We start from the raw sequence: 113,417 nt of genomic DNA on the forward strand, positions 1-113,417 counted from the left end.
CGTCACTTCGCCGCGCTGCTGGCGACCATGGTGTCCGGCCGCCCGATCCGGACCCGCTCGGACTTCCGATAGCTGCGCGCCACGAGCGCGGACCGCAGGTACCACAGCCCGGACGGCTGGGCCGGATCGAATCCGGTGAGCTGCCCGATCCGTTTGAGCCGATTGTCGACGGTATTGGTGTGCACGCCCAGCACGCGCGCCGTATGCCGTCGGCTCAGGTCGTTACCGATATGGCGGCGCAGGGTTTCCAGCAGTTCCGGGTAGGCGTCCAGCGGATCTAGCAGGGTGCCGAGGTATTCGCGGGCCGGGCCCGGCCGGGTCAGCTGGTATTCCATGGCCAGGTCGTCGAAGCGGTGCAGGCCGGGCGAGCACTCCAGGCGGTGCACCATGTCCAGCAGCTCGTGCGCCTGCTCGGCGGCCTCCGGAATGCGGTGCGTCTCGGCGTGAATGACGGTGGCGGTCACCGGAACCTGTGCGGCCGTGGACAATCCGTCGACCAGGTCGCCGAGTTCGGCGGGCGTCACCTCGGCCGCGGGCAGCAGCACCGTGCCGCCGTCGGCGCTGAGCAGCGACAGCGCCCGGCCCCGACCGCCGCGGGCCAGCTCGGACTGGACCCGCCGCAGCTTGCGCCGGGCCACCACCTCGCCGTCCACCCGGGGATCGTCCTCGCCCGGATGCGGCGGAATGCTCAGTGCCAGCACGTAATACGACTCGTCGATCTCGATGCCGCCGGCGCGGGCCATGGTCGAGGCGGAATGCCCGGCCAGCAATGCCGACGCCACCGTGTGCACCGCGGTGTGATGCTCGGCCACCACCGCCCGGTGCTCGCGCACATAGGACACCGCGAACGCTGAATCCACGATGGCCAGCACCTCGAACAGCCGGCGCGCGGTGACCGCGAGCCGGGCGTAGTCCTCGGGCCCGGTGGCGTCCACGATGAGATCGAAACCCAGGGCGAAGCCGTCGTGCACCGCCCGGTGGATGGTCCCGATGGGGATGCCCTCGCGCGCCCAGTCCGCGCCCGCGCGCTGCAGCCGTTCGACTTTGGCGCTCACGTCACGGCCCTCCAGCACCCCGGCCGCTAGTTCCAGGCAGGTGCGGGTGACGGCGGTGACCTCCCCGCGCAGCGCGTCCCCGGGCAGGGTGCCGCAGCGGGCCACATGTTCGGCGAAGTGCGCGACCAGGGCGGCGGACAGGCCGCGCGCATCGCGCAGCGGTCCGGAAATCGGTGCGGCCGTGAGGGGTTGCGTTGCCTTGATCATGCGCGAATCCTCCACAGCTTTCTGGGAACGCCAACGTTCCTACTGGCCCGTAACTGTAGCGTGGGTCACCTGGCGCGGCAATATCGATTGACCGCTTCCGCCGCGCACGGCCCATTGCCACGACAATTTCCGGTACGGGGTCAGGAGTACGATCGGCCGTATGGAAGACCCGGTTCGGGCAGCGGACGCCACCGAGATCACCGACAAGCGACTGCTGCGCGGCTCGCGCACCCGCAAGGTGGTGCTCGGCCGGGCCGTGGACATCGCCTCGCTGGACAGCCTGGAGGGCTTGAGCTTCGGTCGCCTGGCCACCGACACCGGCCTGAGCAAGGCGGGCATCCAAACCCTGTTCCGCACCAAGGAAGCCCTGCAGCTCGCCACCATCGACTACTTTCGTACTGTCTTCGTCGACACCGTCACCCGGCCCGCCCTGGCGAAACCCCGTGGCGCCGAACGCCTCCGGGCCCTGATCGAGCAGTGGATCGACTACGCGGCCGGTCCCCGCTTCGAGGGCGGCTGCTTCCAGTCCGCGAACCTGGCCGAATTCGACAGCCGCCCCGGGCCGGTGCGCGACGCGCTGGTGGCCGATCAGCAGGACTGGATCGACCTGCTCGCCGGTGAGCTGGCCTACGCCCGCGACCACGGCGAAATCGCCGATCTGGAGACCGATCTGGCGGCTTTCCAGCTCGACGCGGTACTGAGAGCGGCGAATACAGCACTGCGCCTGGGGGACGACAGTGCGGTCTCGAAAGTGCGCCGGACCGTCGAGGGATTCCTGGCCGCCCCCTGATCGGAGCGGGCCGGCTCGTCGGCGGGGAAGCCATATCCCATCCAGGCGTCGGCGTTCCGTGCACCGACACCCGTGTCGGGTCCGCAACCGTCATTCCCGCCCATCCGCATACCGATAACTCAGGCGATTGCGCCGCGTGCACTATTAGTCCGGCTAAGCTGTGAAAGGGGGTGCGAAATGGCCTGTCGAGTGGGCGAATTGTGCGTGTCGCGGCATGATCATGGAGTGGTGAGTTTTCCCGGCAGCAGTGTCCTGGTTGGGCGGGCGGCAGAGGTGTCCGCGCTGGTCGAGGCGGTAGGTGACCCAGGCGCGCAGACCGTGCTGATCGCCGGGGAGGCCGGCATCGGGAAATCCCGGCTGGTGGGCGAGTTCGCCGAGCGGCTGGCCGCCGAGGCGCTGGTGCTGCTCGGTCGCTGCCCGGAGCTGGGGACCGGTGGCGTGGCCTATGCGCCGTTCCTCGCGGTGCTGCGCGGACTGGTGCGGCAGCTCGGCGGCGAGGCGGTGGCCACGCTACTGCCGCCGCATCCGGCGCTGGCGAACTGGCTGCCGCAGTTGGCCGTCCACACCGGCGGCGCGGCCCCGGAGGCCGACCGGATTCGGCTGTTCGGCGAAATCCTCACGCTGCTGGAGCAACTGGCCATGACCCGGCCGGTGGTCCTCGTCCTCGAGGACCTGCACTGGGCCGACGACGCCAGCCGCGAACTGCTCACCTTCCTGTCCGCCAATCTCGCCGACGCGGACGCACTGCTGGTCGGTACCTACCGTCCCGGCGAGGCCGGACCGCTGCGCGGTCTGGTCGCCGAACTGCGCCGCAATCCGGGTGTGCGGGTGCTGGAACTGCACCCGCTGACCCGTCACGAGGTAGGGCGTCAGCTCGCCGCCCTGCTCGCCCGTGAGCCCGAGCCCGGGCTCATCACCAGGGTTTTCGAACGCAGCGGCGGCAATCCGCTGTTCGTCGAGGCGCTCGGCCAGTGCCCCGACCAGCTGCCCGCCGACCTGACCGACCTGCTGCTCGGCTTCCAATCCGGGCTCTCCGCAGACGCTCTCGCCGTGGTTCCCCAGGCCGCCGTCCTCGGCTCCCCGATCCACCACGAACTGCTGGACGCCACCGTCGACCTACCCCCGGACGAACTACACCGTGCCCTACGGGAATTGGTCGACCGCCGCCTGCTGCACACCACCGAGTCCGGCTACGAATTCCGACACGGCCTCATCTGCCAGGCCATCTACAACCGGCTGCTGCCCGGCGAGCGCACCCGCCTGCACGCCCGCGCGGCCGCGGTGCTGCGCGCCCGCGGCGAGGCCCTCGACGCCGAATCCCGTGCCGACCTGGCCCGCCACGCCCGCGCCGCCGGGGACCTGGAGCAGGCCCTGCGCGCATACTGGTCGGCCGCCACCGCCGTCCCCGCCACCCACCCGGAACGCCTCCGGCTCCTCGAACAGATCCTCGTCCTGTGGGACCGGATGCCCGATGCCGAACATATCCTGCCCACCACGAAACTGGCTGTCCTGGAACAGATCGTCGATGTCGCGGTCGCCTGTGGCGCGACCGAGCGTGGCATCGCCGCCGCCGACGCGGCACTGGCCCTGCTCGACCCGGTCGGCGACATCGCGCCGGCCGAGTCCGCCACCGGCGGTACCGAATCGAGGTCGCGCCGCCGCGCGGCCGGCCGGGACGACGGCGAGCGCGCGGCCGATGCGGACGCCGACCGGTGCGAGGTCGAGCGGGTGGCGCGGATGTATCGGCGGCGGGCGTACCTGCGCGGGACCACCGGGGCCGGACCGGGCACGGATCTGGCGCGCGCGCTGGAGCTGCTGCCGGTGGCGGGCGCCGGTGCGGAACGGGCGGAGGCGCTGGTGCAATCGGCCTCCGCGCGAATCTTCCGAGGGGACGCGGCCGGGTCGGCGGCGGACGCCCGTGCGGCGCTGGTTATTGCCCAGCGACTGGGAGCGGACGCCCTCGTGGCGCGGGCGCACGCCCATCTCGGGCTGGCGGGGGCCGCCGCGGCGGAGGTGGCGGGGGATGGTTCATCCGGGCCGGAATCGGCGGCCTCGAACGAAACCGACTGGGCGCTGAATCATTTCGCCGAAGCCCACCGGGCGGCCGCCGCGGCCGGGGACGCGCGGATCGTGGTGGATGTCGCCACCTGGGAATCGGCGGTGCTGGTCGCGGCCGGGCGGTACGAAGCCGCCATCGCCGCCGTCCGGCAGGGACTGCGGGCCGCGCACGAGTCGTTCCGGTTCTCCGAGTCCGCGCCGATCCTGTTCGTCAAATGGGCGCAGGCGCTCGCCGCGCTCGGCCGATGGGACGAGGCCCGGGCCGTGGTCGACGAGACACAGTTCGACCGGTTGCCGCCGCTCAGCCGGGCGGCGCTGACCCTGTGTCTCGCGCGAATCTCCTTGGCGGAAGGGAACATCGGCGCTGCGCGGGAGGCGGCGGCCGGGGCCGGGCGGTTGCTCGGTGACAGCCGGTGGGCAGCGCAGTATCGGCTCGAACTCGCCGCGTTGAACTGCGCCGTGGGCCTGGCGGCGGGCGACGAGACGGGGTCGGCGGCGGTGCTGGCCGGCGCGCTCGCCGAAGGGGACGGTGTCGCAACCCTGTTCGCGCATCCGCACGACGCGTGGCCGCTGGTGGTGCTGGCCGCTCGAACCGCCGCAGCGCCCGCGGAACTGCTCGCCCTGGGCGACACGCTGCCCGCGATGTCGCCGGTCGATGCCGCCTATCGCGCCGTCTTCACCGCGCGGCTGGCCGGTTCGGCGGCACGCTGGTCGGAGGCGGTCGCCGCCTGGCGCGCCGTCGAGCGGCCGCACGAGATCGCCGCCGCGCTCCTGGACGCGGCGGAATCGTATGCGGCCGAAGGGAATCGAGCGGCCGCGGACCCCGCCGTGCGCGAAGCCGCCGAGATCGCCGCCCGGCTGGGCGCGCTGCCGCTGCAGGAGGCGGCCGCACGGCTGGCCGACCGGGCCCGCCTCACCGCCGGGCGCACGGCGGAGGTGCCGAAACCGCAGGGCGGCACCATGTCCGGCCGGCACGGCCTGACTCCGCGCGAGCTGGATGTGCTGCGGCTGGTCGCCAAGGGCATGAGCAATCGCGGCCTGGCGGCCGAGCTGTTCATCAGCGCCAACACCGCCGGCGTGCACGTCTCCAGGATTCTCACCAAGCTCGGCGTGGCCAGCCGGACCGAGGCCGCGGCCTTCGCCCACGACCACGGCCTGCTGGCATCGTCCGGTGACAACGACTGAGGCTCAGGGCAATCGGGCCGGCAGCTCGAAGAGCCGGAAGATCTCCTCGACCTGGTAGGCGATCAGGTTGGTGACCAGGCCGTCGCGAATCGTGATGATCTGCAGGGTGTGCAGGGCGTACCCGTCGCCGTCGCGGACATAGGCCGCCAGTGCCGGCTGACCATTGGCCCCGATCGGCACCAGACGCCAATCGCTGCCGTTGATGTCGAAGACGCGCGCCATGAACCCGATGTAGTCCGCGCGCCCGACGTACCAATTGAGCATGGGCGGCATCTCCATGATCACGTCGTCGGACAGCAGCTTCTCCAGCGCCGCCAGATCGGCATCGCGGAAGGCGGCGACATAGCTGTCGACGACGGCACGCTGCTCAGCGCTCTCGGACACATCGTCCTCGCGAATACCGCTCTGGCTCAGCGTTTTCCGAGCCCGCTGCAGCGCGCTGTTGACCGCCGCCGGGGTCATGTCCAGCGCCCGCGCCACCTCGACGGCCGGCCAGTCGAGCACCTCGCGCAGCACCAGCACCGCCCGCTGCCGGGCGGGCAGCTGCTGCATGGCCGCGACCAACGCCAGCCGCAGACTGCCCTGGGCCACCGCGGCTTCCGACGGATCGCCGAGCAGCGCGTCCGGAATCGGTTGCAGCCAAGGGATTTCCCCGCCGTGCACCAGTGCCTCGCGCGGATCGTCACCGGGTTCGTGGCCGAGTCCGGAGGGCATGGGCCGCCGCCCGCGCTGTTCGAGCGCGGTCAGGCAGGCGTTGGTCGCGATGCGGTACAGCCAGGTCCGCATCCCGGCCCGCTTCTCGTCGTAGCTGTCGCGTGCCCGCCAGGCCCGCAGGTAGGTCTCCTGCACCAGATCCTCGGCGTCCTGCACCGACCCGAGCATGCGATAGCAATGCGCGAGCAATTCCCGTCGGTAGCGGCCGCTGTCCGCCTCGAAGTCCACGTTCGCCATGCTCTTACTCCTCGAATCCAGGCCCTGCCGAACTTTGTACACCCGGAGCGATGAATCGGGCACGGCCCGCCGGTAGGTACTCGTGAGCCGCTCACCGCGGCCGCGATCCGAGGAGGAAACATGACCGACACCGCCGTACAGACCGACCGCGAGGCCGTCCTCGACGTCCTGACCAACCTCTACCGCGCCTGGGCCGCCAATGACGCCGACGCCCTCGTCGCCGACTACGACCCCGACGCCACCTCCGTCGTGCGGGGCGTGGTGAACGTGGGCCGCGAGGCGGTCCGGACCTCCATGGCCGCCGGTTTCGCAGGCCCGCTGCGGGATTCGCACACCGTCGACGAACCGCAGCTGGTCCGGTTCCCGACCCCCGGCACCGCCATCGTGGTCAGCCGCAGCGCGGTGGTGATGGCGGGTGAGACCGAGCCACCGGCCGACGGCTGGATCGTGGCCACCTGGGCCCTGATCCAGCGCGACGGCCGCTGGCTGGTGACCTCGTACCACAACTGCCCGGCCTAGCCGCGCTCATGTCCGGCGCGACCCGGACATGAGCGAGCCCCCTCCGGACAGGCGCCGGAGGGGGCTCGCACACGCATTCCCGTCGCCGTTACGGCACGACCTCGACGATGTCACCCGGGTTCAGGTAGTTGAAGAACTCGCGCGCCCCGTCCGGCGTCATGCGGATGCAGCCGTGCGACTTCTTGTCCACCGGTCCGATGTGGAAGGCGATGTCCCCGTTGAAGAACACCGCGTATTCCATCGGAGCGTTGTGCATGGTGCTCCAGTGGAACGGCTCCTTGAACGACACGTGGAACACGCCCGGCGGCGTCTCGAATCCGGGCATGCCGTGTGAGATGGGCGTGGGGCCGAAGACGACCTTGCCGTTGTCCATCAGCCATGCTTCGTTGCTGCCGAGCTTGAGGCAGGCGCGAGCACCCGCCGTCTGGCACGGCGCGTTGACATCGCTGGGTGCGATGCCGGGGACGATCGCCGGAACACCGGGAACGTCCGGACCACCGGGCCACAATGGTTCGGCTTGCGCGGGCGCCGCCGCGAATCCTGCGACCGCCACACCGGCGATGACCGCCGATCGCGCCGCCAAGCCGAGGGAACTTCTGCTCATCATCGAGTTTCGACCCTCTCCTAGCCTTGGCCCGCCACCCTGTTCGATGCCGCTCTCAGGGCAAACGGACATTCTTCGTTGGCACAAGCATGGGACCACTGGGTACCGATGATCATTCTGACTGGTGGAAATCGAGATTCGCGGCATAGTCCGCGACAGGCGCGCCGACACGCCCGAATTCACCGAACAGGTGGCAGCGTGCGCTGATTCGGGTCGACTCCGGTCGGCCGGTGCGCGCCATTGTTGGCGACATCCGGGCGCGGCGCGTTGGCGGATCCGCGAATCTGCTGGTCGTCGGGCGGATTGTTGCAGTAGTTCCAGCGGCTGAAGGCGGGATCGGTGGCGATGAACGCGGGCACGGTCCGGGTCGGATACTCGCACCAGGGCCGCATCCAGGCGTCCACGATGGTGTAGAACTCGCCGTCGTGGGCGGGCACGCCTATGGCGGAGGAGCCGACCACCAACGCCGGGAACAGCGCGCGCAGCGCGGGCTGCCGCAGCAGCGCGGCCCGCACGATGGCGGACATGGTGGTGGCCAGGCTCTGGATCGGATCCATGTTCCGGTCCAGGACCGCGTCGAAGACGCGCAGCCGTCCGGGTGTGCGGTCGAGGAGTTGCCGCAATTCGGCGTCGGCGGCGCGGGCCTGGACGACCAGGATCGACGCATTGCGGGTCAGCGTGCCGAGATCGGGCTGCGCGTGCGAGGTGGTGCCCGCGATGACGCGCAGATTCTCGATGAGGCTGACCGTCTGTGGCAGCCGGTTGTCCAAACCCGTGGTGGCGATGCTCAATCCGTCGATGAGTCCGCGCAGCTGATCGGGCCCGCCGCTGAGCGCGGTGTCCAGATTGTCGAGAATCACCGCCAGCTTGTCCGGATCGATCTGCGCGATGAGCTCGCTGGTGTTCGTCAGCGTCTGCGAGACGGGTGTCGGCGTGGTGATCTTGTCGGGGTCGAATCGCACCACCTGCCCATCGTGCAGATAGGGCGGATTGTCGGTATTGGGCCGGAAGTCGATGTACTGCTCGCCCACCGCCGACAGCGCCGAGACCGCGATCTCGGTATCGGCCGGAATCCGGTACGGCTTGTCGATTTCCGTGACCGCCGATACCACGGCGCCGTCCTCGCTGATCTCGATCGCTTTGACCGACCCCACCCGGTACCCGCGCCAGGTGACATCGTTACCCGCCTGCAAACCGCCGGTGCGGTCCAGCTGAACGATGACCGTATAGCTGCTGCCCGGTGCGCGCACCCGTGCCACATGGATCGCCAGATACGCCGCCCCGACTGCGAGTAGCAGAATCAGAGCCAGGTTCGACATCAGTGTCTTGTGCCCGCGCAGCACGCTCAAATGGCCCGCCTCCACCGCTGATCAGCGCTAATGGGATTGATGCATAGCAAACACCAGGCGAAACTGCGCGCAATCTAACCACAGTCGGGGCATGGAATCCGGCGCACGTGGTGTCCGGGCGGGGCGGACCGCTCTCGGGCACAGGGTGAGTGGTGGATCAGCCCTTCCGGTGTGCGGCCAGGTGGGCCTCGATGGCCTTCACGGCGAGGCCGACGCCGTCCTCCGCGGCGATCCGGGCGGCGAGCCGAGTGGCATTGTCGCGCAGGGCGGTATCGGTGGTGGCCCGCCGGAGCGCGGCGGTGAGCCGGTCCCCGGACATCTTCGAGTAGGGGATGGTGGCCGGGCTGACGCCGGCGTCGATCAGGCGTTGCGCCCAGAACGGCTGGTCGGCGTACACCGGTGCGCCGATGGCCGGCACGCCCGCGCGCAGGCCCGCGGCCGTGGTTCCGGCGCCGCAGTGGTGGACCAGCGCCGACATGTGCGGGAACAGCCAATCGTGCGGCACCTCACCGATGGTCAGCACATCGTCGCCGGCGATATCGAGCTGCAGCCAGCCGGTCTGCACGATGCCGCGCACGCCCGCCCGCCGCAGCGCGGCGCCGATGATCGCCGACATCCGGGCGCTGCCCTCGGCACTGTCGACCATGCTGCCGAAGCCGAGGAAGACCGGAGCCGGTCCGGCATCGAGGAAGTCGACCAGGTCGGCGGGCGGCTGCCAGTCGTCGGGGCGCGGCGGCCACCAGTACCCGGTCACCTCCAGGCCGGGCCGCCAATCGCCCGGGCGCGGCACGACACTGGGTGAAAAGCCGTTCAGGATGGGCCATTCGGCCGCGGTCCGGCCGCGGCGCAGGTCGAAGGCGGAGGTCGGCGGCAGTCCGAGTTCGCGGCGGAACCCGGCGATGGTGCGAGCGTAGAAGCGGTCGTTGAACCAGGCGCCGAAGTCGCCGGCCAACCGGTTGCCGCGCGCGCCGAAGTCGTAGGCGCCCAGGGCGGCCGGGGCGTGGGCGGCGGTCGCGGACAGTGGCTGGAACCGCAGGCCGATCGCGGGGATGCCCTTGGCCTCGGCCAGTGGCAGGCCCGCGTACTCGGTCGGCGGCAGCAGCAGCACGTCGGCGGGTTCGTCGAGCAGCGCCTCGATCATGCCGCGTCCCATGCTACGAACGCCGCTGGGGGAGGAGAACTTCCAGCCGGCCGCGAGCCGATTGATATCGGTGTCGGTCGTATCGATGTCGATATTGAGCGGCATCTGCCGGAATTCGAGCCCGCACCCGGTGATCTGCTCGGCGAACATCCAGTGCGACGCCACCACGACCTCGTGCCCGGCGTCGCGCAGTCCCACACCCAGTCCCGTCAGCGGGGCGATGTCACCGCGACTGCCGATGCCGACCAGGATGATCCTGCTCATCCCACAACCACGGTCTCGAGGATCGACAGCCACCGGGTGACGATCGCCCGCATCCGCTCGGCCCCCAGTCCGCCGTCCGGCGAGTGCACCGAATAGTGCACCTGCTCAACGCCTTCGGGCTTGCTGGTGCCGAGGAACATGCTCAGATCGAACATGGTCAGCCGGGACTGTTCGCGCGACTGCGCGTCCGGAATCCACACGCCCACATCGCCGAGGAAGTTGAAGTAGAACTTGGGGAAGTTGAAGGTCAGGAAGTGCGGCCAGCTTTCGGGGTGATGCCAGCACAGCAGGGTGAAGTCCTCCGGGTGCGGCGGATAGGTGGCGATGGCGTCGCGCAGCCGCGTCTCGAGGCTGCCCGATACCGGCCGCAGCAGCCAGGGGTAGTCGTCGGAGATCCAGGCGACCGTGCGCGACAGGTCGGTGCCCGGCCGCAGGCGGCTGTAGCGGCCGTGTTTCTGCACCTGGATGGGCCGTGCCACGCCGGTGGCGTCCTCGATGGCCAGTCCCAGTGCCACGAGCAGGATCCGGGTGTAGGTGGCGTCGTAGGCGGCGGGCAGCTCCACCAGCAGCCGCTGGGCGAGGGCGCCATCGATGACGCCGTCGAAGTGCGCCGATTTCGGTGTGGCCGAGCGGATCTGCTGATTGGGTTCGCTGTCGGAGGCCGCCAGCCAGTAGTCCCGCTCACCCACCCGCGTGGGCGCGTAGCCGTCGAGGAACTCCGCCCACTCCGAGCCGGTGGTGGTCTCGGGTGGCAGTGAGATCGCTTCTCCCGCTTCCCATTGCCGGACGTAGGTGGCGATGTCGTCCCACAGCACCCACATGGCGACGCCGTCGATGGCGACATGGTGAGCGGTGAGCAGCAGAATGTTCACGTCGTGGGAGCGGGTGAGCAGTACCGCGGTGACGACCTTCCCGGCGGGCGGATCCAGCCGCAGGTCGGCCCGGCCGGACTCCGCCTCGATCAGCTCCATGAGCGCGCCGGGGTCGAGGCTCTCGATATCGATGGTCCGCACGTCGACGCGGGCCGGGTCGATGACGCCACCGGATTCGGGTTCGATCTCGCAGGCCGCGCCCTCACCGTAGCTGTAGCGACTGCGCAGGGCCTCGTGAGTGTCGATCAGGGTGTTGACCAGCCGCTGAGCCTCTTCCAGCCCCATCGCCACCGGCACCGGGCAGGGAATGGTGACACCGAAGATGGCCGGGTTCGGGTCCCAGGTCAGGAATTTCTTGGCGGCGGCCGTGAGCCGGCCGGGGCGCAGATCGGTCATGCTTGTCCTAGCGATCGGGTACTTCGGAGCGAAAATTGGTGCGGGCCACCGTGGTCGGGTGATGCCGGTCGGCTAGCCGACGGCGGGAGCGAGTTCGATACGCGAGAGCACCTCGTCGCCGAGCAGGCGCAGGGCGGCCCAGCCCTCCTCGATCGGCAGCCCGCCGATCAGGGGGTTGATCAGGATTTCGGTACGGCCGCCCGCGATCTGGTCCCGCAGCTCGCCGGGGGTGAGGATCTCCAGGTAACCGTGCGCCCGTAGCGCTTCGACCGATTCCGGCACCGTCTCGTGTGGGCGCGGCACCCCGTCCCGCCGCCACGACGCGTACTCCCGGATCTCGGTCAGAATGTGCGGGCCGTAGCTGTGCCAGGCCGCGTCCGGATCGGTGTGCAGCAGGGTGAGTTTGCTGCCGGGTTCGGGCTTGTGGACGAAACCCGCTGTGCCGCAACGCGTCAGCTCCCGGTAGTAGAGCTCCTCCACCTCCGGCATGGCCATCGGCAGCGACAGCGGTAGCCCGAACCGCGCCGCCCGGCGCGCGGCCGCCGCGCTCATCCCGGCGATGAGCAGTTGCGGATGGGGTGTGCTGCAGGGCTTGGGCGTGACGTCGAACGGTTGCCCGTGGCGCTGGACGGGTTCGTCCCGCCAGGCCGCGAGCAGGAGTTCCAGGGCCTCGTCCATGAGCTTGCCTCGCCGCGTGAAATCCCGGCCCAGGGCGACGTATTCCTCGGGCCGGTAACCGATTCCGGCGACCACGGTCAGCCGTCCGCCACACAGATTGTCCAGTACCGCCAGGTCCTCGGCCAGCCGCACCGGCTCGTAGAGCGGCACCAGCAGCGCGCCGATGCTGATCCGCATCCGCTCGGTCCGCGCCGCCACCGCGGCGGCCAGCAGCAGCGGCGCGGGCAGCCACCCGGTCCCCGACCCGTGGTGCTCTTCGCAATTGACGACCGCGAACCCCACCCGATCGGCGTACTCCGCCATCTCCAGTGCGGCCCGGTACCGCTCGCGATGCCCGGCCGCCGGGTCGTCGACATTGGTCATATTGAGCCGGAGCGCGGCCACCACGTTCATTCAGCCAATATCGACTCCGAAACCGCTGCCCGGCAACACTCTTCGCGGCCCCAGCCAGGTACTCGGCGCGAGCCCGCAACCACCGCGAGAGGCTCGCCGTTCACCGGTGCTATCGGCAGGGGTACCGGCAGTGTCAGGGGGATGCGACAGGGTGCGTGGTGTCGTCCAGGAGGCCGAGTTGTGCTGCGCGGGCACCGATCTGGAAGCGGCTGCGCACCTCGAGGCGGATCATGAGGTCGGCGATGTGGCGGCGGTAGCTGCGCAGCGACATGCCCAGCCGGCGGGCGGCGGCCTCGTCGATCAGCCCGAGGTTGAGGGTGTTGAGCACGGCGCGGGCGGTGGGCGTGATCTCGACGCCCGCGGTGTCGAGGTGCCCGGCCAGGCCGTGGCCCGACTGCCAGCTCAGCAGGGCGAACTGGTACAGGGCGCGCAGCAGGGCCGGCTCGCGGACCAGGTAGGCGTACGGGTGGTCGGCTCCCGCGCCGCTCCACAGGACCGCGGCGGTGCGGTCGATGATCAGCACATTGTGAAAGTCGTTGTCGGTGACGCGGATCTGCGCGCCCTGCGAGGAATGCCGCAGCAGGGGCCGGCGGTCGCGCAGTTCCAGATAGTCGGGGGAGTAGAGCAGCCGCACCTGCTTGCCCGCGGCCAGCAGGTCGTCGACGACGACCTGCCCGAGCCGCAGGTGATCACTGGAGTGGGTGGGATTGGAGACCGCCACCACCGCCTCCCGCCGGGCATGGCGGAGCAGGTGGTGGACGTCCTGATCCCAGTGCCCCTCCTGGCTGAACCGGACGATGCCGGTGGCCAGGGCGCCGGTCTGCTGTCGCTGCATCACTTCCCCGATCGTGACAAGGGGACCGGTCGCTCCCGGTGAATCTGGCAGCTTCCTGCCAGCCGGGCGGATCCGGCCTCGCGGCTTCCTACCTTTCAGCCTATGCACATCAGTTTCAGCGATGAAACAGAACCGGCTGCGCGTGTATTTCGCCGACTCGTGGCCCCGGAGGTGCGGGCGGCGCTGTGCTCGGCCGGACGCGCCGCCGACCGGTGCGGCGGCGGCTGTCCGATCTGCATGAGCCGGATGCGTACCCCTCGTACGCACGCGGGACGTGCCCTCTCATCGCGCGCGAGTACCCCGGGTGTTGCAGACCCGGGGAACCCGCGTGCGTGCAGGCTTCCACGGGCCGATAAAAAGCGAATAAACGTTCTCTATCTGGTGGCCGGTCCCGGTGCGAACAGCGTCGCCAGTGTCGGTGCGGGCAGCCCGGCGCGGCGGAAGATCTCGGCCGCGTCGGCGTGCTCGCGGGCGGCGGCCTCGTGATCGCCGCGGGCCGTGCGGGCGGTGGCGCGCAGGGACAGCGCCCGCGCCCGGTCGAGCGGATCGGCCGCCTTGCTCAGCAGCCGCAGGGCCTGGGTGGCCTCGCATTCCGCGGCGGTGTCGTTCCCGGCCCGCAGGTGGATCTGGGCCAGCCGGGTACGCGCCCAGCCCTCCCATAGGCGCACGCCATTGCGATGGGTCATGCGCACCGCGTCCTCGGCCAGTTCCAGGGCCGGCGCGTGCTCGCCGAGCATCGAACGGGTGGCGGCCAATTCGTGGGTGGCCCAGCTCAGCGCGACCGCGTTCGACGACTCCTGGGCCAGCGCGATGGCGCGCTCGGCCACCGCCACCGCCTCCGCGTACTGGCCCGATTCACACAGCGTGCGGGTGGCCAGGGCCAGGATCCACGCCTCCAGCGACCGATCGTCGAGCGCGCGGGTCCAGGCGATGGCATTGGCATAGTGCCGGTGCGAGTCCTTGGTATTGCCGGTGCGCCGATCCGCCACCCCGAGCAGGATCTCGGCCAGCACCTGCAACCGCCGCTCGGCATCGTCGGCGGGCTGCGAAATCGGTTGCAGGAACTCCAGACTCGCCCCCACCTCGCCCAGCCCGATCTGCATCATGGCGCCCAGCGCCACCCGCAGCCGCCGTGCGCTGGCGTGGTCGCCGTCGCGGATCGCGGTGTCCAGCAGGGCCTTCAGGCCGTCGGCGAACTCGCGAGCGCGGCTGCCGGTGTCCATGAGCTCCGACATCACCCAGGCCAGATCGGCCGCCAGCGCCACCGCCTGCCCGCCGAGCCGGGCCGCCTGGCGGTGCAGCGCGATGATCACCGGCCGTTCGACATCGTTCCAGGACTGGCCTTCCGCCCCGCCGGCGAAGGTGTGGCCCGGCACGGTGGTGGGCACCAGCAGCAGCGTGGTGTTGCTGTAATCCAGTGCGCCGAGCAGGTTCTTGGTGCTGGCCAGGTAGTAGTCCAGCAGCCGGACCACGATCTCCGATTCCCGTTCGTTGATATCGCGGTTCGCGGCGGTCCCGGCCAGCCGGACCGCGAACAGCCGCAGCAGGTCGTGGAAGCGGTAGCGGCCGGGCGCGGGCGTCTCCAGCAGGCTCAGATCCACCAGCGATTCGCACACCAGCTCGGCCCGCGTCACCGGCACGCCCAGCAGCGCCGCGGCCCCGTCGACCGGGAAGTCCGGTACATCGGCCCGGGCCAGCATGCGAAACGCCCTGGCCTGCTCGGTGTTCAGCTGTCCGTAGCCGAGGCGGAAGGCCGCTTCCAGGGTGAGGTCACCGGTTTGCAGCACCTCGAGGCGCTGGCTCTCGTCGGCCAGCCGCTCGGCCAGCGAGGCGATGGTCCACTGCGGCCGCACCGCCAGCCGCGCGCCGACGATGCGCACCGCCAGCGGCAGGCAGGCGCACTGCTCGATCACCGCGTAGGCCGCATCCCGTTCGGCCGCAACGCGTTCGGCACCCAAGATGCGGGTCAGCAGCGTCATGGCCTCCTCGCGCTCGAGCACGTCGAGGCGGGTGCGCCGTACCGCGGGCAGTTCGGTGAGTGCGGAACGGCTGGTGATCAGCACCGCGGTACCCGGGGTGCCGGGCAGCAGCTGCGCCACCTGGGCGCTGTCGCGGGCATTGTCGAGCACCACCAGAATCCGCTTGTCGCTCAAAAGCGTTCGCAGGTGCGCGGCCCGATCGTCCACGGCGGGCGGGATATCGCCCTCGGCCACTCCGAGCCCGCGCAGGAATCCGCCCAGCGCATCCCCGGGTGGGATCGGTTCGGGGTCGACGCCGCGTAGGTTCACATACAGCTGTCCGTCGGGGAACCGGTCGCGCACCTGATGGGCGATGTGCAGGGCGAGAGTGGTCTTGCCGACCCCACCCATGCCGCCGACCGCCGAGATGGCCACCGCCGGTCCGTCGCCGGTGAGCTGGGCCGCGATCTCCTCCGCGACCCGGGACCGGCCGGTGAAATCGGCGATATCGGGCGGCAATTGGGCCGGGGTGACCACCGCGCGGGCGGGCCGCAGCACGGGCGGCAGCTCGGCGCGCAGGATCCGCGCGTGCACGTCGCTCAGTTCCGGCCCGGGCTCCACGCCGACGCCGTCGACCAGAGCGCGGCGGGCGCGGCCGTATTCCTCGAGCGCCTCGGCCTGGCGGCCGGAGTGGTACAGCCCGGTCATGAGCAGTGCACGGAAGCGCTCCCGGAGCGGATGCTCCTCGATGAGCGGCCCGAGTTCGGCGACCGCCTCGGCGCTGCGGCCGGTTCCGATATCGAGGGCGAGGCGGTCCTCGAGGATCGAAAGCCGCCACTGTTCGAGCCGCGCCCGCTGCCGCTCGGCATAGGGCCCCGGGAGTCCGCCCAGTGCGGCGCCCTGCCAGCGGGTCAGCGCCGACTCCAGGGTGTCGCGGGCACTGACCGGATCCTCGTAGCGCAGCCGCTCCGCCGCGGCGACCTCGCCCTCCACGTCGTGAATATCGGTGCGCCCGTGCGGGAGTCGCAGGGCGTAGCCGTCACCGATGGAGATCAGCAGGGTGGAGGGCCCGCGGTTGACGCGGTCGGGTTCCAGTTCACGCCGCAGTTTGGCCACATGGGTGCGCAGCGCGGGCACGGCCCGCAGCACCGGGTCCTCGCCCCAGATCCCCTCGACGAGCTCGGCGGCGGTGACCGCCTTGCCCTCGCGCAGGAGCAGTGCCGCCAGCACGGCGCGGCGCTGCGGCGGACCCAGATCCAAGGGCGTGTCCCCACGCCATGCGCGGACCTCGCCCAGTACGGCAAATCTCAACAAACCGACCTCCCCGTTCAGCAGTCTAGATGGGTCGAGAGCCGACTATCCTGCACCGATACGGCCTTCCCTCGGGGAATGGGTCCGTGGTCCGGACCGTCATCCATCCTGCGCGTCACATCGGCCATTGGTGGGTCATTGGCCGCTTCCAAGCGGCGAGGCCGACTCTGATCGCGGGCGCCGCGTCGAGACGGACGCCCCCGATCGTCTGGAGGACCCCATGCGGCTGAAGTCCGCCACCGTCGTCGCCCTGTGCGCCCTGGCCCTGGGACTGGCCGCCTGCGAGGCGGAACACGCGTCCACCGGTCCGGGTGGTGTCGGCACGCCGGTCGCGACCATCGAACCCGCCGCTGACCAGCAGCGCGGGCATGGGCGCTTCGTCGCCACCACCGAGCACCTCACCAGCAGCGGCACGGGCGGCGTCCGCTTCGACATCGACGTGCCGCAGGTGCGGGTCGAGGGCACGGGCGTGAACTGGTCCGCCGGACGGGAATTCAACGACGCCATGGCGCAGGGGCTGTGGACCTATGTCGACAAGCAGCAGGATCCCGCGGTGATCACCGACCCGAACAAGTCGAGCAAGGTCGAGCGCATCGGGACGCACGTGCTCAGCGGGGTGCTGTACCTGCGAGTCGATTTCCACGGCGCGCACCCGGAGGACCGGCTGTTCTCGCATGTCACGAATATCGATGCCGCGCAGGAGATCACGCTCGCGAACCTCTTCACCGATGAGCAGCAGGGGTTGAATGTGCTGGCGGCGCAGACGAAGACACAGCTGGCCCGCACCCGGGTCGCCGGTGTCGTCCGGTTCGACGACGTCAAGGCTGCCGCCACCACCTTCCAGGTCTGGACCGCCACCCAGGCGGGACTGCACGTGTACTTCCCGCAGGGGCAGATCGGGCCCGAGGCGGCCGGCGTCGTCGACGCCACCGTCCCGTGGCCGGACCTGAACGGCGTGCTGAAGCCCGGCATGCTCGCGATGCTGTCGAGCTAGCGCCGGTCCGGCCGGCCGCCACGCCGATCGAAACCGGACAGCCGGTCCCGCCTGGCACGTAACCTGTGGTCGTGGCAATCGGTGACACGTCGCGCGGTGCGGCGCGACCCGGAATCGCGCTCGCCACCCTCACCGCGGTCCTGTTCGTAACCTTCCTCGACACCACCGTGGTCTCCGTCGCGCTGGCCGACATCCGGTCGGAGCTCAGCACCGATGTCATGTTGCTGCAGTGGGTGGTCAATGCGTACACCCTGGTCTTCGCGAGCTTCATGCTGGCGGCCGGATCCCTGGGCGACCGGTGGGGACGCAAACGGGTCATGGTCGCCGGCCTGGCGATCTTCTGTGCGGGATCGGTGATTTCGGCGCTGGCGGCGAGCGTGCCGATGCTCATCGCCGGGCGCGCGGTCATGGGACTGGGCGCGGCCGCTTCCGAGCCGGGCACGCTGTCGGTGCTGCGGCAGGTCTTCCCCGATCCCCGCACCCGCGCCAAGGCGCTCGGAGTATGGGCGGCGGTGTCCGGTCTCGCCCTGGCCGCCGGGCCGGTGCTCGGCGGCGTGCTGGTCGGGGGATACGGCTGGCGATCGATCTTCTGGTTCAACCTGATCCTGGGCATCGCGGTGCTGGCCGCCGCGCTGCGGTATGTGCCCGAGAGCGCGGATCCGCAACCGGGGCAGCTGGATTGGCTCGGCTCGTTGCTCGGCGCGATCTTCCTCGGTGCGGTGATCTACGCCGCGATCAGCGGGGAGGACCGCGGATACGGTGCGCCCTCGGTGGTCGCGTTGTTCGTACTGGGTGGGCTCGCGTTCCTCGCGTTCGTCGCCGTCGAGAACCGGGTTCGTAACCCCGTCTTCGACTTTCGCTATCTGCGGCTCCCGCCGGTGCGCAGCGCACTGCTCGTCGCCTTCGCGGTCTACTTCGGGGTCTTCTCGATCTTCTTCTTCACCGCGCTGTATCTGCAGGTGATGATCCACTACTCGGCCGGGCGGACCGCGGCGGTGTTCGCGCCGATGGCCGTCGCGATCATGTTCGGAGCGGTGGCCGCCGGATTCTGGGTCGCTCGTACCGACGCCCGCACGCCGATGATCGCCGGCTGTGTCGTGGGTGCAGCGGGCATTCTGCTGACCCGGCACGCGCTCGACGGCACGGTGGAGTTCGCGCCGCTGGCCGCAACGCTGGCCGTCGCCGGTCTCGGGTTCGGCGTCGCCGTGGTGCCGCTCACCGCGGCGGTGCTGACCGGTGTACCCGCCGCGCATTCGGGCATGGCGGCCGCGGCCACCAACACCATGCGCCAGGTAGGGACGGCCGTGGGCGTCGCGGTGCTCGGCTCGCTGGTCAACGGTTTCCTCACCGCCGACCTGCGGACCCGCCTGACAGCGCTGGGCCTGCCCGCCAACCTGCAACCCATCGCCATCGACGCGGTCGAACGCGGCCGCATCCCACCGGGCCTCGACCTGGCCACGGCCATCAAATACGCACCGCACGTCCACGAGGTCCTGCAGACGGCGACCGTGGCCTTCCGGCACGGACTCGATGTGGCGCTGGTGGTTTCGGCGCTGGCGATCCTGACCGCCGGGGCGTTCACCGCGCTCACCGGGCACGACGCCGACTCCGTACGTTGGTGGCGCGAACTGCCCCCGGCCATGGGGGCTTTCGTCATGGCGACCGGAATCGTTTCCGTCGGAACGCATCTCACGGGGTACGAGACGATCTCGCGGCTGCTGCTTGCGCTCGCGGGAATCATCTGGCTGGTGCTGGCCGCCGATTTCGCCTCCCGGCAGCTGTGGAATCACGACCGCTGGGAATCCGAGGCCGGCACCCCGGCCGCCCTGACCGCGGTGGCCGCGACGACCGTCCTGGGTAGCCGGCTGTGCCTGCTCGGCTGGCAGGTCGTGGCCATCGCCCTACTCGTGGTCGCGATGGTGGTGTGGCCGGTGCTGCTGGTCATGGTGATCCGGCACTGGGAACGGCGGATGCCCGGTGCGGTGTTCCTGGTCTGCGTGTCGACCGAGGGCCTGTCGGTGCTGGCGGCCACCCTGGCGCAGAATGGCGCCGGCGACTGGCTCGCCGGCGCGGCACTGGTGTTCTTCGTCCTCGGATTGCTGTTGTATCCGGTGGCCTTCGCGCATTTCGACATCGCGGAGATCTGGCGGGGCGCGGGGGACCAGTGGGTCATGACCGGTGCCCTCGCGATCTCGGCCCTGGCCGCCTCGAAACTCAGCGCCTGGCAGCAGTGGACGGGAACCCCGCATACGGTGCTCGGGGCAGTGACCCTGGCGCTGCTCGTCGTGAACCTCGGCTTCTACGTGATTCTGGTTGGGGCCGAGGTGATTCGCTTCCGCCCCGGATACAGCGTGCGGCGCTGGGCGACGGTGTTCCCGCTCGGTATGACGTCGGTCGCGGCGCTCTCGACCGGCGCCGGACTGTCGCTGTCCTGGGCGCGGACCCTCGGCCGGGTGCTGCTCGTGGTGGCGATCGTCGTCTGGCTGCTCGTCGCGGCGGAACTCGCCGCGACCCGCCGGCCCGGCCGGGCGTCGGATCCCTGAGCGACGGCGTGCCGGGTGGCGGTCGGGAAAACCGATTGCGCCCGAGCCGATCTGCCCGGCACGATCGTCGGCATGTTCGCGCAGTCCATCGCCGCATTCCCCGCAGTCGCGGGCGCGATGGCTGCTGCCCTGGTGGTCATCGCATTCGACGGCGCACGACGCTGACCTTCTCCGGGACGTCCCGGGACCTCAGACGGGGAAGGTCGGCTCGCTGCTGAGGTCCCCTCGAAACCTTGACTCCCGGTTGGAGAACCAATCATGGCCAAGCAGGCCTATGTCCGCACCAAGCGGCACCTCAACATCGGAACCATGGGGCATGTCGACCACGGCAAGACCACGCTGACCGCCGCCATCACCAAGGTGCTGGCCGAGCGCGGCGGCACCGCCTTCGTACCGTTCGACCGCATCGACCGGGCGCCGGAGGAGATCGAGCGCGGCATCACCATCAATATCGCGCACGTCGAATACGAGACGGACACAAGGCATTACGCGCATGTGGACATGCCGGGGCACGCCGACTTCGTGAAGAACATGATCACCGGCGCGGCCCAGCTGGACGGGGCCATCCTGGTGGTGTCGGCGGACGACGGCGTCATGCCGCAGACCACCGAGCACGTGCTGCTGGCCCGGCAGGTGGGCGTCGAGCACATCGTGGTCGCGCTCAACAAGGCCGACATCGCCGACGGCGAGTTGCTGGAGCTGATCGAGCTCGAGGTGCGAGAGCTGTTGTCCGCCAACGGTTACGACGGCGACGGCGCTCCCGTGGTGCCGGTGTCGGGGCTGCGGGCGCTGCAGGGCGACGAGCGCTGGTCGGCGCAGCTGCTGCGCCTGCTCGACGCCGTCGACGACTACGTGCCGATGCCGGTGCGCTACCTCGACGCGCCGTTCCTCATGCCGGTGGAGAACGTGCTCACCATCACCGGTCGCGGCACCGTCGTGACCGGCGCGGTGGAGCGCGGGCGCGTCCAGGTGGGCGACCGCGTCGCGGTGCTCGGCTTCGGCGGCACGATCGAGTCGGTGGTCACCAGCCTCGAAACCTTCGGCCGGACCATGGAATCGGCCGAGGCGGGCGACAATGTGGCGCTGCTGCTGCGCGGTGTGCAACGCGGTCAGGTGGCGCGCGGCCAGGTGGTCGCTGCGGTCGGCAGCATCGCGCTGCACACCGGGTTCACCGCGCGGGTGCGGTTGCTGACGGCGTCCCAGGGTGGTCGGCGCACGCCGATCGTCACCGGATACCGGCCGCAGTTCTTCGTCCGCACCGGTGACGTCTCCGGTCAGGTTGCGGTGCCGGAGGGCCGCGCGATGCCGGGCGAGACCGTCGAGGTGGCGGTCACGCTCGACCGCGCGATTCCGCTGGAGCCGGGGCTCGGCTTCGCGGTCCGTGAGGGCAACCTGACGGTCGCCGCGGGCACGGTCCTCACCGTCGACGGCTAGCGGCGAACGGATCCCGGCCACCCGGTGTGGCCGGGATTCGAACGGGGCCGCAACCTCGACAAACTCGGCTTGCACTCGCAGGACACGGCCGAGCCGAGCGTCACCGATGTTCGGGTGCCCAAGGAGAACGTGCTGGGTGAGGTGGGACGCGGCTTCGAATACCGGATGCGCAATCTGGCTCAGGAACGCATGCAGATCTCGGTGGCCTGCCTCGCGCAGGCACGGGTCGCGCTGCGCACGACCATCGAATATGTCGGCGGCCGTGAGGCTTTCGGGCAGCCGCTCGGGATCTGGTGGACGCGGTCGGCCCCCTCTCTCCTGCAGGAATCTTTGCCCTTTAATCCTTTGCCTCTTCGGGTTTCGGTTCTTCGGCCTTTCGTTCTTATCGTTTGAGCCCTTGGGCGGTAGCGATCAGCCGCTCCATCGCAGTGCGAGGCAGGATGCGGCGGATGGCGAACATCAGCGGGGCATTGCTTCCTACCGCATACAGCGGCTTCGGTCGGTCCGAGTCGGCTGCTGCCACAATGGTTTCCGCGACCTTCTCGGGCGGGATCCCCTTGCTCATCTGACTGTCGAGCTTGGCCATGAACTTGGTGAACTCTGCGGCGTGCGGAGAACCTTCGGCGATGTATTTCATCCGGCGCTCGCTCAGGCCGGTGTCGATCTGGCCGGGTTCCACGGTGGTGATCCAGACCCCGTACGGCGACTCTTCGAACCGGGCGGCTGTCGCGAAACCGCGCAGTGCCGCCTTGGTCGCCACGTACGAGGAGCGGTAGGGCATGGGGAAGCTGCCCAGCATGGAACCGACCATGACAACTCGCCCGTAGCCTCGCTCGCGCATCCCGGGCAGCACCGCCTGTGTCAGCGATACCGCACCGAACACGTTGAGCTGGAACAGCCTTTCGATCGCTTCTCGGGGCAGTTCGGCGAGCGGTCCGGCCTGGCTTTCTCCAGCGTTGTTGATCAGGATGTCGATTGCGCCGAGTGCGGTGGTGAAGCGGTCGATCGAGTCGAGGTCGGTGATGTCCAGCGCGCGGTATTCGACTCCGGCCACGCGGTCGGCGGCGGCCATGGCGTCGGGGTTGCGGCTGGTGCCGATCACCTTGTGGCCGCTCGCCGCGAAGGCAGCGGCGGTGGCCTTGCCGATGCCGGAGGACGCGCCGGTGACAACGACGGTACGGGTCGTGTTGCTGCTCATACGGCAGACGTTATCGGGCTCGGTGGGACTCCGGCCAGGTGGCGGGCCGGCGTTGCGTCTGGATGTCGGGCCACGAGCGCAGGACCTCGGTGCAGCGGGCCTGGCGGTTTTCCGCGGCCGATTCGCCGGTAGCCGACCGGATGCCGAGCCAAATGCCGATGCCGAAGGCGGGTGCCGTCAGTGCGGGAATTAGCAGGATGGCGGTGGAGCTCATGGTGGGAAGACCTCGATTGCTGGTCGTCGTCCGGACTGGATGTCGATGAATCGCACGGGGGCAGCGGCTGTTACGTGACGAATCGCGTGTCGCCCGAAATGCATCATGCGTCGCATTCGAATCTGTCGGTTGCGCCACACCGGACGGTCTCTCGTTGATATGTTTCGCCAACCCGATGGGGAACAGACATTTGGTCGGGAGTAGTCGAAGAGGACGACGCGTACATGTTCGACTGGGATCTAGTCAGGAACACCTCCGGCGTGCACATCGTGACGCGGCTCGCGGAGGAACGGGGGATGCCGGTGGGGGAGTGCCTGGCGGGCACGGGAGTGCCGCACGAGGCGGTGATCGATCGATACGCGGACCTGTCTGCGCGGCAGGAACTTACGGTGGTGCGCAATCTGCTCGCTCGGTTCGGGGACGAATCGGGGCTGGGCGTGGAGGCGGGTCTCCGCTATCGCGTCTCGCTGCGCGGTCCGTGGGGGCTGGCTCTGCTGGCCAGCCGCACGCTGCGGGACGCCGTGCAGGTTGCCCTGCACTGCGTGGAGCCGGCGTTCGCCTTCGGCCGGTTGAGCTTCGAGGAGGCGGACGGCGAAGGGCGGCTGCGGTTCGATGATCGGGAGTTTCCCGAGGATGTTCGCGCCTTTCTGGGCGAGCGGGTCATGGCAGGTGTCCAGGTGATCGCTCGGGAATTATTCTCTGTCGGAGTTCCGGTGCGGCGCTTGAGTTTCCGGCACCGTGCCCCCGCCGATACCGCGCGATATCGGTCGGTCTTCGGGGTGGAGCCGGACTTCGGCGCGGCCGGCACCGAGCTCGCGTTCGACGCCGCCCATCTGGATGTCGCGCTGCCGCAGGCCAACGAGTGGGCGCGCAGCAGGTGCGAGCAGATGTGCCGGGACCTGCTGGCCCGCCGCCACGCTCGTACCGGCGTTGCGGGCGCGGTGCGGGATCTGCTGATCCGCAATCCGGGCGTGCTTCCGGACCAGTCGGCGGTGGCGGCCGAGATGTACGTCAGTGCGCGCACGCTGTCGCGGCGGCTCCACGAGGAGGGCACCTCCTTCCGTACTCTGCTCGACGAGGTGCGGCAGGCACTGTCGGAGGAACTGCTCAACCGGACCGATATGACCACCGAACAGGTGGCGGCGCGGCTGGGCTACGCCGAGGCCGCCTCCTTCATCCGGGCCTTCCGGCGGTGGCAGGGTTGTCCGCCCCAGGAGTATCGCGCGCGCGGCAGGATGCCCGAACTCGTGTAGGCGCGTCGTTCGGTGTCAGTGTTCCGCGGTCAGGAAGGTGCCCGCGCGGAGCGTGGTGCCGAAACCGGGCGCGAATTCGCCGTACTCGTAGACCAGGTGGCCGCCGACCACGGTGGCGGCCACCGCACCATCATTGCGGTTAACCATGCGCTGCAGGCTGGCGTTGATCGCGGCGGCGGCTCGCCCGTGGCCGGGGGAGAGGCGTTGCCGGTGAACGATTCTGGAAGCGACCCGGAAGGCCTCCGAGACTGGTGTCGGTGGCGACCCCTGGTGCTCACCACGAGCCGAAGGTGAAGGCCCACACCAGAAGTGGTAACGCAGGTAGCCGCTCCGTCGGTGCTGTTGTCCCACTCGCTCGGCGTCCATGTCTGTCGGTGCTCGGCCTGCGTGGCGCGCTCGTCACCGGGTCACGGTCCGGGACCGGCCATCGTCTCCCAGGTCGCGGCGCTCCATGCGCTACCGGAGATCGAATCGGATTCCGACGTAATGGTTTTCATCACCAACTGACCGATCGGTGAACAGCGTTCACGGCGGTGTGGGGCAGAACGGTTCGCATGATGCGGGCGATGTCGGCGCCGGTGTCTGCGGTTCGTCGAAGTGCGCGGTGCTCACCAGCAGCAGGATTGCGATGGCGATTACGAGTACCGCGGCGGACGCGGTCGCCACGACTCCCCAGTTGAGTTTCGGGAAGGTGATGACCTTGGTACCGTCTTCGACGACGAGGAACAGCACCGCCGCATTCGCCGGAGATCGGGACAATTGAGACAAAACGGTGTGACGCCACCAGTTTCCAGTCATGGCCGCACTCGACCCTTTACTGAATTCTTTTTGCCATTCTGCTGTGAGTACAGCAATCTTCAGGCTACGCCCGAAAAGTGGGCATAGCAATCTGCTATGGCATGGCTTCCGGTCGGCCCCTGAGTAGTTCTGCGGTGACGCGCGCCCCGATGCCGGGTGAGGATGAAAACCATTGCCGGACTGTCCATGTGAGAGAGCGATGAACACCGAAGCACGACGTCCCAAAGGGCTGGGCAAGCGAGCCTGGCTGACAACGCACCTGGTCCGACGTCTTCTCCGCACCCTGGCGTGGTCGAACTTCGTCCACGTCACCGTGATCGGCCGCGACCGGACTCCGAAAACCGGCCCGGTCATCATCGCGAGCAACCACATCTCGATGCTCGACGCGGTTTTCCTCTGGGGAGCGCTCCGCCGACGCGCCATCGCCATTGCCATGGCCGAACTGTGGTCCTGGCCGGTTATCGGCTGGCTTGTCCGCCGCCTGGGCCAGATTCCCGTTATTCGCCGCGACCCCGACTCCGGCCGCAATGCCATGGCCCTAGCAGAGCAGATTCTCCACCACGGCGGCGTGCTCATTATCTACCCGGAAGGCCGCCTGGTCGCATCCGGCGACCACGAGCCCTACAAACCCGGCGTAGCCAATCTGGCCCTGACAACCGGCGTCCCCATCATCCCGGTAGCCACCACCGGCACCAACAAAGTCCTCCCCATCCGCCGCGCCGCCACCGATGGTCACCCCTTCAACCGCCGCCACCCGGTAACCATCCACTTCGGCGCCCCCATCAACCCCGCCGACTTCGACGATCTCGAAAAACTGCTGGACCACCTCCGCCACCAAATCGAAGCCCTCCAAACCCCTCGACCCCGCCCCGCCCCCGACCACCCGATCGATTCCTGATGGCATCGTCATGTTCACGGTGTCCGGTTGCCGCGTGAATGTGCGAGTAATCCCAGGCCGACTCTGGTCGGTGGTCGACAACGTCATGGATCGGGATCCCCGGGCCTGGTGGATGCGTCACTGGCTCCTCGGAACCCAGTGCATCGAATCCACCGAGGCCCAGGGGCCGACCGAGATTTCCGACGCGTGAAGGAAGAGCGCGGCTACGGGAGTACCGCGTCGGCTTCTATTTCGACCAGGAGGTCCGGGTCTATCAGTTGGGAGATTTGGAGCATGGTGGCGGCGGGGCGGATTTGGGCGAAGACCTCGCCATGGGCCTTGCCTACTTCTTCCCAGCGGGAGATGTCGGTGACGTAGATTCGTGTGCGGATGACGTTTTCGAGAGAGGCGCCGACTTCGGTGAGCGCGGCGGCGATTCGGCGGAGGGCCTCGCGGGTTTGTTCGGCGATATCGTCGCCGCCTACGGGCGGGCCGTCGGGGGTGGCGGCGGTGGTGCCGGCCACCGCGATCCATTGGCCGATGCGGACCGCGCGCGAATAGCCGACGATCGGCTCCCATTGGGCACCTGAGGAAACAAGCTGTCGAACGGTCATCGTCCTATTCTGCACACCGCCGGGAGTTGGCTGGTTCAGCAGACCCGAGCTACCTCCGCGCTACAGGACGACCCCGTTGCGGAAATGGTGCGTCACCGGTCGGGCAGGGCCTGGCACAGGGCTTTCAGTGCGGGGCCGAAACCGTGGTGGGGGTGCCGCAGCCGATTGCGCCGGAGGAGAGGACGTCGGCGAGGGTCAGCTGGGTGATCACGCCGGCCCGCATTTCCCGAGTTCCTTTGGCGGACAGGACATTGTCGATCAGGAAATCGGGGAGCACCATCCAGTCCAGCCGCAGTGCGGGAGACAGGCTCTTGGTGCCGGAACCCCGATGGACCCGACGCGCGTATCCAATCTGCCACGGCCGCACGGCGTTCCGGACGCAGCGGTCCGCCCCTCGGGTACTGGTGCGCCGGGGTGAGGAGCGCGGCCCGGGTGTCGGTGCCCGCAAGCTCTTCCACCGCAGCTGATCCTCGGCGGCCGGGCCCGAACTCCCCGGCTCGCCATCGCTTGGTCGCTCCCGCCTCCCCGGGCGCGGTGGCCGGCTCGAGGGGTGGTTCGATCGGGGTATGAGTGAAGGTGGAGCAGCCAGGCGAGTCGTGTCCGCAGAGCGTGAGGTAGCCGCGGGTGCCGAGCGGATATTCGAATTGATCGCTGATCCGGCGCAGCAGCCGCGCTGGGATGCGAACGACAATCTCGCACACGCGGAGCCCGGGCAGCGGGCGCGGTCGGTCGGTGACGTCTTCGAGATGACACTCACCAATGGAGCGGTCCGGGAGAATCGGATCGTCGAATTCGAGGAGGCGCGCCGAATCGCCTGGCTGCCTTCGGAACCCGGCGCGCAGCCGCCCGGGCACCTGTGGCGGTGGGAGCTGGAGCCGTTGGGCGACAACCGGACCCGCGTGACCCACACCTACGACTGGACCGATCTGGCCGATGAGAAACGCCTGGTCCGGGCGCGTGCCACCACCTCGGAGATGCTGCGGGGATCGGTGGATCGGCTCGCGGCGCTGGCCGAGGAGCAGTGATCGGCCTGCTGCACGCCCGGGGCTTTCAGGAGGCAGCGTCCTGGAGCTCGCGCACCGCTGCGGCGGTGTAGCGGTAGTCGTCCAGCGGGAAATGCCGATTCTCCCAATACATTTCCAGCTGGGTGGAGGGCCGGAAGGCCGCGCCGTCGCCCTGGTAGTTGATGTAGTAGGTGTTCGAGGTGATGCAGCCCTGGGTGAACAGGTGGGTTCGCTTGGCCCGCCTGTCCATCCGGGCGAAGTACTCGTCGTGCGGCTGCTGCCGCACCTCCACCCGGGTCGCGCCGCGCCGGCGGGCCTCTCCGATGACCCGGGCCGCGTGCGCCGAGGTCGATTCGATCAGCGGGATATACGAGCCGGGCGCGTAGGCGTAGGGCCCGACGATCAGGAAGGCATTGGGGAACCTGGGCACCGACACCCCCTGATAGGCCTGGAAGCGGTGCTCGTCCCAGAACTCGCCCAGTTCGAGCCCGTCGCGACCGTAGATCGGGTAGGGCGGCGTGTACCCCTTCTCCATCACCTTGAATCCGGTGGCGCACAGCACCATATCGAATTCCCGCTCCCGCCCGTCCGCGCTGACGACGCCGGTCGGCGTGAAATGCTCGATGGTCTCGGTGACCAGATCGACCTGCGGCAGGGTGAAGGTCTTGAAATAGGAGTTCGAGATCGACGGCCGCTTGCATCCGAATCGGTAGTCCGGCGTCAACTTGCGGCGCAGCTCGGGATCGCGTACCTGACTGAAAAGAAAGGCCTTCATGGCGGTTTCGGCCGCCGTCATACCCATCGAGGTCAATCGCGGATAGTTGGAGATGGCCAGCCCGGCTCCCAGACCCGCGTTCACGCCCACATTGCCGACGAAGCGCACCGTCCGCTGCAATGGCGCGAAGTTCAGCACCGCATTCGCGGCCGGCCCCATGGGGAAGTCCACCTTGGGTCCGATCCAGATGGCCCGCCGCTGATACACGGTCAGCTGCGCGACTTCCTTGGCCAGTTCGGGAATCACCTGCAGCGCCGTGGCTCCGGTGCCGATCACCGCCACCCGCTTACCCCGGTAGTCGTAGTCGTGATCCCACCGGGAACTGTGCATGATCTTGCCGGTGTAGTCGCCGATCCCCGGAATATCCGGATTGTGCGGCTGCTCCAGCCCGCCGACCGCGCCGATCACATAACGTGCCGTGATCTCTGTGCCGTCCTCGAGAGCGATCCGCCATACATCCCGCTCCTCGTCGAAAACCCCTCGCACGACGCCGGATCCGAGCCGCAGCTTGCCGCGCAGCCCCTGCCGATCGACGACCTCCTCCGCGTACCGCTGCAATTCCGCGCCCGGCGCGAAGAACCGCGACCAGTGCGACCGCGGCTGAAACGAGAAGTTGTACACCGGCGACGGAATATCCACGGCCACACCGGGATAGGTATTGGCGAGCCAGGTGCCGCCGACCTTCGCCCACTTGTCGACGAGGACGAAGTTCTCGACCCCGATCCGGCGCAGCGCGACACCCGCGCCGATCCCGCCCAGACCCGCGCCGACGATCACGACCTCATGGGTGGGCCGGGGCTGGGAACCATTGGTAGCGTTCATGACTGAGACCTCATGTCCTGGGACGAATCGGATTCGAGAGGGTCGCCGGACTCGGCCGTCGCGCGCGCCCGCGCGATGACCTCCGGAAGCTGTTGCCGCCGTAGCTTGCCCGCGGTCGTGCGCGGCAGTTCGGACACGAACACGATGTCGCGCGGCACCTTGTAGCCGGCCAGTGTGGCCTTGATGTGCCGTTGCAGGGTGCGTGCCCCGGCGTGCGCCCCGGCCCGGAGCACCACGGCCGCCGCCAGCCGCTGCCCGAAATCGTCGTCGGGCACCCCCACGGCCCCGGCGTCGGCCACCGCCGGATGCGCCAGCAGTGCCTCCTCGACCTCCTGGGGGAAGACGTTCTCGCCGCCGGAGACGATCATGTCGTCGGAGCGGCCGTCCACGAACAGACGGCCCTCGGCATCGACATGCCCGAGATCGCCGGAGTCCATGTGCTGTCCGACCATGTCCTTGGTCCGGCCGTCGCTGTAGCCGGCGAACAGGCTCGGGTTCTTGTTGACGATCCGCCCGGTGACACCGGCGGGCACCTCGTGGCCCTCGCCGTCGACGATGCGGATGTCCACGATCCCGGCCAGCGGCCGCCCCACGGTCCCGGGCGCGGCCCTCAGGTCCGCGGGCGTGGCGAAGGTCCCCACGCCGGTCTCGGTGGAGGCGTACGCATTGAACAGCACCTCGCCGAACTCGTCCATGAAGGCGGTGGCCAGCCAGGGCGGCAGGGGAGCGGCCCCGCACATCACCATGTGCAGGCTGTCGAGGTGATAGCGGCGGCGGTCCGCCGCCGGGAGATCCATGATGCGTTTGAGCATGGTCGGTACCAGACAGGCGATCTGCACACCGTGCCGCTCGATATCGGCGAGCACGGTTTCGGCGTCGAACCGGTCGTGCACAATCGCGGTCGACCCGAGCAGGAATGCCGCGCCGATCGCCAGGAACCCGTAGGTGTGATGCAGCGGCGGCGCGATCACCATGGGCCGACCGAGCCGCGGAATCGGTTCGATCCGGGCCAGGTCGCTGAGCGCGAGCACCATGCGTGGGCTCAGCCCGGCCAGCACGGACCGCGCGCCGAGTGTGCGGGGCACGCCTTTGGGTACTCCGGTGGTGCCGCCGGTGAGCAGAATGATCGAGCCCCCACCCGCGGGTTCGCGCACCCGCGGCCCACCCGCGGCGACCAGGCCCGCGACGGTAGGCAGGCCGTCCGCGGCCCCCCGCACCACCACCCGCCGACCCCGATAGCCGGATTTGTCGATCGCGGTATGGAATTCGCCGTCGTACAGCAGCAATTCCACGCGTTCGCGGTCGAGCACCTCACCGATCTGCGGCCCGGCGAAGCCGTAGTTCAACGGCACCAGATCCGCCGACAGCCGCGCCGCCGCATAGGCCGCGATCACGAATCCCCGGTGATTGCGGCACAGCACCCCGACCCGCTGCCCACGCCGCACATCCCAGTGCGCCCGCAGCGCCGCCGCCAGCCGCTGCACCTGCCGATCCAGCTCGGCGGCGCTGATCGGGCCCTCGTCGTCGATCATGGCGGGCCGATCGGGGAACCGTGCGGCGTACACCGACAGGGCCGTGGCCGGCCCCATCCCTTCGCGTAAGGCCCGGGCCAGCTGGGGAATCCGGGTGGGCGGCACCAGGTTCAGCGCGCCGCTGGCCGGAATCCACCCGGCCACCGTCACCGCGTCGTCGAGCAGGTTGGCGGCCCGCTCGACCCGCCCGATCGGCCCGGCCCAGTCGACCGGCCGATTGTTCCAGTTCCCGGCCTTCGCATAGGTGGTCAGCAGCCGTTGCGCCGCACGGGAATTGTCCAGTGCATAGGACAGGGGCGCGCTCGCCCGCTCCCACCACGGCCGGATCGCCAGCGGGCGGTCCACGATCGCCCGGCACACCATGCTCGCCGCCTCCTCGGTCGACATGCTCGGGGTGTAGCGATAGATCCGGTACGGACCCAGCATGTCCGAGCGCACCAGCTGCAGGTGAACAGTCGTGACATCGATGCCGTCCGCCCGCAATTCCGGTGCGGCGCCGCGCATCCAGGAATTGAACGCCGACTTGGAGGCGATATAGGCCGTCCAGCCGACACCCGGGCCGTGCACACCGGCGGTACTGATATTGACGATGTGCCCCTGACGGCGCCCCCGCATGGACGGCAGCAGGCTCAGCACCAGACGCATGGGGCCGAGAAAGTTGATGCGCGCGGTGTCGTCGAAATTGTCCCAGCGGTCCAGCGAATCCGACAGCCAGCGGCGAATCGATTTACCGGCATTGTTGACGAAGACATCCACGTGCCCGTGCTCGGCCAGCACGCGGTTGATGAGTGCCGCGCAGGCCTCGGTATCGGAGAGATCCGCCGGATAGGGGTGGACGGTTCCCGGGAATTCCGCTGTCTCCGTCCGTAATTCCGCCAGCAGGGACTCGCGGCGGGCGACCGCGAGCACGGTCGCGCCATTGGCGGCCAGGCGCCGCGCGGTGGCGCGCCCGACGCCCGAGGACGCACCCGTCACCAGGATCACCCGGCCCCTCACGGCCGGTGCCAGGCGGCGGTCGCTGATGCCGTATCCGGTCGCGCCCAGCGCGATCCGGACCGATTTCGGCAGTTCCATCATGGGCTCGACTTCCTTGTCGAACGGCGGGGTCAAGCGGGCAGCCGCTCGAATTCGTAATCCGAGAACGGAAAGTGGCGACGCGTCCCGAACCGGATGTGCGGATACGACCCGAACCGCCGCGCCACCGCCATGTGATACCGCTTCACCTCCGTGCCGGAGGCGAACAGCCTGCTCCAGTTGGGGTTTCGCGCGAACGAGTACCGGTAGGCCAGGGACGGGATATCGACTTCGAGCCCCGGGTAGTGGTTTTCGTGCCAGCTGCCGCCGACCTCATCGGCCCGTTCCAGCAGGACGAAGTCGCGCACCCCGGCCCGCTTCAGCTTGACCCCCGCGGCAATGCCGCCGGGTCCCGCTCCGATGACGGCGACCTCGTGGTCCGGAGCCGAAAGCTCAGGAGGACGGATGTCTTTGGATGCAGTGGTCACGACGGGGACCTTCCGGACAGACTCCGGCGCTACGTTGCGCCTGTCACCCCAGGGTAGTTCTGTCTGGGACAGTGATCAAGACCCTGGGCAACGGTGATCCCGCACCCCCGTCCGGTGCGGGTCAGCCCACCGCGAACCCGGTCGCCGCCGCGCCCGCCCGGCGCCGCCGCCCGGCATCGAGATCGGCCGGCTGCCCGCCGCGTGCCCGATGACGGTCCATGACCGCGCTCAATTCCGGTGACCAGCGCAGAATCTCGGCGCGCATAGGCCCGGTCGTCCCCAGCTGCGCGACCAGCCCCAGCAGGGTGACCAGCCCGCGCTGGAACGGCATCAGATACGCGGGTATCCCGAGCTGGCGGTATGCATTGTCCAGCCTGGGGCTCATGGCGTCGCGGGTGCGGCCGCGCAGCCACTCGGTATCGACCCGGGACGTCTCGTGCCGCAGCAGTTCGGTGAACGGCAGCAGCTTCTCGGCCAGCCCCGCGCTGTCCAGACCGCGCTGCCCGTCGGTGAACCCGTGGCTGCGTGTGGCCAGGTCCAGCTCGGCCGGTCCGCCATTGATGAGCGCGTCGGCCAGGTCGTGCACCAGCGCCGGGAACTGGGCCGGCGGCCACGCCGGGCAGGCCCCGAAATCCACCACGCCCAGGCGGCCGTCGGGCAGCACCCGGAAATTGCCCGGATGCGGATCGCCGTAGAGCAGCCCCGAGCGTGGCGCGGACGACCAGAAGAACCGGACCGCCAGCATGCCCACCCGGTCGCGCTCGGCCTGTGTGCCCGCGGTGATCAAGCGGGACAGCGGAATTCCATCCAGCCACTCGCCGACGATCACATCGCCGCTCTGCGCCACCACCTGCGGCACCCGGAAATCCGGATCCCCGGCGTAGGCTTCCGCGAAGCGGCGCTGGCTCTGTGCCTCGACCGTGAAATCCAGTTCCATGCGCAGGCATTCGGCCAGCTCGTCCACCACCGCGCGTCCGTCGGCGTGCGGCGCGAAAACCGGTGTCAGCCAGGCCAGTCCGCGCAGCCGCTGCAGATCGCTGTCCACGGCCGCGCGGGCGCCGGGGTACATCACCTTGACCGCAACCGCCCGGCCGTCGCGCCAGACCGCCCGATGCACCTGGCCGATGGTGGCCGAGGCGGCCCGGCGATCGTCGAACTCCCGGAAGTTGTTTCGCCAATCGGGGCCGAAGGACGCCGCCAGCACGGTGTGCACGGTGCGCGGCAGCATGGGCGGCGCGGCGTCCTGCAGCCGGGCCAGTGCAATCCGATAGGGCTCGGCCAGCTCCGGCGGCAGGGCCAGCTCGTAGATGCCCAGGACCTGGCCCAGTTTGGCGGCGCAGCCCTTCAATTCGCCCAGCACCTCGGCCATGTGCTCGGCGGTGCGCAGCTGGATCTCCCGATCGATCTCACCCGCCGGCCGGCCCAGCGCCCGCTTGCCGGCCCCGGCCGCCTGCCGCCCGGCGTAGGCCAGCGGTACCGCGGCCAGCTTCGCGGTGCGAATCGCCTTGCGGGCGGGCGGATTCCCGCCGATGTCCGCATCCTCCCGTCGCGCACCGCTTCGCCGCAAACTCATCGATCAACCAACCCCTAGTGCGCGTTTCGATCGAATGCGCATCAGGGAGTCTGCCACGAAGTGAAACTATGCGGTACGAAAATCTGTACGCTCCGGTACCGCGTCCTGAATAGTGGGATGCGCGAAGGGAATCCGCTGGTGGCGGGTCAGGGCTGCCGGGCGGTGACCAGGGCCAGATCGGTGAGCCGGTGCGCCCGGGCGACCTCGGCGGGCGTGAACGGCTCTCCGGTGCGCAGGAAGGTCATGGCCGCGAGATCGTCGTGCGGGCCGATCTCGAGCAGGGTGCCGCCGGGCGCGCGGCCCGGGTCCGGATCCGGAACGTATTGCGCACCCAGCAGTTCGGCGATCACCAGCGGCAGTTCCGCGGGATCGGCGGCCACCCGCGCGGCCAGTCCCAGCGCCCGTGTCTGGCCGTCGACCAGGGTGAGCGCCGACGCGGGCCAGATGCCGACGGCGACCCCGCCCGCGCGGGCGATGGCCTGGGTCAGTCGCTGCGGACCGATCTCGGCCGGCGTCGAGACCACCAGCTCGTCGAGCACGCCGTTCTCCAGGTGATGCACGTGCACGGCGAGGATGTTGGCCCGCCGGTCGGCGAGCTGCTTGGCCAGCAGTTCCAGCCGCCCGGGCTTGTTGTCCAGGTGCACCCGGATACGCCACAGCCGCTCGGCGTTGTAGAGGCGGTGGCGGTGGCGCAGTTCCGGGGCGTGCAGCCAGCGGCCGAGATAGCGCATCGCACCGGGTTCGACCACCCAGATGACGAGAATGGTGGCGGCGACGGCCAGCACGGAAACCGTTGCCAGATAGGGCAGTTCGAAGTGGATGACAAGGGCGTGCAGGGCGAGTTCGACCGGTAGGATCGCGGCGAGCTTGGCCAGCGCCATGCGGGTGCGCTTCGGATGGGGCAGACGACCGCAGACTTCGCAGGCCAGCGTATGGATCTCGGTTTGCCTCATGTTCACCACAGTGCTGGACGCAGGTTTCCCCAGCCATGGTGCGGTGTAAAGATGGGGTGACGGAACCCGGCAAACCTCTTGCCGCAGCTGGTCATTCGGTGAAGCGGGCCACAATCGCGCCGGAGCTGTGCCCCGGCGCACATCGATTGCCCCTATTTGGGCGGTAGCGTCTTGGCGAAGTCGACCCCGCGCCGCACCCACTCGTCGAGTACATCGTCGTCGGCGACGGTCGTGGTGGTGACGCGCAGCCACCCGTTCATCTTCTTGCCACCCATCTCCATCGGCTCGACCGACCCCGCCCGCAGCAGCGCCGCGGAGGTGTCCGGATCGGTGCGCACCATCAGCCCGCCCTTGCCGCTGGCGGCGACGGCCATATTGCCGCCCACCAGAAACGCCAGGCCGCCGAACATCTTCTTCTCGACCACATTGACCAGTTCGGGTCCGAGTGCATCCCTGATCCGGTCGGCCAGTTCCTCGTCGTATGCCATACCCGGCATTGTGAACCACCCGACCGACAGTTCGAGGCCGCGGCGCGCACTCGGGGCCCCACCGACCGCGGACCGGAGAGACCATTCCGGCAGGTGTCGGCAGGTTCCCGGTGAGGTACACATGATTGGTGGAAGCCCCGCCGACAGTGGGTGTCGAAGAGGAGTTTCTCCTCGTGGATCCGCGCAGTGGCGTGCCGGTCGGCAGAAATGCCGACGTCGCCCGGACCGCAGCGGATCTCGGCATGGACCTGCAATTGGAAATCATGCGGTGCCAGGTGGAGACCAGCACCCGCGTGCACACGAATACCGGTGATCTGCTTCGGGAACTGCGGGAATTGCGGCGCGGCGCCGCGGCCTGCGCGGAGAAGAACGACGCGCTGCTGCTCGCCGCGGCGGTACCGCCGACCATTCCCGACGATCTCGCCATCACCGCCACCCCGCGCTACAGCCGGATCGTCGAGAGCTTCGGCCGGCTCGCGCACGAACAGGGCCTGTGCGGCTGCCACGTGCACGTGGCGGTGCCCGACCGGGCCGCCGCGCTGCAGGTGAGCAACTTCCTGCGGCCCTGGCTGCCCCTGCTGCTGGCGCTGACCGCCAACTCGGCGATCTACCGCGGCGTCGAAACCGGTTACCACAGCTGGCGTCATATCCTGTGGCGGCGCTGGCCCAGCGCCGGTCCGCCGCCGTACTTCGGTTCGGTCGCCGAGTTCGAGTCGGCCGTGGAGTCCATGCTGTCGCTGGGCGTCATCCTGGATCGCAAGATGGTCTACTGGGATGTGCGGCCCTCCAGCTCCTTTCCGACGGTGGAGGTACGGGTCAGCGACGTGCCCGCCACCGTGGAGGAGTCGGCGCTGCTGGCCAGCCTGGTGCGCGCCTGCGCAATGACCGCCCGCGCAACCGATTCCGTGCCCGTCGTCGCGGAAGACACACTGCGCGCGGCATATTGGAAGGCGGCGCACGAGGGCATCGACGGGACCGCCATCGATCCGCTCGACGGGAGCACGGTCCCGGTGGCGGACCTGCTGACCCGGCTCATCGACCGCATCCGGCCCGCCCTGGAACAGCTGGACGACCTCGCCTTCGTCACCGACACCGTGGCCGCGCTCCTGGCGCGCGGCAACGGTGCGCGGCGTCAGCTCAATGCCTTCCGAACCCGCGGCAAGCTCTCGGACGTGGTGGGTGAACTGGCCGAGGCCACGCTCTATTCGTGCCGATAGTCCCCGGGTTCAGGGCATCGGCTGGTCGTCGACGATCATGTCGTAGTTGACCTTCGAGCCCTCCACGTTCGTGGTCTTGGCGGTGACGCCCCAGCGGGTGCCGTCTGATTCGGTCACCACGCACCGGATGGTCGAGCCGGTGGCGCCGCGCAGCAGGCCGTTGCAGGTAGTGGATTGCGGGGCGGCGCCCACCTTCGACTGGTAGAAGTTCGAGACACTGGAGGCCACGTCGTCCGGCGCCACGAAGGCGTCGGCCAGCGTCAGGTCGTAGTAGACGTCCTTGCCGTCCACCTTGGTGACCTTCGCATCGATCGCCCAGGTCTGCCCGTCGGCGGAGGTGGCGGTGCAGGTCTGGGTGGCGTCCACCTTGGCGGGCAGACTGCCGTCGCAGGTCACGGTTTTGGCGTCCTCGTGTGACTTGTCCTTGTAGAAGCTGGTGGCCTTCGTCTGCACGTCACTCTTGCTCACCGAGTCCGAACCGGAGGATGAGCACCCCACGGCGAGAAGCGGCACGAACGTCAGGGCCAGAGCGGCTGTCAGGTTTCTCATGGACAACTCTAGGCGCCGGTTTGCGGCGAAAAACTTGAAAATGAGCTTGCGAAACCGGTGAATCCGGCGTGTCCGGGGCGGGCGCGCCGCAGTGTAGGGCGGATTAGGGAGCTCGACAGATGACCGGTCCGGTGACATGCGCCGGACCGGTCCTACTGCCGTGCCGCACCGGGTCAGTTCACGCCGGCGCGCCACTCCTCGAGCTGCGGGGATTCCGCTCCGATGGTGGTGGATTCGCCATGCCCGGTGTGCACCAGGGTCTCCGGCGGCAGGGTGAGCAGGCGGTCGGCGATCGACTCGACAATGGTGCCGAAGTCCGAGTAGGACCGCCCGGTGGCGCCCGGCCCGCCGTGGAACAGGGTGTCGCCGGTGAACACCACGCCCAGGTCGGGGGAGTGGAAGCAGACCGCGCCCGGGGCGTGCCCCGGGGTGTGCAGCACGTGCAGTTCGGTCCCGCCGACCTCGATCACCTGTTCGTCGGACAGCTCGCCGTCGGGGCTGGTTTCCGGATGCGTGTGCTGCCACAGCACCAGGTCGTCGGGATGCATGAGCACGGGAGCGCCGGTGGCCCTGGACAATTCGGGCGCGACGCGAATGTGGTCGTCGTGCGCGTGGGTGACCAGGATGGCCTTGACCTTGCGGGTGCCGATGACATCCAGGATCGCCTCGACATTGTGCGGCGCGTCGATGACGACGCACTCCAGGTCGTCGCCCACCACCCAGACATTGTTGTCGACGTCGAAGGTCTCGTTGTCGAGGCTGAAGGTGCCGATGGTGACGGCATGGTCGATGTGCGCCATCAGAGCACCACCACCGAGCGCAGCACGTCGCCGTGATGCATCTTGGTGAAGGCTGCCTCGACCTCGTCCAACGCGATGGTCTCGGAGACGAACCCGTCCAGGTCCAGCCGGCCCTGTTTGTAGAGTTCGACGAGATAGGGGAAGTCGCGTGAGGGCAGGCAGTCGCCGTACCACGAGGATTTCAACGATCCACCGCGCGAGAAGAAGTCGATGAGCGGCAGCTCGAGGGTCATGTCCGGTGTCGGCACGCCCACCAGCACCACGGTGCCCGCCAGATCGCGCGCGTAGAACGCCTGCTTCCAGGTCTCCGGCCGGCCCACGGCATCGATCACCACGTCCGCGCCGAAGCCGTCGGTGAGTTCCCGAACCCGTTCCACCGCATCCTCTTTGGCGGCATTGACGGTGTGGGTGGCCCCGAATCCGGTGGCCCACTCCAGCTTCCGCTCGTCGATGTCGACCGCGATCACGGTGGTCGCGCCCGCCAGCTTCGCGCCCGCGATGGCGGCGTTGCCGACGCCGCCGCAGCCGATGACGGCGACCGAATCACCGCGGCTCACCCCACCGGTGTTGATGGCCGCGCCCAGCCCGGCCATGACACCGCAGCCGAGCAGCCCCGCCGCGGCGGGGGACACGCTCGGGTCCACCTTGGTGCACTGCCCGGCGTGCACCAGGGTCTTCTCCGCGAAGGCGCCGATGCCCAGCGCCGGGGTGAGCGGGGTCCCGTCGGTGAGCGTCATGGGCTGGGAGGCATTGAAGGTCGAGAAGCAGTACCAGGGCTTGCCTTTGCGGCAGGCGCGACACGAACCGCACACCGCCCGCCAGTTCAGGATGACGAAATCCCCGGGCTCCACATCGGTGACGCCCTCGCCCACCGATTCCACGATGCCGGCCGCCTCGTGCCCGAGCAGGAACGGGAATTCGTCGTTGATGCCGCCCTCGCGGTAATGCAGGTCGGTGTGGCACACCCCGCAGGCCTGCACCCGCACCACCGCCTCACCCGGACCCGGGTCCGGGATGACGATGTCGGTGACTTCCACCGGGGCGTTCTTCGAGCGTGCAATGACGCCGCGCACAGTTTGGGACAACGAAATTCCTTCCTGGCTAACCGCAATGCCTTCGACTATCGCATCCGACCCCGCCCACGTCATCTATTACCCCGGGTGACGGAAAATGAATCTCCTTGTGGCCGATCACAACCTGTGGCCTTTCACAACAGGGATTCCCCGGCCGCCTCGGCGATCGTAGCGGCCACGAGGGTCAAAGCGGGGGAATCGAGCCGCCATTGCTGCCAGTAGAGCGGGACATCCACGAATATCTTCTCGTCCAGCGGAATCAGCTCGTCCTCGGGGCGGATCATGAGGTCTGGGATCATGCCCCAGCCCATACCGGCGCATACCGCGTCATTGAATCCGGCCGAGGACGGGATGTAATGCCGGGGCGGATCCACGGGCTTGCGGGTGTAATGGCGCATGAGCCGGAACTGCAGATCGTCCTTGCGGTCGAACAGCACCACGGGCGCATGTGCGAACGATTTCGCATTCGCGCCGTCGGGAAACCAGGTGCGGGCGAAGGCGGGCTGTGCCATGGGCCGATAACGCATGGCCCCCAGCCGCCGGACCGTGCAGCCCTGCACCGGTGCGGCGGTGGAGGTGATGGCCGCCATGACGGTGCCGTCGCGCAGCAGGCGCGTGGTGTGTTCCTCGTCCTCGCGATGGATGTCGAACGACACCCCGGCGGCGGCACGGCCGAGCGCGGGAATGACCCACGTCTGCAATGAATCGGCATTGACGGCTATGGGAATGACCACCCGGGCGGCGCCGGGCTGGTGCACGTCGCCGAGTTCGCGCGCGGTATCGCCGGTGAGCAGCTGGATCTGGCGGGCCAGTCGCAGCACCGTCAGCCCGGATTCGGTGGGCTGCACCGGTTTGGTGCGCTGCACCAGGATGCGGCCCGCGGCGTCCTCCAGTGCCTTGATGCGCTGGCTGATTGCCGAGGGCGTCACGCTGAGCCTGCGGGCGGCGGCGTCGAAGGTGCCCTCGCTGATGACGGCGTCGAGCGCGCGCAGTTGGTCGAGCTGCAGGTCCATAGTAAGAGATCGTAATGGTGCGTCAGAATCTTTAGCTGGCCTGGTGCTGGACGCCTGCCCTACTTTCGATCGTGTGAACGCATCATCGGCGGCCCTGGCGGCCATCTCGGGACTCGGATTCGGCCTGTCGCTCATTGTGGCGATCGGCGCGCAGAACGCCTTCGTGCTGCGTCAGGGGATCCGGCGCGAGCATGTCCTGCCGGTGGTCGCGGTGTGCATCGGCTCCGATGTGATCCTCATGATCCTGGGTGTCGCGGGCTTCGGGGCGATCGTGAACTCGGCCCCGATGGTCATGACCATCGCCAGGTACGCGGGGGCGGCCTTCCTGCTGGGCTATGCCGTGCTCGCCGCCAAGCGCGCGTTCTCCGCCTCGGCCCTGTCCGCGGGCGGCGGCGCGCCCATCGCGCTGGGCGCGGCCGTGGCCACCTGCCTGGCCGTCACCTGGCTCAACCCGCACGCCTATCTGGACACGGTCGTGCTGCTGGGTTCCTTCGCCAATACCTATGCCACCCCGGATCGCTGGTTCCTCACCGCGGGAGCCATTGCGGGCAGCCTGATCTGGTTCGTCTCGCTCGGTTTCGGCGCGCGGCTGCTGGCCCCGGTCTTCGCGAAGCCGCGCGCGTGGCGGGTGCTGGATTCGATGATCGCGCTTGTCATGACGGGTCTCGCTGTCGGTTTGCTGGTGAGCTGACACCACAGGCGGCAGTGACGACGGTCACGGTAGGGCCTGTCACGTGCCGGCGCGCGCCGGTGTCTCATGGGGCATGCAGCAAGAACAGAACAAGGCGACCTTCAAACTCCTGCACGATGTGGTGAGTACCGGTGACATGGAACTGATCTCGAAGACCATCCGCGAGATCACCCAGCCGGACGCCATCCTCAATGTTCCGTTCCCGGTCGACCATTCGGGCGCGGCGGGGCTCGAGCAGATCATGCGCGCCTTCGTGACCGGCTATCCCGACATCGAGCTGGACGTCGTGGACTTGATCGCCGAGGGCGACAAGGTGGTCGGCCGGACCGTCGTCACCGGCACCAATGACGGCGCGTTCCTGGGCCGCCCGGCGACCGGGAAAGCCGTGCGGTACAACGAGATCTTCATCATGCGTTTCACCGACGGCCGGATCGCCGAGGTGTGGGGTGTGGCCGACACCCTCACCCAGCTGATCCAGCTGGGTGTCGTCACCCTGTAGGAGATCGGTTTCAGGGCACGGCTTTCCATGCGCCGATGTAGTTGCCGTTGTTGTTTCCATTGGTGGGCAGGCAATAGACCGCTCGGCCGCTGGAGGACTTGGCGACGACATCCTTCTTGAGATTGCAGATCTGGCCGGGCTCGTGCGTTCCGCTGGCCACGGGGCCCGGGCTGTCCCACACATAGGTCGGTGTGGTCGATCCCGCGCGGCGGGAGCACAGCAGCTGGGTGCCATTCGGGGCGTAGCCGAAGGTCCCAGCTTCGCTCGCGTTGCATGGGAATCCGAGCGAGGGCGTGCTGACCGACAGCCAGCGGAGCGTGCCGTCTCCGGCCGCGTTGCAGGTCAGGACCGATCCGTCGCCGGCGACAGCGGTCTGGCCGGGCTGGGTGCAGGTCCCGCTGACCGCGGCCGCGCTGGTCGTCGGGGCGGTCGTGGTGGTGGTCGTGGTGGTGGCCGTGTCGGGCGCCGTGGTCACCTCGGCCACCTGTGCGGTCGTCGTGGGTGACGCGGATGTGGTGGTCGTGAGCAGGATTCGCGTCGGCGCGGGGCCCTTCGTGGCGTTCGGGGCCGCGTCCCAGCTGCCGTGGCCGGACAGGAGCAGGCCGCCGATGGCCAGCAACGCTACGACGATCGTGGCCGTGAGACCGATGATCACGTACCGGCTGGCCTGCGAATTTCGCGGCCGGCCGCCTGGTCCGGCCTGCTGCCCGTCGTGGTCGTCGCGCACCGCGTCGAACACGACGGTGTCCTGCGTCCACAGCTCGTCGTGCGGATGATAGCCCGGTGGTATCGAATTGCCGCTCATCCCAATAGCTCTCGTCTCGGTGGTCCCGCTGTGATCACCGGGCACACCGAAGGGTAAACGCGGCGGCCGCGCTGTGGTAGCCGAAGTTTCAGCGGCGGATGTCGGCCAGCCGCACCGGCTTGCCCTGATGCCGGGACAGCTCGCAGGCCTCGGCGATGTAGAAGGCCTCCAGGGCGTCGGCGGGCGGGCACGGATTGGCCAGCCGGCCGGTGATCACACCCACGAAGGTGGTCAGCTCCTCGGTGTAGGCGGCGTGGAACCGGTCCATGAAGCCCGGATAGGCGGGCAGGGCCGACGGCGCCTGGCCGGGTTCGACCGAGTGCAGCGGGGCGCGCTCGTCGAGCCCGACGATGGCATTGCCCTTGGAGCCCAGCACTTCCAGCCGCACGTCGTAGCCCGCGCCGTTGTAGCGGCTGAGCGCCACATTGGCCAGTGAGCCGTCGTCGAGACGCAGCACCACCGCGGCGGTGTCGACATCGTCCGCGTCGGCGAAGAACCGCTCCCCGCGATTGGATCCGGTGGCGTAGACCTCCACCACCTCGCGGCCGCTGACCCAGCGGATGATGTCGAAATCGTGGACGCCGCAATCACGGAACAGCCCGCCCGAGCGCGGAATGTACTCGGCGGGCGGTGGCGCGGGGTCGAGGGTGGTGGCGCGCAGGGTGTGGATCCAGCCCAGGTCCCCGGCGGCGACGGCGGCGCGCGCGGCCCGGTATCCGGCGTCGAAGCGGCGCTGGAAGCCGATCTGGACCGGGACGGTCGAGCGCTCCACGTGTTCGACCACCCGCAGCGTGCCCAGAATGTCGGCGGCGATGGGCTTTTCGCAGAAGACCGGGATGCCGCGGTCGACGGCGGCGGTGATGAGGGCCGGATGGGAGTCGGTGGCGGTGGTGATGACCAGGCCGTCGATACCGGCGGCGAAGAGCGCCTCGATATCGGGCGCGTACTGGACCTCGAGTTTGTCGGCGGTGGCGCGGGCGCGTTCGGCATCGGTGTCGGTGACGGCGACCGTACCCACACCCGGCAGGGCCCTGAGGGTTTCGGCGTGGGAGGTGCCGATGCGGCCGGTGCCGGCGAGGCCCACTGTGATCGGGGACATGGCGATGGCTCCTGTCAGTCGCGGGGTGGGGCGGTGGTCGAGCGGACGACCAGTGACGGTTCCAGGCGTTTGCGCACCGGATCGGTGCGGTCGGCGCGCAGTCGCTCGGTGAGGGCCTCCACGGCCAGCCGCCCGATGCGGGTGCGCGGCTGGTCGATGGTGGTGAGCGCGACGTGCCGCAGCGTCGCCAGCGAGGTGTTGTCGTAGCCGACGACCGAAACGTCCTCGGGCACACGCAGTCCCGCCTGTTCGAGCGCGGCCATCGCGCCCACGGCGTTGAAATCGTTGCCGCACACCAGTGCGGTGGGAAAAGCGCTGGGGGAGAAGATGTTCAGCAGGGTGCGGACGGCGGCCGCGCCCGCCTCGTCGGTGTGCTCGCTGGGAATCACCATGGGTTCGAGGTGGTAGCGGGTCATGGCGGTGGTGTAGCCCTTGCGCCGCGGCGGCGCCGCGAAGGCCGCGCCGCCGTCGAGGTGCACGATGCGCCGATGCCCCAGGGCGACAAGGTGATCCACGGCCAGTGTCGCGCCGAGCTCGCCGTCGTCGTTGACCGTGTCCACGGCCGGGCTGGTGGAAGTGCGCGAGACCAGGACGACCGGGCAGCTCGTCGCCGCGTCGCGAATGGCGGAGGCCGGCAGCACCGGGGAGAGCAGGATGACCCCGCCCGGGCGGAAGCCCAGCAGGCTCTCCAGCGCGGTCCGTTCCCGTGTCGCGCTGCGCCGGCCGGTATTGAGGATGAGCTCGAGCCCGGCCTGCTGTGCCGCCTCGTCCATGCCCTCGACGACATCGGCGAAGAAGGGATTGCGCAGGTCGGACACCATGACGCCGACGATATTGGAGGTCCGGCTGGCCAGCGACCGTGCCATGGCGTGCGGCTGGTAGCCGAGTTCGGCGGCCGCGGTGAGCACCGCGCGGCGGCGGTGCTCGCTGACCTTGGGGGAGTTCCGCATGACCAGCGAGACCAGCGCCCGGGAGACGCCGGCGCGGGCGGCGACGTCCTCCATGGTCGGTCTGGTCATGGTCGCCTCCCGTCGGTATCGATGTGTGTCGCACGCTACAGCGTTGCCGTGGGTGGAGGCAATGGAGCGCTCTAATCGGATATTCTGGACACCGGTATCCGGCCTCGTTTCGCCTGGAAGACAGCATTTTCCGCGTTTACGCAGTACTTTTCCGCACATGTCGGACCCTTGACACGAGAGTGAGCCACGTTACATTGTTGGAGCGCTCCAACGAGCCTCACCGATGGCCAACGACGGGTCTGGGAAGTGCCGATGACCGAACCGCTGCATCCACTGCGTATCACCCCCTTGCGTATCGCCGCCGCGCCGATCTCCTGGGGAGTCTGCGAGGTCCCCGGCTGGGGGCATGTCCTGGAACCGGACATCGTCCTGGCCGAGATGGCAGACCTCGGCATCACCGCCACCGAGTTCGGCCCGCCCGGCTACCTACCCGATGACCCCGTCGAGCTACGAAAGACCCTGAACACCTACGGTATTGCGCCGATCGGCGGCTTCCTCGCCCTGGCACTGCACCGCGAACCCGACCGGGCCGCGGCCGCCGCCCGCGCCGCGGCCGAGCGGTTCGCGGCCGCTGGCGCCGAGATCCTGGTGCTGGCCGCCGCCACCGGGCAGGACGGGTACGACATCCGGACACCTCTCGGCGATCGCGAATGGCGGACCCTCATCGACACCGCAGCCGCGGTCGGCGAGATCGCCGCCGCACAGGGCCTGCGCGTCGCCCTGCACCCGCATGTGGGCACCCACGTCGAGACGGCCGCCGAGGTCGATCGCTTTCTCGCCGACTCCGAGCTGGACCTGTGTGTGGACACCGGGCACCTGCTCATCGGCGGCACCGACCCGGTCGATCTGGTCCGCCGTCACGCGGATCGCCTCGGGCACATCCACCTCAAGGATGTCCGCGCGGCCATGGCCGCCGAAGTGCGCAGCGGGAGTATCGAATACAGCGAGGCCGTCCGGCAGGGGCTCTACGTTCCGCTGGGTACCGGAGATGTCGATATCGCGGCCCTGGTCCACGCGGCGCACGCCGGGGGATACCGGGGCTGGTACGTGATCGAGCAGGACACCGCATTGGGTCCCGGCGCTACCGCCGCGGGTCCGACGGATGATGCTCGGCAAAGTCTGAGACACCTGGCCGAGATCGGCGCTGCTCTCGCCACGGCTCGGATTTAGTGGGGAGGTGACGACGATGATGTCCGCAATCTCCCGATCGCGCCGCCCCCGCTGGCTGCGCCTGTCGCCCTGGCTCGCGGCGGCGGCCGTGCTCGCCGCCTGCAGCGGCCCCGGTGCCGATGTCACTGGACCCGCCCAGGCCCCCGTCGCGGTGGGCACGCTGAAGTCGGTGGCGGTGGTGACCCACGGCTCGCCCGGTGACGCCTTCTGGAACGTGGTCAAGAACGGTGCGGAAGCCGCCGGGAAGGACCTCGGCGTCCGGGTCGAGTACAACTCCTCGGGCGATCCGACCCAGCAGGCCAAGCTCATCGACAATGCCGTGGCCCAGGGTGTGGACGGGCTGGTGGTGTCCATGGCCAATCCGGACGCGCTGAAGCCGTCGGTCGAGAAGGCCGTCGCCGCCGGGATTCCCGTGGTGACCATCAACTCCGGTGAGGCCGAGAGCGTCCAGTTCGGGGCCATCGGCCATGTCGGCCAGAGTGAGCGCCTGGCCGGTGAATCCGCCGGGAAGCGGCTGGCCGGCGCCGGAAAACACAAGATGCTGTGCGTAATCCACGAGGCCGGGAATGTCGGTGCGAACGAACGCTGCGCCGGCGCGACCCAGGGCTTCGGGGCCGCGACCACGCTGCAGGTGGATATCAACAACCCGACCGATGTGCAGTCGCGCATCAAGGGCGCGCTGGAGGCCGATCGCTCCATCGACGCGGTGCTGACCCTGAATTCGCAGATCGCCGCCCGCGCGGTGGACGCGGTGCGGGAGTCCGCCTCGACGGCGACGGTGGCCACCTTCGACCTGAATTCCGATGTGGTGAGCGCGATCCGGGCCGGGACGCTGTTGTTCGCGGTGGATCAGCAGCAGTACGAGCAGGGCTATCTGCCGGTGGTGATGCTGAAGCTCTACAAGTCGAACCTGAACACCGTGGGCGGCGGCCATCCGGTGCAGACCGGCCCGGCGTTCGTGGACAAGAGCAATGTCGATGCCGTCGCCGCGCTGGTCGGCCAGGGCACGCGGTGAACCGGCCGGGAGACGATGAGATGACAACGACGACAACGACATCCGAGACCACGACGGCCGCGCCACCACCAGATCGGCTGGCCATCCTCAACCGACTGGTGGCCCGCCCCGAGGTGGGCGCGCTGCTGGGCGCGGTGGTGGTGTTCGTGTTCTTCGGTCTCGTCACCACGAAATTCCTGAAGCCACTGGGTATTTCGACTTGGCTGGACGACGCCTCCACGCTCGGCATCATGGCGGTGGCGGTGGCCATGCTCATGATCGGCGGCGAATTCGACCTGTCCACCGGCGTGATGACCGCCTCCACCGCGCTGATCACCGGACTGCTGGCGGTGCACGCGGGCTGGAATGTGTGGCTCGCGCTGGTGGTTTCGCTGGCTTTCGCGCTCACGGTGGGTGCGCTCAACGGGTGGGTGGTGATGCGCACCGGGTTGCCCAGCTTCATCGTCACACTGGGCACCTTCCTGGCATTGCAGGGTCTGAATCTCGGTGTGACGCGCTGGGCCACCGGCACCGTGCAGGTGTCGGGCGTGCGCGGCGCGGACGGATATCAGTCCGCCGGTTGGGTTTTCGCGTCCACCACCAAGATCGGCAATGCCAGCATCCAGGCGTCGGTGGTGTGGTGGATCGTGGTCACCGCCATTGCGGCGATCGTGCTGGCGCGCACCCGGTTCGGCAACTGGATCTTCGCGGTCGGCGGCTCGCTGCCCACCGCCCGCGCGGTGGGCGTGCCGGCCACCCGCACCAAGGTCCTGCTGTTCATGACCACCGCGTTCGCGGGCTGGATCGTGGGCGCGTGCAACCTCATGCGGTTCGCCAGCGTGCAGGCCAATCAGGGTGTGGGACTGGAATTCCAGTACATCATCGCCGCGGTGATCGGCGGCTGCCTGCTCACCGGCGGGTTCGGTTCGGTGGTGGGCGCGGCCATCGGGGCGCTCATCTTCGGCATGGCGCGGCAGGGCATCGTGCTGGCGGGGTGGAACAGCGACTGGTTCATGCTGTTCCTCGGCGTGCTGCTGTTCTCGGCCGTACTGGTGAACAACGCATTCAAGAAGCGGGCGGAAAGGGTACGCCGATGACCGCGACGGACAACGACACCGGGACCGTGGTGCCGCTCATCGAAACGGCCGGCGTCGGAAAGAGTTACGGCGGCGTGGTGGCGCTGCGCGACGTGTCGACGGTGGTGAAAGCCGGTGAGGTCACCTGCGTGCTGGGTGACAACGGCGCGGGCAAATCGACGCTGATCAAGATCCTGGCGGGCGTGCACCAGCACGACACCGGGGAGCTGCGCATCGACGGGCAATCGATGCGGCTGTCCTCGCCGCGTGCGGCGCTGGACCTCGGCATCGCCACCGTCTACCAGGATCTGGCGGTGGTGCCGTTGATGAGCGTATGGCGCAACTTCGTGCTCGGCTCGGAGCCCGTCAAGCGCTATGGCCCGCTCGAGCTGCTGGACCGCAGGCAGGCGCAGGATATCGCGCGAAAAGGTCTGGCGGACATGGGAATCGACATCCCCGATCTGGAGCAGCCGGTCGGCACGCTGTCCGGCGGTCAGCGTCAGTGTGTGGCCATCGCGCGGGCGGTGCACTACGGGGCCAAGGTCCTCATCCTCGACGAGCCGACCGCTGCCCTCGGTGTGAAGCAGGCCGGTGTGGTGCTGCGATATGTCGTGCAGGCGCGCGATCGCGGACTGGGTGTCGTGCTCATCACGCACAACCCGCATCACGCCTACCCGGTCGGCGACCGCTTCCTGCTCCTCAAACGGGGCGCCACGCTGGGCAGCTACGAGAAGTCCACGATCGACCTCACCGAGTTGACCCGGCAGATGGCCGGCGGTGCGGAACTCGAGGCGTTGCAACACGAATTGGAGCGGGTGGTGTCGTGACCGAGCTGGAGGTGCTGACGATCGGCCGGGTCGGCGTCGACCTCTATCCCGAGCAGAGCGGGGTGCCGCTCGCCGAGGTGACGACCTTCGCCAAATTCCTCGGCGGCACGGCCACCAATGTGGCGGTGGCGGCGGCGCGGCTGGGTCGCCGCGCCGCGGTGCTCACCAAGGTAGGGCCGGACGGGTTCGGGGACTTCGTGCGCGACGCCCTCGAGGGGTTCGGGGTGTCGGCGCGGTATGTGGGGACGGCGGCGGGACTGCAGACGCCCGTGGTGTTCTGCGAACTGAAGCCGCCCGCGGACCCACCGCTGCTGTTCTATCGCGCGCCCATCGCGCCGGACCTCACCCTCACCGCGGACGAGATCCCCTGGGACGTGGTCGATTCCGTGCCGCTGCTGTGGGTGACCGGGACCGGGGTGAGCGCCGAACCCGGCCGCACCACCCAGCGGGCCATCCTGGAACGCCGGGCCCGGCGCGGGCATACCGTGCTGGATTTGGACTACCGGCCCATGTTCTGGCCCGACGCCGCGACCGCGCGCGCCGAGATCGGCTGGATGGTCGATCACGTGAACGTGGTGGTGGGCAACCGGACCGAGGTGGAGGTGGCGGTCGGCACCGCCGATCCCGACGTGGCCGCGGACCGGCTGCTGGCCCGCGGGGTCCGGCTGGCCGTGGTCAAGCGCGGCGCGGAGGGCGTGCTGATCGCCACCGGCTCCGAGCGCTGGACGGTGCCGCCCTGCCGGGTGGAGGTGCTGTGCGGGCTCGGCGCGGGCGACGGATTCGGGGGTGCGCTCATCCACGGGCTGCTGTCCGGCTGGGCTCCGCATCGCCTGGCCGCCTACGCCAATGCCGCCGGCGCGCTGGTGGCATCGCGGCTGGCCTGCGCCGACGCCATGCCGACCGATGCCGAGATCGAGGAGATGCTGTGCACCTGACCGATGCGCGGTGGTACGAACTGCTGCACACCCGTGCCACGGACCCCGAGGCCGTCCGGCGCGCCTACGCCGACCGGCGGCGACGCCCGAACCTGCTGTCGGACCGGGGAACCCTGTTCCTGGTGGCGGCCGACCACCCGGCCCGCGGCGCGCTCGGCGTCGGCGCCGACCGCACCGCCATGGCCGACCGCCGCACCCTGCTGGAACGACTGCTCATCGCCCTGGCCAACCCCGCCGTCGACGGCGTGCTCGGCTCGCCCGACATCGTGGAGGAATTGCTGCTGTTGGACGCCGTGCACGAGAAGATCGTCATCGGCTCCATGAACCGCGGCGGGCTGGCGGGCGCCGACTGGGAGATCGACGACCGCTTCACCGGGTACGACGCCGAAGCGCTGGTGAAGTACCGCCTCGACGGCGGTAAAATGCTTCTGCGCCTGGTCGATTCGGATCCCGGCACCATCCCGACCCTGGAGGCCTGCGCCCGCGCGGTCTCCGAACTGGCCGAACACGGGCTCATGGCGATGGTGGAACCCCTGCCCTACGCCCGCGATGCCGACGGCGCGCTGACCATGCACAAGGACGCCGCCTCACTGCAGCGAGCCATTACCGTCGCATCCGGCCTCGGGGTCACCTCCGCCTATACGTGGCTGAAAATCCCTGCCCCCGACGATGTCTCGGTGCTCGACGCCACCACACTCCCCGTCGTCATTCTCGGCGGTGCGCCCTCCGGTGACCCGGAATCCGATCTCGCCTCCTGGGGTGCGGCCCTGCGCCACGATGTCGCGCGTGGCCTGGTGGTGGGCCGCAGCCTGCTCTACCCGCCCGACGGGAATGTCGCCGGCGCGGTCCAGGCCGCCGCGCAGGTACTGGAGGCGGCGCGATGAGCTCACCGCACCCGCTCGGACATATTCGGCCCGCTGCCGGAATCTACTGGCCCGCAGTGATTCCCGTCGCGACACCATGCCTGCCCCGGCACCGGCCCGGCGTGAGCGGCGACATGGCGGGGGAACCTCGGATCGATTGGGCGGGCCGGAAAGGGGTGCGACGATGAAGGACCTGCATCGACCGGCCGGAACGCTGGCGGATTCGGGCGATCCCGTGCTGCTGACGCCGGAGGACGCGGGCTGGGCCTTCGCCGGGCTGCGGGTGCTGCGGCTGGCAGCGGGGGAGCGGCGGGTGGTGAGCACCGGAGACTTCGAAGCCTTTGTCCTGCCACTGGCCGGGGCGTGCACCGTGCGGGTGGACGGGCTGGTGTTCGAACTCGCCGGGCGGGATTCGGTTTTCACCCGCGTGACCGACTTCGCCTACGTGCCGCGCGACGCGGAGGTCGAGCTGACGTCCGTGGGCGGGATCGAGATGGCGTTGCCGATGGCGCGCTGCACGAACCGGCTGGACCCGAAATACGGTCCGGCCGAGCGGGTTCCGGTCGAGGTGCGCGGGGCGGGACGGGCGACGCGTCAGGTCACCAACTTCGGGACGCCGGGCGCGTGGGCGCACGCCGACAAGCTGAACGCGTGCGAACTGCTCACGCCCGACGGGAACTGGTCCTCGTACCCACCGCACAAGCATGACGAGGCCTCCGAGTGCGAGGTCGTCAACGAGGAGATCTACTACTTCCGCATCGCCGCGCGCGACGGAATCACCCCGGGGCCCGAGGGTTTCGGAATGCACCGCACCTACACCGCCGACGGATCGCTCGACGTGAACGTGGCGGTCCGGGACGGGGATGTGTTCCTGGTGCCGCACGGCTACCACGGTCCGTGCACGGCCGCGCCCGGGTACCCCATGTACTACCTGAACGTGCTGGCCGGGCCCGCGCCCGAGCGATCCATGGCCTTCTGCGACGACCCCGCGCACGCCTGGGTGCGGGCGGCTTGGGCGAGCCAGGCGGCGGATCCGCGGTGCCCGGTCACCTCCCACGAAGGACGGCTCGCATGAAGCTCACGACCGCGCAGGCCCTGGTGACCTGGCTGATCGCTCAGCGCTCGGAAACCCTCGAGGGCGCCGAAGTGCCGCTGTTCCCCGCGGCTTTCGGCATCTTCGGGCACGGCAATGTGCTCGGCCTCGGGACCGCGCTGGCCGAGCATCGCGACGAGCTGCCGCTCTGGCGCGGGCACACCGAGGAGGGTATGGCGCTTGCGGCGGTCGGGCTGGCCAAGGCCACGCAGCGGCGGCAGGTCGGGATCGCCACCTCCTCGATCGGGCCGGGTGCGCTGAACATGGTGACGGCCGCCGGTGTGGCACACGCGAATCGGCTGCCCGTGCTGCTGCTCCCGGGGGACACCTTCGTCAGTCGCGCGCCCGATCCGGTGCTGCAGCAGGTCGAGCACTTCGGCGACCCCACGGTCACCGTCAACGACGCGTTTCGTCCGGTGAGCCGTCATTTCGACCGGATCACCCGGCCCGAGCAATTGCTCGCGACACTGCCGCAGACGGCGCGGATCCTCACCGACCCCGCCGAGGCCGGACCCGTGGTGCTGGCCCTGCCGCAGGACGTGCAGGCCGAGACCTACGACTTTCCCGACGCCCTGTTCGAGCCGGTCGTCCATCACGTCCCGCGCCCACGGCCGGATCGGCGCGGCATCACCGAGGCCGCCCGCGTCCTGCGTGCCGCGAAGCGTCCCCTGCTCGTCCTCGGGGGCGGTGTGCGGTACTCCGGTGCGGGCGGGCAGGCGCTGGAATTCGCTCAGCGCCACGGGATTCCGGTGACCGAGACGACGGCGGGTCGCACGCTGGTCCCGCACGACCACCCGCTGTACGCGGGACCGCTGGGCATCACCGGTGCGGCATCGGCGAACACGCTCGCCGCGGCGGCGGACGTGGTGCTGGCGGTCGGTAGCCGCCTACAGGACTTCACCACCGCGTCCTGGACCGTCTTCGCGCCGGAAGTCCGTCTGGTCCACATCAATACCGCACGTTTCGATGCCGTGAAGCATGGCGCGCTGGCCGTGGTCGGCGACGCCGACGCCACCCTGCGCGACCTGGAACCCGAACTGGTCGAGTGGCTCGCCGACCCGGACTGGACGGCACGGGCCGCCGCGGTCCGGGCGGACTGGGACGCGCATATCGACAAACTGCGCGCCCCAACGCCGGGGACGCCCAGCTATGCGCAGATCGTCGGCGCCGTGAACGATCTCAGCGGCGCCTCCGACTACGTCATGACCGCCTCCGGCGGGCTGCCCGGCGAATTGGTCGGCGGCTGGCGCGCGGCCGGCGGCGTACCGAGCATGGATGTCGAATACGGCTTCTCCTGCATGGGATACGAGCTCGCCGGAGCCTGGGGCGCGGCGCTGGCCCGCGCGCAATCCGGCGCCTCGGAACCGGAGGGCCTGGTCACCACCCTGCTCGGGGACGGCTCCTACCTGATGCTCAACTCCGAGCTCTTCTCCGCCGCCTTCGCCGGGCATCCGCTGGTCGCGGTGGTATGCGACAACGACGGGTACGCGGTCATCGCGCGACTGCAGCAGGGACAGGGGGCCGAGCCCTTCAACAACTTCTACGCGGATTGCCGCACCAATCACGCCACCCCGCCCCGGGTCGACTTCGCCGCCCACGCGCGGGCATTGGGTTGCGCGGTGTTCACCGCGAGCGAACTCGGTGAATTCCGCGACGCCTACGCGGGCGCTCGCGACGCCGCCCGCACCGGGCAGCGGCCCGCGGTCGTGGTGGTCCGCACCCGCCCGTCGACCTGGACCGAGGCCGGTGCCTGGTGGGAAGTCGGTGTGCCGCAGCATCTCTCGGGACGCGCGGAATATGACCGGGTGAAGCCCGGGCAGGTGCGGTACACGCATTCCGCATGATCGACGCCGCCACGCGCGGGTGATCGGAAATCCGGGCATCCCGCCGGTTGGGCGACCCGCGCGCCGAATATATGGCAGACTCGGCGCAAACACGCGGACGGTCGTCGATCGGGAAGGCGCGTGCATGGGTTATGGGAGTTTGAAGGTCGCAATGGATCTCAGCGCCATCGAGCGCCAAGTGGCCGCGGATCGCGGGGCCGCGCGGGACCGGACGCCCGAAACCGAGCTGGCACTGGCCACCTCGCTGTGCGAGCTGGCCCGCGCGCTCATGGCCACCAAGAACGACCCGGCCCAGCGGGATCGGTCGGCCTCGGCCCTGGAGCCCGCGCAGGAAGCGGTGCTCATCCGGCTGCGCTGGCTCACCGCCGGGCATGTCACCGCTCCCTTCGCCGCCGAGGTGACCGAGGCGCTGCGGTTGTTCGAACAGGCCGCCCGCACCATCGGGCACCGGGAGCTGGCCACCTCCACCATCCGCAATGCCTGCCAGGCGTATCGGCATGTGGCGCAGAACTATCCGCTCGCGGCGGGCGCGTCCGCGGACGCGCTGTCCAAGTGCAGCGTGTGGCTGTGCCGGCTGGATCCCAAGGCCGCGGTGGCCGCGGGGGAGGACGCGGTGCGCATCCGCGCCGGGCTCTTCGCCGCCGATCCGGATCAGGCGAACCGCTACCTCGCCTCCTTGAACACCCTGCTGCGCACCCTCATGGTGGGCCGCCAGCGCAAGCAGGCGCTGGCCATGTACCGCGAGTGCTACGCGGGCGTCACCACCCCGGCCATGACGCAGCGACTGCGCGAAATCCGGGTCGAGGACATCGGATTCACCAGCAAGACCGTCACCGCCCTGCGCAAGCTGGAATGCGCCACCCTCGAACGCGCGGGCTACCTGACCCAGCAGCAGATCCTCTATCAGACGGCCGGTGATCTGGCCACGATCGAGGAGGTCAACTGGCAGCTGGCGCTGGTCGGCCTCAAGCCGATCGCCGCGGGCGCGCTGCCGGACCAGCCGTCCAAGCCGGTGGAGATCAGCACCTCCTTCGGCGCGCTGAGCGTGCGCTGCTCCTCGCGCAATGCCGTCACCCTGGTGCGCGCGGCCATTCTCGCCGCCTACACCGCCGACGGCGCGCAGCCCGTGCCCAGCTCGGCCTATCTCGGCGTCGACGAAAAGCACTGGAGCACACCCGAACCCGAGCCCAACCGCGCTGAACGACTCGGCGGGGACGTGGTCCTGATCGAAAAGGTCTCCGAGCACTGGGTTTCGGTGAAGAGCCTGAACTGGGAGGTGGCTCCTGTGGGCCGCCACCCGCTGGCGCTGCGTCTGTCCCAGGAGTGGCCGGTCGTCAGCGTCACCACCACCGAGCAGATGTCCTACGAGCTGTGCTGGTACGAAGGCGGCGCCGCCACCCAGTACGCCGCGCTCGGCCTCCCCGCCGCCCAGACGCCGCTCGAAAAGCCGCTGGCCCCCTTGGATTTCAAGGCCCTGTCCGAGTATGGCGCGGACTACGCCTCCGAGACCCAGGTCCGCTCCGCCTTCGGCAATACCACCATGTTCACCAAGCTCACCTGCCTTCCCGGCAGCGGTATCCGCCAGGCCGCCGAGGCCGGGCCGCTCGCCTCGCACGGCTCCAACATTCTGTATTTCCGCGGCGTCGACGAGTAGTCGGCGAGCTGTTCGCGGCCCCACCGGATATCTCCACGAGGTATCCGGTGCTGCCGCGTGCCGCGCTGGGCACTGGTCTCCAAAACTAGAACGTGTTCTAATTCGGTCATGAGCGTTTTCGTGAAGGGCGAGGTCGATCCCGCCTTCCGGGCTGTGCGCGAGGTGTTCGAATCGAGCTTCGCCGACGGGCGGAACACGGGGGCGGCGGTCGCCGTGATCGTGGATGGACGGACGGTCGTCGATCTGTGGGGTGGGGTGGCGGACACGCGGGCGAACACGGCTACCACGCGCTGACCTTCGGGTGGCTGGTCGGCGAATTCGTCCGCAGGCACACGGAATCCACGGTTGGCGACTACGTGCGCCGCCACTTCGGTGAGGATCTGTGGCTCGGCGCGCCACCGCACATCACGCGGCAGGCCGCGCGTACCGCCTTCCCACCCGCCCAGGAGATGGCCTGGACCGACCCCGGCCCGATCGACGCGGACACGGTCACCAGGATGGCCGATGCCTACCGCGACCCCGGCTCACTCGCGATGCGCGCCTCCACGAATCCCGTTGGCTCGTACAACAAGCCGGAGGTCCTGGCGGGTGGCTGGCCCGCCTCCGGCCTGGTCACCACGGCCCGCGCGCTGGCCCGCTTCTACAGTGACCTGGTGAGTGGCGCCCTGCTGCCCATGGCCGTGCTGCGCGACGCGGTGCGTGAACAGGTGCGGGGTCCCGACTCGGTGTTGTTGCTGGAGAGCGCCTTCGGACTCGGATACATGCTCCCGTGCGAGAACCTCATCCTCCCCGAGCCCGCCCGCTCCTCGGTCTTCGGCCACCCGGGCGCCGGCGGCGCACTCGGCCTCGGCGACCTCGACAACCGTGTCGCCATCGCCTTCACCCCGAACCTGCGCCGTGACTGGCTCTCCGGCGACCGCCGCGCCCACGACCTGGTCGCCGCCACCTACACCGCGCTGTAACCGGGGGCGGATGTCGGATGGCGCAAGCCATCCGCCCGGACGGCTATGTGGGCGCGATCAGCGAATCCGCCGAAGTCATCGGAAAATAGCGGCGGCGCTGAGTTCGTTGTCACCATCGTCCGCCCCGCGCTCGACTTCTATGAGCCATATTGGCTCCCTTGGGTTTCGACGCTCTCTTCGCCCAGGGCTCCAGCATCCTCTACTTCCGCGACGCGGACGAACAGCGTTGGCGGGCCGTGGGTCAGTCGCCGAAGACAGCGGATTTGGGGCCGTCGTGGTAGGTGTCGTCCCAGCTGTCGTGGACTGCGGGGCTGGGTAGGGCGCGGTCGGGAGCGTCGCCGAGTTGCTCGACGATGGTGGCGATGCGTGGGTCGGCCTGGATTTCGTTCACCAGGTCCTCGAGTCGGGCCTGGGCCTGGTCGCGGGCTTCGTTGACGAGGCGGGCGATCAGCGGGCCGAGACGGTGCGCATCGAGGATGAGCCGATCGTCGACGGTGAGCGCGACGATGTGGCCGTTCGCTCGGACATCGACATGGATTCCCTCGGAACTCAGCGAAACGTGACTATCGGTCACCGCTTGGGCGAGGCGGTCCATTCGCGTGGACAGCGATTCGGTGTAACCATTGCGGCCTGACAGCGGAGAATTCACCGGACTCCCTCGTTGGATTATTGGATCTGGACTAGTCGATATTGTGCTGTAGGTCGCAAAAGTCTTGTGCACCAACGGCATCGGTGACTTCGTAGCTCGCCGCACCGGCGACGGAATGCTCGCCCAACTCGCCCAGATGAGTCGAGAGAATCTGCAGGGCCAATGCCCCCATGCCGGCACCGAAGGTGCAGGCATGGGGAACCGAGGTGCCTTTCAGGCCGCTCGCGACCGCGGGAAGCGCGGCGTGGGTGGTGATCGCACCCAGACCGGTACCAGCGTCGGAGAAGGTGCCGCCGAGCCTCCGCACGGATTCGGGGTACACCTCGAGGGACGGTTCTCCCATGTCATCTCCCATGAGCAATCTTCGCAACTGTCAGAACGACTATCAGCAGGCCGACCAGGATGAGTGAAATGGCGCCCGGCCGGGTGGGGAATCCTCTATCCGAGGGTGAGTGTTTGCGCCCGTACGCGACCAGCCGGGTAGCCAGATCGCGGTAGTTCCGCAGGAGCATGAGCCCGAGCATCGTGACGCCCGACCCGACCAGGATCCATATCGTGTAGCCGATGTATTCCATGATCACCAGAGCCTGAACATATAGCTGCCGGTCAGCGCGGCGCCCGGTGTTCCGAATCCACCGCCGACTTCGGTGGAGTAATCGTTCAGGTGGCTGAAATCGGGTATGCCACCCCAAGTTTCACCGACCGAGCCGACGACCCCGGGACCCGCTTGACCGGACACGGTGACGCCCCATCCATGGATATAGCCGTCGAGTTGATCCGCGCTCGGAGTATTGCCCTGATTGATCCAGCCTCCGCGTACCACGGGAAGTTCGATGTCGCCGGGTGTCCCGATGCCGATTTGGGGACCGACATAGACATGTCCGTTGCGGGTGATCGTGACGACACCGCCACCGCCGATGAGCCAGGGCGAAAACGCGCCGAAGTCGATCGAGTAGTAGTCGGGCGTACGCAGACCGCCTCCGGAGTTCCCGGGGGCGGGACCGGCGACGCCGGTGAGCGCGGCGAGGCCCTGGAATGCGCCGGTGATATGGCTGGTGGCGCTGTCGAGGGTGTTGCCCAGAAAGCCCAGTGCGGATCGGATGACACCGCTGTGGTGCGATGCGTTTCGCTGCATCGCGCCCATGGTCAGCATTCCGCTGATCGGCCCCAGGGCCGCCGCGAGGAGCTTCTGCGTGGTCGACAGGTGCACCGAACCGTCCTCGGCGACATGGTATCCGGCGTGCTCCGCGTCCTCGATCTTGGTCAGCGTCTGCTGATGACTGGACGTGATCGCCGCGTGCCCGTCCCGCGCGGCGGTGTCCCCGGCCACGAGCGCGTTGATCGTGTGCGTCAGGAAATCGTCGGCCTTGCCGTGCCGCTCCCGCATGGTGTCGCCGCCCGAGCTCAACCAATACTCCGGCGACGCAGCGACATCCGCCGCGACGGTCGCCTGATGCCCGCTCGCGTCCTGATGTCCCTGCCGCCACTCGTCGGCCAGCGTGAGCAGCGGACTCACGTCGAGCGACCGGACCTGACTGACCGTTGGTGTGCCCACGACCCTCCCGAATATGCGATGGCGTAAGTGTCAGAACGTACTTGCGGCAGACGTGGCGGCGCTACGGTCCTAGCGAGTTCCTTACGCCCCTGTGTTATTGGCGGACAGTCGATTTCAGAGCCCCGGGGCTTCACGAACGAGGAAAGCCATGAGTGGGTCCGCCACATGCGGTTGTCCATGCCGCTGCTGTGTCCGCTGGGCCTGGCAGCCCGGGTGTCCGCCGATCGGCACGTTGACGTTCGACGACCTCTGTGCCGCCCTCGTGTCGCTCCTGGGCCGGGTGAGCCGCCCGGCGCGTAGATCCTGGCCACCGACCCGCAGGATCATCGAGCCTGGAGTGGTCGCACTCCATACGGTCCCCTGGGCAGCGGACCCCACGCGGCTCGACACGCGCGGGAACGCGGATTCCGGTAACAGTGATTCAAGTCACTCGTGACCGCTACCCTGTTTTCACCCGGCTGTTCGCGCTGCGTCGCGAAGGGCATTTCGGCTGCGCGAAACGCCGTGGAGAGAAAGGCGTCTCGATAATGAGTACCACTCCGATCGCTGTCCCTCCGGCCGCGCCGGGATCGGCGCCGCCGACCCTGCTCACCGGCCTCTGGCAGCGCAAACTACCGCATTATCCGGACACGCCCACGCGTGCCTGGTACCTGTTCGTCGTGGTGATCACCTCGATCTCGCTCTACTACCAGCAGATCGTGGCGGGTTCGGTGGGCAATCAGCTCATCGCCTATTTCCATCTGACATTCCGGTACTTCGTCGGCATCTTCATCGTGGGCGCGGCGTTCGGCGCGGTGGCCTCGGTGGTGACCGGCCTGCTGGATCGGTGGGGGCGCGCCAATATCGTCGCCTACGGGATGGTGATCTGTTCGCTGCTCACCCTGTTCGCGGTGCCGGCCTGCACCACCAAAGAGCAGTATCTGATCACCTACAGCCTGGTCAGCATTGTGGAGGGCGCGGTGCTGGTCGCGACTCCCGCACTGGTACGCGATTTCTCGCCGCAGCTGGACCGCGCCTCGGCCATGGGGTTCTGGACGCTCGGCCCGGTGCTGGGCGCGCTCGTCACCACCGAGGTGGCCAACCACACCCTGGACGCGCATCCTGACTGGCAGTACGCCTACCGGCTGTGCGGTGCGATCAGCGTGGTGATCGCGCTGCTCGCGCTGGTCGCACTGCGGGAGCTCAATCCCGCGCTGCGCGATCAGATCATGGTGTCGCTGCGCGACCGCGCGCTGATCGAGGCGCGGGCCCGCGGCCTCGACGTGAGCAAGCTGGAACGGCACCAGTGGCGGCAGATGATGCACTTCGACATCGTGGGTTCGGCCTTCGCGATCTCGGTGTTCCTCGCGTTCTTCTACACCATCATCTCGTTCCTCGCGGTGTACATGGCGACCAACTTCGGCTTCACGTCGGCGCAGGCCAATGGGCTCGGCAACTGGTACTGGATCGCGAGCGCGATCACCCTGGTGGCTACCGGCGTCGTGTCCGACCGGCTGAAGGTGCGCAAACCGTTCATGATCTTCGGTTCGGTCGTCAGCATCGTGGGCATCTACACCTTCATGGGCTACACAGACAAGGCCGGCACCGACTACTACACGTTCGCGGCGGTCCTGACCCTGATCGCCATGGGCAGCGGCATCGTCTACGCCACGTGGATGGCCGGTTTCACCGAGACCGTGGAGAAACGCAATCCAGCGGCAACGGCGGTGGGGCTGGCGGTGTGGGGCGGCCTCCTGCGCACGGTCGTCACCCTGGTGCTCTTCGGCCTGCTGGTGGTGGTCACCGCCGCGGGCACGCTGGTGAACTACGGCCCACGGCTGCAGACGATTTCGACCAAGTACCGCGACGAGATCGCGACCATCCAGACGGTCGGCGAGGACACGCTGGCGGCGCTCGGCAAGAATCCGAATGATCAAGCGGCACAGGTGAACGCACTGGTCAAGCTGACCAGGGCCTCGGCCTCGGATGTGCAGACGGCACTGTCGGTGAACGCCAAGTACCCGGACGAACTGGCCACCTTGCAGGCGATCGATCCGCAGGTGCTGGTCAAGCTGATGTTGAACCCCAATGATCAGGCGACCGCGGCGACCGCGGTCGGGCAGGTCGCGCGGAAGTTCAATATCCCGCCGGACCAGGCCATCGCCCGGATCGCGGCCGCCCAGAAGGTTCCGGTCGATCAGCTGGCCGTGGTCTCGCAGGTCGGCCCGCAACTCGCGGCCGCGAGCGCGCAGCTCAAAGCGGTGGGCGCCATACCGGCCGACGATCTGGCATACCTGTCCGCGCACGGCAAGGACGTCCAGCAGGCCAAGGCGGATTCGGCGAAGCAGTGGAAGCGCTGGTGGCTGATCTGCCTGATCGCGCAGGTGGTGTTCCTGCCATTCGTGTTCTTCATGTCCGGGCATTGGAGCCCGAAGAAGGCGGCCCAGGACACGGCCGAGCATGACGCGGCCGTGCAGCGTGAGCTGGCGACCTTGAACGAGTAGGACGCCGACCGCGTTGACAGCGAAGATTCAGTACAGTTATTGAAGTGACGAATCCGGTAGCCGCGACGTTCGATCTGCTCGGTGATCGCCTGACGCTGACGATCCTGCGGCACGCCTTCGTCGACCACGCGCGCCGGTTCACCCAGTGGGCCGACCGCACCGCAGCGCCGCCCGCCGTGCTCACCGCCCGGCTGGCGGCGCTCGTCGATGCCGGGGTGCTGGTGCGCGCGCCGCGGCCGGGCTCGGCCGATCGCTACGAATACCGGCTCACCGACCTGGGTCTGGCGACCTGGGAGATCCTGGTCTGCGTCTGGTCCTGGCAGCGGGAGTGGACGGCCGAGTGGGCGCTGCTGCCGGAGTTCACGCACACCGGGTGCGGGCATCGCGGCCCGCCGGTCGTCATGTGCCGCGGCTGCGGCCGCGACGTCACCGCCCACGACACCGAGGTGGAACTGGATCGGGATGCGCTGTGGCGCCTCACGTCCGGCCGCCGGCGCTCGGCGCGGGCGGCCGCGCTCACCCGCGGCGACGCGCGTTTCGACGAGATCATGGAGGCCATCGGCGACCGGTGGAGCGCGGCCGTCACCGGGCTGGCCCTGGCCGGGGCGCGGCGGTTCTCGGATTTCCGTGCGGCACTGGGTATCTCGCCGACCACGCTCACCGAACGGCTGGCGCGGCTGGTGGACGTGGGCATCCTGCAGCGGCCCGAGCCGGACGGGCGCGACTATCGGCTGACCCCCCGCGGGCGGGCGCTGTTCGGAGTCTTCGCCTTCCTACTGGCCTGGTCCCAGCGCGCACATCCGGAGACCCCGGAACCGGGTCTGAGCCTCCGCCACAAGGAGTGCGGCGCGGTGTTGGTCCCCGCGCTGCGCTGCCGGGGCTGTGCGGCCGTGCTCGGCCGACGGGACGTGCGCTTCGAGCCGTCGGCCGCACGCCCGGCCCTTGACAGCCCCCAGTGAGACGCGTATCACTTCACTAACTGTAGTGAATCTCGCCGGGTGTCGACTCCCGGTCGCTGGAGGCTTCGCATGCCGCTCAACGAAGAACTCATCGCGCCCGCCGCCGAGGCGCTCACCAACCCGTATCTGGAAGGGCCGTACGCGCCCTGTGCACAGGAGACCACGGCCACGAATCTGACTGTGCTGCACGGGGAACTGCCGGTCGACCTCGATGGCGTCTACGTCCGCAACGGCCCCAATCCACAGTTCGCCCCGATCGGCCGCTACCACTGGTTCGACGGCGATGGCATGCTGCACGCGGTCCACTTCGAGAACGGCCGGGCCACCTACCGCAACCGCTTCATCCGCACCGGCGAGTTCGATGCCGAGCACGCGGCGGGAACCGCGCTGTGGCGCGGCGTGATCGAACCCTGGGACCACAATCCGCCCGGTGATCGCCGCGAACGCAATGCGGCCAATACCGATGTCGTCTACCACCACGGCAATCTGCTGGCCCTGTGGTATCGGGCGGGCAAGCCCTACGCGCTCGACCCGGTCAGCCTCGAGACCCGTGGCGTCGACACCTTCCACGGCACCCTGCGCGGCGAGGTGTCGGCGCACGCCAAGGTGGACGAGCACACCGAGGAACTGCTGTTCTTCGACTACGGCATCCATTCGCCGTATCTGCGCTACGGGGTGGCCGATCCGGGCGGCACGGTCACCCATTTCACCGGGCTGGAACTACCCGGCCCGCGTCTGCCGCACGACATGGCGATCACCGAGAACCATTCGATCCTCATGGATCTGCCGCTCTACAACGATCCGCGCGCGGCCGCGGCCGGCCGCTTCAAGATCCACTTCGACCGCACGCTGCCCAGCCGGTTCGCGGTGCTGCCGCGGTATGGCGAAGGGGCGCAGGCGAAGTGGTTCGAGGCCGAATCCGGCTACATCTATCACACTGTCAATTCGTGGGAGGAGGGCGAGGAGATCGTCCTGGTGGTCTGCCGGGTCTCCGAACCCAGCCCGGTGTCCGACCGCGCTCACCCCCTGGCCCAGCTGCTGGCCTATCTCCGGCCGGAAGCCGCGCTGCACAGATACCGCTTCAACCTCCGCACCGGCGCCACCACCGAGGAGGTCATGGACGACGTCAACACCGAGTTCCCGGCCATCGATCAGGGCCGCACCGGCCGCGCCAGCCGCTACTCGTATCAGATGCGGCTGTCGGTCGACCGCACCATGATCTTCGACGCCGTCATCAAGTACGACATCCGCACGGGCGCAAAGCACACCGCGCCCTTCGGCGACGGCATCTTCGGCAGCGAGCTCACCGTGGTCCCGCGCCCCGGCGGCACCGCCGAGGACGACGCCTGGCTCACCATGTTCGCCCACAACAACCACACCGGTCTCGGCGAGGTGTGGATCTACGACGCCGCCGACCTCACCGCGGGCCCCGTGTGCCGCCTCGGCCTGCCGGTCCGTGTCCCGCTCGGCTTCCACGCCACCTGGGTCAGTGGGGACCGCATGCGCGCCGCCGCCCGCCCGCTCTCCTGAAAAAGGTTGTCCGCGTGCCCCTTCCGCATCTGAGCGTCACCCTTCCGTACTGGCAGAACCGCGCACCCCTGGACGCCCTGCTGGTGGCCGAGGCCGCCGACAAGCTCGGCTTCCACCGGCTCTGGATCGGCGAGATGGCGACCTTCGACGCCTTCGCCCTGGCCACCGCCATCGGCCGCGCCCCGGGCCGGATCCCGCTGTGCCTCGGCCCGCTCGCCGTCGGCGTCCGCAGCCCCGCGACCATCGCCATGGGGACGGCCACCGTTGCCGCCCTCACCGGCCACCCGGTCGACGTCGCCCTGGGCACCTCCAGCACGGTGGTGGTCCGCGACTGGCACGGCCGCCGAAGGCACCGCACCGCACGGCATCTGGAGGAGACGACCCGCATCGTGCGGGCCCTGCTGGCCGGGGAGAAGGTCGAATACGACGGCCTGATCGAACGCGTGCGAGGATTCCGCCTCCGCCTGCCCGCCCTGCGCCCGGCCCGGGCCCGCAGCGTGTACGGACCCGATGCGTCCGCCGAGATCGGTTGGCCCAGTGTGGGATCCGAGCGCGGCCGGGCGTCCTCGAACGGCCATGGTCGAGAACATCGGTCGCGGTTCCCCGCCGACCGGCCGACCGGCGGCGAGATCATCGTCGCGGCCTTCGGCGAGCGGGCGCTCGAGGTCGCCGCGCGCTGCGCCGATCGGGTGGTGCTGAATCTGGTGACACCGGCCCAGGTCGCCCGATGTGTCACCGTGATAGGCGAATTCGCCGCGCGGGCCGGGCGGACGGCACCACCGGTCTCCGTGTGGGTGATCGCGGCCGCCGATCCCGACCCGGACATGTACACGACCGTCCGGCAGGGTGTGGTCGGATACCTGCGCGCCCCCGGGTATGACGCCATGTTCACCGAGGCCGGATTCGGAGACGTGGTCCGGCTGGCGAGCAGCGGAGCCCACCCGCGTGCGGTGCTGGCGGCAATCCCCGACGAATTGCCTGCGGCCGTCGGCATGTTCGGAGATACGCGAACATTGGCGGCCCGCCTGGGCGAGTACGGGGATGCGGGAGCCGACGAGGTGGTCATCGTTCCGGTGACGACGGTCGACGACCCGGCCGGATATCGGACCCTCGACGTGCTCACCGGGATCTGTACGGGTTCGGTCCCCGGAGTACCGGACACTGGCGAGGAAGAGTCCGACCCGGACTCGGTAGAACAGCGGAGGCATATCGATGAGTGAGGCGTTCGTCTATGACGCGGTGCGGTTGCCGCGAGGGCGGGTGCGCAAGGGCGGGGGCACCTTGGCGGAGGTACCGCCATACGAGTTGTTCGGGCAGTTGCTGGCGGCGCTGGAGGAGCGGGGATGTCCGCCGGCGGCGGTCGACGACGTGCTGGTCGGGGTGAGTACCGCGGTCGGGGAGCAGGGCGCGAATATGGCCCGGGCCGCGGTGTTGTGGGCGGGCTGGCCGGATTCCGTGCCGGGTGCAGTGGTTTCGCGACTCTGCTGTTCCGGTTTGGACGCGGTGGAGAGCGCGGCGGCGCGGGTGGCGGCCGGGTTCGCGGATGTGATCGTCGCGGGCGGGGTGGAGTCGATGTCGCGGGTGCCGATGCTGGCGGATCGGCCCGCCATCGCCGGGGACGCCGATCTGGGGGAGCGGACCGGGTTCGTCACCATCGGGGTGTCGGCGGATCTCACGGCGGCCGAGTACGGCATCACCCGGCCGGAGCTGGACGCCTTCGCGGTGCGGTCGCATCGAAAGGCCGGCAGCGCAGCCACATCGGCGTCGGTGATCCCGGCACGCAAGGGCGGTACCGTGCTCCTCGCCGCCGACGAGGGCGCGCGGCCGGACGCGTGTGCGTCGGCCTTCGCCGCGCTGCCGACCCTGTTCGGAGCCGATCCGTCCTGGGAGCGGGTGGCCCGGCGCACGCCGCAGGCGCGGCGTCCCGTCGCGGGGCTGCACACCATTGCCACCGCGCCGCAGCTGGCCGACGGGGCTTCGGCTCTGCTGCTGGGCAATCGGCGCGCCGAGCACATGCTCGGGCGGCCACCGGCGGCGCAGATCGTGGGCACGGCCCAGACGGCCGTCCGCTCACCGCTGCTGACCGCTCCGACCAGCGCGGCCCGGGTGGCCCTGCAACGGGCGGGCATCTCGCCCGCGCAGCTGGACGTGATCGAGGTGAACGAATCCTTCGCCGTCACACCGCTGGTGCTCATGCGTGAGCTCGGAGTGGACGCGTCCCGGGTGAATCCGTCCGGCGGTGCGGTGGCGGTCGGTCATCCGCTCGGCGCGACCGGGGGGATCCTCATCGCCCAGGCGCTGGACGAGCTGCGCCGCCGCGACGGCGAGCACGCGCTGGTCGCCATTCCCGCCGCGCTCGGGCTCGGCTCGGCCGTGGTGCTGCGTCGTATGACCTGACCCGCGGCGCGCCGTCACCGGACCAGCTGCGCCGTCACCGGACCAACTCATCACCAGGGAACTCCGATGGTCGAAATCTCCTCCTCCGCAACGACGTCCCCCGCCCGCCCGGTGCACGGCTGCCATCCGGCGGACACGGTGCGCACCTATCTCGACCGCGGCTGGTGGCAGCCCGAGACGATTCCCGACGTCTTCCGCCACCGCGTCACCGAGGCCCCCGACGCGCCCGCCATCACCGACCCGGCCAACCTGGCCGACCTGACCGGCGCGCACGCCCGCACCCTCACCTGGCGCGAACTCGACGATCACGTCACCGATATTGCGGCGGTCCTGCTGGACAACGGGATTCGCCAGGGCTCCACCGTCGCGATCCAACTGCCCAATTCGATCGCCCTGACCGCCGCATACCTCGCCCTGTGGCGGCTGGGCGCGGTGGCCACGCCGATGCCCGCGTCCTTCCGGCGGCACGAGCTGTCGGGCATTGTCGCCGCGACCGCTGCCGAGGCCGTCATTACCGTTGGGGCGCTGGGAGATCGGGCACTCGCGGCGGAGGCGCTGACCGTCATCGGCGGGCAGGGCGCCGTCTTCGCCTTCGGGCCGGGAGTCCCGGAGCAGGCGATCGCCCTCGACGGCCCGGTCGGCGCAGCCGCTCGCAAGCGCGTGCGCGACTACACCCGTACGCTCCACGTCACCGTCAACGATCGCATCACCATCTGCTGGACCAGCGGCACCGAGGCCGCGCCCAAGGGCATCCCGCGCTGCCACGGCGACTGGCTCGCCGTGGCGGGCGGCGTCCAGGACGGGCTCGGCATGACGCCGGATTCGGTGGTGCTCAACCCCTTTCCCATGGTGAACATGGCCGGATTCGCGGGCTCGTTCCTGCCGTGGCTGCTGGCGGGCGGGCATCTGGTCCAGCATCACCCGCTGGATCTGCCCGTGTTCTTCCGGCAGCTCGCCGAGCACCGGGTCACCCACACGAGCATGCCGCCCGCCCTGCTCACCATGCTGTTGCAGAACGATGCCCTGCGTGCCAGGGCCGACCTGTCCTCGCTGCGCACGGTCGGCTCGGGCGGTGCGCCGCTGCCGCCGCCGGTGGTGCGGCGCTGGCAGGAGGAACTGGGTATCCAGGTGATCAACTTCTTCGGATCCAATGAGGGAGTGAGCCTGCTGGGCGCACCCGCCGACCTACCGGATCCCACCCTGCGCGCCCAGCATCTGCCGTATTACGGTGCGGCCGGGGTGCGCTGGTCCACCAGACTGGCGGAACGGACGGCGGTGAAACTGGTCGACGTCACCACCGGGGCGACGGTCACCGAGATCGGCGGGCGCGGCGAACTGCGCCTGCGCGGCCCGGCCGTCTTCGCCGGCTACCTCCCCGGCACCGCTACCGCCGAGCCGTTCGACGACGAGGGATACCTGTGCAGTGGTGACGTTTTCGAACGGTGCGGCGAGGGCGGCCGGTATCTGCGCTTCGTCGACCGCGTGAAGGAGATCATCATTCGCGGCGGCATGAACATTGCGCCCGCCGAGATCGAGGGCCTGCTCATCGACCATCCCGCGATCGCGGATGTCGCCGTGGTCGGCTACCCCGACGCGGTGCTCGGCGAAAAATGCTGTGCCGTGGTCGTTCCCGTGCCCGGCGCCTCCGTGACCCTTACCGACCTGGTCGAGCATCTGCGGGCCCGCGAGGTGGCCTCGTTCAAACTGCCCGAGCGCCTGGAGCTCACCGACGCGCTCCCGCGCAATCCGGTCGGCAAACTGCTGCGCCGGGAACTACGCGCCCGGCTCTGACCACTCTTCGATAGCAGGAGGACTCCCGTGTCCGTGCACATTCTGGGTGGCGGCCAAACCGATTTCGCCGTCAACTGGCACCGCGTCGGCCTCGGCTTCGACGCCCTGATCCGTGCCGTCCTGGACGAGACGCTCTCCGCCGTCCGCCTCGACGCCACCGCGATCGAGGTGATCCACGTCGGCAATGCCTTCGGCCAATTGTTCACCGGCCAGGGCCATCTCGGCGGCATGCCCGCCACCATCCATCCGGAGCTGTGGGGCATTCCGGCCGCCCGCCACGAAGCCGCCTGCGCCTCCGGCAGCATGGCCGCCCTCGCCGCCATGGCCGATCTCGAATCCGGCCGCCACGACTGCGCACTCGTGATCGGCGCGGAGCTGGAGAAGACCGTCCCCGGCGGGCAGGCGGCCGCCTATATGGGCGCGGCGGCCTGGGCGGGCCACGAGGCACAGGACACCGACCTGGTGTGGCCGACCCAGTTCGCCGCCATCGCGGCGGAATACGACCGACGCTACGGCCTCGACCCCGCGTACCTGCGCGCCATCAGCGCGCTGAATATCGCGAATGCCCGCTCGAATCCCCGTGCCCAGACCAGGAATTGGTCCTACACCGACGCGAGCTTCACCGATGACGACACCGCGAACCCGCCGGTGACCGGCGTCCTGCGCCGCCAGGACTGCAGCCAGATGACCGACGGCGCGGCGGCCGTGATTCTCGTCTCGGACCGGTTCCTGCAGCGGCACAGCAGCATTCGCGCCGATACCACCGCGCTGATCTCAGGCTGGGGCCACCGCACCGTCGGCCTCCCGCTCGACGCGAAGTTCCGCGCTTCGGCCGCCGAACCCTATGTCTTCCCGCACCTGCGTACCGCGGTGCTCGACGCGCTGTCCCGCGCCGGTCTGGCCGACATCCACCAGCTCGGCGGCCTCGAGGTCCACGACTGCTTCTCCATGTCGGAGTACCTGGCCATCGACCACCTCGGCCTCACCGCACCCGGCGAGAGCTGGAAGGCCGTGGAATCCGGTGCCATCGCCCGCACCGGCAGCCTGCCGATCAACCCCGGCGGCGGACTGATCGGCATCGGCCACCCGGTCGGCGCGACCGGAGTCCGTATGCTCCTCGACGCGTACCAGCAGGTCACCGGCCGGGCAGGCGATTGCCAGCTGCCGGGCGTCACCCGCTTCGGCATCGTGAACATCGGCGGCAGCACCACCACGGTCGCGAGCTTCATCGTCGAATCCGCCGCCGATTGACCCCGAGGCGGTGCGGGGTGGCCGGATACTGAGCCGTGCGGGGGTCGCCTGTCACCCGGCGAGTTCTGCTCTCACCCGGCGAGTTTGGCGGGGTCGCGCACTGCGCCCCGGTCGGCCGAGGTGGCCAGCAGGGCATAGGTTTTCAATGCCAGCGAGATCTCACGCTCGCGGTGGCGCGGCCGGTAGCCGCCGTTCGCCTCCAATTCCGCGCGGCGGGCGGCCAATTCGGCGTCGTCGACGTGGAGGGTGAGGGTCCGCGACGGGATGTCGATGGTGATGGTGTCGCCGTCCTCGACCAGCGCCAGCGGTCCGCCGGCCGCCGCCTCGGGCGAGATGTGGCCGATGGAGCAGCCGGAGGAACCGCCCGAGAAGCGACCGTCGGTGATCAGCGCGCACTCCCGGGCCAGGCCCAGGCCCTTGAGATACGAAGTCGGATACAGCATTTCCTGCATGCCCGGCCCGCCGCGCGGACCCTCGTAGCGGATGACCAGCACGTCACCGGCCTTGATCCGGCCCGACAGGATCGCCTCGACCGCATCCTCCTGTGACTCCACCACCACGGCGGGACCGGTGAAGGTGTGCATGTGTGCAGCCACGCCCGCGGACTTCACCACCGCTCCGTCGGGGGACAGGTTGCCGCGCAAGACCGCGAGGCCGCCGTCGCGCGAATGGGCATGGGCGACATCGCGAATGCAGCCCGCCGCGGCATCCAGATCGAGGGTGTGCCAGCGCTCGGACTGGGAGAACGCGCTGGCCGACCGCTTGCCGCCGGGAGCGGCGTGGAACAGTTCCCGCGCCGCCCCGGAGGGGCGCTCGGCGCGCACGTCCCACTCGGTCAGCCACGCATCGAGCGAATCCGCGTGCACCGCATGCACATCGCGGTGCAGCAGTCCGGCCCGGTTCAGCTCGCCGAGCAGCGCCGGAATGCCGCCCGCGCGGTGCACGTCCTCGATCAGATAGTCGCCGTTGGGCGCCACCTTGCACAGGCACGGCACCTGCAACGACATCTTCTCGATATCGGTGAGCGTGTAGTCCAGCCCGGACTCCTGCGCCGCCGCCAGCAGGTGCAGCACCGTGTTGGTGGATCCGCCCATGGCCAGGTCCAGGGCGATCGCATTGTCGAAGGCCTTGTGGGAGGCGATATTCCGGGGCAGGACCGAGGCATCGTCCTCGTCGTAGTAGCGGCGCGCCAGGTCCATGACGGTGCGTCCCGCCGCCCGGTACAGCGCGGCCCGCGCGGTGTGGGTGGCCAGCGTGGTGCCGTTCCCCGGGAGCGCCAGGCCCAGCGCCTCGGTGAGGCAGTTCATGGAGTTGGCGGTGAACATGCCCGCGCACGAGCCGCAGGTCGGACAGGCGTTCTCCTCGATGCGCTCCAGATCCGCGTCGGACACGTCGGGCGAGACCGCCTCGGCCATGGTGACGATGAGGTCGAGCCGGCTGCGCACGGTGCCGTCGACCAGCACCGCGGTGCCGCCCTCCATCGGTCCGCCGGAGACGAACACCGTCGGAATGTTCAGCCGCAGGGCCGCCATGAGCATGCCCGGAGTGATCTTGTCGCAGTTGGAGATGCACACCAGCGCGTCGGCGCAGTGCGCGTTCACCATGTACTCGATCGAATCCGCGATCAGGTCCCGGGATGGCAGCGAGTACAGCATGCCGCTGTGCCCCATGGCGATTCCGTCGTCGACCGCGATGGTGTTGAACTCTCGCGCGATACCGCCCGCGGCCCGCACCGCCTCGGACACCATGCGGCCGACCGGCTGGAGGTGGGTGTGGCCCGGCACGAACTCCGTGAAGCTGTTCGCGATCGCGATGACGGGCTTGCGGCCGATATCCGCCGAGGGCACGCCGCTGGCCCGCATGAGGGCGCGGGCCCCGGCCATGTTCCGTCCGTGCGTGACCGTGCGGGAGCGCAACTCGGGCACGATGCCACCTCCTCCTCAATCTGCAACCAGATGGTTGCAACCGTGTGGTTGGAGTTTGCCACGACCGCCAGCCCAAACGCAACCGTGTGGTTGGAGATGGTTGGATGGACGCCATGGCGTGGGACACCGAGAGGACCAGACGGCTGCTGCTCGAGGCGGCGGTGCTCGAATTCGCCGAACGTGGACCTGACGGCGCCCGGGTGAACGCCATCGCGGCCCGCGCCGGGATCAACAAGGAACGCATCTACCAGTACTTCGGCGACAAACGCGGCCTGTTCGAGGCCGTGCTGACCGATCAGCTCGAGCAGCTCGCCGCCGCCAGCCCGCTGACCGCCGACAAGGCCGGCGACCTGGCGGACTACGCCGGTCACGTCTTCGACTTCCACCGCACCCACCCGCAGTTCCTGCGCCTCATGTACTGGGAAGGGCTGCAGCCGCACGAGGGTCGGCTGCCCGCCGAGTCCGCGCGCGCCTCGCACTACGCGGACAAGGTGGCGGCTCTGGCCGCTGCCCAGCGCGCCGGCACCCTGCCCGACGACGTCGCGCCGGGTTATCTGCTCTACGCGGTCGCGGCCCTGGCCGCCTGGTGGTTCGCCGCCCCGCAGGTGGTGCGGATGATCCTGGGCGCGGACGCCGACGATCCGGAAACCCTGCGCGCGGCATTGGTCGCGCTGGTGCGCCGGCTCGAGGTCCGGGCCTGACGGCGCGTCACTCCCCGGAGGCGATGTCCGCGACGAACAGCGGGAACCGGCGGGCGGCGATCCGGGCGGGGAACGGGACTTCCAGGCCCGCCTCGCCGCGGCCGACTATCCGGGGGTTGACGAGTTTGTACTGGCGAAAAGCGTGGGAGGTAGCGGCTTCTCCGGCGGCGAGAACGTTCTTGATCCAATCGGTCCGGCCATGGCCCATGACCACATAGAGCGAGCCGTCGAAGCGAAAAGCGTTGACCGGTGTGGAATACGCTCGGCCCGACTTGCGGCCGCGGTGTTCGATCACGGCGAACCCGGGCAGATACGGCGCGAGCGGGCGAACCACCGGGTTCATGTACCTGACCTGCAAGCGGTCCAGCCACGCCGGGAACATGTTGGGTTCGGTCGTCGGCATTTCGGTTTCCCCTGTCCACGCCTGATGTCTCGGACAGGCTACAACCTCTCTCCCGGCCAGCGAGGATTCGGCGCGTCGCCGCGAATTCCGCGTATAGGAGGAGCGACGGCATCACCGGCTCCGGCCCCCGACGACATGCCGCTCGACGGAGTCACCCTGGTAACCCCGGGAAGGTCGCCGTCGGAGGTCGGCTGCTGCGTGCGGTATTCGCTCAGCTCTTGGCCGCGGGCTCGGTGGTCTGCCCGTCTTCGGCGTGCTCGGTGGTGTCGGCCGCACGCTCCGCCTTGATGTCGGCCTGCCACTTCTCGAAATCGGTTCGCATCACTGCGATCTGATGTTCGATGGCTTCCCTGGTGTCCGACCACCACTTCTGGGCGACGTCCCGCAGCTCCGCCGTGGTCTTCTCGAACTCGCTGCCCTCGCGCTCGAAGGTCGCCTCCAGCTCCTTCCGACGCGCCTGGAGCGCGGCGCGGTTCTGCTCGCGCGCCGCGGTGGACGACTCCTCGAACCGCTTCACCTGTGCGGCGAGGTCCATCAGTGATTCCGACAACGGCTTCATGGTCTCTTCCTCTCGAATCTCTTGATCCGCGTTGGGGATCCGGCATCGGCCACCACCAAGCCTGGCTTCCGCGACCGGCGGGTCCAAGGGCAGAACGTCCTCTGAAATACCTGCCACTCGGCATCGATTGCCCGCCCGCCGCGTTGCGTCGGTCGAAATCAGCCGACGGTAAGGGCATCCGACAATGCGGTGAGGACAGGGGCGCAGCCGGTGTCGATAATGAGGGTGGCCAGGGCGTCGGCACGGGTGCCGCCACGGTTCAGGATGATCAGCGGTCGGCCGGATTTGGCGGTGCGGCGGGCGAAGCGGAGACCGGACATGACCGTCAGGGACGAGCCGACGACCAGGAGGGCGTCGGCGGAGTCCACCAGGTCGAGGGCCGCCGCGACGCGAGGTTTGGGGACCGATTCGCCGAAGTAGACGATGTCGGGTTTGAGGAGGCCGCCGCAGTGCAGGCAGTCGACCATGCGGAAGGCGTCGGTGTCGGTCACGACGGCGTCGGCGTCCGGCGCGACTTCGAGGCCGTCGAGCGGGAACGAGTCGGCGAAGCCGGGATTGGCTGCCTCGAGACGATCGGCCAGAGCCATGCGCGACGTGAGGGCGTCGCAGGCGAGGCAGCGGACGCGGGCGTAGACACCGTGCAGATCGATGACCCTGCGATGACCGGCCTTGGTGTGCAGCAGGTCCACGTTCTGGGTGATGAGGCCGCTGACGAGGCCGGCACGTTCCAGCCGGGCCAGCGCCCGATGCGACGGATTCGGCCGGGCCGCGTCCATGCGCCGCCATCCGACGTGATTGCGGGCCCAATAGCGTTTGCGGAACAGCTGATCGCCGATGAACTGCTGATAGGTCATCGGCGTCCGGGGCGGGGCGTCGGCGCTGCGGTAATCCGGAATGCCGCTGTCCGTGGAGATGCCCGCGCCCGTGAGCACGGCCAGGCGACGGCCGGAGACCAGGTCCAGCAGGCGATCGAGCTGCTGCGCGGAACCGGAATCGGGCATGCGGCCAGCCTACGACGCACCCGTCGTGTGTGGCCGGTCATGTCGTGTCACATCCGAGGGCTCTGCGTCGTCACTTCGGCGGGACGCCACCGCGGCGGCGGCGCGACACGAAGGAGATGGTCATCATGGCGAAGACGGTTCTGGTCACCGGCGGCATAAGCTCGCCGCCGCGTGAGCGCACGGCATGCGGAAACCGATGTCAGCGCGGTCCGTTGGTGTTGAGGTACACCACCGAACCGTCGAACCGGCCGTGCGCGTTCATGTCCAGCAGCGCGGCCATGGCCTTCGCGGTGTAGACCGGCTCCAGCTGCATGTGCTCCCGATCCTCCGAGAGCGCCTGTGCCGTAGCTGCTTCCGGCATCGGATAGCCGTATCCCGGACCGAGGTAGTCGGTGACGATGTCCAGATTGCCGGTGGGGGAGAGGCTCTCGGGTAACCGCGCGCCGCGCGCCCGCAGCAGCCGCTCGGTGCGGCCCGCCAGCTTGGCGAGCGCCGGTTCGTCGAGGCGCAGCGTGTCGTTCACGACCACACCCACCACCCGCGTTCGCAATTCGGCCAGCCGCAAGCCGAGTGACAGCCCCGCCGCCGTCCCGCCCGATCCGACCGGGATCACGATGTGGCTCGGCTCCGGCAGGTCCCCGGTACGCACCTGATCCGCCAATTCCAGTGCGGCCTCGACATATCCGAGCGCACCGACCGGTGACGACCCGCCCGCGGGCAGGAAGTAGGGCGGCCGCAGGCCGGTGAAATGCCGGGCCAGCAGATACGGCGCACTCACAATCGTGCGCGCCTTGGTGTGGGTGAAGTGCAGCTCGGCTCCCGAGGCCCGCAATCGCTCGAGCTGCGCCCGCACATGCTCGTCGACCGGCTGATCCACCAGCGCCAGAACGGTTTTCAGTCCGTGTTCGCGTCCATAGAGCGCGGTCGCCAGCCCCCAGTTGGTGCCCAGCCCGCCCACCGTCACGATGGTGGTCCGTCGTCGGCGCAGTGCGTCGGGCAGTAGCCATTCCAGCTTGCGGACCTTGTTGCCACCCCAGCCGCCGTCACCGAAAGCGCTGTCGTCCTTGAGCCAGATGTCCGAGCCCGCCGTGTCGAGCGACTCCAGCCTCCGCACCGGCGTCGGGCCGGTCCCCAGCCTCACGTGGGGCAGAGTCCGCTGGAGCTCGGGATAGCGGCGATGCAGGTGCGGGGTCATCGCGCCAACCCTATCGACTGTCCAGTTTTTCGACGAGTGTGGCGGGCAGCACACGGGTGCCGGTTTCGCTCCTGCTACGTTCCGAACTGTCATTAACTTCGGCAAGGAGATTTCATGCCTGGTGTAACCGATCGCGTCGTCATTGTCACCGGAGCCGGTGGCGGACTGGGCCGGGAGTACGCATTGTTGCTCGCCGGTGAGGGCGCGCTGGTCGTCGTCAACGACCTGGGCGGTGCGCGCGACGGCTCCGGATCCGGCCACAATATGGCCGACGCCGTGGTCGAGGAGATCCGCGCGGCCGGCGGCACCGCCGTCGCCAACTACGACAGCGTCGCCACCGAGGATGGTGCGAAGGCGCTGGTCCAGACCGCGATCGACAGCTTCGGCACGGTGCACGGCGTGGTCAACAACGCGGGCATCCTGCGCGACATGAGCTTCGTGAAGATGACCTCCGAGGCCTTCGAGGCCGTGCAGCGCGTGCACCTGTTCGGCTCGTTCTACGTCACCCACGCCGCCTGGCCGCACTTCCGTGAGCAGGGTTTCGGCCGCGTCGTCATGGCCACCTCCACCTCCGGCCTGTACGGCAACTTCGGCCAGGCCAATTACGGCGCAGCCAAACTCGGCCTGGTCGGCATGATGAACACCCTCGCCATCGAGGGCCGCAAGTACGACATCACCGTCAATGCCGTCGCGCCCATGGCCGCCACCCGCATGACCGCCGACATCGCCTCGGCCGAGATGCTCGAGAAGCTGCCGCCGGCCCAGGTCGCGCCCATCGTCGGCCACCTGATGAGCGAGGACTGCACCGACTCCGGCATGGTGCTGGTGGTCGGCGGCGGCTCGGTGCAGCGGGCCCAGCTGTTCGCAAACCAGCCCGTGTTCTTCAGTGAGGTCCCGACGGTGGACCAGGTGCGGGAGAATTGGAGCCGTATTACCGATATGTCCGACGCTCGGCCCGGGGTGAACCCAGCGGGCTGAGCCTGCCCGAGGAGCCTCGCCATGAGCGAGAACACGTGGGACGCGCTGGTTGTCGGAGCCGGAGCGGGCGGGCTGTGCGCGGCCGCCCGGCTCTCGCACCACGGCTACCGCACCCTGGTGGTCGAACGCCTGGACCGGATCGGCGGGCGGGCCTCCACCACCGAACTCGACGGTTTCATCGTCAATACCGGCGCGGTCGTCGTCGAACTCGGCGGCATCACCGAACGGACCTTCGCGGAGGTGGGCGCGAAATTCGAAGTGCGCCCGGCGGATCCGCCGATCCTGTTCCGCATCAACGGCCGTGACGTGGATGTCGCCAGCGGTGGCTGGGGGCTGCTCATCTCCCAGCTGACCCGGCAGGGGGCCAAGTTGCTCACCGGAACCGGCGCGGCCCGCACCGAGGGCGAGCTGCCCGACCGGGAACTGTCCACCGCCGACTGGGTGCGGCGTTATACCAAAAACGATGCGGTGCAAGGCATATTCCGCAATATGTGCGGCTCGATCTTCGCCGTCGGCTCGGAGGAGCTCCCCGCGCGCGTGTTCCTCACCTACTTCACCCGCACGTCCGCGTTCAAGAAGCTCGGCTTCTGCCCGGACGGCACCATCGGCCTCTGGAAGGCCCTGGCGGAGGTGGTGGAACGCAATGGGGGACAGGTGCGTCTGGGCAGCGAGGTGCAGCAGCTGCTCGTCGAGGACGATCGCGTCACCGGGGCCCGCATCCGGCACGGGAGCGAAACCTCCGATGTCTCCTGCGCTTTCGCGGTCAGCGACATCGGGCCGTCGGCCACACTGGATCTCGTCGGCCCCGAACACTTTCCGTCCGACTACGTCGGGTCGGTGCTGCAACGCGATCTGCCCTGCGCCATGATCTCGGTCAACTTCGCCAGCCGGGAACCGCTCATCGACGCCCCCGGCCTGCTCAGCTTCGCCCGCACCAGACGGCTGTGCTACGTCGCCAACTTCACCGCCACCTGCCCGGAGATGGCCCCCGAGGGCTGGCACCTCTACGTCGGCACCGGGGTGCCCAAGCCGTCGGTGGGCGATTTCGACTCCGAGGCCGAAACCGCGCTCGTGCTCCAGGATCTGCGCGCGGAGATCCCGGGCTTCGACACGGCCCGCATTCTGTCCATCGCGGTCACCCGCGACGACTGGCCACCCCAGCGCACGGTCGCCGGCTACGACCTACCCCACGACACCCCGATCGCGAATCTCTGGAATGTCGGCGACGCGGTCAAGGAGTACGCCAACGGCGGCATCACCGCCTGCACCGAGACTGCGAAGATCGTCGTCGACGAGATCATCGCCAGCGGCGTGGGTCGATCCGCAACGTGACAACTGATTTCGTGGCGACGAGGGTAACTCCTGGGGCACCCCGGATCGGTTCGGCGCCTGACCGGCGGCACGCATGCGCGACCGGCAACGGCTCGTCAGCCGGGCGCTGAAGTCCCGGGGAGGCGGATCAGCTCGGTGATCCCGGGCAGCCGGTCCACCATGGCCACAACGTAATCCGCGACGATCCCGATCAGCACGGGCCGTTCGACCTTCAGGCCGCCGTCGAGCCACACCAGGATCAGCTCGGCCGCGCCGCCGGTGATCAGCTGGGCCAGTGCGGTCAGGGCGGTGTCGTCGCCCTCGGGAATGTCGAGCAGGACCCGCGTCTGCTCGATGAGCAGCTGCGCCACCCGGCGCATGCCCTCGAAGCGGCGGCGCATGAGCATCTCGCTGCCATAGGCCTGGGCGAAGGCGATGTTCGCCCGGCGGGGATCGTCGGTCACCGTGATGATGAGCGCCGCCACCCCGGCCCGAAGTTTCTCCTCGGGCCCGCCGGGAGTCTCGGTCATGGCCGTCCGAGCCTGCTCGAGGGCCGCGCCCTGCACCTCGTCCAGCAGCGTGGAGGCCAGCGCGTCCAGACCGGTGAAGGATTCGTAGAAGAAGCGCGGTCCCACCTTCGCCTGCTCACACACCCCGCGCACGGTGAGCGCGGCCAGCCCCTGCGTGCCGACGATCTCGAGGGCCGCGTCCAGCAGCCGTCGACGGCGCTGCTCGCGACGCTCGTCGGTCGTGGTGCCGCGATAGGTCCCGTTGAAAGCTCGCGTCACCCTGACAGCTTGGCACAGAAATCGGGAAACGACCGTTTACGGAAATCATCGTTTCCGCTACCGTTGAGGCATGGCTGTGCGAAAAGCCGTGGTGAACCATCGAATTCAGTGCCGCGCCGCCGGGGTACTGGAGCGCTATCCCAGCGTGCCGCGGGCACTGGCGACACCGCCGCCCGGCAGCGGGCTCAAACCGGTCATGGGTGATTTCGGCCCGCCCGGCATCGGCCACGTGGTGAGCACGCTAGCCGACCCCCTCACCTTCAGCCGCGACCGCATGCGCCGCTACGGCCCCGTGCAGTGGATGGGCGTCTTCGGGCGGCAGGTGGTCGGCATCGGCAGCCCGGCGGCCGTGGAGGAGGTGCTGCTGGACCGCAAGCACGTGCTCTCCGCGCAGCAGGGCTGGGAATTCCTCATCGGCCCGTTCTTCCGCGGTGGAATCCTGCTGCGCGACTTCGACGATCACGCCTACCACCGCCGCATCCTGCAGCAGGCCTTCACCCGGCCGCGGCTCATCGGCTACCTCAACCTCACCACCCCGCGCATCGTGCGCGGCGTCGACTCCTGGCTGCCCGCCCCCGATTTCCCGCTCTACGACCACGTCAAGCGCATGCTGCTGGAACAGGCCACCGTGGTCTTCGCGGGCGCGGAACTCGGACCCGAGGGCACCCGCCTGTCCCAGGCCTTCGAGGACGCCGTGCACGGCGGCAAGGCCATCATCCGCACCAATATGCCCGGCGGCGTGTGGAATCGGGGCCTGCGCGGCCGCCGGCTGCTCGAGGAATACTTCCGCCGGGAACTGCCCGCTAAGCGCGCCGGCCACGGCGAGGACCTGTTCAGCGTGCTCTGCCACGCCGAGACCGAGGACGGCGAATCCTTCACCGACGCCGACATCGTCGACCACATGATCTTCGTCATGATGGCCGCCCACGACACCAGCACCCTGGCCATCTCCATGCTGGCCTACGAGCTGGCCCGGCACCCGGAATGGCAGCAGCGGCTGCGCAAGGAATCGGAGGCGCTGGGCAAACCCACCCTCGACTACGCCGACCTGGACCGGCTGCCCGCCCTGGAGATGGCCTTCCGCGAGACCCTGCGCATGTACGCGCCGGTCGGCCAGATGGTGCGAGAAGCGCTGGAGGACACCGAGATCGCCGGGTACTTCATCCCCAAGGGCGCGCTGGTCATGGTCGGCTCGTACTCGATGATGCGCAGTGAGGAGTACTGGCACGACCCGGACGTCTTCGACCCCGAACGCTTCGATCCCGCACGCGCAGAGGACAAGTCGCACCGCTTCGCCTGGCCGCCCTTCGGCGGCGGCGCGCACAAGTGCATCGGCCGGTACTTCGGCGGCATGACCGTCAAGGCCACCATGCACCGCATGCTGCTGAACTACCGCTGGAGCGTGCCGGACGGCTACCGGGTGCCCCTGGTCGCCGGCACCGGCCCGACGCCGGCGGACGGCCTGCCGATCCACCTGCGCCGGCTCTGAGCCTCACCCGCGCCCGCGGACGACCGCCGTACGGCGGCTCACCGGACGTCGCGTGGAATCCCGAGTTCGATGTCCAGGTAGCGCAATTCCGGATCGCGGCGGCGGCCGTTGCGGAACGCCCGGAACACCAGATCCTGCGGATGCCCGACGGTGAACACCTCGGTGAAGGTGGCCACCGTCCGCCGTGGCGCGCCCTCCAGGCTGGGATTGAACCCGGCCTTGGCGAGCGGCCCCTCCCAGATGAGCGCCGCCCCGCCGGGCACGCTGTGCGGGGCGAAACTCCAGCCCAGTTCGCGCATGCGCCGGTCGAACTCGCCCGCGCCCAGTCCGGCCACATCCCAGCCGCTGGCCTCGTTGAAAAGCTGCCTGCCGTGCAGGAATTGGACGAAGCACGGATCCGGGCCGGGGTGCGGGGTGCTGAGAGTGATCACCCCGTCCCACGGCAGCGTGGTCAGCGCCCAGCCCAGCCTGTCCTCGAAATCGGCCCAGTTCGAACACACCACCGGCGCCTCGCGCTCGCTGGGGCGGTCGGCGGGCAGGCCGTAGCTGCCGCTGCCGGGCGCGTCCATGCTCCAGGTGGCGAAACGCAGCCGGTCCCCGTCCATGTCGAGGCCGTCGCGCAGCACCGCCACCACGGATTCGGCGACGCCGCGTCGATGGTCCACCGACTCGCCGCGCTGCCATCCGGTGCTCCATTCGCGCGCCAGCCGCGGCTGCTGGTGCACCCGCTGCATGGCCCGCCACTGCGGATCCGGTGCGGTGGCATCGGATTCCGAGGGCAGCGGAACCGGATCCCAGGTGCCGTCGGGCTGGGCGCGCAGCACGGTCAGCAGTGCTTCGGCGTCGGCGACGTCGTCGGGGACGGCCACCAGCACCTCGATCTCGGTGCCCTGTTGTGCGAAATGCACACGGCGGCCGGTGAGTTCGTCACGAACTTGAACGAAGCGCGGGTTCCATCCGAGTCCGGACTCGTCGGCGTCCTCGTCCTCGTCGAGAAAAAACGGCATCCATTCGAGCAGCACATCCCATCCCTGCGAACCCACCTTGCCTCCCTCCGGGTTCTCGCCAACCTACCCGCCGGCCACCCTTCGTGCCCGCCGGTGGGTACCGGCCGGGCTGTGCACTGTGGTAGAACCTGTTCTAGTTTTTCCACCTGAAGGACCGCGAATGAACTGGTACACCGGCAATACCGTCTACGACACCGTGCTCACGATCGCTTTCGCGTTCGCAGCTTTCGTGCTGATCGGCGGCCTCTTCGGGCAGAGCCCCTACGGCCGCTTCGCCACCGCCAAACTCGGACTCAATCTCAATCCGAAGCTCGGCTGGTGGTTGATGGAGATTCCGGCCACCGTGGTCTTCGCCGTCGCGTACCTCAGCGGTCCGCGCCGCTTCGAGCCGACTTCCCTGGTGCTGGCGGCCATCTGGATTCTGCACTACGGCAACCGCGGCTGGTTCTTCCCCCTCTCCATTCGCCAAGTGCCCGGCAAGACCAGCAGTTTCAATGTTTCCGTGCTCGGCATGGGCATGTTCGTGACCGCGCTGCACGGCTATCTCAATGGTGCGCTCTTCAGCCACGATTATCTCGGGCAGTACGGCACGGGCTGGCTGACCGACCCGCGCTTCATCATCGGGCTGATCGTCTACCTCTGCGGTTTCGCGCTGCTGGTGAGTTCCGAGGGGATCGTGCGGAATCTTCGCGACAAGAACAACCCGGGGGCAACGGAATACAAGATCCCGTACGGTCTGGGATTCCGATTCGTCACCAGCCCCACCTATCTCGGCGAACTGGTCGCCTGGGGCGGATTCGCCATCCTCACCTGGGCGCTGCCCGGCGTGGTCATCTTCCTGATCACCTTCGGCAACCTGGTGCCGCGCGCCTTCGCCACCCACACCTGGTACCGGGAGAAGTTCGAGGACTACCCCGCGCAGCGAAAAGCGCTGGTGCCGTTCGTCATCTAGCGTCGCCGAGCGCGCCGTGGCGCAGCGCCTTGTCGCGGTACATGGCGACGTCCACGGCGTGCATCAGCTCGTCGATGGCGGTGGAATCGGTATCCACCAGCGCGGTGCCGATGCTCGCGCCCACCTGCACCAGCAGCCCCGCCACGTCGAACGGATCGCGCAGCGCGGCCAGCAGGCTGTCCGCGACAGTGTCCAATTCGTCCTGACCTGAGCAGTTTTCGACCAGGACGATGAACTCGTCGCCGCCCAGCCGCGCCGCCACCCCGTTCGGTGGCAGGGCCCGGCGCAGCCGCTGGCCCACGTCGCACAGCACCCGGTCGCCCGCGGTGTGGCCACGCCGGTCGTTGATCTCCTTGAAGCCGTCCAGATCCAGGTAGCAGACCCCGACCTGGCCGGTGGCCGCGGCGAGACGGTCGAAGAACAGCAGGCGGTTGGGCAGGCCGGTGAGCGAATCGTGATGGGCGTCGTACCAGAGCTGATCGGCAAGCTGCTTGCGGTCGGTGACATCGACGGTGACACCGATCAGGAAGCGCGGCTTGCCTTCGCTGTCGCGGACCACCGTCATGGACAGGTCGATGACGGTGTGCGTGCCGTCCGGCTTGGTGTGCTTGGTCTCGAAGCGGAAGCGGTCGATCTCACCCGAGAGCAGACGCTGGAACAGGGAGAACGCCTCACCCATGTTCTCGGGGCCGAGAATGTCGGCCACGCTGCGGCCGGGCATGGACTCGGCGGGCACGCCCAGGGTTTCGGCGAAGGCGTTGTTGACGTCGACCACCTTGCCGGTGGCGGCATCGACGGTGCCGATACCCACCGATGCCCCCTCGAAGATGGCCTGAAACCGCGCCTCGGACAGCTGCCGGCGCGCCTCGGCCTCCTGGACCGCGGTGAGGGCGGCTGCGAGTGTCGTCTCCTGTTCGGCCAGCGCCACACTGCGCAGCCCGGCGGTGAATTCGGCGGCGAATTCCGCCGCCAGCTCGATGGCGCGATCGCGGACCGGCCCGTAGTCCGCGCAGCCGGGGTCGGGGCAGGCGTCGGTCACCAGGTCCTTGCACAGCACCAGCACCGAGCGGTGCACGGCCAGCGGGTCGCGGTAGTTGGCGGCCACCAGGGCGACCGCGGCCTCCCGCGCCACCGACATGTCCCCGGTGCCGCGCACGGCCGCGATCAGGCGCTCACCGAAACCGTCGAGCAACTCCTCCACCTGGGCCCGGGTGAGCGTCGGCGCGACCGCGCCGTCGAGAGCGGCGGCCCATCGGACCGCCAACTCGTGTGCTGCCACCGGTGACCCCCTGCCCCTGACTCGTCCGAACCACTCAGGCCTTGCGGCCCACACCCGCCAGTCCCAGCGAACGGCCCGGCGCCTCATGCTGGTCACGGTCGGACTCCGGCCGCCACAGCGGCAATTCCACCACACCGGGCTCGATCGGCTCCCACTTGCCGAACAGCGCGGCGATCTCGCCCCGGCTGCGGAACTGCAGTCCTATCCTGCTCACATTCTGCGAGTTCTCCACCAGCTTCGCCGCGTCGTCCGGGCGGGTGGCCGAGGTGAGATGCGAAATCGCGGCGTAGCTGCCGGTGGGCACGGCGTCGTAGAGCGCGTTGACCTTGTCGATGGGGGCGTAGTCGTCGCTCATCAGGTGCAGGACCGCGATGAGAAGGATGCCGACCGGTTCATTGAAATCGATGATGCCGGTGCCCCGCGCCTGCTCCAGCAGCGCCGCGGGCTCGCGTAGGTCGGCCTCGATGGCGGCGGTCCGGTCATTGCCCCGCAGGATGGCGCGGGAGTGGGCCACGGCCACCGGATCGATATCGGCATAGAGCACCCGGCACTCCGGATCGATGGCCTGCGCCACCTCGTGCACATTCCCCGCGGTCGGAATGCCGGAACCGATGTCGAGGAACTGCCGCACGCCCGAATCCACCAGGAAGCGCACCGCGCGCCGCAGGAAGGCCCGATTGCTCAGCGCCAGCCGCGGCAGGTCGGGGACCAAAGACTTGCCCGCCTCGGCGGCCTGCCGGTCGACCTCGAAATTGTGCGAGCCGCCCAGTAGCGCGTCGTACATCCGCGCGGGGCTCGGCCGGGTCATGTCCACGCCCTCCGGGGCCCATTCCGGTCGTTCCATCCCGAGAATCCCTCCTTGCCGCAACGATCGAGCGCCCGCCGCGGTGCGAGCGGGCCGAGATCCAGGCAAATCCGGTGTTCGGGATCACCCGGACGGTATAGGGCGAATGTTAGTCCCCGTCCACCAGAAACCTTGCAGCGATGCCACTCTCGCCCTGAGGTGGGAGAATGCTCACCTGGCGGTTGACGCCGCGCAGGTGCTGTGCGTGAGCTGGGGCACGCAGATCCCGGTCACATCCGCGAGCAGTAGCCGCCCGCCGAAGGCCAGTGAGCCCAGCGCAATCGCGCCGAAGATCAGCACCCACAGCAGGCCCGGGATCCGGGTCAGGTGGGCCAGCTGGTCGGCGTCGGAGTTCGGCTCGTGCGCGCGATTGCGCTGCAACTCGATCACCGGCCGTACCGCCGCCAGCAGCAGGAACCAGGCCGCCAGATACGCCAGCGCCGCCTGGGTGGTGTCGCTGCCGAACCAGGACACCGCGAACACCACGCCGCCGGTCACCAGGATCGACAGCAAGCCGTACCAGTTGCGCACCTTCACCAGCAGCACCAGCAGCAACGCGATGGTCAGCCACAGCATGAGCGTGATGCGATGCGCGCCCAGCAGCGCCGCGTAGGCCAGCCCCAGCAGCGCGGGTGCGGGGTAGCCGGCCGCGGTCGTCAGGATCATGCCGAGTCCATAGGGTTTCCCGCTCGACACCGTTAGTCCGGAAGTGTCCGAATGCAATCGGATGCCGTTGAGCCTCCGCCCGGTGAGCAGCGCCGTGAACGCGTGCCCGCCCTCGTGGGCGATGGTTACCGCATTGCGCAGAATCCGCCACGTCGGCCGGAATGCCACCAGGAGCAGCGCCACCACACCGGTCCCGACCACTAGTTGCCACGGCGGCGGTGACTGTGTCGTGGACAGCCGATCCACGACCGTGCTGCCCCGCTGAACCAATTCCGCTGTATTCACCGCCGCACCCTATCGACTCCGGCTGAGAGCGACCACGGCTCGCGGCCCGGCGGCGGCCGGTCTCGGCGGCGCACCGGTGCGCGTCCGCCGGGTCGCGGCGGAGCGGAGCAGCTGGGGCACAGGCGAATTCAGTTCACGAAGATGTCAGGTCCCGGACGGCAGATATCAACGCGCACAGCCGTTTTGGGGACTATTCTGCATATCGGCAGTGATACCGGGTGCCCGTCCGGTACTGCCCGGGTGGGTCTCGTCGGTATTCCGAGGCATGGCCCCGAATAGTTGATGCCGCCGGAATCCCATCCCCTGCTCCGGCGGCATCGCCGGGCAGGGGTCCGTCGTCGGTTTCGCCCGCCGCGATTCAGGCCGCGGCGTAGGGCCTCGGATCCGGCGTGGTTTCGTGCTTGGCGTCGGCGCTCGCGCCCGGCGGCCGGTGGGCGCGCAGCCGGAAGGCGATGCGTTCCAGCAGTTCGCGGGTGTGCACCGGCAGGAGCAGGCACTCCGATGCACCCGCGGCCAGGATCGTTTCCAGGGATTCGGGATTGTGGTCGGTGCTGAGCACGATGATGGGCACGGTGGTCCGCGCGCGCAGATCGCGGCACAGCTCGGCCGCCGCGACATCGGGCACCGCCCGGTCCAGCAGGATGACGTCGGGTTTCAGCCGATCCTGTGTGCGCAGGGCCTGCCGCCCGCTGGCCGTCTGGAAGGTGTGGTAGCCCGCCGCGGCGAGCACCAGCACAGTGATCTCGGCGACGGCCGGATTGCTCTCGACCACCAGGATCTTGGCCGGCGCGGTGGCCCGCTCACCCTGTGGTGAACGCGCGTGAGCCGTTGTACTCGATTTCTGGGCACTGTTCATGATTGCGGTCCTCCGCTCGGCGGGATCCCCCGACCCATGCCGTCAACCGTCGAGCGAAACATCACCCCTGGGGCATTCGTTCCGACTTTGCCCTTGTGCAATCGACGGAACCTGACGCTATCTCGTTGCCGGTCCGTTAGGCCAGGAAAATAGGAGAATTCGCCGAACAATCGCTGAAGTCTTCCCGGCCCGGCCACTGGTTGTTTACCTACTAGACACTTCTAATTCACCGCCCGGTTGGCTTGATGGCAAGGTGCCATGGTGACGGCCCGAAGTGGATCGCCCGCTCGGGGCCGGTATCGGCGGGATTATCCGCTCTCACCGGGAGACCACGGCACGACGCTGCCATAGCGGATCAATTGCCCGTAGTGCCGGGGCTCGGCCGGTTTCACCGCGAGGTCGAGTAGCTGTGCGGCCGCCTGCGCCGGAGTGGGTGCGCGGGTGACATCCCACCACAGCGCCGAGGTTGGTGTGTTCATCATCCCCGGGCACACGGCGGCGATCAGGATGTCGCGGGCGAGGTCGCTGTCGCGGCGGGCGCCGGCCAGGGCGCGGACCGCGGCCACCTGCCCGATCTTCGACGGGATGTTCACGAAACCAGGCCAGGCCTCGCTGCGCGCACTGCCGTCGGCCACGGCGTCGCGCCACGCGGCGACCTGGGCATCCACCTCGTCGAGCGAGGTCAGGCCGTCGAAGCGGTGGTGCAGGACCGGGGCGAGATGGTGCAGGGTGCCCAGCCGGCTGGCGACCACGAACAGGCGGCCGCCCGTGCGCAGCAGTGGAGCGAAGGCGCGCAGCAGCCGGGTGGTGCCGAAGTTGTTGACCTCCGCGTAGTCGGCGACGATCCGGCGCGGGTCGTCGTCGGGTCCGACCCGCATGACGGCATTGCCGAACACGATGTCGATGCCGCCGTGGCGGTTTCGCAGTTCGGCCGCGAGGCGGTCGGCCGCGTGCGGGTCGGCCACGTCGAGGAGTTCGCCCTGGACCTGGGCGCCGCCCGCGGGCAGGCTCTGCACGGCGTGCATCACCCGGTCCGGGTTCCGGCCGGTGAGATAGACGGTGTCCGCCGGGCTCAGCCGCTGGGCGAGCCCTTCGGCCAGCGCCAGCCCGAGGCCCTGAGTGGCGCCGGTGACGAGAGCGATTGTGGGGCTTGTCATTCGGATCCTCCGATCGTGTGCATTCGGCTCATGCCAACCACGCTAGAAAGGGCCCTCCCATGTGACCAGCGAGAATCTCTCAGACGTGGTATGCGTGAATGTCATGGCCTTCGGTGATGCGTCCCTGATCGCGTTGCGTGTCTTCCGGGAGGTGGCCGAGCGCGGAACGCTCACCGCTGCGGCGACCGCACTCGGGTACACGCAGTCGGCGGTATCGCGGCAGATCGCCGCGCTGGAGCGGGCGGCGGGCACCGCGCTGCTGCAGCGCCGCCACGACGGGGTGCGGCTGACGTCCGCCGGGCAGGTGGTCGCGCGCCGCGCGGCCGCGGTGATCGACCAGATGGACGCCACGGCAAGGGAATTGGCCGGACTTCCGGAGGATCGGGCCAGCGTGCGGCTGGGCTGGTTCCCGACGGCGGGGGCCTGGCTGGTGCCGCACGCGCTGGCCGAGTTGCGGCGCACGCATCCGGGGATCACGGTGATCACCCGGGAAGCCCGCACGCCCGCGCTGGTCCGGGCGCTGCGCGCGGGCACGATCGATCTCGCGCTGGTGTCCTCGGCGCCGCCGTTCCGCCCGCTCGACAGCGAGACTCCCGCTCTGCTGACGCAGATCCTCGCGGAACGCCCACTGCTGGTGGCGGTTCCGGCGGACCACTCGCTCGCACGGGGCGACTACATCGACGTGCACGACCTGCACGGCCGACACTGGATCGCGGGCTCACACGGCGAGCACGCCATGGGCGTCTGGCCCGGGCTCGGCGAACGCCCCGAGATCGTCCACACCGCCCACGACTGGCTCGCCAAACTCCAGCTCGTCGCCTCCGGCGCCGGAATCACCACCATCCCCGCGTCCGCCCGCCCGGCCCTGCCCGCGGGCGTCCGAGCCCTCCCGGTCCGGGGCGGCCCCACCGAGACCCGCCGCCTGCTGCTGGCCCGCCTGCCCACACCCCTGCCCGACCCCGCGGCCCGCCTCGCGAACGCACTCCGCACCGCCGCTCTGGGCTGATGCCTGCCCGCAGCCCGGGTAGGCCGACCTCCTAGTGGCAATGTACCTGTGCCCCAACGCCTTCAGCCGTAATCAGAAGATCCGCAGGCATCCACATCGCCTCGCTCGCGGGCACCTGGATCAGCTGCGTGGGCGGCTTCGGCGGCGCGCGCGACCAGGACGGTGACCTCGGCTTCGTACCGCGCCTCCCGGAGCGACTGCACCGGTTGTGCATCCGAATCCTGTGGCACGGCAGCCGGATACGCGTCGATATCACCGCCGAGTCGACAACCTACCGACTCGAATCCGGCGACAGCATCACCCTGACCCACCACGGCCGGCGTATCACCCTGACCGACCGCCCGATAACCCTGCCCAACCTGTCGGCGGCTGCGGAATAGGTTCCGATGGCACGACTCCTGTGACGGACCTGCACCGACAGAAGAGGAACGTGGTGTTCCCGAACATGGCCGGGTCGATGCGGTGTCAGGGCCGGTTGCCGGGTATGAGGCTGGCGACCGCGGCGTAGCGGAGCGGGGGAGTGTCCGGCGTGGGTGGTCGGGCCGCGGTGGGGGCGAGAAGGAAGCCGGCGTGGTCGCCGAAATCGGTATGGTCCAGGATCTCGCCGATGAACCAGCCGGCCGTCGCCGTCAGGATCGGCAGCGCGTGCGGCCCTTCTTGCCAATCGCAGTGGTCGAACTTGTCGAGGTCGAGCCCGGTTTCGGAGCCGAAGAGATGCGCCAGGGCAAGGGACTCGTGTGACAGCAGGTGGACCGCCAGGTGGTCTGCCCGGGCCGCGACACGATAGGTGTGGTTTCGTTTCGACAGGCAAACCAGGAACCGGCGCGGCTCGATGCTGACCTGCCCGGAGAACCCCACCAGACAGCCGGCCCGCTGCCCGGTGGCGAGGGTGGTGACGATCCATACCGGAGCATCGGCCGCCGTCATGACGAGATCGAAAGCGCCATTCGCGGTGTCGATCTCGAGTGGCATGGCGCACCTCCCCGCTCGAACGGCTGGTGACGGTGGAGCGACTTCAGACTACACAGACCGACCGGTATGTAAGCTGCTGGCCGGGAATGCCGCGACGAGTCCCGGCAGCTGTGCGGGCAGACCGATGTCGTGGACGGCGAGGACGTCGGTCGCCGGCCGCAGGGCATCGACTTCATCCCGTACCCACTCGAATGACCTTCGTGCGCAGTCGATATCGCTGTCCGACTGCGATCGGATCTCGCGGGCGCCAGGACCGCCGGGTGATCGACCTCGATGATCGGATCGTCGGTGAGATAGGCCGAGGGGCCGGGCATCACGGGCGCGAAGGACGCCGGTACAGCCCGGTGCGCCGGCCGCTACCCACTCACCACCGAGTTGTCGGTGACCGACACCACGGATTCGACGAACGGGAAGGACGCGACGTGCCCGGCAGCGTCCGCTGCGATACCGATCACCAGCGGGCCGGGATAGGCCCCGTACACGACCATCCCACCCAGCGCTCTGAGCAGTTCGTGGAATTTCGTGGCCTCCCCGGCGGTCGTGGTGCACGACTCGCTGAACCGCACTCGATAGACACCTTCGTCGTCCATGGCAGCCTCCTGAGCGATGGTGGATTGACCGGGCGCTAGCGGTTTGCAGGTGCGGGGTACTGCGAAGGATGTCCAGATCCGATGATCGGGCAGTGCGTTACTTCCAGGGCGGTAGTCGCGGTCGGTTCGAGACGCGCCGACAACGATGACGGTACCGCAACGACGAGGTAGGCGAGCAAAACGTGACAGCTGAGGTGGAGCGTCGGCCCGCCTTCGGGCGGCAGAGCGGATCGCCGACGAGATGGTGGGATGGCTATAGGGTTGCCGAGTGAACGAAGCGATCCGGGGACTGCGGGCGGTGCGACATTTCCGGGCGGATCCTGTATCGATCCCCGTGGTCGAGCGCATCGTCGATACGGCCCGCTGGACCGGCTCCGCGCGCAATCGGCAGCCCTGGCGCTTCGTCGCCGTCACCGATCCGGCGGCGCTTGGTGAGCTGTCCCGGCTCGGCGGCTATGCCGTCCATCTCGCCGCCGCGCCCCTGGTGCTGGTCCTGGCCTCTCGGGACAACGGCTTCGCCGACACCGAGTTCGACATGGGCCGGCTGACCCAGTCGCTGTGTCTGGCCGCCGCCGAACAGGGGCTCGGCAGTTGCCCGACCACGCTGTATCCCACCGAGAATGTTTCTCGCGCAGCCGAATTGCTCGAGCTCGCGCCGGGATGGCTGCCGCGGCACGCCATCGCCCTCGGGTACCCGGATCCGCTGCCGACGGGTGCGCCGAATGCGATTCCGAGCGGCAGGCTCTCGGTCGGTGAGCTGCTGACCTGGAAGTAGCGGTCGGATGGTGCTGTGATGCGGACCACCGCGCGTAAGGTTCGTGGCAGATACCCCCAGGGGGTGGCATGCCGAGCAGGGCTATGCTGGCTGACGTGGCCGATCCGCGTGTTGCGCCGCGAGTGACCGGATACGTCCGGCTGCTCGGAGTGCTGGCGCTCCTACTCGGGATCGCCGCCATGCATGCGGGTGTGTTCTCGGCACACGGCAGCACGCTGGGTTCCGAGATGTCCTCGTCGATGGTCGCGATGCCTTCCGCCCCGCAGTCGGGACACGACACGGGGACGCACGGCGACAAGCCCGGCGGGCACGGTCTCGGTCACGCCTGCGAATTCCTCGTCCTCTCGGCGGTGACGGTCGCGATCGGCCTCGTGCTGCCGCACTGGGCCGGCGACCGGCCCCGTGACGCCCGCCCACCGAACTTCCCGACCCTGCGAATCCATCGAGCCCGTCCACCGCCGTGGACGGTCCCCACCCTGGCCGAACTGTCGATTCTGCGGATCTGACAGGTCCGCCGCGCCCACCGGTCGCGGCCGACTTGGTGATCCCGGCCGCCGCCGACCATGGCGCGGTGTGCCCCACATTCGACCAACCAGGGAGAAGTCATGTCCTCCAATCGATTTCCACTCGCGTCGGCACTGAACCGGCGCGGATTCCTAGCGCTCGGAGCGGGTGCCGCGGCGGCCGCGACACTGGCCGCGTGCACGAAGAACACGACAGCCGCGCCCAGCCTCGTGCAGCCCGATTCCGAGGCGGTCCGGGCCGCGGAGGCCGCGCGCCGCACGACCGGCGCCGCCGTCCGCGACGTGACGCTGCGCGCCGAGCCGACCACCGTCGACCTCGGTGGCGTACAGGTGCCGACCTGGGCATTCGGGGGAGCGGTACCCGGCCCGGAAATCCGCATCGCCAAAGGCGAGGTGGTGCGCGCCAGTGTCATCAACGCGCTCCCGGCGCCGACCACGGTGCACTGGCACGGCATCGCCCTGCGCAACGATATGGACGGCGTCCCCGACGTCACCCAGGCGCCGATCGCGGCCGGAGGCAGCTTCGGTTACGAGTTCACCGCGCCGGACTCCGGCACGTACTTCTTCCACCCGCACGTCGGGGTGCAACTCGACCGGGGCCTGTACGCACCCCTCGTCGTCGAGGATCCCGCCGACGGCCGCGACTACGACACCGAAGCCGTTGTGGTGCTCGACGATTGGCTCGACGGCGTGAACGGGCGTGACCCGGACAAGGAGCTGCAGGCCCTGCGGGACAAGGGCATGGCGGGCATGGCCATGGGCGGGATGCCGGGCATGAACCACGACGGCATGACCATGGGCTCGGGCGGAATGTCCACGCCCGCAGACCCGAACACGCCGCTCGGCTCCGACGCCGGCGACGTCACCTACCCGTACTTCCTGATCAACGGCCGCCCGGGCAGCGACCCAGCCGTCGTCACCGCGCGACCGGGGCAGCGCATCCGGCTGCGGATCATCAATGCCGCCGCCGACACGGCGTTCCGGGTCGCCCTCGGCGGACATCAGCTGCGGGTCACCCACACCGACGGCTTCCCGGTGCAGCCGATCACGACCTCCAGTCTGCTCATCAGCATGGGCGAACGCTACGACGTCATCGTCGAACTGGCGGACGGCGTCTTCCCGCTGGTCGCAGCCGCGGAAGGCAAGATCGGCCGCGGTTTCGCGCTGATCCGCACCGGCGGCGGCACGCCACCCCCGGCCGACGTGCAACCGGCCGAACTCGCGGTCGCGCCGCTGACGGCCGATCGCCTCACCGCCGCGGAACCGGTTCGCCTGCAGGCGAAGCGGCCCGATCAGACCCTCGACGTCACCCTCGGCTCCGACATGAAGAAATACGTCTGGACCATCAACGGCAAGGCCTATCCCGACCACACCGCCCTGAATGTCTCCCAGGGGCAACGGATCCGCCTGCGCTTCCGAAACCAGTCCATGATGTACCACCCGATGCACCTGCACGGCCACACCTTCCAGCTCGTCGACCGAGCCGGATCCGGGCTGCGCAAGGACACCTCCATCGTGCTGCCCATGCAGACGGTCGATGTCGACCTCGACGCCGACAACCCCGGTCAATGGATGCTGCACTGCCACAACGCCTACCACGGAGAAGCGGGCATGATGAGCATCCTGTCCTACGTGCGCTGAGCCCGCCCCTGCCCGCCGCAGGTAGGTTCATCCGCATGGCCCGTACGACACCGTCTCAGCCCGAGGAAGCGGACGCCGAGCCCGGTACTCCGGGGCCCGCGGGCTACCGGCGATCCACGGGTTCGGCCCGCGGTACGGCCCGGCGCGACGACCTGCTCGACCGGGTCACCGACGATCTCGCGGCCAACGGCCTGGTGGACTTCTCGCTGCGGCGGGCGGCGCGGGCGGCCGGCACCACCCACAAGGTGCTGCTCTACCACTTCGACGGCGTCGACGACCTGCTCGTGCAGGCGATCGTGGTCTTGCGGGACAGGCGGATCGGCGCCGCCTTCGCGATACTCGACCGGCAGCAACCGACGCTGTCGGCGCGGGTGCGGGCGCTGTGGCCGGTGCTCGTCGACGCGGAAACCGGACTGCGAGTCCTCGATCAGGCCATCGGGCTGGCGATGTACGACCCGCAGCGGCACGCCGCGCTGGGCCGGGAGGCCTCGAAACAGTATCTGCCGCTGTTGCTTTCACTGTGCCCGGTGGCCTGGCCGGAGCGGCGGAAGCGGGAGGTGGCCGAGCTGATCCTGGCGGCCCTGCGCGGCTTCCTGATCGACTGGCTGACCAGTGGGGATACCGCCGGCGCCGAGGCCGGGCTCGAGGCGCTGGCCCGCGCCCTGGACCGGGAAGAAGCCGCCGGCGAATAGTCCTGTCCCGCACGGTATTGCGACGGGGGTCCTCGCCATTGACATGAAGTGAACCAGGTGGTTCACTTCATGTCGTCAAGGACCCACCGAAAGGCCGGTGTGCGAAATGTCCATCGAACGGAAGAAGCGTCGCTTCACCAGTGGCAGTGACGAATGCGCGGCCTGGCACTATCCAGGAACCAACGGCGCCTGCGTGATCATGGCCGGAGCCATCGCGGTCACCAAGGAACCGGGCACCGACCGGTTCGCCGAACGATTCCATCAGGCCGGATTCACCGTCCTCGCCTTCGACTATCGGCACCTCGGCGAAAGTAGCGGCATGCCGCGCCAGGTCGTCCGCGTCCGCGAGCAACTCGACGATTGGCGAGCCGCCATCGAATTCGCCTCGGCCCTAACGGAAGTCGACCCGGCCAAGCTCGCCCTCTGGGGCCACTCGCTGTCCGGCGGCCACGTCCTGAACATCGCGGCACATCACCCGGGCTTGGCCGCCGCGATCGCCCAATCTCCCCATGCCGACGGACCCGCGATCTCCCGCAACGCATCTCGCTACCAGAAGCCCCTCGCCCTGCTGCGTTTCACCGGCCGCGCCCTCCTCGACATCGCGGCCGGTCTGGTCGGCAGCCCACCCGTGCTGATTCCCCTGGTCGGCGACCCGGGAACCGTCGCGGCCCTCACGACACCGGACGCCCCGGACATGCCGCACGCCCTCGACCCCGACGGCAGATACCCGACTTGGCAACAGTCCGTAGCCGCCCGCTCGGCCCTCCGCACCGCGCTCTACCGCCCCGGCCGCCACGCCTCCCACATCCACTGCCCCCTCCTGGTCATCGCCTGCAACCAGGACCAATCCGCCCTCACCGCCCCCGCACTCCGCGTCGCCGCACAAGCCCCGAGGTCAGAGCTGGTCCGCGTACCCGGCGGGCACTACGCGACCTATCTGGAATCGCACGAAGAGACCGTCGAAGCAGAACTGTCCTTCCTGCACCGCCATCTCCTCGCCCCGCGTCCGATCGGTGACGTCATGTCCGGCCAGTCCAAGGAAGCTACCCAGTCCTGACCCGGCTCGAATTCCACTGTCACCAAACCCGCCCGGCCGGGAGAGCGGCCCCTCGATCAGGGGAATAATGTTCTGCCGCAGCACTTTGCGGTCCGCGCTCTGACTGGGCACCGTCACCCTGTACGCCAGCTCCCGGGCTCCTGGGTTCGTGTGCCGTGATCGCAGTGTCGGACACCCGCCGCCGGTCGGCGGCCGCCCCTCGTCGTCAGATCACGCGGTGAGGCGCGGGTTTCGGATGCCCGGCACCATCGTTGCGAGTTCGCGCCACGCAGGTAGCGGGAGGGCGGCTGGGTCGGTGCCGACAACCTGCAGGCAGACGTGATCGGCCCCAGCGGCGAGGTGACGGTCCACTCGTTGCCGAATCGCCTCGAGGCCGCCGTAGGCCACGATCGCGTCCACCAGCCGATCGCTGGGGCCCGCGATGTCGCCGTCATCGAAACCGAGCCGGCGTACGTTCGCCGCCTGGTGCGGAGCCTGCGAGACGTACGCGCCGACATAGGCGCGGGCTGTCGCGCGGGCGCGAGCGAGATCGGTGTCGAGCACCACCGGCTGCTCCACACCGAGGAATGGCTTCGGCCCCAATATCTCTCGTGCTCGCTCGGTGTGCGCGACGGGAGCGAAGTAGGGGTGCGCTCCCCAGGTCCGCTCTCCCGCGAGGGCGAGCATCTTCGGCCCCAGCGCCGCGAGTACCCGGCGCGGCGCCGGATCGGGGACGGGGCCGTGCTGCGGTACCGCGTCCATCGCCTCGAGATAACCCCGCATCAGAGCCAGGGGTTTACCGCCTGCGGGGATTGTGTATCCGCCGGCCTCGACCGCCCGCCCGCCCACTCGATGGCCGCCGATCCCGAGCACGTAGCGACCCGGAAAGGCCTCCCCGAGCGTGCGTTCGGCGGTGGCCATCGTGATCGGATCACGCAGCGCGGCATTGGCGATGCCCGCGGCGACGACGATGCGTTCGGTGGCCGACAGCAGCAGCCATGCCTGGCCGATGGAATCTCGACCGAACCCTTCGCCGAACCACAGAGCACCGAAACCGAGTTCCTCGATCTCCGCGGCGGCCTCCCGCACCAGATTGGCCGGTTGCCTGTCGAAGGCCCATGTCCAGAGGCCGACAGTGCCCACGTCTCGCTGTGTCATGTGTTGCTCCCAATCAAATCGGAGAACTTCTCCGGTTTTCTGTGGGGTACGATACGGAGAACTTCTCCGGAATGCCAGAGGTGGGATGAGATCACACGCGCAACGCAACTACGACCGCGTAATCGCCGCCGCGAGTGCGGTATTCGCCGAGTCGGGTCCCGATGCGTCGCTCAATGAGATCGCCCGCCGCGCCGAGGTCGGCCCCGGCACGCTGTACCGCCACTTCCCGACCCGCCAGGACCTGCAAGCCGCCGTGCTGAAGGAACGCATCGCCGCCCTCGCTCGACACGGGGAAGAACTGTCATCGGCGGCAGATGCCGTTGCCGCGCTTGTGGAATGGCTGCGTGCCCTGCTGGTTCACGCCAAGTCCGACCGGGGTCTCGGAGCGGCGATACTCACCAGCGCGGCCCACTCGGAGGTCGACTGCCACACCGTCATCCGCGAGGCGGCCGTCGAACTCGTGGAGCGAGCCCAACGCGTCGGCGCCGTCCGCGCCGATGTCTCCATCGACGACCTCATCCACCTGGTCGCAGGAATCGGGCTGGCGGCCGCACATGCCTCCGATGCGGGCCAACCCGACCGGCTCCTCGACCTCGCCCTCACGGGCCTCACCACCGTCCCCGGGACGATTGCGATCCACGGGACCGGGTCCGGCGAGGACGCGGTCCCGTAGATCGCAGGCCACGCTCACCGACGGAGGACCTGATGCATTGGGAGACAGCGGTGCTCAGGTGAGTTGGCCGGCCCGCCGCTCATCGAGTCGTCGTCATGGGTTCGGTTCGGCAAGCAACTTCAGGAACACCGTCGCAACGCACGTCGTCGGGAGGACGGCGGAATCGGCGAGGGCAAGTGTCCGGCTCGGCCGTGCGGATCCGTCTGCGATCGCCACTCTCCACTCCATCGATCGCGACGGTTGCATTCGTCCAGCAGTCGACAACTCCGCCGGTCAAGAGTCGCTGATGAGCCTAAAGTTGGCGCAACAGTGGAATCTGGCCGCAGCGTAAGGGAGTCACGACGCGCTGACCTTGACGTTCGGCTGGTTGGTGGCGTATCGAAGGGGGTACAGCTACCGATGTAAGCGGTACGACGACGCGTGGAGAGGCGGTCCAGGTGTCGATGCGTCCTTCGTTGCCGACTCGGCTCTGGCGGGTGCGGCCATGGAACCCGAATCCGCTGCTGCGTGTCTCGGATCGGGCCGAGGTGGTGCTGCGGGCGGTGGCCGTGGTGGTCGTGGTCGCGGCGGTGCCGGTGGCTGGGGCGGTGGGGAGCGTGAGTTATACCGGGGCGCAGGAGCGGATCGCGGCGCAGGATGCGGGGAAGGCCAGGGTGACGGCCACCGAGACCGCGGATGCCGTGCGGCTGCCGGATTCGGATCATTACGCGGGCAATCAGGCGCGGTATCAGGCGCCCGTGCAGTGGAACAGCGACGGCAAGACCGAGACCGCCACCGTGGACGTGCCCGGACCGCAGGTTGCGGGGGCCACGGTGACGGTGTGGATCAAGAACGGGCAGCCGACGCAGGCGCCCGCGCGGCCGGGAGCCGCGGCCGCTGAGGGGATCGGAACCGGGCTCGCGGTGCTGGTCGAGACGTGGTGTGCGGCCGCCGCGACCGTGTGGTTCACGGGCACGGTGTTCGACGCCCGACGCTATGCGCGCTGGGAGCGTGAGTGGCGTGGCATCAATCGGCCGATCGGGAAGGACACCCTGTAGCGGGGTGGGATCGGCTGCGCCGGTTCGGTATTCGCCGTTGATCAGGTTCTGTGGCGGCTCGCCCGCCAGGTAGCGTGCGATCTCCGCGGTGGCGATGGTCCAGCCGCGCTGCAGGTTTCCGCTACTGCTGCCGCCGACGTGCGGGGTGAGCAGCAGCCCCGGTGCGTCCCACAGTGGGTGGTCGGCGGGCAGTGGTTCCGGGTCGGTGACGTCGAGGATGGCGCGCAGCCGGCCGGATTGCAGTTCGGCCAGCAGGTCGTCGGTGCGGACCACAGGGCCGCGGGCGGCATTGACGAGAATCGCGCGGTCGGGCATGCGGGCCAGGAACGCCGCATCGACCATGCCGATGGTGGCCGAGGTGACCGGAACCATGAGCACGACCGCATCGAAATGCGGGAGCAGGTCGGGGATTTCGCCGACGTCGTGCACGCCCTCCCGGGCATGCGTACCGACCAGTTCGACTGTGGTGTCGAAGGGCAGCAGCATGCGCTGCAACTCCGTTGCCAGATCACCCGCACCGATGATCAGGATTCGCTTGCCGTGCAAGGTATCCGTGCGGTGCTGGATCCAGCGGTGTTCGCGCTGGGCCACGGCGAATTCGGTGAATTCCCGGTAGACCGTGAGCAATCCGGTGAGCGTCCACTCGGCGGTGCTCGCCCCGTGCGCACCGCGGCCGGTCGAGATCATCACCTGATCCGGCAGCGCGCCCACCCAGGTTTCGGCGCCCGCGGTCAGCAGCTGCACCAGCCGCAGCTTCGGCAGCGACCGCGCCAGCGCCATGTTCTCCGGCCGATTCGCGAGGAAGGCGGGCACCAGGACCTCCGCCGCATCCGCCCCGGCGGGCAGCGGCTCGCCGAGGGTGTAGCGCAGCGGCCGCGCCCCCTCGAGCCGGGAGACCGCCGCGAAACCATGGTCGTCGGGAACCAGCACCGTCACCGTCATGTCAGGGACGCTAGCCGACCGGGCGAACCTCGGTCGGCGCGGCCGGTCGCGATCAGTATCGCGGATGGGCGAGGTAGCGGGCGGGTGCGCCCAGCAGCCAGCGGATCAGGGCCACGGTCAGCACGATGATCCCGAGGGCGGTGAGGGCCGGGGTGGCGATGAGCCAGCCCGCGTCGAGCAACGCGAGGCCGAGCACGGCGAGCATTCGATTGTCCTCTGCGGACCGGAGTCCTATTTGACGGCGGATTCGGTTTTCGCGGGTGTCCCCGGACGGTTGAGGAAGCGGTTGACCGACCAATTCGGCTTCACGAATACACGTTTCGGCGTCGTCTTGGCCATGGGAACCACCGGCTGCCGGGGCGGCTTCACGTTACGCGCCGCCGTGGCCGCCGGCACCGGTTTCGCGAGTTCCTTTCGCGCCGCAGCCATCTCGCGCCGCGACTGGCGCAGCTCGCGCCGTGCGACCACCCCGCGCCGCGACGTGGTCCAGATTCCGGCCAGCGTGAGGATGAATCCCGCCGTGCCGATACCGCCGATCAGGATCCCGTAGGCGAACAGCAGCCCGGCGGATCCGTGATAAGTGTGGTCGAAAACGGTGAAGCCATTGGGAAGCACATGTGTGCCACCGCTGTTGGCCTGGATCCCGGCCACACCCACGGTCACAGCACCCAGCAGAGCGATGAGCCCGATGATTGTGAACATAGTGGGGCAATGCCCGTTCATCCGCTGGTCAAACCCCGGAACGGTGGGTTTGTCCGGCGAGTCCCATCAGATGTCCGCCGCCGCGACGGTCATGTCCGGCCAGTAGGGCGGCTGCCGGCGCGTGGACCGTAACGAACCGGTCGTTCCCGGCGCGGCGTTGCGACGGAGATGCAACCTGATAGCAAACTCCCGAGCATGTCTCCTTCGCCCGGTTGTCGGCACAGGTAGCGGCGAGGATGGCCGCGTCCGTCCGCCGTGGCCCCGCGCCCATGCTGGCGACCGGGGGGTCGCCGCCGGGCGGGCCCGGGTGGGCGATCGAGATGAAGTGGGACGGGGTCCGCATCATCGCGGTGTGCGAGGGCGGGCAGTGCGGACTGTTCAGCCGCAACGGCAATGACGTCAGCGCGGCGTACCCGGAGATAGTCGCGGGCCTGAAAGCCCTGTCCGGCAAGGGATCTCTGATATTGGACGGCGAGATCGTGGCGCCGGATCGTGACGGCGCACCCTCGTTCGGGTTGTTGCAGCGGCGCATGCATGTGGCGCGGCCGGGGGAGCAGCTGGTGGCGGAGGTGCCGGTGCGGTTCTTCATCTTCGATGTGCTGCGGGTGGATGGGGTCGATGTCACGGGTGAGACGTATCTGCAGCGCCGGGCGCGACTGCTGGAGCTGGACGCGCCCGAACCGCTGTCGGTGCCGCCGCACTGGCTCGATGTGGATGCGGGTCGGTTGCTGGAGGTGGCGCGGGAGCATCGGATCGAGGGGATCGTGTCCAAGCGGACGGATTCGGTGTACCTGCCGGGGCGCCGGTCGCCGGCCTGGATCAAGACACCGCTGCGGCAGAACACCGAAGTGGTGGTGGCGGGTTGGACACCCGGCGCGGGCGGGTTCGGGGCCACGTTCGGGTCGTTGGTCATGGGGGCGCACGATGAAACCGGTCGGCTGGTCTATATCGGGAACGTGGGTACCGGCTTCACCCTGGCCGCCCGCCGCGTACTGCGGCACGCGCTCGACGAGATCGGCGTCTCCGCAAGCCCTTTCGATCAGCCCCCGCCGGAAGCCGCCGCGGGCGGCTGGCACTGGGTCGAACCCGTCCTGGTCGCGGACGTGGAATACCGCGAATTCTCCGGTGAGCGACTGCGCATTCCCAGCTGGAAGGGGCTGCGCACCGACAAGCCCCCAGCCCTCGTCACGGTGCCCCCGGTGCGCTGAGGGGCCGCGGCTGCGGGCTGGACTGAACCGCCAGCGGTGGTTGACGAAGCGCGGAGGGGCATGTCCGGTCGGCATACCCTGATCAGGAAGTTGTACGGATCGCTGTTCAGGGACGGCTCCGACGAAACCGTCGACGCTGTGATCGCCGCATGCGACAGTGCTCGTCACCGTCGCCGCTCTGCTCGCCGTGGAGCTGGTGGCGGGACCGAGGACCGTTCGACGCGACCGAGCTCACCGCTGATCTCACGCGCCGGTCGCGGGGGCCCGGTGGCGCAGATGACGCGCGGCCGCCGCGTCGTCCGATGCGACGGGCTCTTGACGATCGCGTGTGCACCAGCAAGAGCGGTGCCGCCCGCGCCGACACGGTGCCGGCGGTTCGCTGGCGCGGTGCCATCTCAGCGCCGATGCTGGGAGTGAACCATGAGATGCGGCAAGGCAATTGGCGTAATCGCAAGCGATCGACCACAATCGAAGGAATGGGTGGCGTTGGGGCACGAAAGCTGCGCGAGCTCTCGGCTGCAGAGTCACTGAAAAGGCTGGCCGGCGCGCAATACGGGCGAATTGTTTACTCGCGCCGGGGACTTCCGATCATCCGGCCGGTCAATCACATCGTCGAAGAGGATGTCGTGGTGGTGCGGGCGCATCTGGGCGCCAGCCTGCTGCGTGGTGACGGCCAGGTGGTGGCGTACGAGGCCGACTCGTTCGACGAGCACACCCGGCAGGGCTGGAGCGTGATCGTCACCGGCGTCGCGCGGGTGATCATGGATCCCGAACAGGTACAGCGCTACGAGACGCTGCTCGATCCCTGGATCAACCTGCCGATGGATCACGTCATCCGCATCGAGGCCGAGGTCGTCACCGGCCTCGAGCTGATCGACGAGGGCAGCTGACCGCACGCCACGTGCGGTGGCGACTGTGACCCCGCACATACCACTCCGGTAGCGTGGCACGCCGTTGGACCGAGCCCGGCAAACCGCCGGCAGGCTCGGCGCGGCCGGTGGCTCCCGATCACGAACGGCGAGTTCCGGGCGCACGCACGCGAGAGGAACCGCATTTGACAGCCTCGGAAAGGCAGCTACCGGACACCGGTACCGCACCCACGGACGACGAGGGGTATTCCCGCGGCCTGTCGCCGCGCACCATCCAGATGATCGCCATCGGCGGCGCGATCGGCACCGGCCTGTTCTACGGCGCGGGCGGCGCGATCGAGAAGGCCGGCCCGGCGCTCATCCTCTGCTATCTGGCCGCCGGCCTGGCCATCTTCGTGATCATGCGAGCCCTGGGCGAACTGCTCACCTACCGGCCCGTCACCGGCAGCTTCGCCGAATACGCCAATGAGTTCCTGGGCCGCTTCGCGGGCTTCGCCACCGGCTGGACCTACTGGGCGGTCTGGGTGGCCACCTGCATGGCCGAGATCACCGTGGCCGGCAAGTACGTGCAGTACTGGTTCGACATCCCACAGTGGGTGACCGCGCTGGTAGTGCTGGGCATCATGTTCATCGCCAACCTGGTGTCGGTGCGGCTGTTCGGCGAGGGCGAATTCTGGTTCTCCACCATCAAGGTGACCGCCATCGTGGCCATGATCGTGATCGGCGTCGGCGTGCTGATCTTCCACTTCGGCCACGCCACCAACCCGACCGTCACCAACCTGTGGAACGACGGCGGCGTGTTCCCCAACGGTTTCGGGCAGGCGCTGCTGGCCCTGCAGATCGTGGTATTCGCCTACGTCGGTGTGGAATTGGTGGGCGTCACCGCGGGTGAGGCCCGCGACCCCAAGCGCACGCTGCGCAAGGCGATCAACAGCCTGCCGTTGCGCATCGGCCTGTTCTATGTCGGCGCCCTCGTGGTCATCATGTCGGTGTCGAGCTGGCGCACCTTCCACGCGGGCCGCAGCCCGTTCGTGGAGATCTTCGAGCAGATCGGTATCCCGGGCGCGGCCGGCATCATCAATTTCGTGCTGCTGACCGCGGCGCTGTCGTCCTGCAACTCTGGCATCTACTCCACCGGCCGCATGCTGCGCAGCCTCTCGCAGCGCGAGGAGGCCCCGGCCGCCCTGGGCTCGCTGAGCGGGCGATCGGTGCCCGCGGCCGGTATCGCGGTGTCGGCGGCGGTCATGGTGATCGGCGTGGCGGTGAACTACTTCTCGCCGGACAAGGCCTTCGGCTACATCACCTCGGTGTCCACCATGGGCATCATCTTCGTGTGGGGCGTGATCCTGGTCTGTCACCTGCTCTACCGCCTCCGCGTCAAGCAGGGTGTGCTGCCGGGCAGCGACTACCGCCTGCCGGGCGCACCCGTCACCACGGTGCTCGCCCTGGCCTTCCTGGCCCTGGTCGTCGTCCTGCTGTTCTGCACCGAGGACGGCCGCAGCGCCCTCGTGGTCGGTCTGGTCTGGGGCGTCCTGGTCTGCGCGGGCTACCCCCTGCTCTCCCGCAAGCACTCGGGCAGCGCCGTATAACGGCTAGTCTCGGTGGGCATGACGCATGCTCGAGATCGTCGGGGGAGGCAATCGGCTGCGTACGACCCCGCCACGGTGCCGCTACGCCCGACGAGACCCAGCCGGTCCAGACCCCGCCCGCCCGCCGCCCGCAGCCCTCGTGAACGCCCCGAGCGAACACACCGGGCGCTGGCGGCCGGGCGGGTGGCAATGGCCCTGCTGGCGGTCGCGGCGCTGACCGCCACCGGCGCGGCCTGGCGTAGATACCATCAGGAATTGAGCGGGCTGACCATCTCCGGTGTCACTCCGGACGGCCCCAAATCCACCGGCAAGACCCAGAACATTCTGGTCATGGGCCTGGACAGCCGCCTTGACGAGCACGGCAGTCCACTGCCCCAGGACATGTACGACGCGCTCCACGCGGGGGACGACAGCGAGGGCGGCTTCAATGCGAATGTGCTGATTCTGGTGCATATTCCGGGCGACGGCTCCAAATCCACCGCCATCTCCATTCCCCGCGACGACTACGTCACCCTCGATCCCGCGTCCTGCGCCACCTCCCCGTGCAAGGGAAAGATCAAGCAGGCGTACGGATTCGCCTACGCGCGGGCCAAGGACAAGCTCACCGCCGCCGGGGTCAAGGATCCGCTGGAACTCGATCAGAAGTCCCGCGACGCCGGCCGCCTCGCCGAGAGCAATACGGTCGGCAAGTTCCTCGGCAATGTGCCCGTCGACCATTTCGTCGAGATCACCCTGGCCGCCTTCTTCCAGATCGCCGAGGCCGAACAGCCGATCACGGTGTGTCTCAACGAGGACACCTCCGACAGTTACTCGGGCGCCAACTTCAAGAAGGGCAAGCAGCAGATCGACGCCGCGCAGGCCATGGCCTTCGTGCGCCAGCGCCGCGACCCGGATCAGCCGCTGTTCACCGACCTGGACCGCACCCGCCGCCAGCAGGCCTTCATCGTGTCCCTGGCCCGGCAGCTGCAGGACGGTGGCACCCTCGGTAGTCCCACCAAGCTGCGCGCGCTGCTCGATATCGCGAAGCAGAACACCGCCATCGACAGCGGCCTGGACCCACTGTCGTTCGCGCAGCGCGCATCCGCGCTGCTCGACGACGGGCTGTCGCTGTACACGCTGCCGGTCAAGGACTTCGGCACCGACGACGCGGGAGAGTCGATCAATATCGTCGACCCGGACGAGATCAAGGGCATCGTGCGAAACCTGTTGTCCCCGGGCGATTCCGGCACCACCACGACCACCACGCCCGCACCCACCACCACGGCCATCCCGGACGCCACCGGGATCGTGCTGAACGTCGTGAACAGCTCCGGCGAGAACGGCCTGGCCGCCAAGGTCGAACAGGCCCTGGCCACCCAGGGTTTCACGCAGGGCGCCGCGACCACCGGCGCGGCCAGCGACACCACCACGCTCACCTACGGGGCGGGCGCCGAATCCGCCGCCACCGCCCTCGCGGCCCAACTCGGGCTCACCGCCACCGGATCGGCGGCCGTGGAAGCCCGGGCCGTCCAGCTCACCCTCGGTACCGACGCCCGCAGCGGACCTCTCGCGAATGTGCCGATCGACCAGGCCGATCCGGCTACCTCGGCCACCCGCACCAGGACTCCGGCCACCTCCACCACCCCGCCCGCCCCGGTCTCGGCCACCGCGCCCGGCGCCAACGCGCCCGAGGCCACCGATCTGTCGCAGATGGATACCGGCGGCATTCCCTGTGTGAGGTAACCGAATTCGCGCATGCCCCGGGCAGGGCGGGCGTAGCTTTCTTGGTGCAGGCTATGGTTCGAGGGGCGAACATGAACGATCCGCGGCGCTACGTGGTCATCGGCGGGGGATTGGCGGGATTGGCGTCGGCGGTCTGGCTGGCCGAGGCCGGAAAGCAGGTCACGCTCCTGGAACGGCGCGGACGCCTCGGCGGGCGCACCCATGCGCTGGAGGTCGCGCCGCTGCGCGATATCCCCGACAACGGCCAGCACGTGATCGCCAGCGGCTACGAACATCTGTTCCGATACCTGACCAGTGTCGGCACCCGCCAGTACGTGACCTTCCCGCAGCAAGGTGTCCTGCGCTGGCCCGGCGGGCGCACCGCGATCATGGGCACCACCGGTTTTCCCGCGCTGCGGGCCCTGTTCGGCGCGCATCCCGACGCGAGCATCGGCGACCGGCTGCGCGCAGCCACGGCCACCCTCCGGATGGGGTGGCAGTGCCTGCGTCAGCCCGGTGACCTGGCCGACCTCACCACCGACCAGTGGTTCCGGCGGCTCGGCATGCCCGCCACCGCGCGCGAGGCGCTGTGGGACTGGCTGGCGCTGGGCATCGCCGCCGAACCGGTGCGGCAGGAGTCGGCCAAGGTGTTCGCCGACGTGCTGGCCACCGGAATCCGGCTGGGTGTCAGGCATTTGCGGCCCGTCAGCATCGGCTATCCCACCACCGACCTCGACACCCTGTTCGTCTCCGGCGCGCAGCGGGTGTTCGACCGGCACGGGGTGCAGGTGAGGCACCGGGCGGTGGCCCGGCGCATTCGCATCGAGGACGGCGCGGTGACCGGTGTGGTGCTGGCGGGCGGCGAGGTGCAGCCCGCCGACGCCGTGGTGTGCGCGGTGCCCAACTCCTACATCGGCGGCCTGCTCGACGAGCTACCCGAGCACGACCGGATCTATTCGGCCGCCGACAAACTCGGCTACACCCCGATCGTCAGCACCAACCTGTACCTGGACCGCCCACTCGGCACCAAGGCCGCCATGGAGGCGCTCATCGGCGGCGCGGGCATCGTCGACGAGGTCTTCGATCGGCAGCGCATGCACGGGCGCGGCACCCTCGACGGCTGGCTGTACTGCCTGACCACCAGCGGCGCCTACGAGCAGATCCACAAGCCGCACCACGAGGTGGTGGACGAACAGATGGCGTTGCTGCGGCGCTACTATCCCGACGCCGCGGACGCGAAAGTGGTGCACGCGCAGGTGGTTCCGATGCCGCGGGCCACGTTCTCGCAGGTGGTCGGCACCGATGGGCTGCGGCCGGGGCAGCGCACCTCGGTGCCCACGCTGGTGCTGGCGGGGGATTGGACCCGAACCGACTGGTCGGCCACGATGGAGAGCGCCGCCCAGAGCGCGGCGAGGGCCGTGGATCTGCTGCTGGCCCTGCCCGCCGCCCGCCACGTCGACCAAACGGTTTGATTACTCGCGTTCTGCTCGCACCGGCGGCTCCCGGAAGAAGTTCAGGATCAGCCGCGTGATGTCGGCCAGGAACCGTTCACGGGGAATGGGTGGAGCGTCGAGCAGGTAGCGGATGGTCAGATGCTCGACCGTGCGCACCAGCATCCAGGCCGTGGCATCGGCGTCCACCACGACCGGAATCGGATACGGACGCATGGACAGCGCCACCCGGGCCAGCTCGCCGATCTGCTGCTCGAACGCCACCACCGGCCCGTCCGCACCCAGCCGCGGCGTCTGCTCGACCACTGCGCGCAGCAGCTCACGGTCATTGCCCAGGGCGTCCATCAGATACGAAATAGTTTCCGGCACCGACACTTCCGGCGGTCTGCCGATATTCGACAGCACCCGCGCCCGGACCCGCTCTGCCACGTCGCGGGTGTAGCGTTCGATCACCGCAGCCACCACCGCGTCCTTGTTCGGGAAGTACTGATACAGCGAGCCCGGGCTGATCTTCGCCGCCGCGGCAATCCGATTGGTGGAGGCGCCGTCGTAGCCGTGCGTGATCAGCACCTGCTGCCCGGCGTCGACGATGCGCGCCACCATGGCGCGTGAGCGCTCCTGCTGCGGGGTGCGGCGCGGCGGTGGAGCGGGCGTTTTCGGGGTGCGGCGCTTCGATGTCATGGCGTTTCGGGCGAGATTCGGAATGCGAATTGAATGCGAGTAAATAGTCGTGTCAGCGTGGGAAACATGGTGTCACACAGCGCGGTATCGGACCAGGGCAAGGAACCGGCGCACCCTCTCCGACATGATCAGTTGCCGCTCGGGCCGGAAACACTGACCTGGAAGACCTTCGGGTCCCTGTACTTTCTGCCCAGCGCCCTGTTCGTCGGCATGGTGCAGAATATGCATCCGGGGCTCGGGGCCGGCGTGGAATTCCACTCCGAGATCCACGACGAGTTCTATCAGCGGATCCTGCGCTCGCTGTACCCGATCTACGGGGTGGTGTTCGACGGCGGCCGCGCCCGCGACACCGCCCGTGAGATCGTTGGATACCACCGCGACATCAAGGGCGTCGACGCGCGCGGGCGCCGGTATCACGCCCTGGATCCCGGCACCTTCTACTGGGCGCACGCGGTGTTCTTCGTCCAGAACCTGCGCGCCGCAGACCTGTTCATGGGCGGGCTGAACGAGGTCGAGCGCGAACAACTCTGGCGCGAGCACTACCGCTGGTACGAGCTGTACGGCATGAGCATGCGGGTGGTGCCGCCGAGCTGGCCCGCCTTCCAACGCTATTGGTGCGACATGTGCCGCGACACCCTGGAACCGACGAGGGCGGCCCGCGATGTCTTCCATCTCGTGGACACCGTGCCGGTGCCGCCGTTCCCGCTGGTGCGGCAGCTGCCGAAACCACTGTGGGAGCACCTGATCCGCCCGGCCGGCGGACGGTTCTACCGGTTCGTCACCATCGGCCTGTGCGATCCGGAGATCCGCCGCACCATGGGGTTCACCTGGACCGCCCGTGACCAGCGCCGCTTCGACCGGCTGTGCCGGACACTGTCAGCCATGAACCGGGTGACACCCGACTCGGTCAAATACTTCTTCCCCCGCATCCACGCCGCCCGCCGCCGCGTGGCCGGGAAACGTCCCGCGTGGCTGCCGCCGCCCGAAGCGCCCGAAATATTGTGGCCCGCAGCCGAACACCGCGCCGACCCCAAGCACTACTGCCCGGTCCACGCCGACCGCGGTGCCGACTCGATCACCAGATTCCGCCAGCTGACAGGGTTTTGACGCCATGACCGAGGGTCTCGAAGCGACACGGTCGCATCCCTACGATTACTACTACCGCCCGGGCCTGCCGCTGCGCCCGCCACCGCCGCGCGCCGTGCCCTCGAAGCTGTGGTTCGAACCGCGAAAGGCCATGCTGGGTCCGTGGATCGACGTGCGACCCGAGCCCGTCGACACCCCGCGCGCCCGGATGATGGCCGACCACCTCTGGCAGGGTGACGAACCCATGGACGCGCTGGTGGCGGCATTCCGGCGGCTCGGCTCCGCGGGCGGTCGGCGAATGCTCGACCAGGCGCTTGCCCACGGCATCGACAGCGTCGAGGATCCACTGCCGGAACTCGTGAATCTGTTCGCGCTGCTGGACAATCCACCGGGCTGGTACGACCCCGACCTGTGGGAGTACGGCCGCCGGCTCTGGATCAATGTGTCGCTCGCCGGGAAGATGGCGATGGGTGTGCAGGACTTCATGGGTACCTTCGTGGGGGCGGAGGTCGCCTCCGCGGTCGGGCAGACGGGTCGTTTCGTCCGGGATCCCTACCGCCGCAATCTCGAATCCTCGGTCTGGTTCCGCAGTGTCACCGCACCGCGAGCGCTGGAGCGCCGCAACCCGATCTTCCACGACACCGTCCGAGTCCGGCTCATGCACGCCCAGGTCCGTGCGATGCTCCGGCGAACCTGGGGCGATGAGCATTTCGCCGAGCACGGCAACCCCATCTCCACCGCCACCACCATGGGCGCGGCCGTCACCTTCGGTCTGTCACCGATGTGCTTCGACCACGTGCACGGCCGGCGGTGCACCACCCGCCAACTCGACGCGGTCATGCACTACTGGGCTTACATCGCATACGTTTTCGGCGTCCCCGACGAACTCATTCCCCGCAGCGCCGCCGAGGGCATGGAGCAGGCCGACTTCATGGTCGCGACCGCCGGAGTGGCCCCACGGTGGACGGCCACCATGGTGGGTGCGGCCACCCGTCGCTTCACCACGGCCACACCGACCGGTCGCCTCCAAATAGCCGCTACCGCACCGCTTCTGGGTGCGCTGGCCTACTACAGCAGCGAACCCCTGGTCCGCACTCTGCTGGCGGAAACACCCCTGGAGTCGGTACCCCTGCGCCCGTTCGCACAGCTGGTGGGCCTGGCCGCCACCACCGGGGTGCGCCTGCGCGCCCTCGACGACCACCTCCCCGGCGCCCGCGCCCGCATGGTCCGCCGCGCCCGCCACATCGACCCCATGTGGGACCGCAACACCCGGGTGGCCCGCTACCTCGCCGCCCGCGTCGGTATCCGCGGCACGCCCTTCGACCACCACGACACCTCCGCCGAAACCACCCACTGCCCGATCTGATCCGCTAACCCTGCGTCCCGGCAATGCTCAGGTACACGACCATGATCGTGAACAGAAACCACGCCGCCCCCTGCCAGATCGGCCACGCCCGCTCCGCCCGCCACGCCCGGAACGCGATCACCAGCGCCCCGATTCCCCCGAACAACAGAACCCCACCCGGCACCAGCCCCACCACAACCCGGGAGGTGCCATCACACAGGCTCGACCCCGCATTGAGGCATGCAGGCCGTGCCGCCGCCCAAACCAGCACGACGACCGCAACAACCGCGGTCCCGCCGAGCACGGCCAGCACATAGGTGGTCGCATGCCGCAACATCGACGGATCATTCCACCGCTTCTCCACGTCGTTCACCATGACCACACCACCTCCGCTCAGCGCCCGATCCGTACCCACCGGTACCACCATGGTCGTCCTGCACGCCACCTCCCGCCACGCCGAACACCACCGCGTCGTACCCCCTGGCTTCCACCGGATACCGCACTTACATGCGCAAGCCGAATCGAATACCGCGCACCCCCACTTCCCGACCACTCGTTTCGACACGCCCTCGAACAAGACCGAACAGAGAGTGCGGCGCTCCGTTCGGCGGGCACCGGATGACGGCCCGAGACGTGTTCAGCGGGCGTCGGCGGCCAGGCCCAGGCCCAGGCCGACGAGGATGGCGGCGAGGGTGCGCTCGATGCGGCGGCGGATTCCGGTGCGGCGCAGCCAAGCTCCGGCGCGGTCGGCGGCGAGGACGACGCCGATGCACCAGGTGGTGTCGATGGCGAGCTGGATGACGGCCAGGATCAGGACCGTGGGGAGGACCGGGCCGCTCGAAGGTAGGAATTGGGGGAGGATCGTCAGGCCGAAGACCGCGGCCTTCGGGTTGGCGGCGATGGAGATCAGCGATGCCCGGAAGGCGGAGGCCGGGGTGCGGCCGCCGGGCAGGGCCGAGGTCAATGCGGCGCCGAAGGCGTCGTCGCCCCGCGATCCGTGCCAGGCCTGGATGCCGAGCCACACCAGCACGACCGCCCCCAGCAGATGAATGCCCACATTCAGCACCTGGTTGGCCACCAGCAGCGCTGACAGCCCCGCGCCGCCCGCCAGCGTCCAGCCGAAGATGCCGATCTCATTGCCCGCCACCGCCGCCAGCCCGGCGGCCCGGCCGTCCCGGACCGACCGCTGCAGGAACAGCGCGGTGGCCGGACCCGGCAGTGCGGCCAGAATCAAACAGGCGAGTGTGAAGGTAGGAAGTACCTCGATCCAATGCGGCATCCGTCGATGCTGTCACCGCCGCCCCGGCCCGGCCAGCGGATTGTGCTGCGCGAGTCGACTTCGCACCCCCATTCGGCGAGTCTCGCCACAACACGCAATCATTCGGCCAGCCGGAACCCGACCCTCGCCTGTCGCCGGCCAAATGCTCCAGCGCCTGCCACCTCGTCCCTCCGAACATGCCGGCCTGCTGCGCCGCCTCGGGCGTGGGCGGATCGCCACGCCGAGGCACAGCCGAAGAGTCAGCCTTCCGAGGTCGCCTGTGCGCCGACCGCCTCGGACAGGTAGTCCTGGCCGCCGACGTACACCGTGTGGCCGGGTGGGGTTTCGAGGGTGGTGGCGTCGGCGACGGCGGTGGCGAAGTCCTCGACGGTCGGCAGGTCGCCCTGGTCGCGCCGGGCAGTGACGGCATCGGGGTCCCGGCGTTCGAGCAGGCGCACGATGATGGTGCCGTCGATCATGTCGCCGGATACCACGGTGAAACCGACACCGCGGCTGGTGAATTCGCCGGTCATGGCGCGCAGGGCGTCCTCGCCGGCGCGCTTGCTCGCGGCGATGGGCTCGTAGCCGGGCGGGACCTCGTGGGTAGGGGAGAAATGGGCCTGGTGGCTGGTAACGAAGACGATGCGACCGCCCGCGGGGAGATGCGGCAGCGCGAGCCGGGTCAGGCGAGCCTGGGCGTCGCGGTTGAGGAGCATGGCGTAGCCGGGGGCTGCGTCGCGTTCCAATCCGCCGGAGGCGTTGAGCACCAACACATCCAATCGGCCGAACTCGGCGACCACCCCGTCGATGAGGGCCCGCGCGCTGTCCGGGTCGGCGATATCCGCTCCCGCCGCCGACGCGCTACCGCCCGCGGCGGCAATCTCGGCGGCCAAGGTCTCCGCGCGTTTGCGCTTCTCCCGGTAGTTGACGACCACGTGGTCGCCGCGGGCGGCCAGCACCCGCGCGGTTTCCGCGCCGATGCCGCGGGAGGCTCCGGTGATCAGGACGATGCGCTGGGTATCCGTTGTCGCCATCAGCGACCTCCATCCACTGTATTGCTTCTAATCCAGAAGTACTAGATTGATACTTCGAAATGAGAAGCGCAAGTCAGCCACCCCCCGCCAACAGCCGCGCCGACGCCTCGGCCACCCCGCTGCTGGCCGCCATGGACCTGCTCGGCCAGCGCTGGATGTTGCGCGTGATCTGGGAACTGGAGCCCGGTGCGCTCGGCTTCCTGGAACTGCGCCGGCGCATGGGCAATTGCTCGTCGAGCATGCTGTCGGTGCGACTGCAGCGGCTGGTGGAAGCCGGTGTGGTGGAAAAGAAGCCGGACAAGTCCTACGAATTGACCACTGCTGGAGTGGAATTGGGCGATGCCCTGGAACGGGTTTGGCGGTGGTCGGAGCGCTGGGCAGGTAGCCTCGAGCGCGCAGGGGGCGAGGACGAGGCTTAGGAACGGGATGAAACGCAGGCTGCTCATCGGCGGCGCGCTCACGCTGGTGGTGCTGGCCCTGATCTCCGTCGGGCTGTACACCCTGATGAACTCGCGCACCTACCAGGTGGCCGGCCGCATCGTGCCGCGCGTCGACACCACCGACAAGATCGTCGCCCTCACCCTCGACGACGGCCCCGGCGAGCGCACCCCCGAGATCCTGAAAACCCTTGCCGACGCGGGTATTCCGGCCACCTTCTACCTCATCGGCGGCGAACTGGCCGCCCATCCCGACCAGGGCCGGGCCATCGCGGCCTCCGGCAACGAGATCGGCAATCACACCTACCACCATCAGCGCATGATCTTCGTGACCCCTGGCTTCGTGCGCGACGAGGTGGAGCGCACCGACGCCGAGATCGCGAAAACCGGCTACCAGGGCCCGATCACGTTCCGGCCGCCCAACGGCAAGAAGCTCTTCGCCCTGCCCTGGTACCTGTCCCGCCACGATCGCACCACGGTCACCTGGGACGTCGAGCCCGACTCCGGCAAGGCGCCGACCACCGACCAGATCGTGGCGGAGACCCTGTCGAAAGTGCGCCCGGGCTCGATCATCCTGCTGCACGCCATGTATGCGACCGGCGCGCCCTCGCTCGCCGCCATTCCCCGCATCGCCCGGGCGCTGAAGGATCAGGACTACCGCTTCGTCACGGTCTCGCAGCTGCTCGCCCGTTAGCGCTCAGGCCGCGTCGCCGGATCCGGTGATACCGCGCCGGATCTCACCGGGCGTGTGCTCCTCCCGCGGTACGGCCCGGGCGCGCGAGGAGCGCAGCTGCCAGGGCACACTGGTCACCATCACCCCGGGCTCGAACAGCAATCGCGCCTTGAGCCGCAGCGAACTCTGGTTGTGCAGCAGGTTCTCCCACCAGCGCCCGACGACGTACTCGGGGATGAACACGCTCACCACATCGCGCGGCCGCGACTTGCGCTGGCGTTTGATCTCTTCCAGTACCGGCCGGGTGATTTCGCGGTACGGCGATTCGATGACCTTCAGCGGAATCCCGACCTGGTAGGACTCCCAATCCCGGGCGAGGTAGCGGGTGTCGGCGTCGTCCACGTTCACGGTCACCGCGGTCAAGGTGTCGGGCCTGGTGGCGCGTGCGAACTGGACGGCGCGCTGGGTCGCCTTGTGCCAGCCCGACACCAGCACCAGTGCGTGCACCCGCCCCGGCAGCGTCTCCAGATCGTCCCGGTCGATCTCCAGTTCGGCCCGCACCGACGAGTAGTGCCGGTGGATCAGCCACATGATCGCCACCAGCACCGGCATGGCGATGACCACCAGGTACGCGCCATGGGTGAATTTGGTGATCATGACGACCACCAGCACCACCCCGGTGAAGCAGGCGCCGAAGGCATTGATGAAGCGCGCCCGGTGGATTCGCAGGCGTTGAGCTCGGCCCTCGACGGTGTTCAGCTCCTTGTTCCAATGCCTGACCATGCCCGTCTGGCACAGGGTGAAGGAGGTGAACACGCCCATGATGTAGAGCTGGATGAGCCGTGTGGTCGACCCGTCGAAGGCGTAGATCAGCCCGCCGGCCACCACCGCCAGCAGAATGATGCCGTTGGAGAAGGCCAGCCGGTCGCCTCGGGTGTGCAGCTGCCGCGGCATGTAGCGCCGCTGCGCCAGGATCGAATTCAGCAGCGGGAAGCCGTTGTAGGCGGTATTGGCGGCCAGGATCAGGATCAGCGCCGTGGTCACCATCAGGTAGTAGAAGGCGATGCTGTGCCCGCCGAACACCGCCGCCGAGATCTGCGCGATGACGGTCTTCTGCGCGTCGGTCCGGCAGTCGCCCTCGAATCCGATGAGATCGCAGGCATTTTCGACCACCCGGGTCTTGGTGATCATGGCCAGCGCCGTGACGCCCGAGAACATGACGATGGCGATGACGCCCATGGCGGTCATGGTGCGGGCGGCATTGAGCGCCTTGGGCTTCCGGAACGCGGGCACCCCGTTCGAGATGGCCTCGGCGCCGGTCAGCGCGGTACATCCGGAGGAGAACGCCCGCAACAGCAGGAACGCCACCCCCGCGGTCGAGAGGCCGACCTGCTCGGCGTGAATCTGATAGTGCGCGCTCTCCGCCACCGGCGTGTGCCCGAGCAGTGTCTGGCCCAGCCCCACCGCGATGAGCGCGAACACGCCGAGAATGAATCCGTAGGTGGGAATCGCGAAAGCCCGCCCGGATTCCCGGACGCCGCGCAGATTCATCGCGGTCAGGAAAACGACGAATACGAGATTGACGGCCACCCGGTACGGATTCAGATCCGGAATGGCGGAAATGATGTTGTCCACTCCGGCGGCCACCGATACCGCGACGGTCATGACATAGTCGACCAGCAGCGCCGCCGCCACGACCAGGCCGGGCAGTGCCCCCAGGTTCTCGGCCACCACCTCGTAGGAGCCGCCGCCGGACGGATACGCCTGCACCACCTGCCGATACGACAGCGCGACCACCGCCAGCAGCACCACCACGCCCGCGGCCACCACCGGGGTCAGATGGAGGTAGGCCAACCCGCCCAGGGTCAGAATGAGCAGGATCTCCTGCGTGGCGTAGGCGACCGACGACAGTGGGTCACTGGCGAAAATGGGCAGCGCGAGCCGCTTGGGCAGCAGGGTCTCCCCGAGCCGATCACTGCGAAACGGGCGTCCGAGCACGAGTCGTTTGGCTACGTCGATCGGTGAAACCACGCTCGGAGCCTAGGGCGGAAAACCGTATGAATCGGAACCCCGTGCCGTATGGATTTCGTAAAGATACTGAACAGTCCGGTGCTATCTCTTGCGAGTCCGAGACTTGTGCGGTTGATCGAACAACCACCTAGACTGTCTGGGACGTAGTCGAGGATTTATGGAGAGGTGACACGATGGGAGACCGGACGGTCGTCGCCGACGTTGCCGACGAGTTGGCACGCCGTGTGGCATCCGGGGAGTACGAGCCCGGTGGTCTGATGCCGTCCGTCCGCCAGGTCGCCGACGAATTCGACCTGAATCGTGCTACGGCGCAATTGATTCTGGGCCGCCTCGAATCCTACGGGTTCGTGGACGCGTACCGCGGCAAGGGATTCGTCATCCGGGATGTGCGCACCGAGGGCGGCGTGGATGTGTACCGCCGGCTGTTCCGGCTGTCCATGCCGGATCCGGAGATCGCCGCAGATATGTTCGGCAATATCGTCGACGAGGAACGCGGCATCGCGCTCGAGGCGCTGCTGGCCTACACCGGCGGCGAGCGTGCCCTCGATCCGGCGGTCCTCAAGGACGAGATCGACGAACTGGAAACCCTTGCGCGCGGCGCGGACCCGGATCCGTATCGCATGCTGAGCATCGAGCTCGGGCTGCTGCGTCGGCTGCTCACCGCGCTCGGGCACACGGTGCAGCGCGCGGTGCTCAATTCCATCGGCGAGATGGTGCTGGAGGTGCCGGAGGCGGTCGAGGCCTATTTCGCGGTCTCGCCGGATCTGCATGTGCTGGTGTGGCGGGCACTGGTCGCGGTGTGGGAGTCGGACAGCGGGCCGAGTCAGGCGCAGCTGGCGCTGTTCGAGGATCTGTTCGGCATGTACCACCGGAAGGTGGTGGCGCGCTTCGAGGAACTGGTCGGCGCGGCCGGGGCCGAGTCCGCCGGCGAGGTGGCCGCGACGGCCTGAACGGGCTGGACCGACCCGATCA

General features: G+C 69.0%; 110 protein-coding genes and 1 pseudogene (1 of these 111 cut by a window edge). 56 read left to right on the forward strand and 55 right to left on the reverse strand.

Annotated elements, in window-relative coordinates:
• A protein-coding gene (locus ABZ909_RS21800; RefSeq protein WP_357002425.1) for a lipase family protein crosses the window boundary here: on the forward strand, nt 1-72 show its 3' end. Its footprint begins 1,254 nt before the window's first position; only the last 72 of its 1,326 coding nucleotides appear in the window; its start codon lies beyond the left edge, outside the window; it ends in the stop codon at nt 70-72.
• Here ABZ909_RS21800 and ABZ909_RS21805 read toward each other — a convergent pair.
• Complete coding sequence (locus ABZ909_RS21805; RefSeq protein WP_357002427.1) at nt 3-1,262, reverse strand: helix-turn-helix domain-containing protein; 1,260 nt, start codon at nt 1,260-1,262, stop codon at nt 3-5. The two genes, ABZ909_RS21800 and ABZ909_RS21805, sit on opposite strands and share 70 nt — an antisense overlap.
• A 160-nt stretch (nt 1,263-1,422) precedes the next feature.
• Here ABZ909_RS21805 and ABZ909_RS21810 point away from each other — a divergent pair, with 160 nt between their 5' ends.
• Together ABZ909_RS21810 and ABZ909_RS21815 are read left to right on the forward strand one after the other, a co-directional pair.
• Nucleotides 1,423-2,052, forward strand: coding sequence for a TetR/AcrR family transcriptional regulator (locus ABZ909_RS21810; RefSeq protein WP_357002429.1), 630 nt, complete (start codon nt 1,423-1,425; stop codon nt 2,050-2,052).
• Between the two features lie 228 nt (nt 2,053-2,280).
• On the forward strand, nt 2,281-5,295 hold the full coding sequence (locus ABZ909_RS21815; RefSeq protein WP_357002431.1) for an AAA family ATPase: 3,015 nt from the start codon (nt 2,281-2,283) through the stop codon (nt 5,293-5,295).
• A gap of 3 nt (nt 5,296-5,298) precedes the next feature.
• Here the strand turns inward: ABZ909_RS21815 and ABZ909_RS21820 are convergent, their stop codons facing one another.
• A complete protein-coding gene (locus ABZ909_RS21820) occupies nt 5,299-6,267 on the reverse strand; it encodes a sigma-70 family RNA polymerase sigma factor (protein WP_357002725.1) in 969 nt (322 codons plus the stop codon).
• Nucleotides 6,268-6,366: 99 nt separating this feature from the next.
• Between ABZ909_RS21820 and ABZ909_RS21825 the strand changes: the two genes are divergently transcribed.
• Complete coding sequence (locus tag ABZ909_RS21825; RefSeq protein ID WP_357002433.1) at nt 6,367-6,765, forward strand: SgcJ/EcaC family oxidoreductase; 399 nt, start codon at nt 6,367-6,369, stop codon at nt 6,763-6,765.
• A gap of 88 nt (nt 6,766-6,853) precedes the next feature.
• Here the strand turns inward: ABZ909_RS21825 and ABZ909_RS21830 are convergent, their stop codons facing one another.
• The 7 genes from ABZ909_RS21830 to ABZ909_RS21860 all read right to left on the reverse strand — a co-directional run bounded on the left by ABZ909_RS21830 (nt 6,854) and on the right by ABZ909_RS21860 (nt 16,569).
• On the reverse strand, nt 6,854-7,372 hold the full coding sequence (locus tag ABZ909_RS21830) for a L,D-transpeptidase (RefSeq protein ID WP_357002434.1): 519 nt from the start codon (nt 7,370-7,372) through the stop codon (nt 6,854-6,856).
• 176 nt (nt 7,373-7,548) lie between these two features.
• Complete coding sequence (locus tag ABZ909_RS21835; protein WP_357002727.1) at nt 7,549-8,712, reverse strand: MlaD family protein; 1,164 nt, start codon at nt 8,710-8,712, stop codon at nt 7,549-7,551.
• A gap of 163 nt (nt 8,713-8,875) precedes the next feature.
• Nucleotides 8,876-10,123 (reverse strand): glycosyltransferase, encoded by a 1,248-nt coding sequence (locus ABZ909_RS21840; protein ID WP_357002436.1) that lies wholly within the window; start codon nt 10,121-10,123, stop codon nt 8,876-8,878.
• Nucleotides 10,120-11,391: a condensation domain-containing protein gene (locus tag ABZ909_RS21845; RefSeq protein WP_357002438.1), complete on the reverse strand. Its 1,272-nt coding sequence runs from the start codon at nt 11,389-11,391 to the stop codon at nt 10,120-10,122. The genes ABZ909_RS21840 and ABZ909_RS21845 overlap by 4 nt, the downstream gene beginning before the upstream one ends.
• 72 nt (nt 11,392-11,463) lie before the next feature.
• On the reverse strand, nt 11,464-12,462 hold the full coding sequence (locus tag ABZ909_RS21850; protein WP_357002439.1) for an LLM class flavin-dependent oxidoreductase: 999 nt from the start codon (nt 12,460-12,462) through the stop codon (nt 11,464-11,466).
• A gap of 133 nt (nt 12,463-12,595) precedes the next feature.
• Nucleotides 12,596-13,300 carry a hypothetical protein gene (locus ABZ909_RS21855; RefSeq protein ID WP_357002441.1) on the reverse strand — a complete coding sequence of 235 codons (705 nt, stop codon included), beginning with the start codon at nt 13,298-13,300 and terminating at the stop codon, nt 12,596-12,598.
• Nucleotides 13,301-13,671: 371 nt separating this feature from the next.
• Nucleotides 13,672-16,569: a BTAD domain-containing putative transcriptional regulator gene (locus tag ABZ909_RS21860; RefSeq protein ID WP_357002443.1), complete on the reverse strand. Its 2,898-nt coding sequence runs from the start codon at nt 16,567-16,569 to the stop codon at nt 13,672-13,674.
• 217 nt (nt 16,570-16,786) lie between these two features.
• Between ABZ909_RS21860 and ABZ909_RS21865 the strand changes: the two genes are divergently transcribed.
• The 5 genes from ABZ909_RS21865 to ABZ909_RS21885 all read left to right on the forward strand — a co-directional run bounded on the left by ABZ909_RS21865 (nt 16,787) and on the right by ABZ909_RS21885 (nt 21,930).
• A complete protein-coding gene (locus tag ABZ909_RS21865) occupies nt 16,787-17,560 on the forward strand; it encodes an RsiV family protein (RefSeq protein ID WP_357002445.1) in 774 nt (257 codons plus the stop codon).
• 71 nt (nt 17,561-17,631) lie between these two features.
• A complete protein-coding gene (locus ABZ909_RS21870; protein ID WP_357002446.1) occupies nt 17,632-20,103 on the forward strand; it encodes an MFS transporter in 2,472 nt (823 codons plus the stop codon).
• Nucleotides 20,104-20,118: 15 nt separating this feature from the next.
• Entirely contained in the window at nt 20,119-20,268 is a 150-nt protein-coding gene (locus tag ABZ909_RS21875; protein WP_357002448.1) for a hypothetical protein, read from the forward strand.
• Nucleotides 20,269-20,361: 93 nt separating this feature from the next.
• A complete protein-coding gene (gene tuf / locus ABZ909_RS21880) occupies nt 20,362-21,537 on the forward strand; it encodes an elongation factor Tu (RefSeq protein WP_357002450.1) in 1,176 nt (391 codons plus the stop codon).
• A gap of 24 nt (nt 21,538-21,561) precedes the next feature.
• Nucleotides 21,562-21,930, forward strand: a complete 369-nt coding sequence (locus ABZ909_RS21885; RefSeq protein ID WP_357002452.1) for an acyl-CoA dehydrogenase family protein — start codon at nt 21,562-21,564, stop codon at nt 21,928-21,930.
• Here the strand turns inward: ABZ909_RS21885 and ABZ909_RS21890 are convergent.
• Together ABZ909_RS21890 and ABZ909_RS21895 are read right to left on the reverse strand one after the other, a co-directional pair.
• Entirely contained in the window at nt 21,920-22,735 is an 816-nt protein-coding gene (locus ABZ909_RS21890) for an SDR family oxidoreductase (RefSeq protein WP_357002454.1), read from the reverse strand. The two genes, ABZ909_RS21885 and ABZ909_RS21890, sit on opposite strands and share 11 nt — an antisense overlap.
• 10 nt (nt 22,736-22,745) lie before the next feature.
• A complete protein-coding gene (locus ABZ909_RS21895; protein ID WP_357002455.1) occupies nt 22,746-22,949 on the reverse strand; it encodes a hypothetical protein in 204 nt (67 codons plus the stop codon).
• Nucleotides 22,950-23,173: 224 nt separating this feature from the next.
• On the opposite strand from ABZ909_RS21895, the gene ABZ909_RS21900 reads away from it, so the two are divergent.
• The gene (locus ABZ909_RS21900; protein WP_357002457.1) at nt 23,174-24,202 is read left to right on the forward strand and encodes an AraC family transcriptional regulator; all 1,029 of its coding nucleotides are present in this window, start codon (nt 23,174-23,176) and stop codon (nt 24,200-24,202) included.
• A gap of 15 nt (nt 24,203-24,217) precedes the next feature.
• Here the strand turns inward: ABZ909_RS21900 and ABZ909_RS21905 are convergent, their stop codons facing one another.
• Both ABZ909_RS21905 and ABZ909_RS21910 read right to left on the reverse strand, forming a co-directional pair.
• Entirely contained in the window at nt 24,218-24,349 is a 132-nt protein-coding gene (locus ABZ909_RS21905; protein WP_357002737.1) for a hypothetical protein, read from the reverse strand.
• Nucleotides 24,350-24,727: 378 nt separating this feature from the next.
• Entirely contained in the window at nt 24,728-24,961 is a 234-nt protein-coding gene (locus ABZ909_RS21910; RefSeq protein WP_357002459.1) for a hypothetical protein, read from the reverse strand.
• Nucleotides 24,962-25,199: 238 nt separating this feature from the next.
• Here ABZ909_RS21910 and ABZ909_RS21915 point away from each other — a divergent pair, with 238 nt between their 5' ends.
• Entirely contained in the window at nt 25,200-25,898 is a 699-nt protein-coding gene (locus ABZ909_RS21915; RefSeq protein WP_357002461.1) for a lysophospholipid acyltransferase family protein, read from the forward strand.
• Between the two features lie 203 nt (nt 25,899-26,101).
• Here ABZ909_RS21915 and ABZ909_RS21920 read toward each other — a convergent pair whose 3' ends face one another.
• Both ABZ909_RS21920 and ABZ909_RS21925 read right to left on the reverse strand, forming a co-directional pair.
• Nucleotides 26,102-26,491, reverse strand: coding sequence for a RidA family protein (locus ABZ909_RS21920; RefSeq protein WP_357002463.1), 390 nt, complete (start codon nt 26,489-26,491; stop codon nt 26,102-26,104).
• A 124-nt stretch (nt 26,492-26,615) separates the two neighbouring features.
• Entirely contained in the window at nt 26,616-26,858 is a 243-nt protein-coding gene (locus ABZ909_RS21925; RefSeq protein WP_357002465.1) for a hypothetical protein, read from the reverse strand.
• A gap of 199 nt (nt 26,859-27,057) precedes the next feature.
• On the opposite strand from ABZ909_RS21925, the gene ABZ909_RS21930 reads away from it, so the two are divergent.
• Nucleotides 27,058-27,516, forward strand: coding sequence for an SRPBCC family protein (locus ABZ909_RS21930; protein WP_357002467.1), 459 nt, complete (start codon nt 27,058-27,060; stop codon nt 27,514-27,516).
• 25 nt (nt 27,517-27,541) lie between these two features.
• Here ABZ909_RS21930 and ABZ909_RS21935 read toward each other — a convergent pair whose 3' ends face one another.
• The 6 genes and pseudogenes from ABZ909_RS21935 to ABZ909_RS21960 form a co-directional block, all read right to left on the reverse strand.
• Entirely contained in the window at nt 27,542-29,092 is a 1,551-nt protein-coding gene (locus ABZ909_RS21935) for an NAD(P)/FAD-dependent oxidoreductase (protein ID WP_357002469.1), read from the reverse strand.
• Nucleotides 29,089-31,734 carry an SDR family NAD(P)-dependent oxidoreductase gene (locus ABZ909_RS21940; protein WP_357002471.1) on the reverse strand — a complete coding sequence of 882 codons (2,646 nt, stop codon included), beginning with the start codon at nt 31,732-31,734 and terminating at the stop codon, nt 29,089-29,091. Before ABZ909_RS21940 ends, ABZ909_RS21935 begins: the two co-directional genes overlap by 4 nt.
• A 47-nt stretch (nt 31,735-31,781) precedes the next feature.
• Nucleotides 31,782-32,105, reverse strand: a pseudogene (locus ABZ909_RS21945) (NAD(P)-binding protein); the annotation flags it as partial.
• A 142-nt stretch (nt 32,106-32,247) separates the two neighbouring features.
• Nucleotides 32,248-33,699, reverse strand: a complete 1,452-nt coding sequence (locus ABZ909_RS21950; protein WP_357002472.1) for an AarF/ABC1/UbiB kinase family protein — start codon at nt 33,697-33,699, stop codon at nt 32,248-32,250.
• A 146-nt stretch (nt 33,700-33,845) separates the two neighbouring features.
• Entirely contained in the window at nt 33,846-34,652 is an 807-nt protein-coding gene (locus ABZ909_RS21955; protein WP_357002474.1) for an amino acid-binding protein, read from the reverse strand.
• Between the two features lie 152 nt (nt 34,653-34,804).
• Complete coding sequence (locus tag ABZ909_RS21960) at nt 34,805-35,140, reverse strand: TfoX/Sxy family protein (protein WP_357002476.1); 336 nt, start codon at nt 35,138-35,140, stop codon at nt 34,805-34,807.
• A 128-nt stretch (nt 35,141-35,268) separates the two neighbouring features.
• Here ABZ909_RS21960 and ABZ909_RS21965 point away from each other — a divergent pair, with 128 nt between their 5' ends.
• Complete coding sequence (locus tag ABZ909_RS21965; protein WP_357002478.1) at nt 35,269-36,357, forward strand: glutamate--cysteine ligase; 1,089 nt, start codon at nt 35,269-35,271, stop codon at nt 36,355-36,357.
• A 9-nt stretch (nt 36,358-36,366) separates the two neighbouring features.
• Here the strand turns inward: ABZ909_RS21965 and ABZ909_RS21970 are convergent, their stop codons facing one another.
• The 4 genes from ABZ909_RS21970 to ABZ909_RS21985 form a co-directional block, all read right to left on the reverse strand.
• Entirely contained in the window at nt 36,367-36,906 is a 540-nt protein-coding gene (locus ABZ909_RS21970) for a DUF4333 domain-containing protein (RefSeq protein ID WP_357002480.1), read from the reverse strand.
• Nucleotides 36,907-37,079: 173 nt separating this feature from the next.
• Nucleotides 37,080-37,706, reverse strand: a complete 627-nt coding sequence (locus ABZ909_RS21975) for an MBL fold metallo-hydrolase (protein ID WP_357002482.1) — start codon at nt 37,704-37,706, stop codon at nt 37,080-37,082.
• A complete protein-coding gene (locus ABZ909_RS21980) occupies nt 37,706-38,791 on the reverse strand; it encodes an S-(hydroxymethyl)mycothiol dehydrogenase (protein WP_357002484.1) in 1,086 nt (361 codons plus the stop codon). Before ABZ909_RS21980 ends, ABZ909_RS21975 begins: the two co-directional genes overlap by 1 nt.
• 122 nt (nt 38,792-38,913) lie before the next feature.
• Nucleotides 38,914-39,792: a LysR family transcriptional regulator ArgP gene (locus tag ABZ909_RS21985; protein WP_357002486.1), complete on the reverse strand. Its 879-nt coding sequence runs from the start codon at nt 39,790-39,792 to the stop codon at nt 38,914-38,916.
• A gap of 73 nt (nt 39,793-39,865) precedes the next feature.
• On the opposite strand from ABZ909_RS21985, the gene ABZ909_RS21990 reads away from it, so the two are divergent.
• Both ABZ909_RS21990 and ABZ909_RS21995 read left to right on the forward strand, forming a co-directional pair.
• A complete protein-coding gene (locus ABZ909_RS21990) occupies nt 39,866-40,483 on the forward strand; it encodes a LysE/ArgO family amino acid transporter (RefSeq protein WP_357002488.1) in 618 nt (205 codons plus the stop codon).
• A 73-nt stretch (nt 40,484-40,556) separates the two neighbouring features.
• Nucleotides 40,557-40,982 carry an ester cyclase gene (locus ABZ909_RS21995; RefSeq protein WP_357002490.1) on the forward strand — a complete coding sequence of 142 codons (426 nt, stop codon included), beginning with the start codon at nt 40,557-40,559 and terminating at the stop codon, nt 40,980-40,982.
• Nucleotides 40,983-40,992: 10 nt separating this feature from the next.
• Here the strand turns inward: ABZ909_RS21995 and ABZ909_RS22000 are convergent, their stop codons facing one another.
• The 3 genes from ABZ909_RS22000 to ABZ909_RS22010 all read right to left on the reverse strand — a co-directional run bounded on the left by ABZ909_RS22000 (nt 40,993) and on the right by ABZ909_RS22010 (nt 43,905).
• On the reverse strand, nt 40,993-41,787 hold the full coding sequence (locus tag ABZ909_RS22000; RefSeq protein WP_357002492.1) for a hypothetical protein: 795 nt from the start codon (nt 41,785-41,787) through the stop codon (nt 40,993-40,995).
• 88 nt (nt 41,788-41,875) lie between these two features.
• On the reverse strand, nt 41,876-42,886 hold the full coding sequence (locus tag ABZ909_RS22005; RefSeq protein ID WP_357002494.1) for a Gfo/Idh/MocA family oxidoreductase: 1,011 nt from the start codon (nt 42,884-42,886) through the stop codon (nt 41,876-41,878).
• A gap of 14 nt (nt 42,887-42,900) precedes the next feature.
• Complete coding sequence (locus tag ABZ909_RS22010; RefSeq protein ID WP_357002496.1) at nt 42,901-43,905, reverse strand: LacI family DNA-binding transcriptional regulator; 1,005 nt, start codon at nt 43,903-43,905, stop codon at nt 42,901-42,903.
• Between the two features lie 252 nt (nt 43,906-44,157).
• On the opposite strand from ABZ909_RS22010, the gene ABZ909_RS22015 reads away from it, so the two are divergent.
• The 11 genes from ABZ909_RS22015 (at nt 44,158) to ABZ909_RS22065 (ending at nt 55,323) form a co-directional block, all read left to right on the forward strand.
• The gene (locus ABZ909_RS22015) at nt 44,158-45,075 is read left to right on the forward strand and encodes a TIM barrel protein (RefSeq protein WP_357002498.1); all 918 of its coding nucleotides are present in this window, start codon (nt 44,158-44,160) and stop codon (nt 45,073-45,075) included.
• A 16-nt stretch (nt 45,076-45,091) separates the two neighbouring features.
• On the forward strand, nt 45,092-46,090 hold the full coding sequence (locus tag ABZ909_RS22020) for a sugar ABC transporter substrate-binding protein (RefSeq protein WP_357002500.1): 999 nt from the start codon (nt 45,092-45,094) through the stop codon (nt 46,088-46,090).
• Between the two features lie 20 nt (nt 46,091-46,110).
• Nucleotides 46,111-47,166 (forward strand): ABC transporter permease, encoded by a 1,056-nt coding sequence (locus ABZ909_RS22025; protein ID WP_357002502.1) that lies wholly within the window; start codon nt 46,111-46,113, stop codon nt 47,164-47,166.
• Complete coding sequence (locus ABZ909_RS22030; protein WP_357002504.1) at nt 47,163-47,972, forward strand: ATP-binding cassette domain-containing protein; 810 nt, start codon at nt 47,163-47,165, stop codon at nt 47,970-47,972. Before ABZ909_RS22025 ends, ABZ909_RS22030 begins: the two co-directional genes overlap by 4 nt.
• Complete coding sequence (iolC, locus tag ABZ909_RS22035) at nt 47,969-48,907, forward strand: 5-dehydro-2-deoxygluconokinase (protein WP_357002506.1); 939 nt, start codon at nt 47,969-47,971, stop codon at nt 48,905-48,907. The genes ABZ909_RS22030 and iolC overlap by 4 nt, the downstream gene beginning before the upstream one ends.
• Nucleotides 48,898-49,791, forward strand: coding sequence for an aldolase (locus tag ABZ909_RS22040; protein ID WP_357002508.1), 894 nt, complete (start codon nt 48,898-48,900; stop codon nt 49,789-49,791). Before iolC ends, ABZ909_RS22040 begins: the two co-directional genes overlap by 10 nt.
• 163 nt (nt 49,792-49,954) lie before the next feature.
• Nucleotides 49,955-50,845 carry a 5-deoxy-glucuronate isomerase gene (gene iolB / locus ABZ909_RS22045; RefSeq protein ID WP_357002510.1) on the forward strand — a complete coding sequence of 297 codons (891 nt, stop codon included), beginning with the start codon at nt 49,955-49,957 and terminating at the stop codon, nt 50,843-50,845.
• Entirely contained in the window at nt 50,842-52,707 is a 1,866-nt protein-coding gene (iolD, locus tag ABZ909_RS22050) for a 3D-(3,5/4)-trihydroxycyclohexane-1,2-dione acylhydrolase (decyclizing) (protein ID WP_357002512.1), read from the forward strand. The genes iolB and iolD overlap by 4 nt, the downstream gene beginning before the upstream one ends.
• A gap of 124 nt (nt 52,708-52,831) precedes the next feature.
• The gene (locus tag ABZ909_RS22055) at nt 52,832-54,361 is read left to right on the forward strand and encodes a hypothetical protein (RefSeq protein WP_357002514.1); all 1,530 of its coding nucleotides are present in this window, start codon (nt 52,832-52,834) and stop codon (nt 54,359-54,361) included.
• Between the two features lie 108 nt (nt 54,362-54,469).
• Nucleotides 54,470-54,655, forward strand: a complete 186-nt coding sequence (locus ABZ909_RS22060; RefSeq protein WP_357002516.1) for a serine hydrolase — start codon at nt 54,470-54,472, stop codon at nt 54,653-54,655.
• Complete coding sequence (locus ABZ909_RS22065; protein WP_357002518.1) at nt 54,607-55,323, forward strand: serine hydrolase; 717 nt, start codon at nt 54,607-54,609, stop codon at nt 55,321-55,323. Before ABZ909_RS22060 ends, ABZ909_RS22065 begins: the two co-directional genes overlap by 49 nt.
• Nucleotides 55,324-55,564: 241 nt before the next feature.
• Here the strand turns inward: ABZ909_RS22065 and ABZ909_RS22070 are convergent, their stop codons facing one another.
• From ABZ909_RS22070 to ABZ909_RS22085, 4 genes are read right to left on the reverse strand one after another with little or no spacing between them, the layout of a single operon-like run.
• On the reverse strand, nt 55,565-55,972 hold the full coding sequence (locus ABZ909_RS22070) for a YbaB/EbfC family nucleoid-associated protein (protein WP_357002520.1): 408 nt from the start codon (nt 55,970-55,972) through the stop codon (nt 55,565-55,567).
• Nucleotides 55,973-56,003: 31 nt separating this feature from the next.
• A complete protein-coding gene (locus ABZ909_RS22075) occupies nt 56,004-56,327 on the reverse strand; it encodes a hypothetical protein (protein ID WP_357002522.1) in 324 nt (107 codons plus the stop codon).
• On the reverse strand, nt 56,317-56,547 hold the full coding sequence (locus tag ABZ909_RS22080) for a hypothetical protein (RefSeq protein ID WP_357002524.1): 231 nt from the start codon (nt 56,545-56,547) through the stop codon (nt 56,317-56,319). Before ABZ909_RS22080 ends, ABZ909_RS22075 begins: the two co-directional genes overlap by 11 nt.
• A gap of 2 nt (nt 56,548-56,549) precedes the next feature.
• On the reverse strand, nt 56,550-57,527 hold the full coding sequence (locus ABZ909_RS22085) for a hypothetical protein (RefSeq protein ID WP_357002526.1): 978 nt from the start codon (nt 57,525-57,527) through the stop codon (nt 56,550-56,552).
• 527 nt (nt 57,528-58,054) lie between these two features.
• Between ABZ909_RS22085 and ABZ909_RS22090 the strand changes: the two genes are divergently transcribed.
• The 7 genes from ABZ909_RS22090 to ABZ909_RS22120 all read left to right on the forward strand — a co-directional run bounded on the left by ABZ909_RS22090 (nt 58,055) and on the right by ABZ909_RS22120 (nt 67,938).
• Nucleotides 58,055-60,010, forward strand: a complete 1,956-nt coding sequence (locus tag ABZ909_RS22090) for an MFS transporter (RefSeq protein ID WP_357002528.1) — start codon at nt 58,055-58,057, stop codon at nt 60,008-60,010.
• A gap of 44 nt (nt 60,011-60,054) precedes the next feature.
• Entirely contained in the window at nt 60,055-60,969 is a 915-nt protein-coding gene (locus tag ABZ909_RS22095) for a helix-turn-helix domain-containing protein (RefSeq protein WP_357002530.1), read from the forward strand.
• Nucleotides 60,970-61,038: 69 nt separating this feature from the next.
• A complete protein-coding gene (locus tag ABZ909_RS22100; RefSeq protein ID WP_357002532.1) occupies nt 61,039-62,499 on the forward strand; it encodes a carotenoid oxygenase family protein in 1,461 nt (486 codons plus the stop codon).
• Nucleotides 62,500-62,513: 14 nt separating this feature from the next.
• Nucleotides 62,514-63,719 (forward strand): LLM class flavin-dependent oxidoreductase, encoded by a 1,206-nt coding sequence (locus ABZ909_RS22105; RefSeq protein ID WP_357002534.1) that lies wholly within the window; start codon nt 62,514-62,516, stop codon nt 63,717-63,719.
• Nucleotides 63,712-64,896, forward strand: coding sequence for an acetyl-CoA C-acyltransferase (locus ABZ909_RS22110; RefSeq protein WP_357002536.1), 1,185 nt, complete (start codon nt 63,712-63,714; stop codon nt 64,894-64,896). The genes ABZ909_RS22105 and ABZ909_RS22110 overlap by 8 nt, the downstream gene beginning before the upstream one ends.
• Before the next feature lie 66 nt (nt 64,897-64,962).
• Entirely contained in the window at nt 64,963-66,687 is a 1,725-nt protein-coding gene (locus ABZ909_RS22115) for a class I adenylate-forming enzyme family protein (RefSeq protein WP_357002538.1), read from the forward strand.
• Nucleotides 66,688-66,720: 33 nt separating this feature from the next.
• Complete coding sequence (locus ABZ909_RS22120) at nt 66,721-67,938, forward strand: acetyl-CoA acetyltransferase (protein ID WP_357002729.1); 1,218 nt, start codon at nt 66,721-66,723, stop codon at nt 67,936-67,938.
• Between the two features lie 71 nt (nt 67,939-68,009).
• On the opposite strand, the gene ilvD is transcribed toward ABZ909_RS22120, so the two are convergent.
• Nucleotides 68,010-69,863 carry a dihydroxy-acid dehydratase gene (ilvD, locus tag ABZ909_RS22125; RefSeq protein WP_357002540.1) on the reverse strand — a complete coding sequence of 618 codons (1,854 nt, stop codon included), beginning with the start codon at nt 69,861-69,863 and terminating at the stop codon, nt 68,010-68,012.
• Nucleotides 69,864-69,967: 104 nt separating this feature from the next.
• Here ilvD and ABZ909_RS22130 point away from each other — a divergent pair, with 104 nt between their 5' ends.
• The gene (locus ABZ909_RS22130) at nt 69,968-70,564 is read left to right on the forward strand and encodes a TetR family transcriptional regulator (RefSeq protein ID WP_357002542.1); all 597 of its coding nucleotides are present in this window, start codon (nt 69,968-69,970) and stop codon (nt 70,562-70,564) included.
• A 7-nt stretch (nt 70,565-70,571) separates the two neighbouring features.
• Here the strand turns inward: ABZ909_RS22130 and ABZ909_RS22135 are convergent, their stop codons facing one another.
• The 4 genes from ABZ909_RS22135 to ABZ909_RS22150 form a co-directional block, all read right to left on the reverse strand.
• Entirely contained in the window at nt 70,572-70,967 is a 396-nt protein-coding gene (locus ABZ909_RS22135) for a nitroreductase family deazaflavin-dependent oxidoreductase (RefSeq protein WP_357002544.1), read from the reverse strand.
• Nucleotides 70,968-71,178: 211 nt separating this feature from the next.
• A complete protein-coding gene (locus tag ABZ909_RS22140) occupies nt 71,179-71,526 on the reverse strand; it encodes a hypothetical protein (protein WP_357002546.1) in 348 nt (115 codons plus the stop codon).
• A 158-nt stretch (nt 71,527-71,684) separates the two neighbouring features.
• Nucleotides 71,685-72,527, reverse strand: a complete 843-nt coding sequence (locus tag ABZ909_RS22145; protein ID WP_357002548.1) for an NAD-dependent protein deacetylase — start codon at nt 72,525-72,527, stop codon at nt 71,685-71,687.
• A 199-nt stretch (nt 72,528-72,726) separates the two neighbouring features.
• Complete coding sequence (locus tag ABZ909_RS22150; RefSeq protein ID WP_357002550.1) at nt 72,727-73,722, reverse strand: pyridoxal-phosphate dependent enzyme; 996 nt, start codon at nt 73,720-73,722, stop codon at nt 72,727-72,729.
• Between the two features lie 114 nt (nt 73,723-73,836).
• Between ABZ909_RS22150 and ABZ909_RS22155 the strand changes: the two genes are divergently transcribed.
• Nucleotides 73,837-74,700 (forward strand): SDR family oxidoreductase, encoded by an 864-nt coding sequence (locus ABZ909_RS22155; RefSeq protein ID WP_357002552.1) that lies wholly within the window; start codon nt 73,837-73,839, stop codon nt 74,698-74,700.
• A gap of 21 nt (nt 74,701-74,721) precedes the next feature.
• On the forward strand, nt 74,722-76,032 hold the full coding sequence (locus tag ABZ909_RS22160) for an FAD-dependent oxidoreductase (protein WP_357002554.1): 1,311 nt from the start codon (nt 74,722-74,724) through the stop codon (nt 76,030-76,032).
• 95 nt (nt 76,033-76,127) lie between these two features.
• Here ABZ909_RS22160 and ABZ909_RS22165 read toward each other — a convergent pair whose 3' ends face one another.
• Complete coding sequence (locus ABZ909_RS22165) at nt 76,128-76,799, reverse strand: TetR/AcrR family transcriptional regulator (protein WP_357002556.1); 672 nt, start codon at nt 76,797-76,799, stop codon at nt 76,128-76,130.
• Nucleotides 76,800-76,869: 70 nt separating this feature from the next.
• Between ABZ909_RS22165 and ABZ909_RS22170 the strand changes: the two genes are divergently transcribed.
• A complete protein-coding gene (locus ABZ909_RS22170) occupies nt 76,870-78,288 on the forward strand; it encodes a cytochrome P450 (RefSeq protein ID WP_357002558.1) in 1,419 nt (472 codons plus the stop codon).
• Between the two features lie 38 nt (nt 78,289-78,326).
• Here the strand turns inward: ABZ909_RS22170 and ABZ909_RS22175 are convergent, their stop codons facing one another.
• Complete coding sequence (locus ABZ909_RS22175) at nt 78,327-79,331, reverse strand: hypothetical protein (protein ID WP_357002560.1); 1,005 nt, start codon at nt 79,329-79,331, stop codon at nt 78,327-78,329.
• A 124-nt stretch (nt 79,332-79,455) separates the two neighbouring features.
• Here ABZ909_RS22175 and ABZ909_RS22180 point away from each other — a divergent pair, with 124 nt between their 5' ends.
• Nucleotides 79,456-80,247: a 3-oxo-5-alpha-steroid 4-dehydrogenase gene (locus ABZ909_RS22180; protein ID WP_357002562.1), complete on the forward strand. Its 792-nt coding sequence runs from the start codon at nt 79,456-79,458 to the stop codon at nt 80,245-80,247.
• Here the strand turns inward: ABZ909_RS22180 and ABZ909_RS22185 are convergent.
• The 5 genes from ABZ909_RS22185 to ABZ909_RS22205 all read right to left on the reverse strand — a co-directional run bounded on the left by ABZ909_RS22185 (nt 80,240) and on the right by ABZ909_RS22205 (nt 85,334).
• Nucleotides 80,240-81,526: a sensor domain-containing diguanylate cyclase gene (locus ABZ909_RS22185; RefSeq protein WP_357002564.1), complete on the reverse strand. Its 1,287-nt coding sequence runs from the start codon at nt 81,524-81,526 to the stop codon at nt 80,240-80,242. The two genes, ABZ909_RS22180 and ABZ909_RS22185, sit on opposite strands and share 8 nt — an antisense overlap.
• A 34-nt stretch (nt 81,527-81,560) precedes the next feature.
• Entirely contained in the window at nt 81,561-82,370 is an 810-nt protein-coding gene (locus tag ABZ909_RS22190) for an SAM-dependent methyltransferase (RefSeq protein WP_357002566.1), read from the reverse strand.
• A gap of 171 nt (nt 82,371-82,541) precedes the next feature.
• Nucleotides 82,542-83,321, reverse strand: a complete 780-nt coding sequence (locus ABZ909_RS22195) for a M50 family metallopeptidase (protein ID WP_357002568.1) — start codon at nt 83,319-83,321, stop codon at nt 82,542-82,544.
• Nucleotides 83,322-83,679: 358 nt separating this feature from the next.
• On the reverse strand, nt 83,680-84,177 hold the full coding sequence (locus ABZ909_RS22200; RefSeq protein WP_357002570.1) for a response regulator: 498 nt from the start codon (nt 84,175-84,177) through the stop codon (nt 83,680-83,682).
• 308 nt (nt 84,178-84,485) lie between these two features.
• Nucleotides 84,486-85,334, reverse strand: coding sequence for an SDR family NAD(P)-dependent oxidoreductase (locus tag ABZ909_RS22205; protein WP_357002572.1), 849 nt, complete (start codon nt 85,332-85,334; stop codon nt 84,486-84,488).
• 61 nt (nt 85,335-85,395) lie between these two features.
• Here ABZ909_RS22205 and ABZ909_RS22210 point away from each other — a divergent pair, with 61 nt between their 5' ends.
• The gene (locus ABZ909_RS22210) at nt 85,396-86,340 is read left to right on the forward strand and encodes a LysR substrate-binding domain-containing protein (protein WP_357002574.1); all 945 of its coding nucleotides are present in this window, start codon (nt 85,396-85,398) and stop codon (nt 86,338-86,340) included.
• A 128-nt stretch (nt 86,341-86,468) separates the two neighbouring features.
• A complete protein-coding gene (locus ABZ909_RS22215; protein WP_357002576.1) occupies nt 86,469-86,720 on the forward strand; it encodes a glycosyl hydrolase family 65 protein in 252 nt (83 codons plus the stop codon).
• An 85-nt stretch (nt 86,721-86,805) separates the two neighbouring features.
• On the opposite strand, the gene ABZ909_RS22220 is transcribed toward ABZ909_RS22215, so the two are convergent.
• Together ABZ909_RS22220 and ABZ909_RS22225 are read right to left on the reverse strand one after the other, a co-directional pair.
• Complete coding sequence (locus ABZ909_RS22220; protein ID WP_357002578.1) at nt 86,806-87,312, reverse strand: flavin reductase family protein; 507 nt, start codon at nt 87,310-87,312, stop codon at nt 86,806-86,808.
• A gap of 356 nt (nt 87,313-87,668) precedes the next feature.
• Nucleotides 87,669-87,902, reverse strand: a complete 234-nt coding sequence (locus ABZ909_RS22225) for a hypothetical protein (protein WP_357002580.1) — start codon at nt 87,900-87,902, stop codon at nt 87,669-87,671.
• 268 nt (nt 87,903-88,170) lie between these two features.
• On the opposite strand from ABZ909_RS22225, the gene ABZ909_RS22230 reads away from it, so the two are divergent.
• From ABZ909_RS22230 to ABZ909_RS22250, 5 genes are all read left to right on the forward strand, one after another.
• On the forward strand, nt 88,171-88,677 hold the full coding sequence (locus ABZ909_RS22230; protein WP_357002582.1) for a nitroreductase family protein: 507 nt from the start codon (nt 88,171-88,173) through the stop codon (nt 88,675-88,677).
• 95 nt (nt 88,678-88,772) lie between these two features.
• Nucleotides 88,773-89,183 (forward strand): DUF6153 family protein, encoded by a 411-nt coding sequence (locus tag ABZ909_RS22235; protein WP_357002584.1) that lies wholly within the window; start codon nt 88,773-88,775, stop codon nt 89,181-89,183.
• Nucleotides 89,184-89,282: 99 nt separating this feature from the next.
• On the forward strand, nt 89,283-90,842 hold the full coding sequence (locus ABZ909_RS22240) for a multicopper oxidase family protein (RefSeq protein WP_357002586.1): 1,560 nt from the start codon (nt 89,283-89,285) through the stop codon (nt 90,840-90,842).
• A 35-nt stretch (nt 90,843-90,877) separates the two neighbouring features.
• Nucleotides 90,878-91,534, forward strand: a complete 657-nt coding sequence (locus ABZ909_RS22245; RefSeq protein WP_357002588.1) for a TetR/AcrR family transcriptional regulator — start codon at nt 90,878-90,880, stop codon at nt 91,532-91,534.
• A 106-nt stretch (nt 91,535-91,640) separates the two neighbouring features.
• Nucleotides 91,641-92,591, forward strand: coding sequence for an alpha/beta hydrolase (locus ABZ909_RS22250; protein ID WP_357002590.1), 951 nt, complete (start codon nt 91,641-91,643; stop codon nt 92,589-92,591).
• A 210-nt stretch (nt 92,592-92,801) separates the two neighbouring features.
• On the opposite strand, the gene ABZ909_RS22255 is transcribed toward ABZ909_RS22250, so the two are convergent.
• Nucleotides 92,802-93,728, reverse strand: coding sequence for a TIGR03620 family F420-dependent LLM class oxidoreductase (locus ABZ909_RS22255; protein WP_357002592.1), 927 nt, complete (start codon nt 93,726-93,728; stop codon nt 92,802-92,804).
• A gap of 85 nt (nt 93,729-93,813) precedes the next feature.
• On the opposite strand from ABZ909_RS22255, the gene ABZ909_RS22260 reads away from it, so the two are divergent.
• Entirely contained in the window at nt 93,814-94,401 is a 588-nt protein-coding gene (locus ABZ909_RS22260; RefSeq protein ID WP_357002594.1) for a helix-turn-helix domain-containing protein, read from the forward strand.
• Nucleotides 94,402-94,520: 119 nt separating this feature from the next.
• On the opposite strand, the gene ABZ909_RS22265 is transcribed toward ABZ909_RS22260, so the two are convergent.
• Genes ABZ909_RS22265 through ABZ909_RS22275 form a run of 3 tightly spaced genes read right to left on the reverse strand, consistent with a single transcriptional unit; the run spans nt 94,521 to nt 97,082 of the window.
• Nucleotides 94,521-96,380, reverse strand: coding sequence for a 2-hydroxyacid dehydrogenase (locus ABZ909_RS22265; RefSeq protein ID WP_357002596.1), 1,860 nt, complete (start codon nt 96,378-96,380; stop codon nt 94,521-94,523).
• Nucleotides 96,381-96,432: 52 nt separating this feature from the next.
• Nucleotides 96,433-96,585 (reverse strand): hypothetical protein, encoded by a 153-nt coding sequence (locus ABZ909_RS22270; RefSeq protein ID WP_354850676.1) that lies wholly within the window; start codon nt 96,583-96,585, stop codon nt 96,433-96,435.
• A gap of 26 nt (nt 96,586-96,611) precedes the next feature.
• The gene (locus ABZ909_RS22275) at nt 96,612-97,082 is read right to left on the reverse strand and encodes a hypothetical protein (RefSeq protein ID WP_357002599.1); all 471 of its coding nucleotides are present in this window, start codon (nt 97,080-97,082) and stop codon (nt 96,612-96,614) included.
• Between the two features lie 236 nt (nt 97,083-97,318).
• Between ABZ909_RS22275 and ligD the strand changes: the two genes are divergently transcribed.
• The 5 genes from ligD to hpnE all read left to right on the forward strand — a co-directional run bounded on the left by ligD (nt 97,319) and on the right by hpnE (nt 103,921).
• Entirely contained in the window at nt 97,319-98,290 is a 972-nt protein-coding gene (ligD, locus tag ABZ909_RS22280; RefSeq protein ID WP_357002601.1) for a non-homologous end-joining DNA ligase, read from the forward strand.
• Between the two features lie 326 nt (nt 98,291-98,616).
• Nucleotides 98,617-99,180, forward strand: a complete 564-nt coding sequence (locus ABZ909_RS22285) for a pyridoxamine 5'-phosphate oxidase family protein (protein WP_357002603.1) — start codon at nt 98,617-98,619, stop codon at nt 99,178-99,180.
• Between the two features lie 164 nt (nt 99,181-99,344).
• Complete coding sequence (locus ABZ909_RS22290) at nt 99,345-100,748, forward strand: amino acid permease (protein ID WP_357002605.1); 1,404 nt, start codon at nt 99,345-99,347, stop codon at nt 100,746-100,748.
• An 18-nt stretch (nt 100,749-100,766) separates the two neighbouring features.
• Nucleotides 100,767-102,470: an LCP family protein gene (locus ABZ909_RS22295; protein ID WP_357002607.1), complete on the forward strand. Its 1,704-nt coding sequence runs from the start codon at nt 100,767-100,769 to the stop codon at nt 102,468-102,470.
• 71 nt (nt 102,471-102,541) lie between these two features.
• On the forward strand, nt 102,542-103,921 hold the full coding sequence (gene hpnE, locus ABZ909_RS22300; protein ID WP_357002609.1) for a hydroxysqualene dehydroxylase HpnE: 1,380 nt from the start codon (nt 102,542-102,544) through the stop codon (nt 103,919-103,921).
• On the opposite strand, the gene ABZ909_RS22305 is transcribed toward hpnE, so the two are convergent.
• Nucleotides 103,922-104,581 carry a TetR/AcrR family transcriptional regulator gene (locus ABZ909_RS22305; protein WP_357002611.1) on the reverse strand — a complete coding sequence of 220 codons (660 nt, stop codon included), beginning with the start codon at nt 104,579-104,581 and terminating at the stop codon, nt 103,922-103,924.
• Between the two features lie 66 nt (nt 104,582-104,647).
• Here ABZ909_RS22305 and ABZ909_RS22310 point away from each other — a divergent pair, with 66 nt between their 5' ends.
• Nucleotides 104,648-105,688, forward strand: a complete 1,041-nt coding sequence (locus ABZ909_RS22310; protein ID WP_357002613.1) for an oxygenase MpaB family protein — start codon at nt 104,648-104,650, stop codon at nt 105,686-105,688.
• Nucleotides 105,689-105,692: 4 nt separating this feature from the next.
• Nucleotides 105,693-107,033, forward strand: coding sequence for an oxygenase MpaB family protein (locus ABZ909_RS22315; protein ID WP_357002615.1), 1,341 nt, complete (start codon nt 105,693-105,695; stop codon nt 107,031-107,033).
• Between the two features lie 4 nt (nt 107,034-107,037).
• On the opposite strand, the gene ABZ909_RS22320 is transcribed toward ABZ909_RS22315, so the two are convergent.
• From ABZ909_RS22320 to ABZ909_RS22330, 3 genes are all read right to left on the reverse strand, one after another.
• Nucleotides 107,038-107,427 (reverse strand): hypothetical protein, encoded by a 390-nt coding sequence (locus ABZ909_RS22320; protein WP_357002616.1) that lies wholly within the window; start codon nt 107,425-107,427, stop codon nt 107,038-107,040.
• 222 nt (nt 107,428-107,649) lie between these two features.
• Nucleotides 107,650-108,291 carry a LysE family translocator gene (locus ABZ909_RS22325; RefSeq protein WP_357002618.1) on the reverse strand — a complete coding sequence of 214 codons (642 nt, stop codon included), beginning with the start codon at nt 108,289-108,291 and terminating at the stop codon, nt 107,650-107,652.
• A 239-nt stretch (nt 108,292-108,530) separates the two neighbouring features.
• Nucleotides 108,531-109,304 (reverse strand): SDR family oxidoreductase, encoded by a 774-nt coding sequence (locus ABZ909_RS22330; RefSeq protein WP_357002620.1) that lies wholly within the window; start codon nt 109,302-109,304, stop codon nt 108,531-108,533.
• Nucleotides 109,305-109,363: 59 nt separating this feature from the next.
• Here ABZ909_RS22330 and ABZ909_RS22335 point away from each other — a divergent pair, with 59 nt between their 5' ends.
• Complete coding sequence (locus ABZ909_RS22335; RefSeq protein ID WP_357002622.1) at nt 109,364-109,723, forward strand: helix-turn-helix domain-containing protein; 360 nt, start codon at nt 109,364-109,366, stop codon at nt 109,721-109,723.
• 7 nt (nt 109,724-109,730) lie between these two features.
• Nucleotides 109,731-110,435 (forward strand): polysaccharide deacetylase family protein, encoded by a 705-nt coding sequence (locus ABZ909_RS22340; protein ID WP_357002624.1) that lies wholly within the window; start codon nt 109,731-109,733, stop codon nt 110,433-110,435.
• A gap of 3 nt (nt 110,436-110,438) precedes the next feature.
• Here ABZ909_RS22340 and ABZ909_RS22345 read toward each other — a convergent pair whose 3' ends face one another.
• Nucleotides 110,439-112,445, reverse strand: a complete 2,007-nt coding sequence (locus ABZ909_RS22345; protein ID WP_357002626.1) for an APC family permease — start codon at nt 112,443-112,445, stop codon at nt 110,439-110,441.
• A gap of 173 nt (nt 112,446-112,618) precedes the next feature.
• On the opposite strand from ABZ909_RS22345, the gene ABZ909_RS22350 reads away from it, so the two are divergent.
• Nucleotides 112,619-113,395 carry a GntR family transcriptional regulator gene (locus ABZ909_RS22350; RefSeq protein WP_357002628.1) on the forward strand — a complete coding sequence of 259 codons (777 nt, stop codon included), beginning with the start codon at nt 112,619-112,621 and terminating at the stop codon, nt 113,393-113,395.
• The last annotated feature ends 22 nt before the right edge of the window (nt 113,396-113,417 follow it).

Origin of the sequence: Nocardia sp. NPDC046763 (assembly GCF_040645495.1) — a bacterium.
In the GTDB taxonomy this organism is placed as follows: Bacteria; Actinomycetota; Actinomycetes; order Mycobacteriales; family Mycobacteriaceae; genus Nocardia.

Excerpts from the sequence above, each read along its gene's own strand:
- ABZ909_RS21900 (WP_357002457.1), top strand. The coding sequence starts at position 23,174 with ATGTTCGACTGGGATCTAGTCAGGAACACCTCCGGCGTGCACATCGTG.
- ABZ909_RS22245 (WP_357002588.1), top strand. The coding sequence starts at position 90,878 with ATGGCCCGTACGACACCGTCTCAGCCCGAGGAAGCGGACGCCGAGCCC.
- ABZ909_RS22340 (WP_357002624.1), top strand. The coding sequence starts at position 109,731 with ATGAAACGCAGGCTGCTCATCGGCGGCGCGCTCACGCTGGTGGTGCTG.
- tuf (WP_357002450.1), top strand. The coding sequence starts at position 20,362 with ATGGCCAAGCAGGCCTATGTCCGCACCAAGCGGCACCTCAACATCGGA.
- ABZ909_RS22015 (WP_357002498.1), top strand. The coding sequence starts at position 44,158 with ATGACCGAACCGCTGCATCCACTGCGTATCACCCCCTTGCGTATCGCC.
- ABZ909_RS21850 (WP_357002439.1), bottom strand. The coding sequence starts at position 12,462 with ATGAACGTGGTGGCCGCGCTCCGGCTCAATATGACCAATGTCGACGAC.
- ABZ909_RS22260 (WP_357002594.1), top strand. The coding sequence starts at position 93,814 with ATGAGATCACACGCGCAACGCAACTACGACCGCGTAATCGCCGCCGCG.
- ABZ909_RS21905 (WP_357002737.1), bottom strand. The coding sequence starts at position 24,349 with ATGGTTAACCGCAATGATGGTGCGGTGGCCGCCACCGTGGTCGGCGGC.
- ABZ909_RS22160 (WP_357002554.1), top strand. The coding sequence starts at position 74,722 with ATGAGCGAGAACACGTGGGACGCGCTGGTTGTCGGAGCCGGAGCGGGC.
- ABZ909_RS22135 (WP_357002544.1), bottom strand. The coding sequence starts at position 70,967 with ATGCCGACGACCGAACCCAACATGTTCCCGGCGTGGCTGGACCGCTTG.
- ABZ909_RS22005 (WP_357002494.1), bottom strand. The coding sequence starts at position 42,886 with ATGTCCCCGATCACAGTGGGCCTCGCCGGCACCGGCCGCATCGGCACC.
- ABZ909_RS21840 (WP_357002436.1), bottom strand. The coding sequence starts at position 10,123 with ATGAGCAGGATCATCCTGGTCGGCATCGGCAGTCGCGGTGACATCGCC.
- ABZ909_RS21895 (WP_357002455.1), bottom strand. The coding sequence starts at position 22,949 with ATGAGCTCCACCGCCATCCTGCTAATTCCCGCACTGACGGCACCCGCC.
- ABZ909_RS22170 (WP_357002558.1), top strand. The coding sequence starts at position 76,870 with ATGGCTGTGCGAAAAGCCGTGGTGAACCATCGAATTCAGTGCCGCGCC.
- ABZ909_RS21955 (WP_357002474.1), bottom strand. The coding sequence starts at position 34,652 with ATGAGGCAAACCGAGATCCATACGCTGGCCTGCGAAGTCTGCGGTCGT.
- ligD (WP_357002601.1), top strand. The coding sequence starts at position 97,319 with ATGGCCGCGTCCGTCCGCCGTGGCCCCGCGCCCATGCTGGCGACCGGG.
- iolB (WP_357002510.1), top strand. The coding sequence starts at position 49,955 with ATGAAGGACCTGCATCGACCGGCCGGAACGCTGGCGGATTCGGGCGAT.
- ABZ909_RS21810 (WP_357002429.1), top strand. The coding sequence starts at position 1,423 with ATGGAAGACCCGGTTCGGGCAGCGGACGCCACCGAGATCACCGACAAG.
- ABZ909_RS21825 (WP_357002433.1), top strand. The coding sequence starts at position 6,367 with ATGACCGACACCGCCGTACAGACCGACCGCGAGGCCGTCCTCGACGTC.
- ABZ909_RS22145 (WP_357002548.1), bottom strand. The coding sequence starts at position 72,527 with ATGCCCGATTCCGGTTCCGCGCAGCAGCTCGATCGCCTGCTGGACCTG.
- ABZ909_RS22080 (WP_357002524.1), bottom strand. The coding sequence starts at position 56,547 with ATGGAATACATCGGCTACACGATATGGATCCTGGTCGGGTCGGGCGTC.
- ABZ909_RS22020 (WP_357002500.1), top strand. The coding sequence starts at position 45,092 with ATGATGTCCGCAATCTCCCGATCGCGCCGCCCCCGCTGGCTGCGCCTG.
- ABZ909_RS22200 (WP_357002570.1), bottom strand. The coding sequence starts at position 84,177 with ATGAACAGTGCCCAGAAATCGAGTACAACGGCTCACGCGCGTTCACCA.
- hpnE (WP_357002609.1), top strand. The coding sequence starts at position 102,542 with ATGAACGATCCGCGGCGCTACGTGGTCATCGGCGGGGGATTGGCGGGA.
- ABZ909_RS22220 (WP_357002578.1), bottom strand. The coding sequence starts at position 87,312 with ATGCCACTCGAGATCGACACCGCGAATGGCGCTTTCGATCTCGTCATG.
- ABZ909_RS22150 (WP_357002550.1), bottom strand. The coding sequence starts at position 73,722 with ATGACCCCGCACCTGCATCGCCGCTATCCCGAGCTCCAGCGGACTCTG.
- ABZ909_RS22205 (WP_357002572.1), bottom strand. The coding sequence starts at position 85,334 with ATGACAAGCCCCACAATCGCTCTCGTCACCGGCGCCACTCAGGGCCTC.
- iolD (WP_357002512.1), top strand. The coding sequence starts at position 50,842 with ATGAAGCTCACGACCGCGCAGGCCCTGGTGACCTGGCTGATCGCTCAG.
- ABZ909_RS21920 (WP_357002463.1), bottom strand. The coding sequence starts at position 26,491 with ATGACCGTTCGACAGCTTGTTTCCTCAGGTGCCCAATGGGAGCCGATC.
- ABZ909_RS22295 (WP_357002607.1), top strand. The coding sequence starts at position 100,767 with ATGACGCATGCTCGAGATCGTCGGGGGAGGCAATCGGCTGCGTACGAC.
- ABZ909_RS22090 (WP_357002528.1), top strand. The coding sequence starts at position 58,055 with ATGAGTACCACTCCGATCGCTGTCCCTCCGGCCGCGCCGGGATCGGCG.
- ABZ909_RS22180 (WP_357002562.1), top strand. The coding sequence starts at position 79,456 with ATGAACTGGTACACCGGCAATACCGTCTACGACACCGTGCTCACGATC.
- ABZ909_RS22265 (WP_357002596.1), bottom strand. The coding sequence starts at position 96,380 with ATGACGGTGACGGTGCTGGTTCCCGACGACCATGGTTTCGCGGCGGTC.
- ABZ909_RS22010 (WP_357002496.1), bottom strand. The coding sequence starts at position 43,905 with ATGACCAGACCGACCATGGAGGACGTCGCCGCCCGCGCCGGCGTCTCC.
- ABZ909_RS21930 (WP_357002467.1), top strand. The coding sequence starts at position 27,058 with ATGAGTGAAGGTGGAGCAGCCAGGCGAGTCGTGTCCGCAGAGCGTGAG.
- ABZ909_RS22140 (WP_357002546.1), bottom strand. The coding sequence starts at position 71,526 with ATGAAGCCGTTGTCGGAATCACTGATGGACCTCGCCGCACAGGTGAAG.
- ABZ909_RS22030 (WP_357002504.1), top strand. The coding sequence starts at position 47,163 with ATGACCGCGACGGACAACGACACCGGGACCGTGGTGCCGCTCATCGAA.
- ABZ909_RS21845 (WP_357002438.1), bottom strand. The coding sequence starts at position 11,391 with ATGACCGATCTGCGCCCCGGCCGGCTCACGGCCGCCGCCAAGAAATTC.
- ABZ909_RS21935 (WP_357002469.1), bottom strand. The coding sequence starts at position 29,092 with ATGAACGCTACCAATGGTTCCCAGCCCCGGCCCACCCATGAGGTCGTG.
- ABZ909_RS22275 (WP_357002599.1), bottom strand. The coding sequence starts at position 97,082 with ATGTTCACAATCATCGGGCTCATCGCTCTGCTGGGTGCTGTGACCGTG.
- ABZ909_RS22225 (WP_357002580.1), bottom strand. The coding sequence starts at position 87,902 with ATGGACGACGAAGGTGTCTATCGAGTGCGGTTCAGCGAGTCGTGCACC.
- ABZ909_RS21950 (WP_357002472.1), bottom strand. The coding sequence starts at position 33,699 with ATGAGTTTGCGGCGAAGCGGTGCGCGACGGGAGGATGCGGACATCGGC.
- ABZ909_RS21915 (WP_357002461.1), top strand. The coding sequence starts at position 25,200 with ATGAACACCGAAGCACGACGTCCCAAAGGGCTGGGCAAGCGAGCCTGG.
- ABZ909_RS22255 (WP_357002592.1), bottom strand. The coding sequence starts at position 93,728 with ATGACACAGCGAGACGTGGGCACTGTCGGCCTCTGGACATGGGCCTTC.
- ABZ909_RS22250 (WP_357002590.1), top strand. The coding sequence starts at position 91,641 with ATGTCCATCGAACGGAAGAAGCGTCGCTTCACCAGTGGCAGTGACGAA.
- ABZ909_RS22100 (WP_357002532.1), top strand. The coding sequence starts at position 61,039 with ATGCCGCTCAACGAAGAACTCATCGCGCCCGCCGCCGAGGCGCTCACC.
- ABZ909_RS22060 (WP_357002516.1), top strand. The coding sequence starts at position 54,470 with ATGAGCGTTTTCGTGAAGGGCGAGGTCGATCCCGCCTTCCGGGCTGTG.
- ABZ909_RS22190 (WP_357002566.1), bottom strand. The coding sequence starts at position 82,370 with ATGGAACGACCGGAATGGGCCCCGGAGGGCGTGGACATGACCCGGCCG.
- ABZ909_RS21890 (WP_357002454.1), bottom strand. The coding sequence starts at position 22,735 with ATGAGCAGCAACACGACCCGTACCGTCGTTGTCACCGGCGCGTCCTCC.
- ABZ909_RS22315 (WP_357002615.1), top strand. The coding sequence starts at position 105,693 with ATGACCGAGGGTCTCGAAGCGACACGGTCGCATCCCTACGATTACTAC.
- ABZ909_RS22330 (WP_357002620.1), bottom strand. The coding sequence starts at position 109,304 with ATGGCGACAACGGATACCCAGCGCATCGTCCTGATCACCGGAGCCTCC.
- ABZ909_RS22075 (WP_357002522.1), bottom strand. The coding sequence starts at position 56,327 with ATGGGAGATGACATGGGAGAACCGTCCCTCGAGGTGTACCCCGAATCC.
- ABZ909_RS22130 (WP_357002542.1), top strand. The coding sequence starts at position 69,968 with ATGGACGCCATGGCGTGGGACACCGAGAGGACCAGACGGCTGCTGCTC.
- ABZ909_RS22110 (WP_357002536.1), top strand. The coding sequence starts at position 63,712 with ATGAGTGAGGCGTTCGTCTATGACGCGGTGCGGTTGCCGCGAGGGCGG.
- ABZ909_RS22000 (WP_357002492.1), bottom strand. The coding sequence starts at position 41,787 with ATGAGCGGCAATTCGATACCACCGGGCTATCATCCGCACGACGAGCTG.
- ABZ909_RS22025 (WP_357002502.1), top strand. The coding sequence starts at position 46,111 with ATGACAACGACGACAACGACATCCGAGACCACGACGGCCGCGCCACCA.
- ABZ909_RS21975 (WP_357002482.1), bottom strand. The coding sequence starts at position 37,706 with ATGGCGCACATCGACCATGCCGTCACCATCGGCACCTTCAGCCTCGAC.
- ABZ909_RS21995 (WP_357002490.1), top strand. The coding sequence starts at position 40,557 with ATGCAGCAAGAACAGAACAAGGCGACCTTCAAACTCCTGCACGATGTG.
- ABZ909_RS22350 (WP_357002628.1), top strand. The coding sequence starts at position 112,619 with ATGGGAGACCGGACGGTCGTCGCCGACGTTGCCGACGAGTTGGCACGC.
- ABZ909_RS22335 (WP_357002622.1), top strand. The coding sequence starts at position 109,364 with ATGAGAAGCGCAAGTCAGCCACCCCCCGCCAACAGCCGCGCCGACGCC.
- ABZ909_RS22310 (WP_357002613.1), top strand. The coding sequence starts at position 104,648 with ATGGTGTCACACAGCGCGGTATCGGACCAGGGCAAGGAACCGGCGCAC.
- ABZ909_RS22325 (WP_357002618.1), bottom strand. The coding sequence starts at position 108,291 with ATGCCGCATTGGATCGAGGTACTTCCTACCTTCACACTCGCCTGTTTG.
- ABZ909_RS21960 (WP_357002476.1), bottom strand. The coding sequence starts at position 35,140 with ATGGCATACGACGAGGAACTGGCCGACCGGATCAGGGATGCACTCGGA.
- ABZ909_RS22240 (WP_357002586.1), top strand. The coding sequence starts at position 89,283 with ATGTCCTCCAATCGATTTCCACTCGCGTCGGCACTGAACCGGCGCGGA.
- ABZ909_RS22270 (WP_354850676.1), bottom strand. The coding sequence starts at position 96,585 with ATGCTCGCCGTGCTCGGCCTCGCGTTGCTCGACGCGGGCTGGCTCATC.
- ABZ909_RS21985 (WP_357002486.1), bottom strand. The coding sequence starts at position 39,792 with ATGGACCTGCAGCTCGACCAACTGCGCGCGCTCGACGCCGTCATCAGC.
- ABZ909_RS22305 (WP_357002611.1), bottom strand. The coding sequence starts at position 104,581 with ATGACATCGAAGCGCCGCACCCCGAAAACGCCCGCTCCACCGCCGCGC.
- ABZ909_RS22115 (WP_357002538.1), top strand. The coding sequence starts at position 64,963 with ATGGTCGAAATCTCCTCCTCCGCAACGACGTCCCCCGCCCGCCCGGTG.
- ABZ909_RS21865 (WP_357002445.1), top strand. The coding sequence starts at position 16,787 with ATGCGGCTGAAGTCCGCCACCGTCGTCGCCCTGTGCGCCCTGGCCCTG.
- ABZ909_RS22055 (WP_357002514.1), top strand. The coding sequence starts at position 52,832 with ATGGGTTATGGGAGTTTGAAGGTCGCAATGGATCTCAGCGCCATCGAG.
- ABZ909_RS21805 (WP_357002427.1), bottom strand. The coding sequence starts at position 1,262 with ATGATCAAGGCAACGCAACCCCTCACGGCCGCACCGATTTCCGGACCG.
- ABZ909_RS21970 (WP_357002480.1), bottom strand. The coding sequence starts at position 36,906 with ATGAGAAACCTGACAGCCGCTCTGGCCCTGACGTTCGTGCCGCTTCTC.
- ABZ909_RS21830 (WP_357002434.1), bottom strand. The coding sequence starts at position 7,372 with ATGATGAGCAGAAGTTCCCTCGGCTTGGCGGCGCGATCGGCGGTCATC.
- ABZ909_RS22155 (WP_357002552.1), top strand. The coding sequence starts at position 73,837 with ATGCCTGGTGTAACCGATCGCGTCGTCATTGTCACCGGAGCCGGTGGC.